The 82,888-nt window shown below is 59.1% G+C and carries 88 protein-coding genes, 1 tRNA gene and 1 pseudogene; 11 read left to right on the top strand and 79 right to left on the bottom strand.

The annotated features are described in order from the left end of the window. Window positions 1-139 precede the first annotated feature (139 nt). The 13 genes from ACQ4WS_RS17300 to ACQ4WS_RS17240 all read right to left on the bottom strand — a co-directional run bounded on the left by ACQ4WS_RS17300 (window position 140) and on the right by ACQ4WS_RS17240 (window position 9,469). A complete protein-coding gene (locus ACQ4WS_RS17300; RefSeq protein WP_436478215.1) occupies window positions 140-367 on the bottom strand; it encodes a hypothetical protein in 228 nt (75 codons plus the stop codon). Window positions 368-713: 346 nt separating this feature from the next. Then, window positions 714-2,003: a type II secretion system protein GspD gene (locus tag ACQ4WS_RS17295; protein ID WP_436478213.1), complete on the bottom strand. Its 1,290-nt coding sequence runs from the start codon at window positions 2,001-2,003 to the stop codon at window positions 714-716. Continuing rightward, window positions 2,000-3,154 (bottom strand): zonular occludens toxin domain-containing protein, encoded by a 1,155-nt coding sequence (locus ACQ4WS_RS17290; RefSeq protein WP_082260921.1) that lies wholly within the window; start codon window positions 3,152-3,154, stop codon window positions 2,000-2,002. Before ACQ4WS_RS17290 ends, ACQ4WS_RS17295 begins: the two co-directional genes overlap by 4 nt. Before the next feature lies 1 nt (window position 3,155). Next, window positions 3,156-3,458: a hypothetical protein gene (locus ACQ4WS_RS17285; RefSeq protein ID WP_070345888.1), complete on the bottom strand. Its 303-nt coding sequence runs from the start codon at window positions 3,456-3,458 to the stop codon at window positions 3,156-3,158. Between the two features lie 10 nt (window positions 3,459-3,468). Then, entirely contained in the window at window positions 3,469-3,849 is a 381-nt protein-coding gene (locus ACQ4WS_RS17280; RefSeq protein WP_436478211.1) for a hypothetical protein, read from the bottom strand. Between the two features lie 53 nt (window positions 3,850-3,902). Next, window positions 3,903-5,435, bottom strand: coding sequence for a hypothetical protein (locus ACQ4WS_RS17275; protein ID WP_436478209.1), 1,533 nt, complete (start codon window positions 5,433-5,435; stop codon window positions 3,903-3,905). A gap of 68 nt (window positions 5,436-5,503) precedes the next feature. Then, window positions 5,504-5,719: a major coat protein gene (locus tag ACQ4WS_RS17270; protein ID WP_436478207.1), complete on the bottom strand. Its 216-nt coding sequence runs from the start codon at window positions 5,717-5,719 to the stop codon at window positions 5,504-5,506. Window positions 5,720-6,019: 300 nt separating this feature from the next. Beyond that, window positions 6,020-6,106 carry a tail virion protein G7P-2 gene (locus tag ACQ4WS_RS17265; RefSeq protein WP_353056158.1) on the bottom strand — a complete coding sequence of 29 codons (87 nt, stop codon included), beginning with the start codon at window positions 6,104-6,106 and terminating at the stop codon, window positions 6,020-6,022. A gap of 21 nt (window positions 6,107-6,127) precedes the next feature. Next, window positions 6,128-6,466 carry a single-stranded DNA-binding protein gene (locus ACQ4WS_RS17260; protein WP_436478205.1) on the bottom strand — a complete coding sequence of 113 codons (339 nt, stop codon included), beginning with the start codon at window positions 6,464-6,466 and terminating at the stop codon, window positions 6,128-6,130. Window positions 6,467-6,571: 105 nt separating this feature from the next. Next, window positions 6,572-8,443 (bottom strand): replication endonuclease, encoded by a 1,872-nt coding sequence (locus tag ACQ4WS_RS17255; RefSeq protein ID WP_436478203.1) that lies wholly within the window; start codon window positions 8,441-8,443, stop codon window positions 6,572-6,574. After that, window positions 8,443-8,718, bottom strand: a complete 276-nt coding sequence (locus ACQ4WS_RS17250) for a hypothetical protein (protein ID WP_436478201.1) — start codon at window positions 8,716-8,718, stop codon at window positions 8,443-8,445. The genes ACQ4WS_RS17255 and ACQ4WS_RS17250 overlap by 1 nt, the downstream gene beginning before the upstream one ends. A gap of 8 nt (window positions 8,719-8,726) precedes the next feature. Next, a complete protein-coding gene (locus tag ACQ4WS_RS17245; protein WP_436478199.1) occupies window positions 8,727-9,293 on the bottom strand; it encodes a hypothetical protein in 567 nt (188 codons plus the stop codon). Further along, window positions 9,290-9,469: a helix-turn-helix transcriptional regulator gene (locus ACQ4WS_RS17240; RefSeq protein ID WP_436478197.1), complete on the bottom strand. Its 180-nt coding sequence runs from the start codon at window positions 9,467-9,469 to the stop codon at window positions 9,290-9,292. The genes ACQ4WS_RS17245 and ACQ4WS_RS17240 overlap by 4 nt, the downstream gene beginning before the upstream one ends. A gap of 319 nt (window positions 9,470-9,788) precedes the next feature. Here ACQ4WS_RS17240 and ACQ4WS_RS17235 point away from each other — a divergent pair, with 319 nt between their 5' ends. After that, window positions 9,789-10,502: a DUF8453 domain-containing protein gene (locus ACQ4WS_RS17235; RefSeq protein ID WP_436478195.1), complete on the top strand. Its 714-nt coding sequence runs from the start codon at window positions 9,789-9,791 to the stop codon at window positions 10,500-10,502. A 163-nt stretch (window positions 10,503-10,665) separates the two neighbouring features. Here ACQ4WS_RS17235 and ACQ4WS_RS17230 read toward each other — a convergent pair whose 3' ends face one another. The 10 genes from ACQ4WS_RS17230 to ACQ4WS_RS17185 form a co-directional block, all read right to left on the bottom strand. Continuing rightward, window positions 10,666-11,538: a hypothetical protein gene (locus ACQ4WS_RS17230; protein ID WP_436478193.1), complete on the bottom strand. Its 873-nt coding sequence runs from the start codon at window positions 11,536-11,538 to the stop codon at window positions 10,666-10,668. Then, the gene (locus ACQ4WS_RS17225) at window positions 11,531-12,703 is read right to left on the bottom strand and encodes a tyrosine-type recombinase/integrase (RefSeq protein WP_436478191.1); all 1,173 of its coding nucleotides are present in this window, start codon (window positions 12,701-12,703) and stop codon (window positions 11,531-11,533) included. The genes ACQ4WS_RS17230 and ACQ4WS_RS17225 overlap by 8 nt, the downstream gene beginning before the upstream one ends. A 224-nt stretch (window positions 12,704-12,927) precedes the next feature. Continuing rightward, complete coding sequence (gene ychF / locus ACQ4WS_RS17220; protein WP_436478189.1) at window positions 12,928-14,019, bottom strand: redox-regulated ATPase YchF; 1,092 nt, start codon at window positions 14,017-14,019, stop codon at window positions 12,928-12,930. 215 nt (window positions 14,020-14,234) lie between these two features. Continuing rightward, window positions 14,235-14,819 (bottom strand): aminoacyl-tRNA hydrolase, encoded by a 585-nt coding sequence (pth, locus tag ACQ4WS_RS17215; RefSeq protein WP_086145733.1) that lies wholly within the window; start codon window positions 14,817-14,819, stop codon window positions 14,235-14,237. 115 nt (window positions 14,820-14,934) lie between these two features. Next, the gene (locus ACQ4WS_RS17210; RefSeq protein ID WP_436478186.1) at window positions 14,935-15,546 is read right to left on the bottom strand and encodes a 50S ribosomal protein L25/general stress protein Ctc; all 612 of its coding nucleotides are present in this window, start codon (window positions 15,544-15,546) and stop codon (window positions 14,935-14,937) included. Window positions 15,547-15,711: 165 nt separating this feature from the next. Beyond that, window positions 15,712-16,662, bottom strand: coding sequence for a ribose-phosphate pyrophosphokinase (locus tag ACQ4WS_RS17205; RefSeq protein WP_034753270.1), 951 nt, complete (start codon window positions 16,660-16,662; stop codon window positions 15,712-15,714). 150 nt (window positions 16,663-16,812) lie between these two features. Beyond that, window positions 16,813-16,889 (bottom strand) — tRNA-Gln (locus ACQ4WS_RS17200). 78 nt (window positions 16,890-16,967) lie between these two features. Continuing rightward, window positions 16,968-17,852, bottom strand: coding sequence for a 4-(cytidine 5'-diphospho)-2-C-methyl-D-erythritol kinase (ispE, locus tag ACQ4WS_RS17195; protein ID WP_436478184.1), 885 nt, complete (start codon window positions 17,850-17,852; stop codon window positions 16,968-16,970). Beyond that, window positions 17,849-18,487 (bottom strand): outer membrane lipoprotein LolB, encoded by a 639-nt coding sequence (locus ACQ4WS_RS17190; protein ID WP_436478182.1) that lies wholly within the window; start codon window positions 18,485-18,487, stop codon window positions 17,849-17,851. The genes ispE and ACQ4WS_RS17190 overlap by 4 nt, the downstream gene beginning before the upstream one ends. Before the next feature lie 117 nt (window positions 18,488-18,604). Next, a complete protein-coding gene (locus ACQ4WS_RS17185) occupies window positions 18,605-20,407 on the bottom strand; it encodes a tetratricopeptide repeat protein (RefSeq protein WP_436478180.1) in 1,803 nt (600 codons plus the stop codon). Between the two features lie 167 nt (window positions 20,408-20,574). Between ACQ4WS_RS17185 and mutM the strand changes: the two genes are divergently transcribed. The 5 genes from mutM to ACQ4WS_RS17160 are packed head-to-tail and all read left to right on the top strand — an operon-like array spanning window position 20,575 to window position 26,944. Continuing rightward, on the top strand, window positions 20,575-21,411 hold the full coding sequence (gene mutM / locus ACQ4WS_RS17180; protein WP_436478179.1) for a bifunctional DNA-formamidopyrimidine glycosylase/DNA-(apurinic or apyrimidinic site) lyase: 837 nt from the start codon (window positions 20,575-20,577) through the stop codon (window positions 21,409-21,411). Window positions 21,412-21,433: 22 nt separating this feature from the next. Next, a complete protein-coding gene (locus tag ACQ4WS_RS17175) occupies window positions 21,434-23,335 on the top strand; it encodes a dynamin family protein (RefSeq protein WP_436478177.1) in 1,902 nt (633 codons plus the stop codon). 44 nt (window positions 23,336-23,379) lie between these two features. After that, entirely contained in the window at window positions 23,380-24,543 is a 1,164-nt protein-coding gene (gene mutY / locus ACQ4WS_RS17170) for an A/G-specific adenine glycosylase (RefSeq protein WP_436478175.1), read from the top strand. Then, window positions 24,543-26,333 (top strand): sensor histidine kinase, encoded by a 1,791-nt coding sequence (locus tag ACQ4WS_RS17165; protein ID WP_436478173.1) that lies wholly within the window; start codon window positions 24,543-24,545, stop codon window positions 26,331-26,333. Before mutY ends, ACQ4WS_RS17165 begins: the two co-directional genes overlap by 1 nt. Beyond that, window positions 26,330-26,944: a response regulator transcription factor gene (locus ACQ4WS_RS17160; RefSeq protein WP_436478171.1), complete on the top strand. Its 615-nt coding sequence runs from the start codon at window positions 26,330-26,332 to the stop codon at window positions 26,942-26,944. The genes ACQ4WS_RS17165 and ACQ4WS_RS17160 overlap by 4 nt, the downstream gene beginning before the upstream one ends. Before the next feature lie 69 nt (window positions 26,945-27,013). Here the strand turns inward: ACQ4WS_RS17160 and ACQ4WS_RS17155 are convergent, their stop codons facing one another. The 10 genes and pseudogenes from ACQ4WS_RS17155 to pilM all read right to left on the bottom strand — a co-directional run bounded on the left by ACQ4WS_RS17155 (window position 27,014) and on the right by pilM (window position 41,274). After that, a complete protein-coding gene (locus tag ACQ4WS_RS17155) occupies window positions 27,014-30,235 on the bottom strand; it encodes a molybdopterin dinucleotide binding domain-containing protein (protein WP_436478169.1) in 3,222 nt (1,073 codons plus the stop codon). A 7-nt stretch (window positions 30,236-30,242) separates the two neighbouring features. Beyond that, the gene (nrfD, locus tag ACQ4WS_RS17150; protein ID WP_436478167.1) at window positions 30,243-31,355 is read right to left on the bottom strand and encodes an NrfD/PsrC family molybdoenzyme membrane anchor subunit; all 1,113 of its coding nucleotides are present in this window, start codon (window positions 31,353-31,355) and stop codon (window positions 30,243-30,245) included. Between the two features lie 3 nt (window positions 31,356-31,358). Further along, window positions 31,359-32,069, bottom strand: a complete 711-nt coding sequence (gene dsrO / locus ACQ4WS_RS17145) for a sulfate reduction electron transfer complex DsrMKJOP subunit DsrO (RefSeq protein ID WP_071079747.1) — start codon at window positions 32,067-32,069, stop codon at window positions 31,359-31,361. 355 nt (window positions 32,070-32,424) lie between these two features. Next, the gene (locus tag ACQ4WS_RS17140; RefSeq protein ID WP_436478165.1) at window positions 32,425-33,561 is read right to left on the bottom strand and encodes a deoxyguanosinetriphosphate triphosphohydrolase; all 1,137 of its coding nucleotides are present in this window, start codon (window positions 33,559-33,561) and stop codon (window positions 32,425-32,427) included. A 1-nt stretch (window position 33,562) separates the two neighbouring features. After that, window positions 33,563-35,182 carry a bifunctional shikimate kinase/3-dehydroquinate synthase AroKB gene (gene aroKB / locus ACQ4WS_RS17135; RefSeq protein ID WP_436478217.1) on the bottom strand — a complete coding sequence of 540 codons (1,620 nt, stop codon included), beginning with the start codon at window positions 35,180-35,182 and terminating at the stop codon, window positions 33,563-33,565. A gap of 108 nt (window positions 35,183-35,290) precedes the next feature. Further along, window positions 35,291-37,501 carry an Ig-like domain-containing protein gene (locus ACQ4WS_RS17130; RefSeq protein WP_436478163.1) on the bottom strand — a complete coding sequence of 737 codons (2,211 nt, stop codon included), beginning with the start codon at window positions 37,499-37,501 and terminating at the stop codon, window positions 35,291-35,293. A 112-nt stretch (window positions 37,502-37,613) separates the two neighbouring features. Next, window positions 37,614-38,939, bottom strand: a pseudogene (locus tag ACQ4WS_RS17125) (type IV pilus secretin PilQ); the annotation flags it as partial. Between the two features lie 92 nt (window positions 38,940-39,031). Beyond that, window positions 39,032-40,069: a pilus assembly protein PilP gene (locus ACQ4WS_RS17120; protein WP_436478161.1), complete on the bottom strand. Its 1,038-nt coding sequence runs from the start codon at window positions 40,067-40,069 to the stop codon at window positions 39,032-39,034. Between the two features lie 15 nt (window positions 40,070-40,084). Continuing rightward, window positions 40,085-40,645: a PilN domain-containing protein gene (locus tag ACQ4WS_RS17115; protein ID WP_436478159.1), complete on the bottom strand. Its 561-nt coding sequence runs from the start codon at window positions 40,643-40,645 to the stop codon at window positions 40,085-40,087. Continuing rightward, window positions 40,642-41,274, bottom strand: a complete 633-nt coding sequence (gene pilM, locus ACQ4WS_RS17110; RefSeq protein ID WP_436478157.1) for a pilus assembly protein PilM — start codon at window positions 41,272-41,274, stop codon at window positions 40,642-40,644. The genes ACQ4WS_RS17115 and pilM overlap by 4 nt, the downstream gene beginning before the upstream one ends. 300 nt (window positions 41,275-41,574) lie before the next feature. Between pilM and ACQ4WS_RS17105 the strand changes: the two genes are divergently transcribed. Then, window positions 41,575-43,920 (top strand): penicillin-binding protein 1A, encoded by a 2,346-nt coding sequence (locus ACQ4WS_RS17105; RefSeq protein ID WP_436478155.1) that lies wholly within the window; start codon window positions 41,575-41,577, stop codon window positions 43,918-43,920. 61 nt (window positions 43,921-43,981) lie between these two features. On the opposite strand, the gene cyaY is transcribed toward ACQ4WS_RS17105, so the two are convergent. Then, a complete protein-coding gene (gene cyaY, locus ACQ4WS_RS17100) occupies window positions 43,982-44,311 on the bottom strand; it encodes an iron donor protein CyaY (RefSeq protein WP_176387691.1) in 330 nt (109 codons plus the stop codon). A 40-nt stretch (window positions 44,312-44,351) separates the two neighbouring features. Between cyaY and lptM the strand changes: the two genes are divergently transcribed. Further along, a complete protein-coding gene (lptM, locus tag ACQ4WS_RS17095; protein ID WP_092718293.1) occupies window positions 44,352-44,534 on the top strand; it encodes an LPS translocon maturation chaperone LptM in 183 nt (60 codons plus the stop codon). Here the strand turns inward: lptM and msrQ are convergent. The 5 genes from msrQ to ACQ4WS_RS17070 form a co-directional block, all read right to left on the bottom strand. Further along, a complete protein-coding gene (gene msrQ / locus ACQ4WS_RS17090; RefSeq protein ID WP_436478152.1) occupies window positions 44,531-45,184 on the bottom strand; it encodes a protein-methionine-sulfoxide reductase heme-binding subunit MsrQ in 654 nt (217 codons plus the stop codon). The genes lptM and msrQ overlap by 4 nt on opposite strands. A gap of 9 nt (window positions 45,185-45,193) precedes the next feature. After that, a complete protein-coding gene (msrP, locus tag ACQ4WS_RS17085; protein WP_071079758.1) occupies window positions 45,194-46,171 on the bottom strand; it encodes a protein-methionine-sulfoxide reductase catalytic subunit MsrP in 978 nt (325 codons plus the stop codon). Window positions 46,172-46,243: 72 nt separating this feature from the next. Next, on the bottom strand, window positions 46,244-47,395 hold the full coding sequence (gene ccsB, locus ACQ4WS_RS17080) for a c-type cytochrome biogenesis protein CcsB (RefSeq protein WP_282408221.1): 1,152 nt from the start codon (window positions 47,393-47,395) through the stop codon (window positions 46,244-46,246). A 49-nt stretch (window positions 47,396-47,444) separates the two neighbouring features. After that, window positions 47,445-49,541, bottom strand: coding sequence for a cytochrome c biogenesis protein ResB (locus tag ACQ4WS_RS17075; protein ID WP_436478150.1), 2,097 nt, complete (start codon window positions 49,539-49,541; stop codon window positions 47,445-47,447). Window positions 49,542-49,724: 183 nt separating this feature from the next. Continuing rightward, window positions 49,725-50,396, bottom strand: a complete 672-nt coding sequence (locus ACQ4WS_RS17070; protein ID WP_436478148.1) for a c-type cytochrome — start codon at window positions 50,394-50,396, stop codon at window positions 49,725-49,727. A 186-nt stretch (window positions 50,397-50,582) separates the two neighbouring features. Here ACQ4WS_RS17070 and yihA point away from each other — a divergent pair, with 186 nt between their 5' ends. Beyond that, entirely contained in the window at window positions 50,583-51,326 is a 744-nt protein-coding gene (yihA, locus tag ACQ4WS_RS17065) for a ribosome biogenesis GTP-binding protein YihA/YsxC (RefSeq protein ID WP_034778293.1), read from the top strand. Between the two features lie 79 nt (window positions 51,327-51,405). On the opposite strand, the gene ACQ4WS_RS17060 is transcribed toward yihA, so the two are convergent. From ACQ4WS_RS17060 to ACQ4WS_RS17040, 5 genes are all read right to left on the bottom strand, one after another. After that, window positions 51,406-52,293, bottom strand: coding sequence for a hypothetical protein (locus ACQ4WS_RS17060; protein WP_436478146.1), 888 nt, complete (start codon window positions 52,291-52,293; stop codon window positions 51,406-51,408). Between the two features lie 271 nt (window positions 52,294-52,564). Then, window positions 52,565-55,675, bottom strand: a complete 3,111-nt coding sequence (locus ACQ4WS_RS17055) for an efflux RND transporter permease subunit (protein ID WP_436478144.1) — start codon at window positions 55,673-55,675, stop codon at window positions 52,565-52,567. After that, on the bottom strand, window positions 55,672-56,844 hold the full coding sequence (locus tag ACQ4WS_RS17050; protein ID WP_436478142.1) for an efflux RND transporter periplasmic adaptor subunit: 1,173 nt from the start codon (window positions 56,842-56,844) through the stop codon (window positions 55,672-55,674). Before ACQ4WS_RS17050 ends, ACQ4WS_RS17055 begins: the two co-directional genes overlap by 4 nt. Window positions 56,845-56,932: 88 nt before the next feature. Beyond that, window positions 56,933-58,291 carry an ATP-binding protein gene (locus ACQ4WS_RS17045; protein WP_436478140.1) on the bottom strand — a complete coding sequence of 453 codons (1,359 nt, stop codon included), beginning with the start codon at window positions 58,289-58,291 and terminating at the stop codon, window positions 56,933-56,935. Then, window positions 58,288-59,016, bottom strand: coding sequence for a response regulator (locus ACQ4WS_RS17040; RefSeq protein WP_034753223.1), 729 nt, complete (start codon window positions 59,014-59,016; stop codon window positions 58,288-58,290). The genes ACQ4WS_RS17045 and ACQ4WS_RS17040 overlap by 4 nt, the downstream gene beginning before the upstream one ends. 186 nt (window positions 59,017-59,202) lie before the next feature. Here ACQ4WS_RS17040 and ACQ4WS_RS17035 point away from each other — a divergent pair, with 186 nt between their 5' ends. Continuing rightward, entirely contained in the window at window positions 59,203-59,718 is a 516-nt protein-coding gene (locus tag ACQ4WS_RS17035) for a Spy/CpxP family protein refolding chaperone (RefSeq protein WP_436478138.1), read from the top strand. 99 nt (window positions 59,719-59,817) lie between these two features. On the opposite strand, the gene dsbD is transcribed toward ACQ4WS_RS17035, so the two are convergent. The 32 genes from dsbD to creB form a co-directional block, all read right to left on the bottom strand. Further along, window positions 59,818-61,761, bottom strand: a complete 1,944-nt coding sequence (gene dsbD, locus ACQ4WS_RS17030; protein ID WP_436478136.1) for a protein-disulfide reductase DsbD — start codon at window positions 61,759-61,761, stop codon at window positions 59,818-59,820. 173 nt (window positions 61,762-61,934) lie between these two features. Then, window positions 61,935-62,327, bottom strand: coding sequence for a 50S ribosomal protein L17 (gene rplQ / locus ACQ4WS_RS17025; RefSeq protein ID WP_131688284.1), 393 nt, complete (start codon window positions 62,325-62,327; stop codon window positions 61,935-61,937). A 133-nt stretch (window positions 62,328-62,460) separates the two neighbouring features. Then, complete coding sequence (locus ACQ4WS_RS17020; RefSeq protein WP_008444343.1) at window positions 62,461-63,438, bottom strand: DNA-directed RNA polymerase subunit alpha; 978 nt, start codon at window positions 63,436-63,438, stop codon at window positions 62,461-62,463. A gap of 111 nt (window positions 63,439-63,549) precedes the next feature. Further along, window positions 63,550-64,173, bottom strand: coding sequence for a 30S ribosomal protein S4 (rpsD, locus tag ACQ4WS_RS17015; RefSeq protein ID WP_010394478.1), 624 nt, complete (start codon window positions 64,171-64,173; stop codon window positions 63,550-63,552). Between the two features lie 257 nt (window positions 64,174-64,430). After that, window positions 64,431-64,835 (bottom strand): 30S ribosomal protein S11, encoded by a 405-nt coding sequence (gene rpsK, locus ACQ4WS_RS17010; protein WP_010394475.1) that lies wholly within the window; start codon window positions 64,833-64,835, stop codon window positions 64,431-64,433. 17 nt (window positions 64,836-64,852) lie between these two features. Continuing rightward, window positions 64,853-65,218 (bottom strand): 30S ribosomal protein S13, encoded by a 366-nt coding sequence (rpsM, locus tag ACQ4WS_RS17005; protein ID WP_046681666.1) that lies wholly within the window; start codon window positions 65,216-65,218, stop codon window positions 64,853-64,855. A gap of 14 nt (window positions 65,219-65,232) precedes the next feature. Next, a complete protein-coding gene (gene rpmJ / locus ACQ4WS_RS17000) occupies window positions 65,233-65,346 on the bottom strand; it encodes a 50S ribosomal protein L36 (protein ID WP_010394471.1) in 114 nt (37 codons plus the stop codon). Between the two features lie 42 nt (window positions 65,347-65,388). Then, window positions 65,389-65,607, bottom strand: a complete 219-nt coding sequence (gene infA / locus ACQ4WS_RS16995; RefSeq protein WP_005663428.1) for a translation initiation factor IF-1 — start codon at window positions 65,605-65,607, stop codon at window positions 65,389-65,391. Window positions 65,608-65,625: 18 nt separating this feature from the next. Next, window positions 65,626-66,960 (bottom strand): preprotein translocase subunit SecY, encoded by a 1,335-nt coding sequence (secY, locus tag ACQ4WS_RS16990; protein WP_010394438.1) that lies wholly within the window; start codon window positions 66,958-66,960, stop codon window positions 65,626-65,628. Between the two features lie 32 nt (window positions 66,961-66,992). After that, window positions 66,993-67,424, bottom strand: a complete 432-nt coding sequence (gene rplO / locus ACQ4WS_RS16985) for a 50S ribosomal protein L15 (protein WP_034753211.1) — start codon at window positions 67,422-67,424, stop codon at window positions 66,993-66,995. Window positions 67,425-67,454: 30 nt separating this feature from the next. Next, on the bottom strand, window positions 67,455-67,634 hold the full coding sequence (rpmD, locus tag ACQ4WS_RS16980) for a 50S ribosomal protein L30 (RefSeq protein WP_010394435.1): 180 nt from the start codon (window positions 67,632-67,634) through the stop codon (window positions 67,455-67,457). 10 nt (window positions 67,635-67,644) lie between these two features. Further along, entirely contained in the window at window positions 67,645-68,163 is a 519-nt protein-coding gene (gene rpsE, locus ACQ4WS_RS16975) for a 30S ribosomal protein S5 (RefSeq protein WP_010394433.1), read from the bottom strand. 9 nt (window positions 68,164-68,172) lie between these two features. Continuing rightward, window positions 68,173-68,535, bottom strand: coding sequence for a 50S ribosomal protein L18 (gene rplR, locus ACQ4WS_RS16970; protein ID WP_010394431.1), 363 nt, complete (start codon window positions 68,533-68,535; stop codon window positions 68,173-68,175). Window positions 68,536-68,548: 13 nt separating this feature from the next. Beyond that, window positions 68,549-69,082, bottom strand: coding sequence for a 50S ribosomal protein L6 (gene rplF, locus ACQ4WS_RS16965; protein ID WP_034778281.1), 534 nt, complete (start codon window positions 69,080-69,082; stop codon window positions 68,549-68,551). Between the two features lie 10 nt (window positions 69,083-69,092). Beyond that, complete coding sequence (rpsH, locus tag ACQ4WS_RS16960; protein ID WP_034753208.1) at window positions 69,093-69,488, bottom strand: 30S ribosomal protein S8; 396 nt, start codon at window positions 69,486-69,488, stop codon at window positions 69,093-69,095. Between the two features lie 14 nt (window positions 69,489-69,502). Next, window positions 69,503-69,808: a 30S ribosomal protein S14 gene (rpsN, locus tag ACQ4WS_RS16955; protein ID WP_010394423.1), complete on the bottom strand. Its 306-nt coding sequence runs from the start codon at window positions 69,806-69,808 to the stop codon at window positions 69,503-69,505. Window positions 69,809-69,810: 2 nt separating this feature from the next. Next, window positions 69,811-70,350, bottom strand: a complete 540-nt coding sequence (rplE, locus tag ACQ4WS_RS16950; protein WP_010394421.1) for a 50S ribosomal protein L5 — start codon at window positions 70,348-70,350, stop codon at window positions 69,811-69,813. A gap of 6 nt (window positions 70,351-70,356) precedes the next feature. Further along, on the bottom strand, window positions 70,357-70,671 hold the full coding sequence (rplX, locus tag ACQ4WS_RS16945) for a 50S ribosomal protein L24 (RefSeq protein WP_034753204.1): 315 nt from the start codon (window positions 70,669-70,671) through the stop codon (window positions 70,357-70,359). Window positions 70,672-70,680: 9 nt separating this feature from the next. Continuing rightward, complete coding sequence (gene rplN / locus ACQ4WS_RS16940) at window positions 70,681-71,049, bottom strand: 50S ribosomal protein L14 (RefSeq protein WP_008444317.1); 369 nt, start codon at window positions 71,047-71,049, stop codon at window positions 70,681-70,683. A gap of 253 nt (window positions 71,050-71,302) precedes the next feature. Continuing rightward, window positions 71,303-71,575 carry a 30S ribosomal protein S17 gene (gene rpsQ / locus ACQ4WS_RS16935; RefSeq protein WP_010394415.1) on the bottom strand — a complete coding sequence of 91 codons (273 nt, stop codon included), beginning with the start codon at window positions 71,573-71,575 and terminating at the stop codon, window positions 71,303-71,305. Beyond that, entirely contained in the window at window positions 71,572-71,763 is a 192-nt protein-coding gene (rpmC, locus tag ACQ4WS_RS16930; RefSeq protein WP_010394412.1) for a 50S ribosomal protein L29, read from the bottom strand. Before rpmC ends, rpsQ begins: the two co-directional genes overlap by 4 nt. A gap of 12 nt (window positions 71,764-71,775) precedes the next feature. After that, window positions 71,776-72,195, bottom strand: coding sequence for a 50S ribosomal protein L16 (gene rplP / locus ACQ4WS_RS16925; RefSeq protein WP_034753201.1), 420 nt, complete (start codon window positions 72,193-72,195; stop codon window positions 71,776-71,778). A gap of 2 nt (window positions 72,196-72,197) precedes the next feature. Beyond that, a complete protein-coding gene (gene rpsC / locus ACQ4WS_RS16920) occupies window positions 72,198-73,022 on the bottom strand; it encodes a 30S ribosomal protein S3 (RefSeq protein ID WP_034753199.1) in 825 nt (274 codons plus the stop codon). Between the two features lie 9 nt (window positions 73,023-73,031). Then, entirely contained in the window at window positions 73,032-73,364 is a 333-nt protein-coding gene (gene rplV / locus ACQ4WS_RS16915) for a 50S ribosomal protein L22 (protein ID WP_170840583.1), read from the bottom strand. Further along, window positions 73,361-73,636 carry a 30S ribosomal protein S19 gene (gene rpsS / locus ACQ4WS_RS16910; RefSeq protein WP_008444295.1) on the bottom strand — a complete coding sequence of 92 codons (276 nt, stop codon included), beginning with the start codon at window positions 73,634-73,636 and terminating at the stop codon, window positions 73,361-73,363. The genes rplV and rpsS overlap by 4 nt, the downstream gene beginning before the upstream one ends. Before the next feature lie 10 nt (window positions 73,637-73,646). Continuing rightward, window positions 73,647-74,474, bottom strand: a complete 828-nt coding sequence (gene rplB / locus ACQ4WS_RS16905) for a 50S ribosomal protein L2 (protein ID WP_034753198.1) — start codon at window positions 74,472-74,474, stop codon at window positions 73,647-73,649. Continuing rightward, the gene (gene rplW, locus ACQ4WS_RS16900) at window positions 74,474-74,791 is read right to left on the bottom strand and encodes a 50S ribosomal protein L23 (RefSeq protein WP_010394398.1); all 318 of its coding nucleotides are present in this window, start codon (window positions 74,789-74,791) and stop codon (window positions 74,474-74,476) included. Before rplW ends, rplB begins: the two co-directional genes overlap by 1 nt. After that, window positions 74,788-75,408: a 50S ribosomal protein L4 gene (rplD, locus tag ACQ4WS_RS16895; RefSeq protein WP_034753197.1), complete on the bottom strand. Its 621-nt coding sequence runs from the start codon at window positions 75,406-75,408 to the stop codon at window positions 74,788-74,790. The genes rplW and rplD overlap by 4 nt, the downstream gene beginning before the upstream one ends. Window positions 75,409-75,411: 3 nt before the next feature. Next, a complete protein-coding gene (rplC, locus tag ACQ4WS_RS16890; RefSeq protein ID WP_010394393.1) occupies window positions 75,412-76,068 on the bottom strand; it encodes a 50S ribosomal protein L3 in 657 nt (218 codons plus the stop codon). A 387-nt stretch (window positions 76,069-76,455) separates the two neighbouring features. Continuing rightward, window positions 76,456-77,847 carry a cell envelope integrity protein CreD gene (gene creD / locus ACQ4WS_RS16885; protein WP_436478125.1) on the bottom strand — a complete coding sequence of 464 codons (1,392 nt, stop codon included), beginning with the start codon at window positions 77,845-77,847 and terminating at the stop codon, window positions 76,456-76,458. Window positions 77,848-77,933: 86 nt separating this feature from the next. Further along, the gene (gene creC / locus ACQ4WS_RS16880) at window positions 77,934-79,355 is read right to left on the bottom strand and encodes a two-component system sensor histidine kinase CreC (RefSeq protein ID WP_436478123.1); all 1,422 of its coding nucleotides are present in this window, start codon (window positions 79,353-79,355) and stop codon (window positions 77,934-77,936) included. After that, the gene (gene creB / locus ACQ4WS_RS16875; RefSeq protein WP_436478121.1) at window positions 79,352-80,077 is read right to left on the bottom strand and encodes a two-component system response regulator CreB; all 726 of its coding nucleotides are present in this window, start codon (window positions 80,075-80,077) and stop codon (window positions 79,352-79,354) included. The genes creC and creB overlap by 4 nt, the downstream gene beginning before the upstream one ends. A 175-nt stretch (window positions 80,078-80,252) precedes the next feature. On the opposite strand from creB, the gene ACQ4WS_RS16870 reads away from it, so the two are divergent. Then, on the top strand, window positions 80,253-80,798 hold the full coding sequence (locus ACQ4WS_RS16870) for a tetratricopeptide repeat protein (protein WP_436478119.1): 546 nt from the start codon (window positions 80,253-80,255) through the stop codon (window positions 80,796-80,798). Window positions 80,799-80,819: 21 nt separating this feature from the next. Here ACQ4WS_RS16870 and ACQ4WS_RS16865 read toward each other — a convergent pair whose 3' ends face one another. The 3 genes from ACQ4WS_RS16865 to ACQ4WS_RS16855 all read right to left on the bottom strand — a co-directional run. Then, a complete protein-coding gene (locus ACQ4WS_RS16865) occupies window positions 80,820-81,665 on the bottom strand; it encodes a DUF817 domain-containing protein (protein ID WP_436478117.1) in 846 nt (281 codons plus the stop codon). Between the two features lie 215 nt (window positions 81,666-81,880). Then, the gene (gene rpsJ, locus ACQ4WS_RS16860) at window positions 81,881-82,198 is read right to left on the bottom strand and encodes a 30S ribosomal protein S10 (protein WP_010394389.1); all 318 of its coding nucleotides are present in this window, start codon (window positions 82,196-82,198) and stop codon (window positions 81,881-81,883) included. A gap of 179 nt (window positions 82,199-82,377) precedes the next feature. After that, window positions 82,378-82,888 (bottom strand): EF-Tu C-terminal domain-related protein (locus ACQ4WS_RS16855; RefSeq protein ID WP_436478115.1); only part of this gene is annotated, 511 nt, incomplete at its 5' end.

The raw sequence follows: 82,888 nt of genomic DNA, 5'->3' as shown, positions 1-82,888 counted from the left end.
GACCAGTTTTACCGCTTCTTCCCGAAGCTCCGGTGTGTAGGTTTTTGAGCGTTTCATAAGTTCTCCAGTTGGTGAAGTTTACCAAACTAGAGTGTCCGAAAAAGTCAGGGTACCTCATCGCCAACATCCAAGAATATAATCATGTGCGCAACCCAAGTTGGCGCAACTCAAATTTCAAGGCGGCCTGCTGGCCTGACATCAAAACATTCTCTCCTTCGCGCCAATCGCCACAATACACATCGTCAGCATTTACACCAGCGGCGTGTAGCTCATGAACCAGGTCAAGCAAATCGGAGCGCTCGATCCAACGCCCATCTTCCATCTTGGCGGCGAAACCGGCATCAGTCAGGCGAACATATGTTTTCATTATTTTTCCTTTGATCATTGGTACGGGGCAACGATTTCCCATCGCCTTGGTCGCGTCGGTATCAGTGCCGACAGCTAGGTATTAGCGACTTTTCACGGTAAATTCTCGTTGATAAAACCGGTCAATGCCTTCAAAGTTTCCTGACGGACGAAGCCCAAAATATGTACGCATAAACACTCAGAAGTCGAGTGCGCGTCGTGATTGAGCCGAGTTGCCATCCTCATTTAATTGAGCCTTTACCCCGTCCAACCATCCCATGATAATCCCAGAATCGCAACAACATACGGCAATGAAACGTTCGTTCATCAACCTGTTGCAGCTGTTGCAAATAGCAATACAATTTACCCTAGTCCTCTAAAACCTTTGCAGATACCACGAGCACTAGATCGGTCTGAGTCTTGCTGTCCGATCCAGCGGACCATGATGCAGGCAGGAAACTCAACCCAGATTTCGATTCCGACGCCTGGGTATCCTGCAATCCGCCCAACAGCATTACGTCACCGTCTTTGAGACCTACGGTGGTGGTCAACTGGCGCAGGATGAGTGTCGGCGACCCGACAAGCCCGCTACTATTTGCTTTAAAGCTACTGATCTGCGCGTCCACGTCCAGGCTAATTTCTCCGCTCCCCAATACGCGAGGCAAGGCATCAATGATGACCCCTGACGGCGTATACACGATGTTTTGAACCCGATTGCCTGCATTGTCGTTACCACTACTGGAAACAGTGGCCGTCTTGTCACCCACCGTCAATTTAAGCTTGGTCCTGTCATAGCCAACAAGACGGCTGTTCGTAACCTGTTTGAAACGTGTATCGCTATTCAGCGCATCGATCACCAGCTCAAAGCGTGTGTTCTTCAGACTGATGACCGAACCCGAATTAGTTGTACCGAGCGAGGCTCCCAGCTTGGCCCCCAGAAAGGAAGCCGCCAATGAAATGCCACGGCCAGAGCCGCTGCTGTTAGTGACTTCAATCCACGATGCCGAGACATCGACCATCTTGGCGTGCGTGTCGAGACTACGGCACAACAAAAGCATCTTGGAAACAGCGGCTTTAGAGCCAGTAAGCACTACCAATTCGCCAGCGACGGTGGCCGCCTTAGCACCGAAACCAGCGGCGACAACTGCGCTCACAAATTCGCTGGTCCGGTGAATGGGAGCAAAGAGTTCCGATTCTTCGTCTTCTTTCCGCGTTTGAAAACCTGCGGCATCTTGCATCACGTGACCATCGATGCCCATCGGCGCGATTTGCGGGCTACTGAGGCTCATTGCCTGACTAGCCGAGTGCGCAGGTAGCTGCTGGCTTGCAATGACATCCTGAGGGCCGCTCTCACGATTCAGCGACAAGTAGTAGATACCGCCCTTGAGCGTTGTCGCAATTCCTTCGCGAAGCAGCAGGTCTTCAACGAAGCGTGGCAGCTCGGCGAGGTCGATGTTCTTTACTTTGATCGTAATTCTTTTGTCGATTCCGATAACGTCGGGTGATACCACGAAGTCCCGATGCATGATCGCCTTAAACATAGCTTCGCCGAACGCCATCAGCGGCGTGGCATCGAAGCTCAATGAAACCGGAGCCGAAGCAGGTGCGGCAAACGCCAAGACCGGGGCGAGGATCAGGGCAGACAGGAAGCGTCTCATTGCGCACCTCCTCTGACCCACAGACCTGTCTCGATTTCGGCTTCCCAACCGCTGGCACCAGACTTGAAGCGCAGCGGCGATACAACACGGCCATCGGAAAGAACCACGCTCACCGAACCGGAATTAGTGAGAAACCCCTTGCCGGTAACGGTCTCGGAAAATTTGACAGGCTTGGCAGCATCGGCCACGGTGGCAGAGGGGGTGAAAAACATCGATCCAAGTACATGGGAGCCTACGCCCCCGAGTACGAGGCCAAGTATTAGAGCGATTGCGAGAAACTTTTTCATGTGCTTGTGCGGTGGTTTGGGAGGAATCGGGCGGACTGCGAGAAGTTCGTAGTCCTGGGGAATACGTACAGGGCCAACGAAGCCAGGACGGATGCCGGTACGTGACTGCAAGTGCCAGCTAGGCAGCAAGCAATGGATAGCATGCGGGTAGCTGTCCGAGAACACTTGTGTGGTGTTATAGGCCCGATTCAGGTCATCACCCCGGAAGTGCCATCGGTCGGCTACGACGCCATCCGGAGAGCAACCGAGGCGCATCACGCCGATATGCATGCGGGGCAGTGAACCGTCGCTGAAGCCAGCCGTGATCAGCTTGAAGGCGGCCGAAACAAACGGCACTTTCATCCGGTCGAGGCGGCTCATACGCACCACGTACTCGAACAGGCTGTCGCGCAACTGCTTGTCAATCTGGCTGATGTTCTGGCAGATGAAGTACACATCCCATCCGTACTTACGTGCATGGATCGCCCATTCCAGCAGCTCCTTACGTCCGCCAGCTTGGAAGTCCCGGGTATTCAACCAGGACGCGCATTCGTCGAGGAACAGCGCCCCGTTGTGAGACTCATCGAAACCGGGGAGAAGCTGCGGCGCGGGCGGCGTGTACTCGAACCCCTTGGCGGTGTATTTGAGCACAGGCTCGAAGTCGATGAAACGGTTGCCTGAGCCGATGGCGTACAAGTCCGCCGACGTGGGTTTGTCCGGAACGCGAATAACGGTCTGCCTCGACTGCCCCGGCATCATATGTTCCAGGAACACGTCACAATTTGTCGCAACGCGTTTGCCAGCGCGCAAGTAGTCGCGCAACAACTTCATCGCGCCCTTGCCCTTGCCGCTTCCGAGCTTGCCGGTGATAGCGTAAACGGCCATGTCAGATCAGCTTGTCGAGGATGGTCTTCTTGTACGTGTATAGGGCACATGCTGCCCACACGCTGCAATACACGCTGGCGAGCGTGTACGTGACCGGGTTGAATGCAAGCGACAAGCCCACAGCGAAGTTAGGGTGAGACTGGCTAATGCCTTGAATGACGGGACCGCAAACAACGTTTGCGCAGACCTGGCCAGCGGCCCATAATGCTGCAACCATTGCCGTTAGCGTGGTGACGGCCCAAACGCGCATCCCGACTTTGGCGGTATTCTCGAAGCCGAGATAACCAATAAGAGTTGCCCACATGATGATGCTCCTAGTTGACGGCCAGTGCGGCCCGAATTTGCTGGACACAGCCCAGCAGACAGAAGAAAGCCAGGACGCCATTAATGAACGTCTGAAAAGTGGCAAGTGGGGAGCAAATGTCCATCATCACCGCACCACTACCATTGGGGCCATCGATCATGGGATTGACGCAGGCCGCAGTCGGAATTTTTGGTACAAACGACCAAGTGAAACGGTTCGATGCGACATTAACCTGCGACTGAGAATAAGTATTCCAAGAGCCGATATTATCCGTGTTCGATTTCGTGTAATCGGTTGTGGCTTGATCGGCAGGTGCGGTGACTTGGCAACGAGGCTGCGAAGAGCCGCCACATGCCGAGCTAGTGGTCTGCGCATTGGCCGAAGCTGTCATTGCAAGGCCTATGACGGATAAACCCAGCATTAGGAAATGGAATCGCCTCATGATCAGTCTCGAATGGCAGATTGAATTTGGTTAACACAGCCGTAAACACACAGCACACCAAGCACAGCGTTGATAAAGAACGAGAGCCGCTCGAACCAGACGCAAATATCCATGCTGACGGTAACGTTACCTATGGGGCTCTTGAGCGATGGATTCTTACAGACAGCCGTGGGAATTGATGGAATGAAAGACCAGTTGAACTGACTTGTGCTAATAGCGTCGAGCTTGCCCTTCATGCCCGTGTCCGCAGTACGGTTGGCGGCGTTGGTGTCACTGGACTTAATATTAGTGGCATCGTCACGCGCGAACTCAACGCTGCACGCGCTTTGACCTGGACCGCCACAACCCAAGCCGTTGTCAGGTTTCTCGGGAGGCGTAATGTTGACGTGAACGATGACATAGCCCCCGGTCCCAGGGTCGTATACTCCAGTGTCTAGGCCAGTCTTACTACCGTCCTGCTTTGTAATCCCAATATCGAAACCATTACCAACGTTTGCTCCGACCTCAACCGACTTGGAACCGTCAGCAGATGAGAGCGTCAGCTTGGACGTATCGTCAATGCCATCACAGGCTGGATTAGCCCGATCAGTCATAAATAGCTTTGTAGCCGGATCAAATAACACTTCACAAGTGGTATCAATCGGCTTTTTTACCTTGCTAATGTCGGTCAAACTGCACTGATAATTACCACTACGATCCTGACCACTATCAACATAGCCAGGATCACACGCCAAAGTCACATCGGTCGACCGATCGAACAAGTAGGCGACACTGACATAACGATGGACATTACCGGTGCAGCACTCGATCACAGCCCGGCTGATAGACTTGCCACCGTTAAACTGCTGAAGATAATCCTCTGTTGCACGTATCGGACCGACACAATCCGGATAATCCTGATCCTTCTTAGTCACACACGTGGTTTGCAATGCAATGAACGGAATGGCTAGCGGCGATGCCGGTAATTTTTGGGGAACGACCAAAATCCCCGTCACAAGACCGCCAGCGGAATATGAGCCGTTGTATTGAGCACGCTGCACTTCAGCATCCGTACCTGCGACACCGATATTCGCCTGCTTAAGCACTCCGATATCAGAAGGTCCAACTGGAACACCAGGAACTTCCTGGGCACTAGCTGGAGGCCCTTTGCCAGAAGCAGCGATGACGGGCTTAGGAGTCACATCGCGCTTGGCACTACCGGCGGCAGGATCATTGAACTTTTTCGGGTCAGGATTCTGCCGCTTGGTATCAGGTTTGAGACTTACCGTAATCGCCGGTTTCGGCTGCTGGGTTGAAGCAATAGGCGTCTTGCTTGTGCAAGGTGCGCTCAAGGCGAACTTATTGCAGTCCCACCAAAGAATCGCACTGATGATGCCGGTCTGGCCCGCAATCAAGTCACCGATCAGGATAGAACCGCCAGTCAGCTCAAGCAGCCAAGCCGCGATGATGGGGACGATAGCCTGCGAGCGCATAGGAACGGCCACAAGCGCGGCGGAAACAAGAGTGACAGCGATGATTTTCTTGATAGGTGTCATGGTGTGAGGCGCATAAAAAACGGCCAGAATCGCTAAACGCTGGCCGAAGGTAGAATCCCAGAATAGGATTAGCCAGCTTTACCGAAAGCCTTCTTCATCATCTTGATACCCCAGAAGCCACCAGCGACCGTCACGGCGACAGCAAAAGCGGCGGTGATATACGTCTGCCCAACCGCGGACAACGCAGTAATGGCCTCGACGCCTGGGTCGCCAGCTGCGAAGGCTGCACCGGTAGCGACCATTGTGGAAGCGGCGACCAGCGCGTGTTTAGTGATTACTTTCATGTGTGGCTCTCTAAAAATGCCGTTAATAAAACCCCGGTTTGGCGATGCCGGTGAGTACTACAAAAAATCTACTGTGGTGAAGCAATGGTTCAATCAAGAGCCTCAATAGCTTGACGTGCAATACGTCGAATCGCACCACCCGCGTACCCCAAGCCGAACGCGGTAAGGCAGTAACTTACAACTTGGTAAATGGTCATTTGTGGTCCACGATCCGATGAATGACGTACTTGACAAGATAGACGGCGGCGACAAATAGTCCTGTCAGGAATAGGATCGACCCGAGCGACTTGAACAGGCCGGTCATCGTTGGCCTCCCGCAATCCAACCGAGAGCGAACAAGACAACAACTCCAATTGAAATCACAACTTCAGATGAAACAGCATCCATGTCGTCCTCGCCTAGCAACCATTATTCTTCGATGAGATCGAGCGTATGCTCAACCGGCACTACCTTCACAACCTCACCGGTTTGCTTATCCTTCGTTTCATACGGCTTGCGCTGGAAACCGCCCAACACACAGGGGGCTGAGATTTCCTCGCCCTTATCGCCCAGACGAGCTTTGCTACGAATCTCAACCATCTGCGGCCGCGAATAGACATCGGCCGCAGGGGTGATCACCTGTGTGTAGCGTTTTCCTTCATAGGTTTTTGAACCCTCGATACGACCGCTCACCATCACCTGCATTGCCTTGATGGCCTGATAGTTCTTCTTGTCGTCCACCTTCATCATTACGTTCGCTTCCGCCATTTTTATTCCCCTAAACTTTCTGCATAATTTCCGGCTTGCGTGGTACTTCTCACGATTGCGCGCCGGTACAAAACACAATCGCTTGCTAAACCTTTGAAGCTATTTTTAATGCACTGATGGCGTGCGCAAGCTTGTGACGGGTACCTCATGGCGGTCCCTATATTTTTCGCGTAGGTATTCCAAATGCACGCTCGGGGCACCTGGGGCACGTTTCCGATGCCGCAGGTAGACTGCGATGTGGTCCACCTCTGCACATCGAACGTGATTACGATCAGAAATTCGTCCAGCATCGAAGGGCGAAGAGACAATTTTATTTTCTGGCTGATCCGCTGACTTCGCTTCTGCTGACTGCGTATACTTATTTACACTAGTCCAAGTAGAGGCAGAAGCGGCCGCGATTCGAGTCCAGGGCGGAGATGGGCACGCCCCGACGCTATGACCGGCAAAGGAAGACCCGGCGCTCTCGCCGGGCCCCGTGATCGTCCATTGGTAACGCACGGACTCATAAACGACTTGTGGCTGGCGCGCCAGGTACACGCCTACAGGCTTTTCCACTTCCTCAGTCTCATACCGGCCAGCGACCATCACCTCTCTCGAAGCCAGCCGTATCTCTGTGTCGCGGCCACATTGAGGTCCACCCATAGCCCAAATGAATCGCGCGAAATCCGCCCGCTGTACAACTGCCGGATCATCCGATTCAACCTTTTGTGTCGCTTGGTACGCGTCACGAATTAGGTCATCCGCGTGCAGCAAAGCACCTTCATCTAAACGGCTTAGCTCGCGCCATACCGAGATTTGCGGCCCGCCAATTGGTTGGAACTGACGAATATCCCAAACTTGCGCCCAATACGTCACACGCTGGGACGCCGTCAATTCAACATCACCGAATCTGTCCACAGTAATGACGTAAGTCTCCCCACTTTCGAAAGTCTTATGATCACCTACGCCCGTCCCATCGATATTCTTGCTTACGTACTTGGCGATGTAACCCGCTGCGGTCCCCTTCCCTGCCTCGATCTTGACCAATTTGACTCGGTTTTTCTGGGCACCATCCTCGTCTCCATCCACTTGCAGCGCGTACTTACGGATTACACGCTCCATGATCTCAACCTCGTGCGGAGCTAAGAAAAGCAGCATGTGCCAGTGCGGACAGCCGTCTGTATGAGGCTCTGCAATACGGAAACCATAGGGCCTAATGCCACGACGATGGAGTGCTGAACGAATCAAGGCCCACACGCCAACTAGATACTTTTGCGCGTCGGATGGCGTAAAGTCTTTGTAACCATCGTTCGTACCACCTACGCTATGGAATTTACTGGGACAAGTAATCGTCCAGAACATACCGACATGACCCAGCACGCTCGCCACCTCTTCAAATCCTCGAATACGTAGCATCAATTCACCACGACGAATCGCCTTATTCGCAGTCCCCAACGTAGCCAGCTTGGCTAAGCTGTACACATCACCGTACTCATTAGTAGCGATACATAATTCCAACAATTTTTGGTTCTCATTGTTTTGCGCCGCCTGCGCTATCGCTATTTCACGGCTGATGTAAGGATCAGCACGCAAGTGTGTCAGGCCAAGCTGTATCGACGTGTGTTCAAACCGGCGCACAAGTTCCTTGCGCAACCTCCGTCGCCACCACCCCTTATCAACAGCACGCGCGATATACCCGCCCAGGGTTCTGGCCACGGGTTCTGAAACGCCTCGGCGCGCGCACACGTCGGCAATACCTGCCTGAATAGCGTCAGCGGTCTGGACGCGATCACAAACTAAATAGCACTCCCGTGCCGCTTGTTCCGCAGCCACCGAAATAGCGATAGGCCCTGTCATAACACCGTATTGATCTACCAGCGGTAGACGAAAATCGTCAGCCAATAAGGCATCAATTACGCGCTGTCGGCGCATGTTCAATCCACCAAACAAACGATGCACGGCATTTGCCATACGTAACGGTATCCCCATGTTCTGCATCAGTGCACCTTGCTGGCAGGATTGTTCATAGGCGTGTCACACATGCATTTCTGTATCACGATCAGTTCACACAACAACCTTTGAAGTGCATTCCAAACGATATCTCGCTCTCGCGTATCAAAAGACATAAGGCTGCTAGTGGCGCGCTCCACAGGAAAATTTGCAGCCATAACGGCGACAGTACGGGCTGAGATTGACGCGCGCATCCAAAAAATTCCACGGACAGCTTCTGCATCAACGGCACGAATAGCCGGGTTGAAACCAGTCATTTGCATGGACCTCTTCATGCCGCAAGTTCCCTTGAAATCAAAGTACTCTGACAAACAGGTCCGCCCATGGCGGACACACGGCAAAATTCGCCCGCACCCGCTACCGCGTGCACGTTCGAGCTTTGCCGTGTAGCTGTACTAGGAGCGTTAACAACCATGAAAATAGGCGGGGCTGAACTGCGACGAGACTCAACAATTTGTCCTATATTTTCCCGAATCGGACAGCCAAACTCAGTTCCAGGCGCAGGTGCAGCGAGAGCGGCTTCAGCAGCGACAAGGTCCGCAGTTTGGACACGTGCGCCATGAGGATAAATAACCTCAACACGCAAAACACTTTCCAAAATCTTCGCAATACGTACTGCATCAGGACAAATATCCTTAACGTGCAAAACACTTTCGCAAAGCTTCGAAAGGGATTCCTTTTTCATCTGCTGAGCGGTCAATACGCAAAGCAAGAAATCGTCGAAAGCAGCTTGCGAAAGCATGGTTGCACCACTGAAAATCCGATATGTAAATACTGGACGCGCGCAAGGAAAGTGACGGCCGCTAGATGTTATTTTTACAATGGAAATTTGATTCATGAACGACGATTCCCGGCTATCCACGCATCAAGTTCGCTCTGGACAAAACCCAGCTTGCGCTTACCCAAACAAACTGGACGTGGAAAATTTGAATCGTCGTCACGCAGCCAACGCCACAACGTCACTCGACTTATGCCGAGAATCTCTAGAACATCTGAATATGAACGTATGCGCATGCCACCCTCCGAAAGGTACTGAATCCGAACGGGATGGTGGCAGCGATAAAGAAATAAAACACGGACAAAAAAAGACCTCCGAAGAGGCGATTAAAAATCCGTATAGAATGTATTTGTCAAAATTTCATCTACGATAGGTAGGAAGATGAACTGGTGCTCTATGGCTACTTCGGCTACTGGCCATGAGGTTCGATTCGAGCACCCCGAGTATCGGCATTGGTCGATAGAATTTTCCCAAGAAGTCAACCAAACTGCTAAATATTTTGAAAATAGATGCTGATTTAGAACAATAATGCAGTTTTTTGAAGGGTATTATTAAATGAATGAAATACCAGTATGGCTCAACGCTACGGTGTCTATTGGAGGACTCCTCGGCACGCTCGTTACTGCAATCGCTACCTTTTTTCTTTGGAGGGTTACGCAAGTGCTAGCACGTGAGACAACACGTATGGTGGAAGCAAGTTCTCAGCCTCATGTAGTCGCGACTCTCGACCCTAATCGTTGGTCGATGAGGCATTTTGACTTAAATGTGAACAACACCGGCAACGGCACCGCCTATGACATTTCCATCGATTTTGATCCCCCCTTGGAAAATGGTGAAGCAAGAGCAGCAAAGGAAATCCCTCTTAAGCGAATAAGTGTTCTTAAACCAGGCCAAAGCATGAGTAGCTATCTCTCTGCGTTCGGTCCATTGGAGGGGAAGAGGTATACAGTCAGTATTAGCTGGCGCAGAAACGCAAAGAGTTCCGTCCGCGAAGAGAACATTTACACACTCTCTATGGAAGATATAGAGGGTATATCGAAACTAGGAAACGACCCGTTGGTCCAGATCGCCGAATACATAAAAAAAATGCAAGAAGATATAAAACAGGTTAGCCGAGGAAGCGCTCGCATCCAGGTAGATGCGTTTCTTACGAGTGATAGACTCCATGAAAAAAGAGTGTCGGCACGTGCTTCTCGCGCTCGACGTCAAAGACATCGTCAAGCGGTCGCGGAAGCGCCAAGCAAAGTAGCGTCACAGGACGAAACTTAAAACAAAGTAAAAAATGTGAACAACTGCGAATGGGAAGCCGGAAGTAGGCTGCTTTCGCTGCTGAGTCAATGTTCACTTTTTTTGGGGCGGATGGAAACTGGCACTCGCCTCACGCCAGCTATCAAGTCAAGTAGCTAGCGCATGTGAAAAATTAAATCAAGTTTTAGTACCTGGACCGAAACGAGGCATCGCCAATCATCGCCATATCACTATCAAGCACCATGTTCAGAAAATCGACACGATAGAAGTCACAAAATTCGTCGTCATAGATCATTCGTCCGTGATCTGCACATACCGGGTCGGTCGCGTAAGAGAATCCCTTTCGCACTACGTTTAGCGCCGAAAGTGCTTTCGAACTTGAAACAGGTTTAGGCAGGCCAGCAATTTGAAATACGGTTGCCAGGCACCTAACAGGATCCGACAATACAACCCCCGTATTTCGAATACTGCCCGAGTTTGAAACTCGAATGAGCGACCAACTATGTTGATGACATAAAACAACAAATTCCTGCGCTACCTGCTGCTCAAGAGTTCCGCTTGGACGCCCTCGCTTATTTTTCCCGGCAAGTGATGCTGCGGCAACTTCGACCGAGTGGATGTCCTCATCAAAGTGCCAACCCGTTCGCGGCTCATATCCAACTCTATGCAGGTCCTCTAACCGTGATAGCTCCTCTTTGTCTGCACCATCGGCATGATGGAACAAATCAACTTGAGCTTTCCCCAATCGTTTTCTCGATCGGGAATCCAGCCGACCCAGCGCCATTTTCAACACCTGAGCCGCTAAGACAATTTTCGAAAACTGGGCTTGAAATTCCTCCTCCTCTTCACGACGCATAAGCCACGTACGGTAAGCATTTGCAAGCGTCAGGAGCTGGGCTTTGAAATCATCGAGTCGAACAATTTTGCTCTCACCCAAATGCTCACGCCTCACTTGAATTTCGTCAATCAATGCCAGTAGTTCACTTTTTTGACAACGCTCCTCCTTGGTTGTAGGAAAAATCCCCTCAAACTCCAAAGAAATCCCTGGCTCAATCATGATTTTTCCATGTATCGAGAAAATTAGCCCAGTCTTGCATCATCACTCGCCGCTCCTCAAAATAAATTGCGTGGTTGTAAGTTCGACGGACACTATTGGGTTCTGCATGTGCAAGCTGCGTCTCGATCACATCATGACGATAGCCCATTTCATTTAGCAATGTAGAGCCTGTTGTCCGCGTACCATGAGGACTATATTTAGTAGCCCAACCTAATTTTTTCAGTGCCTGGCGCAATGCTGCATCGGCCATGGAACGCGTCCGATCATCCCGGTTTGGAAACACAAATTTAGTATGTCCGGTGATAGGCCTCATGGCGTCTAATAAAGTGACAGCTTGTGATGGTAATGGAATGACATGTTCGCGACGGGCCTTCATTCGCCTCGCGGGAATCTTCCAGATGGCCTTTTCGGTATCGAATTCCGACCATTCCGCTTGAACAGACTCGTTAGGACGCGTCAGTGTCAACCACATCAATCGGAATGCACTGATGGTCTGAAAGTTACCCCCATGACCATCAAAATCAACAAGCAGCTTGCTGACTTCCTCAATGGATAGTGCCCGCTTATGCTGAGTTTTGTTGGGCGGCAAAGCGTTCCGTACAGGCCATACGGGGTCCGTATCAGCTCGCAGTGTGGCCACTGCAAGCTCAAATATCGACGACATCGTACGCTTAGCTTCGGCAGCGACAGTCGGAGCACCGCGCTTAACAGTCTTGTTGAGAATTTCTAGCACGTGAGCGGATGTAATTTTACGAACTGGCAGCTTACCGATTGATGGGAAAACTACCCGCTGAAGCATATTTAGCCGCCTTGACTTAGTAACATCTTCCCAGTCTCTCAGGCCTAGCCACTCCTTTGCAACCGATTCAAAAGTATTCGCAGAATCCGCCTCCCGCTTAACCTTTTCAAGCTGCCGGTTTTGAACAGGGCTGATACCTTGCTTAACCAGCTTACGTGCATCCTCACACTTTTCGCGCGCGTCTGCGAGACCTACGCTAGGGTAGTCCCCCAAGGCGAAGAGCGATTCCTTTTTGTTTAGCTTAAAACGAAAGCGCCAGGCCTTAACACCGGATGGCTTAACCTCAAGGTAGAGACCCTTGAAGTCATTTAGGCGATAGAGCTTTTCCTGCGCTTTAGCGCTGCGGCAACGAGCATCGGTCAACATCTTTGGTCCGGGTAAATGAGGATAATCACATTGTACCCACCTCAGATGACGCAGCCAAGCACTTATACCCACCTACATACCCATGATTTTCTTGAATACTCACGAAATATGGTGAAACACTTAGAAACGAAAAAGCCGCGAATTTCGCGGCTCTCATAGGAGAATATGGTGATGTTCTCGACATTTTGAAGCAATATTAAATGTCGTGAAACAACACTAGCAACTTAGACGTTAAACAGGAAGTTCAGCACGTCGCCATCCTTGACGACGTATTCCTTGCCTTCGGCGCGCATCTTGCCCGCTTCCTTGGCGCCCGCTTCGCCCTTGTAGGCGATGAAGTCGTCATAGGCGATGGTTTGCGCGCGGATGAAGCCGCGTTCGAAGTCGGTGTGGATCACGCCGGCCGCTTGCGGTGCCGTGGCGCCCACAGGAACGGTCCAGGCGCGCACTTCCTTCACGCCTGCCGTGAAGTAGGTTTGCAGGCCCAGCAGCTTGTAGGCGCCGCGGATCAGGCGGTCCAGGCCTGGCTCTTCCATGCCCATGTCGGCCAGGAAAGCGCCCTTGTCGGCATCGTCCAGGTCGGCGATTTCCGCTTCCAGCGCGGCGCAGATGGCGACGATGGGGGCGTTTTGCGATTGCGCATACGCCGTCAGCTGGTCCAGCAGCGGGTTGTCGGTAAAGCCCGAGTCGGACACGTTGGCCACAAACATGGCGGGCTTGGCCGTGATCAGGCACAGCGGCTTGATCAGTTCCATTTCATCGGCATCGAGGCCCATGGCGCGCACCGGTTTGGCGTCGTTCAGGTAAGGCATCATGCGTTCCATGATGGCCAGCAGCTTGGCGGCATCCTTGTCGCCCGAACGGGCTTTCTTGTTTTCGCGGTGGATGGCTTTTTCCACAGTGCCCATGTCGGCCAGTGCCAATTCGGTCTGGATGACTTCGATATCGTCGAGCGGATTGATCTTGCCGGCCACGTGGATGACGTTGTCATCTTCGAAGCAGCGCACGACGTTGACGATGGCGTCCGTTTCGCGGATGTGCGACAGGAACTGGTTGCCCAGGCCCTCGCCCTTCGATGCGCCAGCCACCAGGCCGGCGATGTCGACGAATTCCACAATGGCGTTGACCATGCGTTCCGGCTTGACGATGGTGGCCAGCGCATCCATGCGCGGATCCGGCACTTCGACGACGCCGACGTTCGGCTCGATGGTGCAGAACGGATAGTTTTCAGCCGGGATGCCGGCTTTCGTCAGTGCATTGAACAGGGTGGACTTGCCGACGTTCGGCAAGCCGACGATACCGCATTGGAGACTCATGGAAAACCTTTAATAATCAAAGCACATGGCGCCGTCTATCGGCGTGCTTGCCGTGCTGTTAGGGAAAACGGGGCGATGGTTCGCCCTTTTCCGGGGATAGTGCGTGTGCTGCATTTCAAGGGGTCAATTGTACCCGTGTCCCGCGCGCTTCAAAAGCCCGATGATGGGCAAATGACGCCAAAACAGCCGTATCATGACGCCATCAGGCCTTACTCTCAGGCCGTATGCAGCTTCATCGTCGCCGCCTCGAACTTGCCTTCGACGATCTGCGGCATCACCTGCAAGGATTTCTCAATGGCTTGCTCGATCAGCTCCTGGTCTTCGCGGCGCGGGCGGTGCAGCACGAAGTCGGCCACTTGTTGCTGCAGGCTCAAGGTGCGCGGATGGCCGATGCCCAGGCGCAAGCGCCAGTAATCCTGCGTGCCCAGCGCGGCCGTGATGTCTTTCAAGCCATTGTGGCCACCTGCCGAGCCGCCCTTTTTCAGGCGCGCGATACCGGGCATCAGATCGAGTTCGTCGTGCACGACGAGCACCTCATCGGCGGCGATCTTGAAGAAACGCGCCAGCGCGCCCACGGACTGGCCCGAGCGGTTCATGAAGGTCAGCGGTTCGAGCAGCCAGACTTCGTTGCCGCCGATGGAAGTCTTGGCCAGCATGGCGTTATAGCGCGAATCGCGCTGCAAGCGCGTGCCGGGCAAGCTGTTGGCAAGGTTGTCCACCAGCCAGAAGCCGGCATTGTGGCGGGTTTGTTCGTATTCGGGTCCCGGGTTGCCGAGGCCGACGATCAGGCGTATGGGCATGGCTGTGTCTGCAATGTAAAAGAAAGCATTATCGGTGAAAACGGGCGGAAAAAAACCCGCGCGGCGAACCTGGCGGGTTTTTCCTTGCGACTACCGCATTGCTGCGGCGGCAAAATTACTTCTTGTCGGCTTCAACAGCAGCAGCGGCTTCAGCTTCAGCAGCAACGTGGCCAGCCGGTACCGAAGCGGTAGCGATGGTCAGGTTGGCGCCGTGGGTGACAGCGGTCACGCCAGCTGGCAGGACCAGGTCGCCAACGTGCAGCGAGTGGCCGACGTCGATGTTCGACAGGTCAACGTTGATGAATTCTGGCAGTTGGCCTGGCAGGCACGAAACTTCGATTTCGTTGGCAACGTGGCTGATGGTCGCGCCGTGCAGTTTGACTGCCGGGGAAACGTCAGCGTTGATGAAGTGCAGCGCCACTTTCACGTGGATAGCTTGCTTCGAGTCAACGCGCTGGAAGTCAGCGTGCAGAACCAGTTGTTTGTATGCGTGGACTTGGAAGTCGCGCAACAGAACTTGCTGGGAAACGCCGTCGATTTCCAGATCCAGGATCGACGAGTGGAACACTTCTTTTTTCAAAGCGTGGTACAGGGCGTTGTGATCCAGCGAGATCAGCACCGGGGCTTCAGCGCCACCGTAGACGATACCAGGGGTTTGGCCGGAAATGCGCAGGCGGCGGCTCGCTCCGGAACCTTGCAATTCGCGTTTAAATGCGATAACTTTCATGTGAAACTCCAAGAAGAACAAGGCTTGCGCCTTGTGTTATGAAGACTCCCGCGACCAGGAATCCTCGAAAATGGGGTGCAAAACACCCCGAAAATTAAAACACTGCGGCGCAACAGGCAAAAAGCCGGTCGCGCCGCAGGCATTACGTCTGTTTCTATTACCGAATTAATCGATAAAGAGGGAAATAACCGAATCACCCTTGATGATGCGCTTGAACGTCTCGGCCAGCAGCGGCGCGCACGTCAATTGACGAATCTTGCCGCAGGCCAGGGCCGCTTCGGACAGAGGGATCGTGTCAGTCACGACCAGCTCATCGAGTGGCGAGGCCGAAATACGGTCGATCGCCGGGCCCGACAGCACCGCGTGCGTGCAATACGCCACGACTTTTTTCGCGCCGCGCTCTTTGAGCACTTCGGCAGCCTTGGTCAGGGTGCCTGCCGTGTCGACCATGTCATCCATAATCACGCAGTTGCGGCCTTCGACTTCACCGATGATGTTCATCACTTCGGACACGTTCGCTTTTGGACGACGCTTGTCGATGATGGCCAGGTCGCAGCCCAGGCGTTTTGCCAGGGCGCGTGCACGTACCACACCGCCGACGTCCGGCGACACCACCAGCAGATCCTGGTAGTTTTTCTTTTGCAGGTCACCCAGCAAAATTGGCGAAGCGTAAATATTGTCGACTGGAATATCGAAGAACCCTTGAATCTGGTCAGCGTGCAAGTCCATGATCAGGACGCGCTCGACACCGGCTTCTTCCAGCATGTTCGCCACCACCTTGGCCGAAATCGCCACACGCGCTGAGCGTGGACGACGGTCTTGGCGGGCGTAGCCGAAGTAAGGAATCGCGGCGGTAATGCGGCCAGCGGAAGCACGTTTCAAGGCATCAACCATCAGCATGATTTCCATCAGACTGTCGTTGGTTGGAGCACAGGTGGATTGCAAAACAAAAACATCCTTGCCGCGCACGTTTTCGTTAATCTCGACCATTACTTCGCCGTCGGAGAATTTCGAAACGTTTGCTTTACCGAGAGGGATGCCGAGGTTTTTTGCGACCCCCTCTGCCAACGCTGGATTCGCGTTGCCGGTAAAAACCATCAGGTTTTCGTAAGCCATGGGAGTCCCAAGAGGTGATAAAGAAGTCTTGAAAAGCACTAACCGGGCATAGGCCCGGTCAGTCATTGTTTAGAATATGCCGCGTGGCGACATATCTGCTTTTTCCCGCACTGGACGCCAACTTCGCATCGACAGGCTACGGTGAAATGGTGGCAGGGGAAGAAGGATTCGAACCTTCGCATGCTGGAATCAAAATCCAGTGCCTTAACCAGCTTGGCGATTCCCCTACGTTACTGACTGCTTGCCGTCATGTTGGCCAGTATTATACCGACTATTTGACGCTAAGCAAAATCTTTTTTTGCTGCCTACAACATGGTGAGCATCGGGTGGCGATTCAGCGCTTTTGCCTTCCAGGCGATCCAGACTGGTGGCACATTACTGAGCACCGCATCCGCTTCTTCCTGACTGCCAAACGCACTAAACACACAAGCACCGGAACCAGTCATCCTGGCCTCACCGTAAGCACTCAGCCATTCTACCGCATCTGCTACCGGCTTGAAAAGACTGCATGCCACTTGCTGTAAATCATTCTTACCAAACCCGCCCGCATCGCTTCCTGCTGCGAGGTACCTGGAAAAGTCCGCTATTGTGACGGGTTCGGTATTTCTCGTCAAGCCTTCCGCGCAAAAAATTGCGGCGGTAGGCACTTGCACGCCCGGCTCGATCACCACGTACCAGCATTCGGGCGTGGCGACGGGCTGCAGGGCTTCGCCCACGCCTTCGGCAAAGGCGTTTTCGCCAAAGATGAAAAACGGGATATCGGCGCCCAGCGGCAAACCCAGCGCCATCAATTCCTCGCGGCTCAAGCCCGCCTGCCACAGGCGGTTCAGTGCCATCAGGGCCGTGGCCGCGTCGGACGAACCGCCTCCCAGCCCGCCGCCCATGGGCAGCAGCTTGTCGATGGCGATATCGACGCCGCGCGGCAAGGCGCCCGTGCGGCGTAGCACTTCGGCCTGCAGCAATTTTGCGGCACGGATGATCAAGTCCTGCTCTTCCGGCACGCCGGCCAATGCCGTCACGCGGCGGATCAAGGTGTCGTCGCGCAGCGCGAAGTGCAAGGTGTCGCCATGGTCTAGCAACTGGAACACGGTCTGCAGCAGATGGTAGCCATCGGCGCGGCGGCCGTTGACGTGTAGAAATAAGTTCAGCTTGGCCGGGGCCGGGCAATTGTTCAGAGTCGTCAGTGTCATGGTGCAGGTGCGGATGGGGCGGCATCGAGCACGATACGCAGCGAGACGGCATCGGCCTGCGCACTGGCATTGCGTTCGGCATCGATACGCCGCGGTTGGGGCAAGGCGCCCGGTGTATTTTCTGCAGCATCTTGCCACGACACATAGCGCAAGCGCCAGCCGTCTTTGGTCGTCACGCTGTCGTTGGCCGGCGAAGCCATGAAACGCTTGCCATCGGCGCCCACGGCATGGCCCTGCAGCCAGTCGCGCAAGCCCGACACGGGCAAGGACCAGCCCAGCATCTGCGCGCTCAGGGTATCGATATCGGGCGCGCTGCGCGGCGCCTTGCCGCTTTGCGTCAACACGGCCTGCTGCGGCGTGACGGCGATCGTCGCCAGGGTGCTGCCGACGGGCGAATACAGGGTCACGTCCGTGCGTTGCGCCGTCTGCTGCCAGTTGAAATTGACGGTAGCCGATTCGGGCTTGTCATCCTTCTGGTACACGACGTTCAAGCGGCCCGTCAGCTCCACCTGCTCACGGTAAGGGGCGACGGTCACGCTGGAAGGCGCACTGGAAGACGCAAAGGGGGATGGCAGGGTCGAGCAGGCCGAGAGGGCAAGGCAGACGAGCGTGAGGGGGAAGAGTTTTTTTAACATGGTAATTTTTATAAACCCAACGGCAGATGCTGGGGTCAGTCCCTGCGGGATCGGAATGCGTTCCACTGGAACGCATTCCCCCTGCGGGTCTGACCCCAGATTTTAGTCAACATTGCGCTACAAACTGACATTCAGGCGCGCCAGGGTGCTTTTCAGCGCGTCGTTTTTCGGGTCCTTGCTTTGCGCCTCGCGCCACAGCTTTTGCGCTTCGGCCTTGTCGCCCTTCTGCCACAGCACTTCACCGAGGTGGACGGCGATTTCCGGATCGCTGCGCACGGCATAGGCGCGGCGCAGCGCGTTTTCCGCGGCGGCCAGGTTACCCATGCGGAACTGCACCCAGCCCATGCTGTCCATGATGAACGGGTCGCCCGGCGCCATCTGCAAGGCTTTTTCGATCAGCGCATGGGCTTCTGGCAGGCGGATGCCCCGTTCGGCCAGCGAGTAGCCGAGGGCGTTATACGCATGCTGGTTGTCGGGCGCCAGCGCCATCACGCGGCGCAGGCTCGCTTCCATCAGCTCGAGTTTATCCAGGCGCTCGGCCAGCAAGGCATAGTCGTACAGCAGCTCCGGATTGTCGGGGAAGCGCAGCAGCGCGTTTTCCAGCACCGTGTAGGCGCTTTGCACATAGCCGGCATCGCGCAGGAATTGCGCGTCGACCAGCAGCACCTGCGCCTGGCTTGCCGGATCGTCCGTTTCGATTTCCGTCAGCGCCTTGCGCGCCGCATCGAGATTGCCGCCACGGGCGATCAGCTGGGCGCGGCGCAAGCGCGCCTCGACATAGCCGCTTGATGCGCTGTTGTCGACCTTGTCCAGCCAGGCGATGGCGCCCGCCGTATCGCCGCGCGTCTCGGCGATCTGCGACAGTATCATCAGGGCCTTGAATGGATCGCGCGCGTCGCCAGGATTTTTATCCAGCACGGCCAGGAAGCGCTTGAAGTACTGCTCCGCGCCCTTGGTGTCTTCCAGCTGCAGCGCCACGATGCCCAACGCATACAGGCCGCCCACGTTATCGGGCTGGCTTTTCAGCAGCAGCAGGAACTGGTCGCGCGCCGGCTCCAGCTGTTTTTGCTCGACCAGCAGGCGCGCATACGCGCCGCGCACTTCGACGGCATCCGGATTCTTTTGCAGGAACGCGGCCAGCACCTTGTTTGCCGCCTCGGGCTCGCCCGTCACCTGCGCCAGGGTCAGCGCGGCCAGCTCGGAGTTCGGCTTGATCGCCAGCGCCTTGTTCGCTTCGCCGATGGCGCGCTCACGCTCGCCGAGCGACAAGGCGCCCTGCGCCAGCACCAGGTGCGCTTCGAACATATCCAGGTAGGGCTGCACCAGGCGCGTCAACATCGCGTAGGCATACAGCTTGTCATTCGAGCGCGACAGGATCTGCTGCATCTGGAACAGGGCCACGCCGCGCGCGCCCTCTGGCGCCTTGGCCAGGCGCTCGGCAAAAATCGGTTCCGCCTCTTCGATCTTGTCCGTCAAGACGACAAAGCCGAGGAAGAACTGCGTTGCCTCGTCCGATTCGGGCGCCAGCTCGCGCCACAGGCGGATGGCCGCCAGCGCTTCGCTGCCCTGCTTGGCGGCCAGCGCCATTTCGGACGCGCGGCGCGCCAGGCGCGGATCGCGCGTCTGCTGCGCCGCCACCATCATTGTCACGTACGGACCTTGCCACTGGCCGCTCTTGAATTCCATTTCGGCGCGGGTCAGCTTGTACAGCAAATCGCTGCTCAGCTCGACCTTGGGCAAACCTTCCGCCTTGGCGTCCGCCTTGGCGTCCGCCTTGGACTCGGCGGCCGCTTCCTGCGGCGCGGTGGGCGCGGCCGCAGAGGGGCTGGCCGCGGCATCGGCGGGGGCGACAGGCGTCTGTGCCATGGCATGCGTAGCCATCAGCGCGGACAAGGTTACAATGGCGAAAGCGTTTTTCAAAGGCTGATCCTGGCTAAACGGCAAAGTTTGATTCTACGCCCAACGGGGCTATCGCGTACTTCACGTATGTAACGAAATATATACCTCGTGGCGGCGTAGCATGCCAGGGCCAGCCATCCGCCGGCAATCCGCCTGTTCTTTACCCGGTTTTCCACCATTCGAGCCCTATGCCAGAATTGCCAGAAGTCGAAGTCACACGGCGCGGTGTCGCGCCCCATCTCGAAGGACGCGCCGTGCGCGCAGTCGTGCTGCGCCGCGACGGCCTGCGCTGGCCTTTCCCCCCTGCCCTGGGCGAACAATTGTCGGGGCAAACCATCGGCCTGACGGGGCGGCGTGGCAAATACCTGCTGATCCACTTCCGCCACGGCACCCTGATCATCCATCTGGGCATGTCGGGCCATTTGCGCGTGCTGCCGCCGGGGACGGAGGCGCAAAAACACGACCATTTCGACCTTGTCGTGGAAGATGCGGACGGCGGCAGCCAGGTGCTGCGCATGACGGACCCGCGCCGCTTCGGCGCCGTGCTGTGGCACGACGAGGCCGACGGCCCGCTCGATGGCCACGCGCTGCTGCGCGGCCTGGGCACGGAACCGCTGGAAGGCGGCTTCACGGGCCAGCTGCTGTTCGAGAAAACGCGCAACAAGGGCACCAATATCAAGCAAGTGCTGATGGCGGGCGATATCGTCGTCGGCGTGGGCAATATCTATTGTTCCGAGAGCCTGTTCCGCGCAGGGATCAACCCGAAAACGCCAGCCCGGCGCATCGGCCTGGCCCGCTATGAGAAACTGGCGCAATCGATCCGCGACGTGCTGGCCGAAGCCATCGTGCAAGGCGGCAGCACCCTGCGCGACTTCATCGGCGTGAACGGCCAGTCCGGCTATTTCCAGCAGACGTATTTCACGTACAACCGCGCGGGCAAGCCATGCCGCGTCTGCGGCGCGACTATCCGCCAGATCGTGCAGGGACAGCGTTCCACGTTCTACTGCGTGAATTGTCAAAAATAAGCATACTCACAGAGGGAGTCAGATGGTCAGGGACTTGGAACAATACAGCGCATGGCGCCAGGACGTGCAGGCCGCCTTGCAGGCATACCGGCAAGCCGCCAGCGCGGCGGGCCTGGTCGACGGCGCTTCCGCGCTGCGCCTGGCGCGCTGTGGTTCCCGCCTGGCTGACGACCGCCTGTCGGTGGCCTTCGTGGCGGAATTCTCGCGCGGCAAATCCGAGCTGATCAACGCCATCTTCTTTGCCGGCTATGGCCAGCGCATCCTGCCCTCGGGCGCGGGCCGCACCACCATGTGCCCCACCGAGCTGCTGTACGACGCGGCCTGGCCGCCATCGATCCGGCTGCTGCCCATCGAGACGCGCGCGCAGAACCTGTCGACCAGCGACTACCGCGACCTGCCTGCCGCCTGGACCGTCCTGCCCCTGAACATCGAGGCGGGCGGCGACATGCAGGAAGCCATCCGCCAGGTCAGCCTGACGAAAAAAGTCAGCATCGAAGAAGCGGCGCGTTACGGCCTGTACGACGCCGACGACGCGGATGCCCCCGCCATGCTCGACGAGGACGGCCAGGTGGAAATTTCCATGTGGCGCCACGCCATCATCAACTTCCCCCATCCGCTGCTGAAACAGGGCCTGGTCATCCTCGACACGCCAGGCCTGAACGCCATCGGCACGGAACCGGAGCTGACCCTGAACCTGATCCCGAATGCGCACGCGGTGCTGTTCATCCTGGCGGCCGACACGGGCGTCACGCGCAGCGATATCGAAGTATGGCGCAACCATATCGGCGCCGGTGCGGGGCGCCTGGTGGTGCTCAACAAGATCGACAGCATGTGGGACGAATTGCGCGGCGACGCCGAAGTGGCGCAAGCGATCGAACGCCAGCAAGCCAGCGTCGCGCATCTGTTGACGCTGGATGCTGGCCAGGTGTTTCCCGTCTCGGCGCAAAAGGCTCTGGTGGGCAAGATCAACCACGATGCGGCGCTGCTGGAAAAAAGCCGATTGCAGGCGCTGGAGACGGCCCTGTTCGAGGAGCTGATCCCTGCGCGCAAGGACATCATCCGGCGCCAGCTGGCGTTCGACCTGGACGCCATCGAAGCGGCGCAGCAGGTGCAGGCGGCGGCCCGCGCGCGCGGCATCGCCGAGCAGCTGCACGAGCTGCACAGCCTGCGCGGCAAGAACCAGAGCGTGATCGCGCACATGATGCGGCGCATCGATATCGAGAAGAAGGAATTCGACAGCAGCCTGTTCAAGCTGCAAGCGACACGCGCCGTGTTTACCCGCCTGTCGACGGAGCTGTACACAAGCCTGGGCATGGACATCGTGCGCGACGATATCGACGGCGTGCGCGCGGCCATGCAGCGCAGCCGCTTCTTCACGGGCCTGCGCGAAGCCGTGCGCCAGTATTTCGAGCGCATCGCCAGTAACCTGGACCGCTCGGAAGGCAAGACGGCCGAGATCACGGAAATGATGAACGTGATGTACCGCAAATTCGCCTCCGAACATGGCCTGGCGCTGGCCTTGCCGATGCCGTTTTCGCTGGCCCGCTACCGCCAGGAGATCGCCGATATCGAAGCCGTCTACCATAAACAATTCGGCACGGCGACCCTGCTGACCACCAGCCGGGTCGTGCTGATGGAGAAATTCTTCGACACCATCGCCTCGCGCGTGCGCCGCAGTTTCACCAACGCCAACGACGACGCCAGCGCCTGGCTGAAAGTCATCATGGCGCCGCTCGAAGCGCAGATCGTCGAGTACAAGGAACAGCTGAAACTGCGCTTTGCCTCGATCCAGCGCATCCACGACGCCACCGGCAGCCTGGAACAGAAAATCGCCGGCTTCGAGGCCAGCCTTGCGGCGCTCGAACGCGACAAGGCGCAGCTGGCGCAATTGCTCGCCGCCTTGCGCGCCGCCAGCGCAAGCTGAGCGCAACATCGGCAACATCACACCACAGAACACTGGAACCCTGCATGAAACGTTTGCTGCATCCGCTCTCGCCCGCCACGGGCCCGGCGCCTTTGGAAGACTATATCGACCCGACTTTTTCCGCCACCATCATCGCCTGGCAAAAGCAGCATGGCCGCCATGCGCTGCCGTGGCAAAACACGCGCGACGCCTACCTGATCTGGCTGTCCGAAATCATGCTCCAGCAAACGCAGGTCACCGCCGTGCTCGGCTACTACGCGCGCTTCCTCGAACGCTTCCCCACCCTGCGCGACCTGGCAGCAGCCCCGGTGGAAGACGTGATGGCGCAGTGGAGCGGCCTTGGTTACTACACGCGGGCGCGCAACCTGCACAAATGCGCGCAGCGCGTGGTGGCCGAATACGACGGCGTTTTCCCCAGCGACCCGGCCCTGCTGGCTGACCTGCCCGGCATCGGCCGCTCGACAGCGGCCGCCATCTCCGCGTTTTCCAGCGGTACGCGCGCGGCCATCATGGACGGCAACGTCAAGCGCGTCTTCGCGCGCACCTTCGGCATCGATGCCTATCCCGGCGAGAAACGCGTCGAGGAAGCCATGTGGCGCCGCGCCGAAGCGCTGCTCCCGGAGACTGGCATCGAAGCCTACACGCAGGGTTTGATGGACTTCGGCGCCACCCTGTGCACGCGCAGCAGTCCCGATTGCGGCCGCTGTCCGCTGCAGCCGCGCTGCGTGGCCTACGCCACCGGCCGCACCAAGGATCTGCCGGTACGCAAACCGAAGAAAACCAGCCCGGAAAAACATGCCGTCATGCTGGTCATCATCGACGACGGCAAGGTGCTGCTGGAGCAGCGCCCCGGCTCGGGCATCTGGGGCGGCTTGCTGTCGCTGCCGGAACTCGATGGCCACGTGCTGGCCGGCGAGGACTCGCCGCGCGACATTGACCAGGATGCACTGGCGCGCGCCGTGGCGCCATTCGGCGAGATCGAAACACAGGAACGGCTGCTGCCCATCGTGCACGTGTTTACTCACTACAAGCTGCACATCGTCCCCTGCCGCATCACCCTGGCGCGCCGCCTGGCGCTGGCCGGAGAATCCACGCACGTCTGGTATGGCGGCGCGAAAATCGCCGACGCGCCGCTGCCCGCACCTATCAAGAAACTGCTGCTGGACCTGTTCGGCGATGCGCGTTCGGCGCAACGCAGCATGTTTTAGTGCGCAGGCTTGTCCTACTGGCGCTGGCTCTCCTGCTCGCGCCAGCGCATGCCGAAACGGCGCTGCCGGAGGTGCGCATCGGAGTACTCGCCTACAAGGGCGCCGACGCCGTGCAGCAGGACTGGTCGTACGTGACGCGCCACCTGCAGGCCAGCATCCCCGGCATCCGTTTCATCCTGGCCGACTACGACCAGGCGGGATTGACGCGCGCCGTCCAGTCGCAAGCGGTCGCCTTTGCCATCACCAGCAGCGGCCACTACGTGGCGCTCGAACACAGCGATGGCGCCAGCCGCATCGCCACACTCGAATCGCCATGGACGGAGTCACCGCGCCAGGCCATCGGCTCGGCCATCGTCGTGCGCAGCGCCTCGCCGCTGTACGACCTGGCCGACCTGGCGGGCAAGAACGTGATGGCGGTGGCGCCCGATGCCTTTGGCGGCTACCAGATCGCCGCGCGCGAACTGCGCGAAGCGGGCATCGATCCCACGCATGATTTTGCCAGCCTGCGCTACAGCGGCTTTCCGTCGCAGCAGATCGTCGACGCCGTACGGTCCGGGCGCATGGATGCGGGCATCGTGCGCACCTGTTTGCTGGAACAGATGGTGGCGCTTGGCGAAGTGCGCGCCGAGGAACTGCGCGTGATCACCACGCGCCCGATTCCCGGTTTTCGCTGCGTCAGCTCGTCGCGGCTGTATCCGGACTGGCCCTTCGTGGCCCTGCGCCAGACGCCACCCGCGCTGGCTAAAAAAGTGGCGCAGGCCCTGCTGGCCATGCCGCGCACGGCCGAAGGCTATAGCTGGACGGTGCCCAGCGATTACCAGATCGTCGATGAACTGTTCCGCGAATTGCGCATCGGCCCCTATGCCTATCTGGACAAGCTGACGTTCGAGACGGCGCTGCGCCGCTACTGGGGCTGGATGCTGCTGGTACTGGCCTTGCTCGTCGCCTGGGCCGTGCACACGGTGCGCGTGGAATACCTGGTCAGCCGGCGCACGGAGCAATTGCGCGCCGCCCAGCACCAGCAGCGCGCGCTGGAAGAGCAGGCGCGCCAGCGCCAGGCCACGCTCGACCACACGGCGCGCCTGGCGATTCTGGGCGAGATGGCCAGCGCCATCGCACACGAATTGAACCAGCCGCTGGCCGCCATCGGCAATTTCGCGCGCGGCATGGCGCGCCGCATCACGGCGGGCCGGCTCGACGCGGCGCCCCTGCTCGATGGCGCGCAGGAAATCGCCGCGCAAAGCGAACGCGCGGGCGCCATCATCCGTCACATCCGCGCGATGGCGCAAAAGCGTCCCGCGCACAGCACGGCCTTCGCCCTGGCCGACGCCGTGGAGCAAGCGGTCACGCTGTTCCGCGCGGCCCAGCCGCAAGCGCGGATAGACTGGCGCCACGATGGCGCCAGCATCGAGGCGCGCGTGCTGGCCGACCCGCAGCAAGTGCAGCAGGTGCTGCTCAATTTACTGAAAAATGCGCTCGATGCGCAGCTGGAAAACGACAATCCGCAGCACCCCATCGGCGTGCTGCTGCACCGGGAAAACGGCGCCTGCACGGTCGCCGTGCGCGACGCCGGTTGCGGCCTGCAGGCGGCGCAGATGGCGCGCCTGTTCGAGCCCTTCTTTACCACCAAGGCCGAAGGCCTGGGACTGGGCATGTCTCTCAGCAAAAGCATCATCGAATCGTTCGGCGGCAGCCTGTCGGCGCACGCCAACGCCGATGCGCCAGGCTTGACGGTCTGGTTCCGCCTGCCTGAAGATACTGGCATGGAAGCAAACAAGGAAACACCATGAATGAAAGCGATGCCATCATCTTTGTCGTCGATGACGACGCCGCCATGCGCCGCTCGCTGGCCTATCTGCTCGATTCGGCTGGCTGGCAAGTGGAGACGTTTGCATCGGCGCGCGATTTCCTGCAGCGCTATGAAGGTCATGCGCCTGGCTGTTTGCTGCTCGACGTGCGCATGCCTTTGATGAGCGGGCTGGAATTGCAACAGAAGCTGTCGCGCCACGCCATCGCGCTGCCCGTGATTTTCTTGAGTGGCCATGGCGACCTGGCCATGGCCGTGCAGACGATGAAGGCGGGCGCCTGCGATTTTCTGGAAAAGCCGTGCAAGGACCAGGTACTGCTGGACGCCGTCTCGCGCGCCGTGGCCCGCAGCGTGGCAGAAAGCCGCAGCGCCGCCAGCGCGAATACGGCGCAAGCGGCGCTGGCGACACTGACGGCGCGCGAGCGCGAAGTGGCGTTGCTGATGGCCGAAGGCAAAGCCTCGAAAGTCATCGCGCGCGAGCTGGGCATCAGCGACAAGACGGTGCAGGTGCACCGCCATAACACGATGGAAAAACTGGGCCTGCATTCAGCAGCCGAGGTAGCCCGGCTGCTGATGGCCAGCGGGGAGATTTAGCCGGGGTCAGACCCGCCGGGTCTGACCCCGGCCGTTACGACCTTGGGGTAGAAGGTTCGAGTCTGCTTCTCAACGAATAATCCGCGCCGGCAGTCCTTGCCGCACCGACGTGCCCGAGACGGGATCGACAAACACGTTCTTGTCGCCGCGGCTCGGATCCGTCAGTCCCAGGTCGTTCAGGTTGATGCCCGCGCCGATGGCCGGTTCATCGGGCTGGCGCACTTTGCCGATGCGGTGGGCCCGCGCGCCGTGCTCCTTGTGGCCGAAACCGTGTTCGATGGCGATCACGCCCCGCTGCACGCCATGGCGCAGCATCACCGTGGCCCTGGCCCTGCCACCCGGCGTTTCCAGAACAATTTCATCGCCATTTTCCAGCTTCAACCGCGCCGCATCGTCAGGATGCACGGCGACGGGATTGTCCGGATGGATGCCGCGCAAGCGCCGCGCGCCGATGCTGTACGAATTCTGCAGCGCCGATTTAAAACTGATCAACTCGAACGGCCATTCGCTGGCCGGGTAGGTTTTGCGCACGGGCGTGCCGTCGGCAAACGCCGCCACTCTCCAGGCGGGCGTACCGGGGAAACGCTTGCCGCTCAAGCTGTTCTTGCTCACGCCCAGGCCCTCGTTGTACAGCATCATGGGCTTCAGATAGCGGTGCGTGGACCAGTCCTGCGGATACGGCGTCTCATCAAGCACCGGAACGGGAGCTGCTGGCACCTTGGCATTCGCCGGCGGCGGCAGGCGCAGGCCGAACATCTCGCCATAGCTCTGGTAGCGCCCTCCCCGCGCCAGCATGAAGGCCACCTTGCGCCACTCTTCCGGCTTCAGGGTGCGTTCCAGTTCGGGGCGGATGCGCGCCACGCCGGACAGATCGATATCGTCGTCGCTGGCGTCAGGCACGGACGTTTTCCCTTGCCAGGCGATGTTGGCGCCGCCGCGCAGATACCAGTCTTCCGCGCGCTGCAGGGGGAAGCGCTGGCCATCCATGTCCTGCAAGGCTTCCGGGCCGAAACCGGGCAAGGCCATCGTTTTTGCCAGCGCGATGAAAAACGATTCCATGCAGATGGTCTGGCCGTCCGGCGTTTTCTGCACGCGCGGTTCGACGACGGGCCAGCGCGCCGTGCTCATTTTGACGGGCATGCCGCCCCAGGCACCGGCCCAGCCCCAGCTTTCATACAGCAAGGTATCGGGCAGCAGGTAGTCGGCAAACGCCGAGCTTTCGTTGATGAAGGGGTCGATGGCGACGATCAGGGGAATCTTCTTCGGATCGGCCAGCTCCTTGCCGATCTGCGCGCGCAAGCCCGTGATGCCGTAGACAGGATTGCAGCTCCACAGGATCAGCGCCTTCAAGGTGTACGGGTAGCCATTCATGGCGCTGGTGAGCCATTCGGTTGCCAGCGCGGGCGCGTTCGGATACCACGGCGCCCTGGCCGGATACGCCTTGCCCGCTTCCTTCTTCAGCTTGAATTCCGAGGTTTTTTCATATGGCACATTGCGTCCGATCGGCATGCCGGCCGCCTTGATCTCGCCGTCGAAACTCTCGAGGTTATAGCGTGGACCGGGTCCCGCATCCTTGAAGCTGCCGCCATTGACCAGGGTGCCACCCTTGCGGTTCAAATTGCCGATCAGGGTGTTGAGCATGACCAGCGCATACGCGTTATAAAAACCCGCGCCCGACATCATGCCGCCATGCGCATTGACGGCTGCGCGCTTGCCGTGGCTGGTGAGTTCCTGCGCCAGGCCTTCGATGATGTCGCGAGAGATACCGCAAGCGGCTGCGTATTCATCCATGCTGTGGCGCTGCGCTTCCTCGTTCAGCATCGTCATGGCCGTCTTCAGGTGCAGCGGCGCGCCCGCCACTTCCAGCGGGCCGTCGAAGAACAGTCGCGCCTCGCCCTTGGCGGCGTTGTGCGGCACGATCGCTTGCGTGGCGGCGTCGATCACGCAGAAGGCGTCGCCATCCTTGTAGCGCTCTTCTTCCGCCAGTTCTACCGCACCGATATCCGACGCGCGCAGGTAGCGGCCATCGCGCGGATGGCCCTTCTCGTTGATGATCAAATGCGTGGCATTGCACCAGGCGGCCTCGCCCGCCGCTTCCGCCACCTTCAGGTTCGGCTGCACGAGGAAGTTGCGGTCATAGCGTTCGTGTTCGATGATCCAGCGGATCATGGCCATGGCCAGCGCGCCATCCGTGCCCGGCTTGATCGGTACCCAGCGGCTGCGGTCGCCCGCTGCCAGGCTGTCCGCGTTCGTCAGCACGGGGTCGACGACGACGTAGCTGAATTCGCGCTTGCCCGAGCGGGCCTTGGCGATCAGGGTGCCCTGGCGCTTGAACGGATTGCCCGCATTGCCGGGCGCCGTGCCGACGAAAATGCAGAACTCCGTGTTTTCCAGGTCCACTTTTGCGTGCGGCATTTTCTTCATGTCGCCGAACATGGCGCCCGAGCCGCTGCGGTAGGCGCCGCCGCAATACGAGCCGTGGTTGACCAGGTTCAAACTGCCGTACGACTGCTTGAAAAAGCGCGTGCCGAACGCCAGGCGGCCGTCGTCAGTGCTGCACATCAGGCCCACCTGGTTGACTTGCGGACCCAGTTCCGGCTGCGCCGGATCGATCGGTTTTTCCAGCTCGCGCAAGGCGCGCAAGCCCTGCACGTGGCCTTCGCCAAACAGATCGCCGCCTTCCGTCACTTCCTTCACCAGCTGGTCGAAGGCGATCGGTTCCCACTGGCCGCCGCCGCGCGGCCCCACGCGCTTCATGGGTGCCAGCACGCGGAACGGCGACTCCATCTGTTCCAGCACGCCATTGCCGCGGCCGCAAGCGGTGGAGCGCCCTTTCAAGCCCTTTTCCTGGAAGCGCGAGAGCGACACAAAGCTGTCGCGTATCGAGGTCTGGTAGGGCAGCGCCGGGTCGGCCGACAGGGGGCTGTACGGGTTGCCCGCCACGCGCAGCACCTTGCCGCTTTTTTTATCCAGGCGCACGCGCACGCCGCAAAACGTGGTGCAGCCCATGCACATGGTGTAGCTGACCTGCTGGTCGGGATTGACCATCAATTTCCCCGTCGCCGTGTCGACGGAAAACTCGGGTTGCAGGGAATTGCCGTGCAGTTTCTGCACAGGTTTATCCTTGCCCAGCGCGTGGTCGACCATGCGGCCTGCCGTGGTGGAAAAACTGGCGGCAAACGCGGCCAGGCCGCCGCCGATGGCGCCGTAGCGCAGCAGCTTGCGACGCTTTTCGTTTTCGTCTTCAGGGGCACCGTTGTTTGCGTTGTTATGTACTTGATCGTTCATCATTAACTCCTCAGTGCGTGGCCATGGCGGGACGGCTGCGTGCAGCGACGACGCGTCCGGCCCATGGCAAAAATTCCAGCATCAGCAACAGCAGCGCGATCCACAGGCCGGCCGTGCCGATAATCCCCAGCAAGCCATCATTCCCCATCGGCAGGTGGTAGTCGTACAGGCCCGCGCCTGTTTTCGGTATCGTCTGGCCGCCGATAAAAATCGTCCAGCGCATCATCCAGGCGCTGTGCAGCGCGATCAGGCCATTCACCAGGCCACTCGTGGCGGGACGCCAGATGGCCAGCGCCATCGGCACGATGGACGACAGCACGGCCCAGACGGCCGTGAACTGCCATTGCAGCATGCCGGCCACCTGGGTAAACGCCATGCTGTGGCTGGCGCTCACGCCGGAAAGACTGACGAACAGCCAGCCGCCGCCCAGTGCCAGCACCAGCGCGAGCGACAGGGCCAGCGCGCGGTTCAAGGATATTTCCAGCGCACGGTCGCGGCCCGGCAGGAAGCGGTTGAACAGCAGCGCCAGGCCCACCGCCCCGACAAAGGCCGTGGCGGCAAATTGCGCCGGCAGGAAAGGCGTAAACCACAGGGGACGGGCGCGCACCACCATCACTTCCATGCCCGTGTACAGGCCCACGACAAAGGCGGCGAGCAAGGTGAAGGCGGCGGCAAAGCGGATGGCCCGCTGGGAGGCGGCGCCACCGCGCCCGGCCAGGCGGTACAGGAAGGCCAAGCGGTCCTGGGCCTGGCCCCGCGTGGCGAAGTCCACGCGCAGCGCCAGCCACGCGTACAGCATCAAACAGCCCAGATACAGGGGAATGAAGAACGAGCCCCACGACATCCACGACTGCGGCTGGAAGTAAATATAGAAGTGGTAGAAGCGCCCCGGCCCGTGCAGGTCGGCCAGCAGCGCCACAGGCGCCGTCATGCCGCAGACGAGGGACGCCAGCAGCGCGATGCGCCCCAGGCGCTCATACGCCTTGCGGCCGAAGACGAAGTACGGCAAGGTCAGCATGAAGCTGCCGTAACTGAGGCCGATGAGGAAAAAATACTGCACCGCCCACGGCAGCCATGCCGCTTCGCGCGTGACGTTGACAATTTCGGTGATGTGGCTGTCCATGGTTTACTTCCCGTGTTTGCTCGGTTGCCAAAGAGTCGCTTCGCCCTCGACGTGGCCAGCGAAGCGCGTGTCCAATCCCAGATAGAACACGTGGGGCTGGGTGCCCTGCTCGGGTTTCAGCACCTTCACCTTGTTCTCGGTGAGCAGCTGGTGCACCATGCTTTCCGGATCATTCAGGTCGCCGAAGATGCGCGCGCCGCCCACGCAGGTTTCCACGCAGGCCGGCAGCAAACCTTCGTCGACCCGGTGTGCGCAGAACGTGCATTTATCGGCTTTGCCCGTCTCGTGGTTGATGAAGCGCGCGTCGTACGGGCAGGCTTGCACGCAGTAGGCGCAGCCCACGCAGCGGTCGCCGTCGACGACGACAACGCCATCCTTGCGCTGGAAAGTGGCGCCGACAGGGCAGACGGGAATGCAGGGGGGATTGGCGCAGTGGTTGCACAGGCGCGGCAGCATGTAGGTGCCGCAGCGGTTCTCTTCCTTGACTTCATAGGTCGAGACGACGGTGCGGAAGCTGTTTTCCGGCACGGCGTTTTCCATGATGCAGGAGACCGTGCAAGCCTGGCAGCCGATGCATTTCTGCACATCGACCACCATCGCCCAGCGCTGGCCGCCCTCGCCCTTCGTTGCAGCCTTGCCGGGCAGCGGCGCGATGGCCGCTCCGATGGTGACGGCTGGCAAGGCGCGCAAGAAACTGCGGCGCGATTCAATCATGACACTCTCCTTGACTATGGGCGGCAAGCCCTTGTTGACTTGCTGCCATGATAGAAAAGAAGTTGCCGTACGGATATTGGGGTGATCGGGTGGAGACTTAGATGATCATGCCAATTGACAGGATCGACAATGCGGAGTAGGTCGGATTAGCGGGGCCGCCGAGGCGCGCCAGCGCGTAATCCGAAAACATTGTTGGCATGAAGTGTCGTGGTATCGCGCAGACATGTCGGATTACGCTGCGCTAATCCGACCTACGTCAGATTCCCCATGAGCGCTTGCATTGGTAGGTCGGGTTAGCCGGCACGGCGTACCCCGACACGAAGCGTCGCGCGGGCGTCAGTCCACGCAGTGACCGTTACAGTTCGTCGAGCGAATACAGCCGGCGGTGCTCGCGGATCGCGTAGCGGTCCGTCATGCCGGCGATATAGTCGGCGATCTTGCGCGCCTGCTTGGTCACATCATCGCCATTGACCTGATAGTCGGGCGGCAGCAGGGCCGGTTCGGCCATGAAGCTGTCGTACAGTTCGCGCACGATGCGGCTCGCTTTGACGCGCATGCGGTTGACCTGGTAGTGGCGGTACAGGTTCGCCCTTAAAAAGCGTTTCAGCTCCGTCGCATCACGGCGCATGGCGTCCGAAAAACGGATCAACGGGGGACTGGCGCGCACTTCGCTGACGTCGCGCGGCGCGGCGTCAGCTATCAAGCCTGTCGACGTGACGATCAGATCGTCAGCCAGGGCGGTGATCAGGCGGCGCAGGGTTTCGTAGATGGCGCGCCGGCCCGACAGGCCGGGAAACGCCTGCTGCACTTCGCGCCACAGGCGGCCGAAGAATTCCACCTCTTCCAGCTGGGCGATGGTGATCAGGCCGGAACGCAGGCCGTCGTCGATATCGTGGCTGTTGTAGGCGATTTCATCGGCCAGATTGGTCAGCTGCGCTTCCAGGGTCGGTTGCGTGCGGTCGATGAAGCGCTGGGCCACGGGACCCAGTTCGCGCGCATGCGCCAGCGAGCAGTGTTTCAATATGCCTTCGCGCGTCTCGAACATCAGGTTCAAGCCATCAAAAGCGCCGTAGTGCTCTTCCAGGGTGTCGACCACACGCAGGCTTTGCAGGTTATGTTCGAAGCCGCCATGCTCCTGCATGCACTCATTGAGCACGTCCTGGCCCACGTGGCCGAACGGCGTGTGGCCCAGGTCATGCGCGAGCGCGATGGCTTCCACCAGATCTTCGTTGAGGCGCAGGTTGCGCGCGATGGAGCGCCCGACCTGCGCCACTTCCAGGCTGTGCGTCAGGCGCGTGCGGAACAGGTCTCCCTCGTGGTTGAGGAAAACCTGGGTCTTGTATTCGAGGCGGCGGAAGGCCGAAGAATGGATGATGCGGTCGCGGTCGCGCTGAAACTGGCTGCGCGAGGCGTGCGGCGCCTCGGCAAAGCGACGTCCCTGTCCCTGTGCCGAGTGAGCTGCGTAGGGAGCAAGGAAGTCTTCTGGCAGCATGTTATTGCACTCCGGCGGCCAGGGTGGCCAGTACCAGTTCGTGCGGCGCGGACGTGATGCTCGGGCTGCCCAACGGTTTCAACAGGATGAACTTGATGGCGCCGCCCTCGTTCTTTTTGTCCACTTCCATCAGTTCCAGCCAGCGCTCGACACCAAGGTCCGGCGCCTTGATCGGCAGGCCGGCGGCGGCGACGAGCTTGCGCACGCGCTCCACGGCCGCCTGGTCGATATAGCCCATGCGGCAGGACAGGTCGGCCGCCATCACCATGCCGCAGCCGACGGCTTCGCCGTGCAGCCAGTGGCCGTAGCCGAGGCCCGCCTCGATGGCGTGGCCGAAGGTGTGGCCGAAGTTCAGGATGGCGCGCAAGCCGCCTTCGCGCTCGTCCTGGCGCACCACGTCGGCCTTGATTTCGCACGAACGGGCGATCGCATACGCGAGGGCGCCCTTGTCGCGCGCCATCAGCTTGGCCATGTTCGCCTCGATCCAGTCGAAAAACGCCGCATCGATGATGGCGCCATGCTTGATCACTTCGGCCAGGCCCGCCGACAGCTCGCGCGCCGGCAGGGTTTCCAGGGTCGAGGTGTCGGCGATCACGGCGCGCGGCTGGTAGAAGGCGCCGATCATGTTCTTGCCCAGCGGGTGGTTGATGCCCGTCTTGCCGCCGACGGAAGAATCGACCTGCGCCAGCAGGGTGGTAGGCACTTGCACGAAGCCGATGCCGCGCATATAGCTGGCTGCCGCATAGCCGGTCAGATCGCCGATCACGCCGCCGCCCAGCGCCACCAGGGTGGTCTTGCGGTCGCATTTGTTGGCCAGCAGCGCGTCGAAGATCTGCATCAGGCTGGCCCAGTTTTTATATTCTTCGCCGTCCGGCAGGACGATGCAGATCACTTCGCGGCCATCGCTGGCCAGCGCCGCCTGCAGGCGGCCCAGGTACAGGGGCGCGACGGTGGTATTGGTGACGATGGCCACCTTGTGGCCGCTGATATGGCGCAGCAGCGCATCGGCGTCGGCCAGCAGGCCCGGACCGATGGCGATCGGATAACTGCGTTCGTCGAGGTCTACGCTCAACAACATTTTGGATTGCTCGTTCATCGAAGGCTCTGCATGAATGACGCAGTTGGGCGAAGCCTCGCATTCGAGGCTGGCCAGCTGCATCAGGATGGTCTGAACCATCGATTGTACGTTAGGACGGCCCGTGTCGATCACAATGTCGGCCACTTCCATGTAATGGGGTTCGCGCTGTGACGTCAATTCTTCCAGCTTGCGGCGCGGGTCGGCCGTCTGCAGCAGGGGGCGGTTCTTGTCGTGGCTGGTGCGCGCCAGGATGTTGCTGACGCTGGCGCGCAGGTACACGACCGTGCCCCGCTCCTTCAGGTAGGCGCGGCTGTCGGCGTTGAGGATGGCCCCGCCGCCGGTGGCCATGACGATGCCTTCCTGGGCGCTCAGGTCGCGAATGACCTCGGCCTCGCGCCGGCGAAAGCTGGCCTCGCCCTCGATTTCAAAGATCCACGGAATGGTCGCTCCCGTGCGTGCCTCGATTTCGTGGTCGGAATCGACAAAGCGCAAGCCCAGCTTGCGGGCCAGGATGCGCCCGATGGTGGTTTTGCCTGCGCCCATGAGGCCGACAAGGAAAATATTACTGTTGGAAATTTCGGACACTTTTTATATCAATCAATCAGAAAATAACGGGTGCCGCCCTCGACGGCCCCCGCTCCCCCCCGCAGGTCAAGGACAGGAGAATGTCAGTCTAAACGGGTAACTGGTGGCGTTGCCCAGCGGCGTCGTCACTGTGACATTAAACGTATTGACCACATCGGCTACACAGTTAGTCGGCGTCAGGCTGTTAATTGTAACGGCATGCCGGCCTCCCTGGTTACCTTGAATGTTGCCTCCGGTACGGTCATCCACGCCAAGCGTGTTATGCGGATAGATATTTTGGATGCTATCCGGGGTGATGGATCCGACTCCATTGATCATATTCGTGATCGCGACAGTCGTCCCCGAAGGCATGGGATTTTGATGTAAATCGCTCAATCGCAGGCTGAATTTACGCACTGCCGAGGCCGAAACAATCCCAAGATCATAGGTGCTGCGATCCAGGCTTACCTGGGCCGACTGATCGAACAGCGTGACATTTTCGGGACGGCTACCGCTTAAAAAGATGGCGATCTTCGCGAATAGCGTCTTGCTGCCGTCCGAAGTGCTGGCGCAGACGGTTGCCAGTCCTGGCCACAGGCTGTCGGGCGTGCCGCCATGGCTGACGTCATTGCAGGGCGTGACCGGCGGATTGGTCGCCACGCGCGGGTTCTGGCTGCGGAAGTCGACCGAGCAGCCGCCGTTCATAGTGGTACAGCCGCCCATGCTGGACGAGCCGATGGCGCCCAAATTGCTCTGAAACGCCACTGGTGTGCCGTCAGGAACGGGGTTGCCCGCTTGATCTGCCAGCAAGATAGTGACGGTCGTGGCAGGGGTACCTACGGGGCTGTCATACGACCAGCCCTCCACGCTGGACTTGACGGAGCTGAGCGAAAACGCCGTTTGCACAGGCAAACCAGTCGTTACCAGGATGGAATCGGACAAGGTGGAAATACCAGAGGCCAGGCTGGCCTTGACACGGAAGGTGGTCGGGGTGGTGCCAGAATTGACGGTGGTGATAACGTCACCGTTGGCGTCCGTGGTGTCTTTCACTTTATTGAGCGTCATGCCAGGGCCGTTCAACAGCGCAAACGTCACTTCCTGGCCGACCAACGGTTTGTTGAAAGTATCGAATACGCGGAAAGTCAGTGTGGCCATTTCCGTGCGCGCTATGCCGCCCTGCCCTTGAATCACGATCGATTTGCCCACCGGACTGACAGCTGAAAACTGTACCGATGCCGGCGCGACGCGGCCGATCGGCAGCGTCGCGTGATACATGGAAGCGCTGCCCATCACTGTGGCATTGACCATATCGTAGTCATTGCAGCCCAGGTCGCGGAAAACAGCCGTAGCCTTGCCGTTGACTACCGGCACGCCGCTGGTCACGCTAGCCTTGCCGGCCTGCACGCAGGTCGAACTGAAATTGACCGTCTGGCCTGATCCCGTGTACAGGCTGGTGCCAGCCATGACATCGACCGTGACGTTGGTGGTGCCATAGGCCGGGATGCTGGCGGGCGAAAACCGCATGTTGCTCGCTGTCAGGTCGGTGGCTCCCAGCACATAATTGATCTGGCTGCTGGCGACGGCGCCATTGGCCGTCGTCGTCGCCTGCAAAGTGGCCGCGCCACTGGCGGACAGGCTGGATGGCCGCAGCGTGACGCTGGCCGTGCCTGTCGCATCGGTCAGTGCCGTTCCTACCGATGGTGACATGACGGCCAGGGTGTTGTCAGTGGAGAACGCGACCAGGGCGTTGGTGATTGGCTTGCCGTTTAAATCTGTCACAAGTGCCTTGGCTGTCAGCGGCGTGGCGCTTGACAAGGCATTGCTGGTACTATTGCCGCTCAGCAAGGAAAGCGTCATCTTCGCGCCTGCTGCCTGCGCCGCCTTAATGTCATAGCTCGCCTCGCCGCTTATCGTGGCGGTGCCGGCCGCGACAGTGGCCGTCAGCTTGCCCGCACCAGCGACCGTCGCATTCAAGGCCGAGACGGTGATGCTGGCATAGCCTTTGGCGTCGGTCAGCGCCGTGCCGTTGGTCGATGACAACGTTACCAGCGCGGCGTCGGCCGAAAACGTGACCACTGTATTGCTGATGGGAACGCCATTTTTATCGCTCACGAGCGCCTTGGCCGTCAGCGGCGCAGTGCTGCTTAGCGTACTGCCGGGCTGACCGGCCGCGTCAAACAGGCTCACCGTGACCGTCGCGGCCACGCCACCGGTCGTACCGCCACTGCTGCCACCATCGATGGTCGGATCGCCGCCACCGCCGCCACACGCGGCCAGCAAGGCGGTCAGCGCCAGCAAGATCAGCCAATTCGATACCGAACGCCAAGAAGTATTGCCTAAAGAAAAATTCCGCATAGTCGCCATCAGTCCGCTTTCGTTTGCATTGTTACTTAAACATAAAGATGTGACATTAACGTGTTGCTGGCCGATCTGCCACTATTTTCGGCGTAATAAACACCATCAGTTCAGTTTTTTCTTGACTGCGGCCCGTGCTGCGGAAAAAAACACCGAGCACGGGGATGTCGCCAAGAATCGGCACCTTGCTGTCCGTGCCCCGTTCGGATTGCTGATAAATGCCGCCCAGCACCACCGTGCCGCCGTCTTCCACCATCACTTGCGTGCGCACGTGCTTGGTATCGATGGCGAAGCCGGAACGGGTTTCCTGGCCCACGCTGTCCTTGTTGACGTCCACCTCCAGCACCACGTTGCCATTCGGCGTGATCTGCGGCGTCACTTCCAGGCGCAGGTTGGCCTTGCGAAAGGTGATCGACGTGGCGCCGCTGCTGGTAGCCACCTGGTAGGGCAGCTCGATGCCCTGCTCGATCAGCGCCAGCACCTTGTCGGCCGTTACCACGCGGGGGCTGGAAATGATCTTGCCCTTGCCGTCCGCTTCCAGCGCGGACAGTTCCAGGTTCAGAAAACGGTTGGCGGCCGCCGAAAACAGGCTCAGGGCGAAGCTGGCCGGCGGCAAGCCGTTGATGCTGGCGGCCGGCAAGTTGACGAATTGCGTGTTCGGCACGAAGGCGCCGCTGCCGGCCACCGTTTGCCCCGTCGCCTCGCCCACGCCCTGGTAGCTGCCGCCGATGGCCGCGCGGCGCGCGCTGCCGCCCAGTGAAAAACCGGGCAACTGGCCCGCTGCCAGGCGCTGGTCCGTAAAACCCAGACGCGCGCCCAGATTGCGGCTGAAACTGTCGTTTGCCTCGACGATGCGCGCCTCGATCATCACTTGTCGCGTTGCAATATCTGTCTTGGCAATCAGCTGACGGATCTGCTCCAGGCGCCCCGGCACGTCGGTGACGAACAGCTGATTCGTGCGCGGCTCGATCAGCACGCTGCCACGGCGCGACAGCAGCCGGCTGCGCCCTTCCCCCGCGTCCAGGCCGAACACGGTGCGGAACGCTTCGGCCTTCTGGTAATTGAGCTGAAAGATGGCCGACTGCAAAGGTTCCAGTTCGGCAATCTGCGCGCGCGTTTCGAGCTCCAGTTTTTCGCGCGCCAACATTTCCTCGCGCGGCGCGATCCACAGCACGTTGCCATTGCGCCGCATGTCCAGGCCCTTGGCCTGCAGCAGCACGTCGAGCGCCTGGTCCCACGGCAAGTCGCGCAGGCGCAGGGTCACGTTGCCCGCCACGCTGTCGCTGGCGATGATGTTTTGCCCCGACGCATCGGCCAGGATGTGCAGGGCCGCGCGCACGCCCACGTTCTGGAAATCGACGGAGATTTTCTCGCCCGCGTACAGGCGCGGGGCCGACACGTGCACCACAGCCTCCTGGGCAAGACTGCTGGCATGCAGACACAGCATGCCGGCCAGGAGCATGCGGCGCGGCCTCATGGCGCAGCCTCGGGCAGGCTGGCTTTCGCACCAGCCCCCGCCACCTGCAAGGCCAGGCTGCCGCGCCGCTCGCGCCAGGGGCCATCCGCCTCGCGCAGCAGTTCACGGTACTGTACCGCCTGTTGACTGATGTCCGTCACCACGCCGTGGTCTTGCCCCAGATACTGGCCCACCGCCACCCGGTACACGCGCTGGCCCGCCAGCAGCAGCGCGCTCAGGCGCCCGTCCTGTTGCACGCTGCCGACCATGCTGATGGCTGGCAAGGCCACGCTTTCCAGCGGTTCGCGCACACGCCGCGGGTCGGGACCCGCCACGCCACCCCGCTGACCGGGCTCGGACGCTGGCGGCACTGCAGTAAAGGGATCGGGCAAGGCGGCGGCCGCGTAGGGATACGGCGCAACCGTGGCAAGCGGGTGCCATGCAGGCGCCGCTGCGGGTGTGGCCGTCTTGGGCGCCAAAGCCGCTTGCGCTGCCAGTTCCCCCGCTTCGGGCAAGCGATACGCGTGCAGCACGGCATCGAGGGTCAGCAAGCGATTCATGCCGAGGGTCAAGGCCAGCCCATGCACCGTGACGATGCGCGGCAGGCGCGCCAGATCCGCCAGCAGCGCGCCCATGGCGTGGTAGCCGCCACGCAACTGTATGGCGATCGGCAAGGCGACATAGGGCGCCTGCGGCTGGGCCACACCCGGCTTGAACAGGGAAAATTGCAGGCCGCGTGACTGGCCGGCGGCATTAATGTCCGTCAACAGCAGCGCCATCGCCTGCTGGTCGGGCAGTTGCTGTTCCAGCAGGGCCAGCTCGGCGCCGGCCTGGCGCTGCTGTGCGCGCCATTGCGGCAGCTGCTTCGCCCTGGCCTGCGCCGACAGATAAACGGCGCGCAAGCGGGCCTCCTCGCCTTGCGCCGCCTGCACGGCCGCCTGCAGTCCATCCAGCCATGCGAAGTGCAGCAGCGCCGCCACCAGCATACCGGCCAGGGTGGCGCAAGCAAGGCGCACGGGTAGCGGCCACAGCGACGCGGTCTTCAAGCTCAGCATAATCGACCTCCAGGATTAGGGTGCCAAAGCCAGCCTTATCGTCCATTCCACAGCGCCATCGGCCGCGCCGTGCACTTCCAGGCGCACTTCGACCAATTCCGGGCGGGACCAGGGTGCCGCTTGCTCCAGCGCCAGCAGCAGTGCCGCGACCTTTTCCTGCGAGACAGCCTGCCCCTGCAAGCGCACCATCGCCGTTTCCTGGCGCACACTGTGCAAGGCTACGCCGGCCGGCATCGCCCGGGCCAGCGCATCGAGCATGCGCACCCAGGCATTGCGTTGCTCTTGCAAACTGGCAATGGCCTGCTGGCGCAGCAGCAGCGCCGCCGTCTCGCCCCGCACCCGCTTGCCAACAACAAGCACGGCATCGACTTGCTGCATGGCACTGCGCCAGCCCTCCTGGCGGCGCAGCTGCGCGTCGAGCTGGTACCGCAGCCAGGCGCCTGCTACCACGGCCAGCAGCAATCCCAGCAGCGCCCCGCCCGCCAGCTGCCACAGCAGCAGCTGAATGCGCCTGCGCCGTGCCGCAGGGCGATACGGCAACAGGTTGATGCGCCGCACTTGCGCCCTGACAGTCATCGGGCGTATCGGTGCAAGGCCAGGCCCCAGGCCAGCTGGTACGCCACGCCACCGTCGGGCAAGGCTTGCCAGCCCTCCTGCGCCAGCGCCGCCTGCAAGGCCAGCGCCTCGCTATCCATGACGACCGGCGTCAAACCGGCCGCCATCGCCGCATCGAGGCGGCGCTGCACGCTGGCGCGCCGCGCCGCCACCAGCAGCACATCGCTCTCCTTGCCGGTCGTGCCTGCCAGCGGCGGCGCGGGGCCGAGAATGAAAAAATCCAGGCTGGCGTCTTCCAGCGCGAACGGCATGTATTGCGCCGCTTCCAGTTCCACGAGGATTTCCAGCTGTTCTTCCGGCAATCCGGCGGGCAAGCGGATCGCATGCGTGATCAGGGCCGTGGCCGGCATGGCCAGCGCCACCCGCGTGCAGGCGCTGCCACTGTCGCGGCGGGCCTGGCGCAAGGCATCGGCCAGGCCTGCCATGTCCTCGACATTGCCCTCCAGTATCACGCCGGGCGCCAGCGCGGCGGCGCCGCAATGCCGGCACGACAGTTTGCCCCGCCGACGCCTCAACTCAACCACGCGCACGGCATCGTCCGCGATGTCGACGCCCAGCAAGCCGGTGCCAAGAAAATTGCTGATGGACATGTTTTTCATAGAGAAACGTCAGCGTGGGAGGGTATCCTGCCATCCGAAAGCCTAGTCCCGGCAGCGCTGACTTGTAAATGGATTTCACGCCGGAGTCTGCGGCGCGCGGCGCCTATCTGGCCGGGCCGTGATCTGGCGCAGATAATTGTTACCAAATCCTGGTTGCCAGCGGGCCAATACACGCTTATATAGAGTGTCGGAAAGTTTCGACTGTCCCCGCGGCAAGCGCCACGGCGCGCTGCCACCCCGGCAAGCTCGCTTATAATTGGCCGGCATAATTAACCGAAAGACATACGACGCATGACATCTTCAAAATCCGCTGGCCCCGCTGGCTCGAAGCCGCCCACCCAGGGCAGCAAACCCAAACGTTTTCTGCTGATGGCCCTGGCATCCCTGCTGGGTCTGGGCATCGTCGGCGTCTTGCTGGTGGTCTTCGGCCTGGCCATGGCCTATCCGAACCTGCCGGCGCTCGATACCTTGACCGATTACAAACCAAAAATGCCGCTGCGCGTGTTCACGTCCGACAGCGTGCTGATCGGCGAATTCGGCGAAGAGCGCCGCAACATGGTGCACATCAAGGATATTCCCGATGTCATGAAGAAAGCCGTGCTGGCCATCGAAGATGACCGTTTCTATGAACATGGCGGCGTCGATTACCTGGGCATCACGCGCGCGGCTCTGCACAACCTGACGGGCGGCGCCAAGCAAGGCGCCTCGACCATCACGCAGCAGGTGGCGCGCAATTTCTTCCTGTCCAGCGAACAGACCTTGAAACGCAAGGCGTATGAAGTCTTGCTGGCCTGGAAGATCGAGAAAAACCTCAGCAAGGACCAGATCCTCGAGGTGTATATGAACCAGATTTATCTGGGACAGCGCGCCTACGGTTTCGCCTCGGCCGCGCAAATCTATTTCGGCAAGAACATCCAGGATCTGACCGTGGCCGAAGCGGCCATGCTGGCCGGCTTGCCGAAAGCGCCGTCGGCCTACAACCCCGTCGTCAATCCGAAACGCGCGCGCATGCGCCAGCAATACATCCTGCAGCGCATGGCGCAGCTGGGCTACATTACGCCAGAGCAATACACGGAAGCCAAGAATGAAGAGCTGAAAGTGAAAACCGACAGCAGCGCCTTCGGCGTGCACGCGGAATACGTGTCGGAAATGGCGCGCCAGCTGGTCTACGAGCAATTCAAGGAAGACACGTATACGCGCGGCCTGAACGTCTACACCACCATTACCAAGGCCGACCAGGACGCCGCCTACATTGCCTTGCGCAAGGGCGTGATGGATTACGAGAAACGCCACGGCTACCGCGGCCCGGAAGCCTACATCGAGATTCCGAAAACCAAGGCCGAAGCGGATGACGCCATCGAGACGGAACTGGCCGACCATCCGGACAGCGACGACATCATCGCCGCCATGGTGCTGCAAGCGTCACCCAAGTCCTTGCAGGCAGTCACGTCGGCCGGCGAGGAAATCACCATTACCGGCCCCGGCCTGACCTTTGGCGCGGCCTGGCTGTCGGAAAAAGCGGCGCCAAACCGCCGCATCAAGCGCGGCGCCGTGATCCGCGTCATGCAAGAAGGCAACGCCTGGGTCTTGACGCAGATGCCGGAAGTACAATCGGCGTTTGTGTCGGCCAGCACCACGGACGGCGCCATCCGCGCCATGGTGGGCGGCTTTGATTACAACCGCAACAAGTTCAACCACGTCACGCAAGCGTGGCGCCAGCCCGGTTCGGCCTTCAAGCCCTTCATCTATTCCGCTTCGCTGGAACGGGGCCTGTCGCCGGCCACCATCATCAACGATGCGCCCATCTCGTTCGACGCGGGCCAAACGGGCGGCCAGGCGTGGGAACCGAAGAACTACGACAGCAAATACGATGGGCCGATGACCATGCGCAAGGGCTTGATGAAATCGAAAAACATGATTTCCATCCGCATCCTGCACAAGATCGGCGCCAAGTATGGCCAGGAATATGCGACGCGCTTCGGCTTTGACGCGGACAAGAATCCACCGTACCTGACCCTGGCCCTGGGCGCCGGCAACGTGACGCCGCTGCAGATGGCGGGCGCGTATGCCGTCTTCGCCAACGGCGGCTACAAGATCAACCCTTACCTGATCGCCAAGGTAACCGATAGCGATGGCAATATCCTGTCGCAAGCCAAGCCGGACCTGGCGGGCGAGGAAGCCAACAGAGTCATCGATGAGCGCAATGCCTTCATGATGAACAGCATGCTCAACGACGTCGTACGCTTCGGCACGGCGAATAAAGCCATGGCCTTGAAACGTCCTGACCTGGCCGGCAAGACGGGCACGACCAACGATTCCATCGACGCCTGGTTCGCCGGCTACCAGGCCAAGCTGGTGGGCATCGCCTGGATCGGCTACGACCAGCCACGCAACCTGGGCAACCGGGAAACGGGCGGTGGCCTGGCCTTGCCGATCTGGATCAGCTACATGGCGAAAGCCCTGAAAAGCATCCCCGTCGAGGAACGCGCCGTGCCGGAAGGCCTGATCCGCGTGGGCGACGAGTATTACTATGCGGAAAATCCACCGGGCACGGGCGTGGGTAGCCTGGAAGGCGCGGCGCGCGGCACGCCGGAGGAAGAAAAAGCCAAGGAAGCCGTCAAGAACGAACTGTTTTAAGATCGTTTGACGCAAAAAGGGCAGCCTGAGGCTGCCCTTTTTTATTGGCACAACGAAACGATTACTTCAACACCACCGTCGCGCCCGCCTGCTCGCTGGCCATGGCCGACAGGGCCGCAAACAACTCGGAACCGTCGCGCGTGTTGATCCACTCGTCGCCCACGCGTTTGTAGTGGAAGCCGCCGGAACGGGCCGCCACCCACATTTCGCGCATGGGGGCCTGGCTGTTGACGATGATTTTCGTGCCGTTGTCGATGAACTCGATTTCCAGCACATTGCCGCTGCGGCTGCATTCGACGTCGAGCACGTCTTCATCGTTCAGCCGGTCCAGCGCCGCCTCGATCTGGGTCAGGGTGGCTTCGGCCAGGGCCAGGAATTCCGATTCGCTCATGCTACACTCCAAAGATCTTAATCAAACCGTGATTCTAATCGTGAAGTCATCCTCAGCGTTTTATATCGGCACCGCCATTGTGGTTTCTAGCATCCTGGCCGGCTGCGGCCAGCCCGGCCCCCTGTACCTGCCCAAGCCGCCCGCGGCCAAAGGCGCGCCAGCCAAAGGCCCGGTCGAACCGGCACCCGTGCCGCCGCCACCGGTCATCGTGCCAGCCACCTAAACGGAACGTGCCGGGGTGGCAACCTTGGCCGCCCTGGCGCTCTTGACTCGCTTGCTCCAGGCGAAATACACGCGCATTAACAGCAGTAGCGCGACGATACTGCCGAACAGGATCGGTTCCGCGAAATTATTCTTGCCCGCCTTCATCCACCAGAAATGCAAGATGCCCAGCGGCGCGATGATGTAAATCAGCCGGTGCAACCACTGCCAGCGCTTGCCGCCCAGGCGTTTCACCATGCCGTTCGTGCTCGTCACGGCCAGCGGAATGAGCAGCACGAAAGCGATAAAGCCCACCGTGATGAACGGACGCTTGAGCACATCCTTCCACATTTCCTGCACATCAAAAAAGTGATCGAACCATAAAAAAGTGGTGAAATGCAGCGCCGCGTAGAAAAACGCAAACAGGCCCAGCATGCGCCGCAGCTTGATCAGCCAATTCCATTGCGTGAAGCGCCGCAAGGGCGTGACCGTCAGGCTGATGCACAGGAAATACAGGGTCCAGTCGCCCGTGCCACGCGTGATGAATTCCAGCGGCTCCACCAGTTGCCCCGTGTACGTCAGCCAGACCATGCGTGCAAACGGCAGCAGCGCCAGCAGAAAAACCAGACTTTTGAATAGCGACAATTGTCTCGGCGTGGGGTTGAGGGCCATGGTCTTTCCTTAAAAGAACTTCTTCAGATCCATGCCCGCGTACAAGGAAGCGACATCGTTGTAGCCGTTGAACATCAGGGTCTTGCGCTTGCGCGTGAGAAAACCGTCTTCGCCGATGCGCCGCTCGGAAGCTTGCGACCAGCGCGGATGATCGACATTCGGGTTCACATTCGAGTAAAAACCGTATTCGGACGGCGCCGACAAGTTCCAGGAGGTGCGCGGCTGTTCCTTGACGAAACGGATCTTGACGATGGACTTGGCGGACTTGAAACCATATTTCCACGGCAAGACCATGCGCACGGGCGCGCCATTCTGGTTCGGCAAGGTTTCGCCATACATGCCCAAGGTCAGCAGCGCCAGCGGATGGTTCGCTTCATCGATGCGCAAGCCTTCCGTATACGGCCACTGCAGCACGCGGCTGCCGACTCCCGGCATTTGCTTCTTGTCGGCCAGGGTGATGAATTCCACGTACTTGGCATTACCCGTCGGCTCGACCTTCTTGATGATTTCCGAGAAGGAATAACCAACCCAAGGGATCACCATCGACCAGCCTTCCACGCAGCGCAGCCGGTACACGCGCTCTTCCAGCGGCGCCAGCTTCAGCAAGGCGTCGAGGTCCAGCGTCATCGGCTTTTTCACTTCGCCTTCGATGCTGACTGTCCACGGCCGCGTGCGCAGGGTGCCCGCATTTTGCGCCGGATCGCTCTTGTCCGTGCCGAATTCATAGAAATTGTTGTAGCTGGTGGCGTCTTTATAGGCCGTCTGCTTTTCCAGCGCCGAATAGGCGGGGTTGAGTTTGGCGGCCAGCTTGGGATTCGTGCCTTGCGCGAAGGCCTCGCGGCTGGCCATTTCCAGCAAGGCCGCGCTGGACACCGAGCCCAGTGCCACTTGCTTGATGAAGCTGCGGCGCGATTCAAATACGGCGCGCGGCGTGATTTCGGAAGAATACGGCAACTCAATGCCGTTGGGACTGCGCTTGATCAACATGGCGGCTCCGGGAAAAGGTGATTATTTGTACCTTACACCAGTTTTCCCGAGCCGTTCATGACGCTTCTGTCATTAAAGTTTGCCGTAAGAATGGAGGCCAGAGAGGAACATGTTGACGCCCAAAAACGCGAAGGTCGTCACCAGCAAGCCCACCAGCGCCCACCACGAGGCGACGCGGCCGCGCAAGCCCGTCATCAGGCGCATGTGCAACCAGGCTGCATAGTTGAGCCAGACGATCAGCGCCCAGGTTTCTTTCGGGTCCCACGACCAGTAGCCGCCCCACGCTTCGGCCGCCCACAGGGCGCCCAGGATGGTCGCTACCGTGAAGAAAGCGAAGCCGACAGAAATAGCCTTGTACATCACGTCGTCGAGCACTTCCAGCGACGGCAGGCGGTCGACCAGATAGCCGCTCGATTTGAGCAGATACGCCGCCGCCACCATGGCCGACAGGGCAAAGGTGCCATAGCCGATGAAGTTGGCCGGCACGTGAATCTTCATCCACCAGCTTTGCAGGGCCGGCACCAGCGGCTGGATTTCGGCAGCGTCGCGCGTGACCGTGTACCACATCAGGAATACGACGGCCGCCGAAATGACCAGCATGACGAAGGCGCCCAGCTGGCGCGTCGCGTAATGCTGCTCGTAATACAGGTAGAACATGGCCGTGATCAAGGAAAACAGGATGAACACTTCATACAGGTTCGACACGGGGATGTGGCCCACGTCGGCGCCGATCAGGTAAGACTCGTACCAGCGCACCAGCATGCCCGTCAGGCCCAGCACCACGCCAGCCCAGCACAGCAGGGAGCCGACGGACGAGCCGAACTCCGAACGCGCCACCAGGCCGATCCAGTAAAACAGGGTCGACAGCACGAACAGGGTGCCCATCCACAGGATGGCGGACTGGCTCGACAAGATGTATTTCAGGAAGAATTTCTGGTTTGCCATCTCCAGGTGGCCGGCGTACAGCTCGATGGCGAACAGCGACAGCACGGCTGCCACGGGAATCAGCCAGCGCACGGGCTTCCAGTACCAGCCCAGCCACGCAAACGTGGGCGCGGCTGCCAGCAAGATAACCTTTTCATAGATATCCATGAAGGCGCCAAAGCGCATCAGGCCGAACAGGGAGGCGGCCAGCAAGCCGGCGCCGTACAGCCAATCGATCAGGCTCAGGCGCTTGAAAAATCCTGGTTCCTGCGTATATATTTGCTTGTTTGCCAATTCCATCATTTTCTCCATTCGCGGCGACGCGCAAGCGTCCCAGCCACAGCGCAGCTTACGCCGATTGCGGCAGCTTTACCTTCAAGTTCTCAAATTCTTTTTCGAAATCCAGTGTCTTGCGTTGCGTGCTCATGGCCATCAAGGCCTCGCTGCCGCCCTCGCCATCCTTGATCCACACCCACAAGCGGCGCTCGCGGATATAAAACATGGAAAACACGCCGATCACGAGGAACAAACAACCGAGGTAGACCACGCTCTTGCCCGGCGAACGCGTCACCTGCAGCACGGACGCCTTGATTTCAGTGAAGTCGTCCAGTTGCAGATACACGGGTGCGCCATAGAAGAAGCTGTCGGACAAGGCATTCGTGGCCAGTTGCAGGAAGCGGCCGTGCTTGTCATCGGCCTCGATGGCCTTCAAGCCATCCTGGGCGCGCGCCGCCTGCCACAAGTCCCACAAGCTGCCATTCAGGATTTTCATGAAGATATCGGCTGCTTTTTCTTGCTCGGCAGCAGGAATTTTCTCCAGGAAACGCGAAATGGCGAGGAAACCGCCCTCTTGCCCATTGCCGGCAAAGATGCCCAGGCTTTTCGCCGCCGATTCCTGCAACTGGCTGCGCAAGGCTTCCGCACCCGCCTGCGGCATGGCGCGCGCCGCATAGCGCGTGGCAGCCTGCTGGCGCAGCGCGGGATCTTGCAGCGCGGCACGCAAACGCATCCATTCCGTCACGCTGTAATTGTCATCGGCGGGAATGCGCAGATAGCTGAACGGATCGCTGGGGTTGACGCGCATGCCGGCCAGGAACACCGTCGTGCCATCCACGGTGACAGGCTGCATATAGTTCTGGTACTCGCGCGCCTGGCCCGTCTTGTCGCGCAATTTGTATTGCACCGAGGGACCGACGTTCTTGAGATCCTTGTTATTCGCGTTCTTCGCCGCAGAGCCGAGGCGCTTGTCCAGGCCGACGGCAAATTTATCGTTGAAACTTTCCGCCTTGCTGACGGCGCGCACATCCTGGCCGGCGCTGAGGTTTTCCACGTTGAAAGGACGGAAACCCGACCATTCCACCGTGTAGGAATTGCCATCGCTGCGCTCGAGCGGCGTGCTGCCGCCCACTTCGCCGCCGATATCGAAGCGTTTCGTCGTCTTGCCCGTCATGGGAAAACCCGTCAACTTGAGCTTGCTGCCGCCATCCTCAAAGCTGGACTGGTACAGGGCCAGGCCCTTGTACAGCAGCGGCTGGTTGACTTTGATGGTTGCAGGGAAACTTTTCCCTGTTTCATGATCCGTCACCACGACATCGCTGGCGAACAGCTTGGGCATGCCCGTGCTGTAGAAATCGATGTGGAATTTTTTCAGCAGGATGGTGATGGGCAAATCCTGGATCAGCACGCCATCGGCCTGGGGAATGATGGCCGTGTTGCTCGACGAGCCTTCCGGAATCATGGTATTGCCGCGGAAAGTGGGGTTCGACAGGCTCAAACGGTGCTGGGCGGGAATATCAGCGATCACGCCGCTGCCGGAAAACGGCGTCTTGCCAAAGAACCATTGTTGTACGCGGATCGGCATTTCCGAGTCGAGCAAGCCGCCCACGCAGATGATGACGATGGCGCCGTGGGCAAAGATATAGCCCCATTTATTGGCGGCGCCCCGCTTGGCGGCCACCAGGGTGGCGTTGTCCTTCTCGACCACCTTGGCCGCGTAGCCGCTGTCTTTCAGGCGCATCACCATCTGCTGCGCCAGCACGGTGCGCGGTAGCGGCGCCTGCCATTCCATCTTGTGGTGGAAATTGCGCAGCGATTGCTCGCGCACGGTTTCGCGCCAACTGCGCATGTCTTTGAGCATCTTCGGTGCATTGCGCACGATGCACAGCGAGGTCGAGGCGACGAGGAAACCCATGATCACGAGGAACCACCAGGCCGAATACACGGAATAGAGGCTCAGCTTGTCGAAAACGGCGAACCAGAACGGCCCAAACTGGTTCACATAATTGGGCATGGGCTCGTTCTGCTTGAGCACGGTGCCGATGATGGACGCGACGGCGATCAGGGTCAGCAGGCTGATGGCAAAACGCATCGACGATACCAGCTCGACGAACTCAGCCAGGCTGCGGCGTTGGGTCTTTAACTCGATTCCGGTCGTGCCTGTGCTCATACGTTGATACTCATACGGGATATGCAATCTTCAAGAAAAGGTGGCATGGAGCAGATAGTTTCTGCGCGCAAGGCGGCAGCATACTCCTGTTTGGCCCCTGCCATAAAAAAGGGCAGCCTGTTCAGACGGCCGCCCTCTTCATGCGCGCTGGTGCGCCTGGCAATCTCTTGCCACTATGAAAACTTACTTCAGGCCGGCGATATAATCGGCCACGGCGGCGATTTCGTCATCCGACATGCGGGCGGCGATGGTGTGCATTTGCGCGCTGTTCTTGCGGGCATCGGCCTTGGTGCTGCGGAACAGGGCCAACTGGGCCACCGTGTAGTCCTGGTGCTGGCCGGCGATGCGCGGATACTGGACGGGCATACCATTACCCGTCGCGCCATGACAGCTGGCGCAGGCGGCAACTTGCTTAGAAGCAATGCCGCCACGGTAGATTTTCTTGCCCAGGTCAATCGTGTCCTTGTTTTTCGCGGCACCCGGCTTGGACAGCTGCGCGCCCAGGTAGGCGGCGATATTCTGCTTGTCGGCGTCGCTAAGCATCTTCGCGTACATCGTCATGACGGGCTGGTTGCGCTCCGGCGTGGTGAAGTCGACCAGTTGCTTGTAGATATAGCTTTCGTGCTGGCCGGCCAGCTTCGGATTGACCGTGATGGTCGAATTGCCGGCCGCGCCATGGCAGGAGACGCAGGCAGGCAGGCCGCGCGCCGCATCGCCATCGGCGTACAGGGTCGCACCCTTGGCAGCGTCGGCCTTGACGGCCGGTTTCGGTGCTTCAACCGCGGAAGCAGTTGCCGATACAGCCAGCAAAGCGAGCAGCATGGATTTGATAAACGGTGAAAACGCACGATTCATTCAGGCACCCTGAGACAGTGAGAAATTAGTGGTGGACATTGCCGCGCCCTATGGATTTTTGCTTTATTTTCAGGGCCGCAAGCCGCATCGCTGCTACGCCGGCAACAATAAACAACCCCTTATTGTACAATAGCTTCTTGGCGTTATCGCTCCCTTATCGCTCCCTTTTGTTGCATTACTACTCCCATGTCAAAACTCTGGCAAGCCCGCTTCTTTACGACCGTCAACCAATTGCGTGACCTGCCCGATACCACGGTGCCGGAAATCGCCTTTGCCGGCCGCTCCAATGCCGGTAAATCGACCGCCATCAACATCTTGTGTAATCAGAAAGGCTTGGCGTTCGCCTCCAAGACACCTGGCCGTACCCAGCACATCAACTACTTCTCCATCGGCGGCGCCCATGTGGCGCAGCACCGCAAGGATGCCACCATCGTCGAAGAGATCGAATGCCTGCTGGTCGACTTGCCGGGCTACGGCTACGCGGAAGTATCGGGTTCGGCCAAATTGCACTGGCAACGCCTGCTGGGCGACTACGTGCAGCGCCGCGAGCAATTGGCCGGTTTGATCCTGATCATGGATTCGCGCCGTCCGTTCACCGACCTGGATATTCAAATGCTGGAATGGTTCGCCCCGACGGGTAAACCGATCCACTGCATCCTGACGAAAGTCGATAAGCTGAACCGCAATGAATCCGTGAATGCCTTGCGTCAGGCGAAAGCCAAGCTCGACAGCTACGTGGATGAAGACGGCGTCGGCTTCCCGTTCACCGTGCAACTGTTCTCGGCTTTGAAACGCGTCGGCATCGACGAAGCCAACGACAAGATCATGGAACTGGCCGGCATCAGCGAAGACGGCGCGGCCCAGATGGTCGAACTGATCGACATGGAAGACGACGTCGAGCCGGAAGCGGGAACCGACAAACCGGCTTGATCGACATCAACGCTGCGTAAAAAAAGGCTGCCCGTTCACACGGTGCAGCCTTTTTTATTGCCATCAGTTTCACGAGCGCCTAGCGCCGTCCCGGCCCCGGGCGCTTCTCGGAAAAGAATTCCTGGCGCAGGAAGGCAGTCAACTCGGCCGTGTCTTCCACGCGGGCGCTGAGGTTGACGTTACGCCCCAGGCGCCGCGATTCCCAGACGAAATCACCGGGTTTTTCAGCACGGATCAGCTGGATCATCTTCTTGATGATGGCCGTTTCGATGTCGGGTTCATTGCCCAGCTCCACTTTTTCCTGCTTCAGCCAGTTGCGCTTGAAGTTGCCATTCCAGCCCTTGAACTTGACTTCGGCACTGAACGAGGTCTGGTTGACGATGGAAAACACGCCGCCCGAATCCTCGCGGTCGCTGCCGGAATTGCGTCCCTGGGCGCCCGCGATATTCGCCTTGGCCACGCGCATGGCGCGGTCGTTTTCGCTTTCCTCCGCCGGCGGCGTGGGGTTTTGCGCCTCGCGCTGCTTGCGGCGCTGCTCGATCATCGAACTCATGTCTTCAGCCGGCGGCGGCGGCAACGGCACTTTCGACACCAGCGGCGGCGTGAAAGTTTCCAGTTTTGGCTTGTCGCGCGGCACGTCTTTTGTGACCACGCGCTTGCTCGGCGCCGGTGGCGGTTTTACCTTGGCCACTTTCGTGTCCTTCGGTTTCGGCGTGGGCTTGGGCTGGGGCTTCGGTTGCGGCTTGTCCTTCAGCGGCGCAATGTAGACCATCGCGCTTTCCTTCTTCGGCGGCGGGATCTTTTCGATCGTGTCGCTGCGAAACAATGCATACGCCGCCAGCAGCACGTGCAGCAAGACGGACACGCCGAGCGCCACCTTGCGCATGGTGCTGGTCTTGGACCCGTAGGCCGGTGGTGGCTGGATCACTTGCCCGCAGGTGGGGCAAACATCGGAATCGGCAGCCATCAAATGGGTCGTGTCATGCAAAATGAATCGTGCTTTCTGTGTAGCGACAAAAGTAATCTTACAGGGCAGCCATAGTGCCAGAGTCCCTTGCTTTTGGGAACACTTCCTCGGCATTGCCAACCCGAAGCGTACAGGATAGCGACATTCCTTGCAGCGGTATCAGAGTACCCGAGCCGTCTCTTGACGGTTGTTACCGTATGTATCACAGCCCATACAAAACCGGCGCCGCATTCACGCAGGAACGGGGCGCCGGCGGTGGCCGTGTGGCGGCTCAGGCCTTGTTGTCGAGCGCCACCAGTTGCTCGTCCGTCAACGGCCCCGTGCCGCTGTACTTGTCCAGGAATAAATAGATGACGGGGGTGATGAACAGGGTAATCACTTGCGAGAAGAGCAAGCCGCCGACCACGGCCAGGCCCAGCGGCTGGCGCAACTCGGCGCCGGCGCCCAGGCCCAGGGCAATCGGCAAGGCGCCCATCAGGGCCGCCGCCGTGGTCATCATGATGGGGCGGAAACGCAGGATGCAGGCCTGGCGAATGGCCTCAGCCGGCGCCAGCCCGTCGTTGCGCTGCGCATGCAGGGCGAAGTCGATCATCATGATGGCATTTTTCTTGACGATGCCGATCAGCATCAGGATGCCGATGATGGCGATCATGGTCAGGTCCATGCCGAACAGGCGCAGGGTCAGGAGCGCCCCCACCGCCGCCGACGGCAAGCCGGCCAGGATGGTCAGCGGGTGGATATAGCTTTCATACAGCACGCCGAGCAGCACATAGATGACGGCCAGCGCGGCGATGATGAGGATGATCTGGCTGGACTGCGAGCTCTGGAACACGGCCGCGTCGCCGCCGTAGCGCGTGATGATGGAGGCCGGCAAGCTCATGTCCTTGGCCATCGCGTCGATCCTGCCTGTGGCAACGCCCAGCGGCACGTCCGGCGCCAGGTTGAAGGCGATGGTAACGGCCTGCAACTGCCCCTGGTGATTCACGGAGGTGGGGCCGATCGTGCGTTCCACGTAAGCAATACTCGACAGTTTCACCAGTTCGCCCGTCTTGCTGCGCACGGATACGCGTGTAAGGGCATCGTCATACTGGCGGTCGGCCGTGGCCGCTTCCAGGATCACGTAATAGCTGGCGGCCGAAGAATAGATGGTCGACACTTGCCGCTCGCCAAAGGCGCTGTACAGGGCCGTGCGGATGTCGGACATTTGCACGCCCAGCAGATTGGCCTTGTCGCGGTCGATCCTGAGGGATGCCTGCAAGCCCTTGATCTGCGAATCGCTGGTGACGTCGCGGAAGGCGGGATCGGCGCGCATGCCGGCAATAAACTTTTCCGCCCAGTCATTCAAGGCGTCGGGACTGACGCTTTGCAAGGTGTACTGGTAGCGGCTCTTGCTCTGGCGTCCGCCCAGCTGCAAGTTTTGCACGGGCCGGAAATACACAGCCATGCCCGGCACGGTGCTCGTCGCGCGGCGCAGGTTTTCCAGCACCACCGGCATTTTCGGCCGCTCGCTGCGCGGTTTCAAGACCATGAACATGCGGCCCGTGTTGCCGCCGCCGACGAACGAGGTCACATCCTGCACGCTGGGGTCCGCCTTGAGCACGGCCGCCACGCGTGCCTGCAAATCCTGCAGTGCCGCCGAGGAAATGTCTTCCGACGCTTCCGTATTGACCTGGATCTGGCCCAGGTCTTCCTCGGGGAAGAAACCTTTCGGTATCGTGGCGTACAACAGCACCGTCAGCGCAAAGGTACACACGGCAACGAAGAGCACCACGTTGCGGTGCACCAGGGCCTTGTCGAGCAAATGCACGTAAGCGTTGCGCAATGCCGTGAAACCCGCTTCGAAATGGCGGCCAATGAAGGTTTTTTCGCCATGACTGGGGTCGCTGTCATTGTGTTCGCGTGTATCGGCCGGCAGGAAACGGCTGGCCAGCATCGGCACCAGGGTCAGCGACACGACGGCCGACACCAGCACGGCCAGCGAGACGACAACGGCGAATTCATGGAACAGCAAGCCGATCACGCCCGGCATGAAGAAGATGGGAATGAACACGGCCACCAGCGAGACGGAAATCGAGATGATGGTAAAGCCCATCTCTTTCGCCCCTTCCAGCGCCGCGCGCATCGGTTTCTTGCCCATCTCGATATGGCGCACGATGTTTTCCAGCACCACGATGGCATCGTCGACGACCAGGCCCACGGCCAGGGTAATGCCCAGCAGGGAAACGTTGTCGAGGCTGTAGCCGAGCCAGTACAGCAGGGCCAGCGCGCCGAGCAGGGAAATCGGCATGGTGACGGCAGGAATGAAGGTGGCGGCCGCGCGATGCAGGAACAAAAAGATCACCAGCACCACCAGCACCACCGTCAGGGCCAAGGTCAAATTCACGTCGTGGATGGCTTCGCGGATCGACAGCGAACGGTCGTTGACCAGGCTGATTTGTATCGACTGGGGCAATTGCTCCTTGAAGCCCGGCAGCAAACGGCGCACCCCATCAACCACTTGCACAGTGTTGGCGTCCGGTTGGCGCTGCACCATCAGGCTGATCGAGCGCTCGCCATTGAAACTGCCGACGGACTTGATCGATTGAAAACTGTCTTCCACCTCGGCCACGTCTTTCAGGCGCACGGGCTGGCCGTTGCGGCTGGCGACGATCAGTTCGGCAAAATCGGCCGCTTTCATCATTTGCGGATTGCCCTGGATGGTCAGGGTCTGGCTCGGGCCGTCAAGGATGCCCAGCGGGGAATTCGTGTTCGAGGTGCGCAAGGCAACAGCCAGCTCGTCCATCGTCAGGTTGCGCGCATTCATCAGATCGGCACGGGCGCGCACGCGCACGGCAAAGCGTTTCTGGCCATTCACGATGACCTGGGCGACGCCAGGCAAGGTCGACAGGCTGGGCGCGATCAGGTTTTCCGCATAATCGTTGAGGTCCGACAAGTTCAGCGAGGGCGACGTCATCTGGATGAACAGCACGGGCGCATCGGCCGGATTGACCTTGCGGTAGGACGGCAAGTCCGTCATTTCCGTCGGCAACTGGCGCTGCGCGCGCAGCAGGGCCGCCTGCACGTCGACGGCCGCCTCGTTGACATTGATGCTGGCGTCAAATTCCAGGGTCAGCGAGGTATTGCCCAGGGTGCTCGTGGAGGTGATCAGGCTCAGGCCGGAAATGGTGGAAAACTGCTTTTCCAGCGGCAAGGCCACCGACGAGGCCATGGTTTCCGGGCTGGCGCCGGCCAGGTCAGCGCTGACGTTGATGACGGGCGTGTTGTAGCTCGGCAAGGCCGCCACGGGAATTTGCAGGTAGGCCAGCACGCCGGCCAGGATGATGGAGAGGGACAGCAGCACCACCATGACGGGGCGGCGGATGCTCAGTTCGGACAGGTTCATGCTGGCTTGCCCTGTGGTGCGGCGGCGCCATCGGCAGCCTTGTGTTTTTCCACCAGGCGCACTTTGCTACCTGGACGCAAGTTTTGCTTGCCATCGACGATGACCTTTTCATCGCCCGCCAGGCCGGTGACGACGGCGCTCGCTCCGAATGCATACACGCGGGCAATCTTGCGCATCTTGGCCGTATTGTCCGCCTCCATCGAGTACACGAAGGTGCCGGAAGTACTCGTGATGATGGCGTTTTGCGGGATCACCAGCGCATCCTTGAGGGTGCGCACGGTCAGCTGCGTATTCACGTACTGGCCTGGCCACAAATCCGTGCCGCCATTATTGAAGCGGGCCTTGATCCTGATCACGCCCGTGGCAGGATCGACGGCATTGTCGATAAAGCTCAGTTTGCCGTCGAGATGCTTGCCGCCCGCGTCCGACAACAGCGCCGTGACAGGCACCTCGCCCGCCTTTTGCGCCGCCAGCAAGCCCGACAGGCTGCTTTCCGGCAGAGTGAACGACACGTCGATCGGGTCGAGCTGGGTGATGCTTGTCAAGGACGTGGCCGGCTGCACCAGGCTGCCCGCGTAGACATTAATTGCGCCTACCCTGCCCGCCTGCGGCGCGCGCAGGATGGTGTAGCTGGAATCGACCTGGGCGGCGCGCAAGGCGGCCTGGTCGGCGGCCAGCAAGGCGCGTGCCGCGTCGAGCTGGCTTTGCAGCGTATCCACGGCGCCCTGGGCGATGAAGTTTTTGCTCAGCAAATCCTGGTTGCGCTTGAGCTGGCGTTCGAAGTCCTGCACCGAGGCGCGGTCGCGCAAGACCTGCGCCTGCGCCTTGTCGACATTCGCATGCTCGCTGCGCGCGTCCAGCGTAAACATCAGCTCGCCCTGCTTGACGAACTGGCCTTCGCGGATATGCACCTTGGTAATCGTGCTGGTCGTCTGCGGGTGCAAGTCAACGCTGCTGATCGGCATCACGCTGCCATTCGCTTGCAGCACCATCGGTACATCCTGACGCACGGGCGCGACCACGCTCACCGTCGTCGGCGCCTGTCCGCCCTTGCCCCCTTTGCCATCCTGCCCGCCGGTCGCTGCGCCGGGCGGATGATTGAAATACCAGATGCCGCCACCGATACACAGGACCGCACCCACGAGGATTGCCAGACTAGTTTTTTTCATTGTTCTGTCACGCTGTTGCAGCGCAGGGCTGCAGGTTGAATGTAGTTGCCAAGGGGGCATAAAGGACAATATTGTCGCATGGAAATGCTCACTTTCCTGCGTAATACTCTGGCACGACGAGGGTGACTTCCAGTCCACCGTCGACATGATTGAGCAGTGAAACCGTGGCACCATGCTGCTCGGCGATGTTGCGTGCGATGGTCAGGCCCAGGCCCGTACCGCCCGATTCGCGCGAACGCGAGGTCTCGATGCGGTAAAACGGTTCGAACACCTTGGCGAGTTGATCTGGCGCAATACCTGGCCCGCCATCACGGATACGGATGCGTGCCGCACCATCGATGCGCTCGACGCTCACCTGCGCGTACTGGCCGTATTTGACGGCATTGTCGATCAAATTCACCAGACAGCGCCACATGGCGATGGGGCGGGCCATCAAGGCCATGCCGGCCTGCCCGACCAGGGTCACATTCTGGCCGGCATCGGCGGCGTCCGAGCAAACGCTGTCGAGCAGGGAGTCGAGGTCGAGCGCCTGCATCGCTTCCGTGCTATCCATCGAACGGGCCAGGTCCAGCCCTTCCTTGACCATGCTTTGCATGGCCGACAGGTCGCCCACCAGACGGTCATACAGTTCCGTATCGGCCACCTTTTCCAGGCGCAGGCGCAAGCGCGTCAGCGGCGTCTGCAAGTCGTGCGTGATGGCCGCCAGCATTTGTGTACGCTGGGAAATGTGCTGGCGGATGCGCGCCTGCATGGCATTGAAAGCGGCGCTGGCCTGGCGGATCTCGCTGGCGCCCGACAGGGTCAGCGGCGGATGGTTGATATCATTGCCCAGGTCTTTCGCCGCCTGCGCCAGCTGCTTGAGCGGGCGCATGGTCATGCGCGTGACCAGGTAGGCGAGGATGGCGATGCTGATCAGGAAAGGCAGCAAGGTCATCCAGTCGTTATGTTCATTGAACGGCGGTTGCTGGCGCGGCGGCAAGACCATCAGACGCAGCACGTGGCCATCCTGCATGCGCACGTCGAGGTTTTCGCACCTGCCTCCCCATGGCTTGGCGGCAAACATGCCCGGCGACTGGCGCGGCTTGACGCAAGCGGGCGGGCGTTCGACCAGGGCGCTGACCTTGAAGCCTTCGCCCAGCTTGGCTTGCAGGGCGGTGGAGAATTCCGTCGGCGCGCCGGGCGTGTGTTCCGTCGCGGGACGCAACTCCAGGCGCACGCTGCCCTTGTTGGCCACTTTCAGGTAGGCGGCACGCGAGGCCAGCGGCACCACGTCGGCCGCCATCACCAGCTGCTCGGCCCGCTCGACGGCGTGGTAGTCGCGGTATTGCTCGATGGCGCGCTGGCGTTCGCCCACGGCCAGCCACTGCGTCAGCGCGGCCGAAGCGACGATGCCGATCAGCAGGAACATGAAGACGCGGCCCGTCATCGAGCCCAGGAAGGCCTTCACGCGTGCGGCTCCACATTGACCTGGCCGGCCAGCACGTAACCGCCGTTGCGCACGGTCTTGATGATTTGCGGCAAACGGGCATCTTCACCGAGTTTTTGCCGCAGGCGGCTGATCTGGATATCGATCGAGCGGTCGAACGGGTCGGCGTCGCGCCCCTGCGTCAGGTTCAGCAGCTGGTCACGGTTGAGCACGCGGTTCGGGTGTTCCAGGAACACGCGCAGCAGGCGGAATTCCGCGCCCGACAGCATGATCACCAGGCCGCTGGGATTGAGCAGGTGGCGCGCCGTCAAGTCCAGGGTCCAGCCGGAAAAGCGGATTTGCTGCGCCTTGTCCGACGGCACGTTCGACGGCATGGCATGGCTGCGGCGCAGCACGCTACGTATGCGCGCCAGCAATTCACGGGGCTCGAACGGTTTCGGCAAGTAATCGTCGGCGCCCATTTCCAGGCCCAGGATACGGTCCAGCGGCTCGTTGCGCGCCGTCAACATGATCACGGGCACCGTCGATTGCGCGCGCAGCTTGCGGCACAAGGTCAGGCCATCGTCGCCAGGCAGGTTCAAGTCGAGCACGATCAAATCGGGCCGCGTTTCATCGAGGATTTTCCACATAGCCGTGCCATCTGCCGCGCCCAGGGTGCGGTAGGCGTTCGTTTCCAGGTAGTCCGCCAGCAAGCTGCGGATATCGCGGTCATCGTCAACGATGAGAATTGTAGAAGTGGGTTCCATGGTACGAATTATCCCCACTTCCCCCCGCCTTGCACAGCGCATTTGTATCGTCTTGTATATAGAAGACCCGAAGAAACAGTTAGATACAAACTGTCTGGCAGCGGACACTTCGGGGAAACATGGCGCGTCCAACATGGATTCATGTGCAGCAACATGTACATCCCTCACTTTTACAAAGGAATCCAGATGAACGCCTCAATGACAACCTTGCGCAAGAATTTAATCATCGCCATGAGCGTACTCGGCATGGGTGCGGCATCGCTGACCGTCCACGCCCAGGAAGCGGCTGCCAGCGCGCCTGCCGCCAGCAGCAAGATGCAACATGAAGGCCAGCGCGGCCATCAGCGCGGTGGTAATCCCGCCGAACGCATGGCCAAGTACCAGGCCCGCCTGCACGACAAGCTGAAGCTGACGGCCGCGCAGGAACCGGCCTGGACAACGTTCACGGCCGCGAATGCGCCGAAAAAACCGATGGGCGACTGGAAAGCCAGGCGCGAAGCGATGGCCAAGCTGTCGGCGCCGGAACGTATGGAGCAATGGATCGCCATGTCGAAGGAACGCATCGCCAGCCAGGAAAGCCGTCTGGCCTCGCTGAAAACGTTCTACGCCGTGCTGACGCCGGAGCAAAAGAAAGTGTTTGACGACAGCGTGCCTGGCGGCAAGCACGGCGGCCATCGTGGTGACCACCATAAAGCAGGCTGAGCGTAGGTCGGATTAGCGGCGGAACGCTGCGTAATCCGACAACATTGTTGCCGCTGAACGTGGTGGTGTCGGATTACGGCCCGAAGGGCCTAATCCGACCTACTCGTCGAGCTTGCGCAGGGAGGTCAGGAAAGTGGCAGCGTTCTGGAAGCCGATCACGCGCGACTGGGCGATTTCCTGCCCCTGCGGGTTGAACATGATGATGCCAGGCGGGCCGAACAGCTGAAAGCGTTTCAGCATGGCCTTGTCGTCCGCGTCATTGGCCGTCACGTCCACTTGCAGCAACACGGCTTGCCCCATCTTCTCGCGCACGGCGGGATCGACGAAGGTCAGCTTTTCCATCTCGATGCACGACACGCACCAGTCCGCATAAAAGTCCAGCAAGGCTGGCTTGCCATTCAGTTGCGCCAGCGCCGCGTCGAGTTGCGCCACGGTCTTTACGCGCGTAAAAGGTTGCGCATGCACCTGGCCACCGCCCAGGTGCGCCAGCGGCGCCAGCGGGTCGCGGCCACCGCTGGCCACGCCGACCAGCTGCATCGCGCCCAGCACGGCAAACACGAGGCCGAAGGCCTTGGCCACCCAGGCGTTCTGCGCGCCGCTCTTGCCCACCAGCAGATACATGCCGTAGCCGACGAACAGCACCGTCCATCCCAGCATCTGCACGGCGCCCGGCAACACGGGAGAAACCAGCCACCAGGCCACGCCCAGCTGCAGCACGCCAAAGAAGCGCTTGACGGCATCCATCCAGGCGCCGGCACGGGGCAGCAAGGTGCCGGCCGATACGCCCACCAACAGCAAGGGCACGCTCATGCCCACCGCCATGGCGAACAGGGCGCTGCCGCCGATGACAACGTCGCGCGTCTGGCTGATGTACAGCAAGGCGCCGGCCAGCGGCGCGGCCACGCATGGGCCAACGATCAGGGCGGAAATGGCGCCCATGACGAACACGCCCGCCAGACGGCCAGACGACTGCTGGTTCGATACGGACGTCAGCTTGCCCTGCAGGAAAGCCGGCACTTGCAGTTCATACAAGCCGAACATCGACAGCGCCAGGGCCGCCATCAGCAGGGCAAAGAAACCCAGCACCCACGGATTTTGCAGCTGAGCCGCCAGGCCTTCGCCCGCCAGCCCGGCCGCCACGCCCAGCGCCGTATAGACGATGGCCATACCCAGCGCGTAGGTCAGCGACAGCAGCAAGCCGCGCGAGCGGCTGACCTTTCCGCCATCGCCGATGATGATCGACGACAGGATCGGTACCATCGGCAGCACGCACGGCGTAAAGGCGAGGCCCAGGCCCAGCAGCATGAACAAGGGCACGATGACGAGCAGCTTGCCGCCCTTCAGTGCCGCTTCGATCTTGCCCAGCTCGCTTTGCGCGGGCGCGGCGCTTGCCGCCACGGGGGCCGCCGCTACCGGCTCGGGCGTGCTGGTGATATCGGCCTGCGGAATGCTCAGTACCGCCACGCCAGGCGACGCTTGCGCCTGCGGGCCGTTGATGGCCGCCTTGTCGACTGCGGGCGCGGCCGGCAAGGCAAACTTCGACGGCAAGCCGCCCGGTGCCATGCTCTGGCCGCCACCACCCACCAGCTGGGCCGTGGCATCCTGCGGCGCATAGCACAAGCCCTTGTCGGAGCAGCCTTGTCCCGTCGCCTTCAGGGTAAAGGCGCCGGACGCTTCCACGGGAATCGTGATGGTCAGCGTCTTGCGGAAGGTTTCCACGTTCTTCTGGAAGGTTTCGTCAAACTTGACCTTGCCGGCCGGATACACGGGCGTGCCCAGCTTGGCGCCCACGGCGTCGAACTTGAAGCGCTCATGGTACATATAGTAACCATCGGCAATCACATAGATGACGGCGATGGTGGACGGATCCTGCATGCGGGCGGAAAATTTAAAAGCCAGTTCGGGATCGAGGAATTCGTCGTCGGCACGGGCATGATTGGTGCCAAAGACGGCCATGGCCAGCAACAAACAGGTGGTAAACCAGATCAGCAGCTGATGTAGGGGGGCGGCGCGCGCGGTGGCGCTAAAGGGGAAACGGGACATGAACGACCTTTTTCTGCGGCAACAGCTGTGCCATTCGACAAGAGTCGCGCGGAGCAGGCAGCGCTTGTGCCGGGCCGGCGCGAAAGAAGAATAGTACACCGCAGCTGTGATCGTTGCAGCAGAAAACAAAAAAGCCAGGCTAGGCCTGGCTTTCTTAGATGCAATTACTGGGATTACTCGCCAGCAACTTCAACTGCTTCGGTCGTATCTGGACGATCCATCAGTTCAACGAACGCCATAGGAGCGTTATCGCCGACGCGGAAACCCATTTTCAGGATACGCACATAACCGCCGTTACGGTTGGCGTAACGTGGGCCCAGTTCAGCGAACAGCTTCAAGACCATTTCACGATCGCGCAGGCGGTTGAAGGCCAGACGCTTGTTTGCCAGGCAATCAGTTTTGCCCAGGGTCAGAATTGGCTCGACAACGCGGCGCAGTTCTTTTGCTTTTGGCAGGGTGGTTTTGATCGCTTCGTGACGCAGCAGCGATACTGTCATGTTGCGCAGCATTGCCAGACGGTGGGACGAGGTACGATTCAGTTTACGGAGGCCGTGACCGTGACGCATGATAAATCCTTTCGGTGAGTGTTTAAATTCCAGCTCTTCGATCGATGAAGCTAGTGCAACATCGCGGGCCGGTTTGGTGCTTCAAAATAAAAGCCTGGGACACCTGTCCCAGGCAGTTTGCTACAACTACGAATTACTTTTCCAGGCCGGCAGGCGGCCAGTTTTCCAGCTTCATGCCCAAGGTCAAGCCGCGCGATGCCAGCACTTCCTTGATTTCGTTCAGGGACTTGCGGCCCAGGTTTGGCGTTTTCAGCAGTTCGTTTTCCGAACGTTGGATCAGGTCGCCGATGTAGTAGATGTTTTCCGCTTTCAGGCAGTTCGCCGAACGCACGGTCAACTCCAGGTCGTCGACTGGACGCAACAGGATAGGATCGACCAGCGGAGCGCGCGATGGCGCTTCGGCGGCAGCTTCCGTGCCTTCCAGGGCAGCGAACACATTCAACTGGTCCACCAGAACGCGGGCCGACTGGCGGATCGCTTCTTCCGGCGAGATCACGCCGTTGGTTTCGATGTTGATGATCAGCTTGTCCAGGTCGGTACGCTGTTCAACGCGGGCCGATTCAACGAAGTACGATACACGGCGCACTGGCGAGAACGACGCATCCAGAATGATGCGGCCGATGGTCTTGTTCGTGTCTTCCGACAGGCGACGCACGTTACCAGGAACGTAGCCGCGGCCTTTTTCAACCTTGATCTGCATGTCCAGCTTGCCACCAGCGGTCAGGTGGGCGATCACGTGGTCAGGGTTGATCAGTTCGACGTCATGCGGCAGGTCGATGTCGGAGGCCAGGATCGCGCCTTCGCCTTCTTTTTTCAGGGTCAGGGTTACCGAATCGCGGTTGTGGACTTTGAAAACCACACCCTTCAAGTTCAGCAACAGATCGACGACGTCTTCTTGCACGCCATCGAGGGAGGAATATTCGTGGACGACGCCAGCGATCGTCACTTCGGTCGGCGCGTAGCCTACCATCGACGACAGCAGAACGCGGCGCAACGCGTTACCCAATGTGTGGCCATAGCCGCGCTCGAACGGTTCCATCACGACCTTGGCGTGACCTGCACCGAGAGCTTCAACATCGATAATACGTGGCTTCAACAAACTGTTTTGCATGAAATGTCCTTTTCAATACCCTCGGCTCATTACACCGATAAGGCTGATGGCATTAGTGAAACGCCCACTTTACAAAAGCAAAGTGGGCGGAGATCTTGCTACTGACTACTATTAACGCGAGTACAGCTCGACGATCAGCGATTCGTTGACGTCGTTAGCGATTTCGTTACGCTCTGGCAGGGACTTGAAGGTGCCTTCCATTTTCTTGGCATCAACCGAAACCCAGCTAGGCATACCAACTTGTTCAGCCAGCGACAGTGCTTCAACGATACGCACTTGCTTTTTCGATTTTTCACGAACAGCAACGATGTCGCCAACTTTGACCGCGTACGAAGCGATGTTCACAACGATACCGTTCACGGTGAACGCTTTGTGGCTGACCAATTGACGCGCTTCAGCGCGGGTCGAGCCAAAGCCCATGCGGTAGCAAACGTTGTCCAGACGCGTTTCCAGCAACTTCAACAGCGTTTCGCCGGTGTTGCCTTTACGACGGTCTGCTTCAGCGAAGTAGCGGCGGAATTGACGTTCCAGCACGCCGTACATGCGTTTTACTTTTTGCTTTTCGCGCAGTTGGTTACCGTAGTCCGAGGTGCGGGCGCCGGATTTGACACCGTGCTGGCCTGGTTTGACGTCCAGTTTGCACTTGCTGTCCAGCGAGCGACGTGCGCTCTTCAGGAACAGGTCAGTACCTTCACGGCGGGAGAGTTTTGCTTTAGGTCCGATATAACGTGCCACGATACTTCCTTTTTTTAATGATAACGCCCCAGCCACATGCATGATCAAACACGCTGCTGCGGTTAGGCGCTAGTCTGACTCAGCTTCAATCAGACGGTGGCTGAAAACGAAAAACCCGCCAAATAGAATTTGACAGGCAAGAACAGCCGGGCAGTATAACCGTTTCCGGCTCCCTGCTCCAGCGATTTCACACAACTGTACTGAGTTACAACAGACAGCAAAGCAGCTGGCGCCGAAGCGCCCTCTGCAACACTATCTTAGATACGACGACGTTTCGGTGGACGGCAACCGTTGTGCGGTACCGGCGTCACGTCCTGGATCTCGGTGATCTTGATGCCCAGGTTGTTCAGCGCGCGAACGGCGGATTCACGACCAGGACCAGGGCCCTTGATACGTACTTCCAGGTTCTTGACGCCACACTCAACAGCCACTTTACCAGCGGCTTCCGCGGCGACCTGCGCTGCGAACGGGGTCGATTTACGCGAACCCTTGAAGCCTGCACCGCCGGAGGTAGCCCACGACAAGGCATTGCCTTGACGATCGGTGATGGTAATGATGGTGTTATTGAACGAAGCGTGGACATGTGCAATGCCTTCAGCGACGTTCTTTTTAACTTTTTTACGCACGCGTGCTGATGCGGCGTTATTTTGCGACTTAGCCATAATTATTCCCTAGCGGATTATTTTTTCAGCGATTGAGCGGCTTTACGCGGTCCCTTGCGGGTACGTGCGTTCGTACGCGTACGCTGGCCACGGCAAGGCAGACCCTTACGATGACGCATGCCGCGGTAGCAACCCAGATCCATCAAACGCTTGATGTTCATGGACAGTTCACGACGCAGATCGCCTTCGACGATGAATTTACCTACTTCATCGCGCAGCTTTTCCAGTTCGCTGTCATCCAGATCTTTGATCTTTTTGTTGGTTGCTACACCGGTCGATGCACAGATTTTCTCTGCGCGTGGACGGCCCACACCGTAGATGGCCGTCAGGCCGATAACGGTATGCTGATGATTTGGGATATTAACCCCTGCAATACGTGCCATTTGTTATTCCTCGATTAACCTTGACGCTGCTTGTGACGTGGTTCCACGCAGATAACGCGGACTACGCCTTTGCGCTTGATGATCTTGCAGTTGCGGCAGATCCGCTTGACTGATGCGAGAACTTTCATTTTTGGGCTCTTTCTTTCGCTTCTTTGGTTTGATTCAGTGTGTTACTTGGTACGGAACACAATGCGGGCTCGGCTCAGGTCGTACGGCGTTAACTCCACCGTCACCTTGTCTCCAGGGAGAATGCGAATATAGTTCATCCGCATTTTACCTGAAATATGCCCGAGCACCACGTGTCCGTTCTCCAGCTTCACTCGAAATGTTGCATTTGGGAGATTCTCAAGAATCTCGCCCTGCATCTGTATGACGTCGTCTTTTGCCATTCGGTATGTTTACCGCGCTTAACGCGTCGGAATTCCGCCCTTGAAATTTGCTTTGCGCAGCAGCGAATCATATTGCTGCGACATCACGTAGTTCTGTACTTGCGCCATGAAATCCATGGTGACAACTACAATAATCAATAAAGAAGTACCGCCGAAATAGAATGGTACTTTCCACTGGGCTTGCATAAATTCCGGCAATAAACACACCAGGGTGATGTAGACTGCGCCGGCAAGTGTCAAGCGTGTCAGGATCTTGTCGATGTAACGGGCTGTCTGCTCGCCTGGACGGATCCCGGGAATGAACGCACCGCTTTTCTTCAAGTTATCCGCTGTTTCCTTGCTGTTAAACACCAGCGCTGTATAGAAGAAACAGAAAAACACGATCGCCACTGCGTACAACAGCGCATGGATAGGCTCACCAGGCCCCATCGATGCTGCCAAATCTTTCAAGAACCGCACCGCAGGGTTAGCGTTGTCGGCGCCCTTTGAAAACCAGTCCACGATAGTGGCCGGAAACAAGATGATCGAAGAAGCAAAGATCGGCGGGATCACGCCGGCCATGTTCAGCTTCAACGGCAAATGGCTGGTTTGACCGCCATAAATCTTGTTGCCTACCTGGCGCTTCGCGTAATTGACCAATATTTTGCGCTGACCACGTTCGACGAATACAACGAAGTACGTTACCAGTGCTACCAGAATCACGATGAAAATCGCGCTGAAGCTGCCGATCGAACCATTCGACACCTGAGTGAACAAGCCACCCAACGCCGACGGCAGACCTGCTGCAATCCCGGCAAAAATGATGATCGAGATGCCATTACCCAAACCACGCTCGGTAATTTGCTCACCCAACCACATCAAAAACATTGTTCCGGTCAACAAAGTGACGACCGTCACGAAGCGGAATGCAAGACCAGGTTCCAACACCAGACCAGCTTGCGACTCCAGTGCGACTGCAATGCCTAACGCTTGGAACAGTGCCAGGGCAACCGTGAAATACCGGGTGTACTGGGTGATCTTGCGACGACCTGCTTCGCCTTCTTTTTTCAACGCTTCCATCTGCGGTGACACGATCGACAGCAATTGCATGATGATCGAGGCCGAGATATAAGGCATGATACCCAGCGCAAACACTGTAAAACGAGACAAGGCACCGCCCGAGAACATGTTGAACATGCCCAGGACGCCGCCTTCGTGCTCCTTGAACAGCGAGGCTAATTGTGTCGGGTCAATCCCGGGAACCGGGACGTGAGCACCGATACGATAAACCACCAATGCGCCAAGCAAAAACCAGAGCCGTCCCCAAGGGAAACCGGCCGCTGCACTTTTAGCAAGTTGTGGATTAGTCGCCAATTTTCGCTCCGATCAAGCTGTTAGCGGTCAACTCAGGCTACCGAGCCGCCGGCTGCTTCGATGGCTGCTTTCGCGCCAGCGGACACTTTCAAGCCCTTCAAATTCACCGCTTTGGTGATTTCGCCGGACAAGATCACGCGCACGTCACGGGCCAACACGCCCAGAACGCCAGCTTGCTTCAAGACCAGAATGTCGACATCGCCAACCGCCAGGTTGTTCAGATCGGACAGGCGCACTTCAGCTTTGAAGGTTGCGTGCATCGATTTGAAACCGCGCTTAGGCAGACGGCGTTGCAGAGGCATCTGACCGCCTTCGAAACCGACTTTATGAAAGCCGCCCGAACGCGATTTCTGACCTTTGTGACCACGACCCGAGGTTTTACCCAGGCCGGAGCCGATACCGCGACCGACGCGACGCTTGTAGTGCTTAGCGCCTTCGGCTGGTGCAATAGTATTCAATTCCATGATTTGCTCCGTTCGTGTAAGCCCGAAGGCTTACCCGACAACTTTAACGAGATACGATACTTTATTGATCATGCCGCGTACGGATGGGGTGTCTTGCAATTCGGAAACCGAATTTACACGACGCAGACCCAGACCGCGCACGGTAGCGCGATGCGATTCGCGCGTACCGATCAAGCCCTTGACCAATTGCACTTTGACTGTGTTTGTCATTTTGTCCACCTTAAGCCAGAATGTCTTCAACCGACTTGCCGCGTTTGGCAGCGATATCGGAAGCAGTGCTCATTTTCGACAGGCCGTCCAGCGTAGCGCGTACCAGGTTGTATGGGTTGTTCGAACCGGTGGATTTCGCCACCACGTCCGTCACGCCCATCACTTCGAAGATAGCGCGCATTGCGCCACCAGCGATAACGCCAGTACCAGGCTTAGCTGGGTTCATCAGGACCTTGGAGGCGCCGTGACGACCAACAACCGTGTGATGCAAGGTACCGTTTTTGAGCGGTACTTTGATCAGGTTGCGACGGGCTTCTTCCATTGCCTTCTGCACGCCAACTGGCACTTCTTTCGATTTGCCCTTGCCCATGCCGACGCGGCCATCGCCATCACCAACTACGGTCAGCGCGGCGAAACCCATGATACGACCACCCTTGACCACTTTGGTCACGCGGTTGATCGCGATCATTTTTTCGCGCATGCCATCATCCGGCTTGTCGCTTTGCATTTTTGCTTGCATTTTTGCCATGATTGATCCTTAGAACTTCAGACCGGCTTCGCGTGCGGCTTCTGCCAACGCTTTCACACGGCCGTGGTAACGGAAACCGGAGCGGTCGAACGCAACTTCGGTAATTCCTGCTTTCAACGCTTTTTCAGCGACGCGCTTGCCGATCAAGGCTGCAGCAGCGGCATTGCCGCCTTTGCCGGATTGGCCTGCCAGTTCAGCGCGAACTTCCGCTTCAGCCGTCGAGGCCGAAACCAGGACTTTAGCGTCCGGGCTGATCAGGTTGGCGTAAATGTGCAGGTTGGTGCGATGCACCGACAAGCGATTTACTTTCAATTCCGCAATCTTGATGCGGGTTTGGCGTCCGCGGCGAAGCCGTGATTCTTTCTTATCCATCGTCAGCCCCTAATTACTTCTTCTTGGTTTCTTTAAGCTTAACCACTTCGTCCGCATAGCGAACGCCCTTGCCTTTATAAGGCTCAGGAGCGCGGTAAGCACGAACTTCAGCGGCTACCTGGCCAACCTGTTGACGGTCGATACCTTTAATCAGGATCTCGGTCGGGGTTGGTGTTGCGCAGGTAACGCCAGCTGGCATGTCATGCACTACAGGGTGCGAGAAACCCAGGGACAGATTCAACTTGTCGCCTTGAGCTTGCGCCTTGTAACCCACGCCTACCAGGTTCAGCTTTTTCTCGAAACCCTTGGTGACGCCAACAACCATGTTGTTGACCAGTGCGCGCAGCGTGCCGGACATGGCATTGGCTTCGCGGCTGTCGTTCGCCACGTCGAAACTCAGGGTTCCTGCATTGTTTTCCACTTTAACCTGGCCGGTGAGGGCCTGGGAAAGTACGCCCAGCGGGCCTTTTACGGTGATCGCTTGTGCGGAGATGGCGACTTCGGCGCCAGCTGGCACTACGATAGGCATTTTAGCTACTCGAGACATGTGTAACTCCTTAAGCCACGTAGCAAATAACTTCGCCGCCGACACCGGTAGCGCGTGCTTTGCGGTCAGTCATGACGCCTTGCGGAGTCGACACGATCGCCACACCCAAGCCATTCATCACAACAGGGATCTCGTCTTTACCCTTGTAGACGCGCAGACCCGGACGGGACACGCGCTCCAAGCGCTCAATGACGGGACGGCCAACATAATACTTCAAACCGATTTTCAGTTCCGCTTTGCCACCAGCTTCGGCAACAGCGAAATCTTCAATGTAACCCTCGTCCTTCAGGACGCTGGCAATCGCAATTTTGACTTTCGACGATGGCATGGCCACGGTCGTCTTTTGCACGCCTTGTGCATTGCGAATGCGGGTCAGCATATCGGCGATAGGATCGCTCATACTCATTGCATATTCTCCTATTACCAGCTTGCTTTTGTCATACCCGGAATTTCACCACGCATGGCGAATTCACGGAGCTTGATACGACCCAGACCGAATTTACGGAATGTGCCGCGCGGACGACCAGTGATGGCGCAACGGTTACGTTGACGCGTCGGGTTCGAGTTACGTGGCAGCGCCTGCAATTTCAGGCGAGCTTCGTAGCGCTCTTCTTCCGATTTCGATTGGTCATCGACGATGGCCTTGAGAGCTTCGCGCTTAGGGGCGAATTTCGCCACCAGGTCAGCACGCTTGATCTCACGATTAATCAGTGACAGTTTGGCCATGATCAGTTCCTGAAAGGGAATTTAAAGGCGGCGAGCAAAGCTTTGGCTTCGTCATCGGTCTTAGCGGTTGTCGTGATGCTGATATTCATACCGCGCAACGCGTCAATCTTGTCGTATTCGATTTCAGGGAAAATGATCTGTTCCTTGACACCGATGTTGTAGTTGCCACGACCATCAAATGCACGGCCGTTCACACCACGGAAATCGCGTACGCGCGGCAGAGCCACGGTAATGAAGCGATCCAGGAACTCGTACATGCGAGCGCCGCGCAGGGTGACCATCGTACCGATCGGGTAACCTTCACGGATTTTGAAGCCTGCGATCGCTTTGCGGGACTTGGTGGTCACTGGCTTCTGGCCGGCGATCTTGGTCAAGTCAGCAACTGCGTGCTCGAGAACTTTTTTATCCGCGATAGCCTCACCAACACCCATGTTCAGGGTGATCTTGGTCAGGCGTGGAACTTCCATTACCGACTTATAACCAAACTTGCTGGTCAGGTCGGCAACGACTTTTTCTTTATAGAATTCTTGGAGACGTGCCATGATTTCTTAAGCCTTCACTACTTCGCCGGAGGATTTAAAGATGCGGACTTTCTTGCCGTCCACTTCTTTGAAACCCACGCGATCTGCCTTGCCAGTCGCTGCATTAAACAATGCAACGTTGGACACGTGAATTGGCATGGTCTTATCGACGATACCACCAGTTACGCCAGTCATCGGGTTTGGCTTAGTCGCTTTTTTAGCGATGTTAATGCCGTCAACCACGATATGTTCAGCATCGATACGCTGCTGTACCACACCACGTTTGCCCTTGTCTTTCCCGGTCAGAACGATGACTTCGTCGTTTTTACGAATCTTATCCATTACGACTCCTTACAGGACTTCCGGTGCCAGGGACACGATTTTCATGAACTTCTCAGTACGCAGTTCGCGTGTGACAGGTCCAAAAATACGGGTACCGATCGGTTCCAGCTTGGCGTTCAACAGAACGGCGGCATTGCCGTCGAACTTCACCAGGGAACCGTCTTGGCGGCGAACACCTTTAGCGGTGCGCACAACCACGGCGTTATAAATTTCACCTTTTTTGACACGGCCACGTGGCGCAGCAACCTTAACGGTTACCTTGATCACATCGCCAATGCCAGCATAACGGCGCTTGGAGCCGCCCAATACCTTGATGCACATTACTTCTTTGGCACCGGTATTGTCAGCCACTTCGAGCCGGCTTTCAGTTTGAATCATAGTATTCTCTTTCCCAACTTAAGCCGAAGAATCCACACAATGTAGACCCACGGTCAGTCTTGGTCCCGCCAGAGCCGCCCTGCTGGGCTTCACTGTTTGGGTGCATGACCTTCATACATCAACTGACCGCGAATGCTACTGTCTGTGGCCAGACACTTTGCGGCGTTACATGAACGAAGCCCGCAAGTATTACATACAATTTGCGGGCCTGCAAGTACTAATTAAAACCCACCGCCGAAACGGTGGTTTTTATTTAAACGGTTGGTGCGGCTTGAACCACACGTGTTACCGTCCATGCCTTCGTTTTGGAGATCGGGCGACCTTCCTGGATCTCGACCGTATCACCGGCCTTGACTTGGTTGGTCTCGTCATGCGCGTGATACTTGTTCGAGCGCATGATGATCTTGCCATACAAAGGATGTTTTACGTGGCGCTCGATCAGAACGGTAACGGTCTTGTCCATCTTGTCCGAAACCACTTTACCGATCAGCGTGCGCTTGAGCGACTGTTTCACTGGTTCGTTCATTTGGCTTCCTTCAGATTCATTACCGTCTTCACACGCGCGATATCGCGGCGTACCTTCTTGAGCTGCGAAGTGTTGCTCAGCTGCTGCGTAGCGATTTGCATGCGCAGGCCGAACTGTGCCTTCAACAGGTCATTCAGCTCTTTTTGCAGAGCTGGCTGGTCCTTGCCGCGGAGTTCAGATGCTTTCATATACAACTCCAATTATTGGCCGACTTGGCGGATGACAAACGTCGTCGCCAGTGGCAGTTTAGCGGCGGCAAGACGGAAAGCTTCCCGTGCCAGCGCTTCATCAACGCCATCCATTTCGTACAGTACTTTGCCTGGCTGAATTTCAGCGACGTAGTACTCAGGATTACCTTTACCGTTACCCATACGGACTTCAGCCGGTTTGTTCGAAATCGGTTTGTCCGGGAAAATACGGATCCAGATACGGCCACCGCGCTTGATGTGACGCGTCATTGCACGACGCGCCGCTTCAATTTGACGCGCAGTGATACGACCGCGCGCAACTGCCTTCAGACCGAATTCGCCAAACGACACGGCGGTGCCGCGGCTGTGCGAAATACCGGTATTACGGCCTTTCTGCTCTTTACGATACTTTCTGCGTGCTGGTTGCAGCATGATTATTCTCCTGCTTTCTCAGCTGGTGCTGCTGCGGCGGCCGGTTTAGCGGCGGTACGCACACGTGCACCTGGTGCTGTGGATGGTTTCGCACCGGCACCGGCTGGACGTGGACGGCCAGCTGGCTTGCCATCGTCACGGCGTGGGCCGCGGCTTTTCTTCTCGTCAGCTGGGGTATCGATGACTGGTGCATCGCCGTTAGGCGCGCGGTCACCTTTGTATACCCACACCTTGACACCGATGATGCCGTAGGTGGTCGACGCTTCGCTGGTACCGTAGTCGATATCGGCGCGCAGGGTATGCAGAGGCACGCGGCCTTCGCGGTACCACTCTTTACGCGCGATTTCGATACCGTTCAGACGGCCGGACGACATGATCTTGATACCGAGAGCACCCAGGCGCATTGCATTTTGCATTGCACGCTTCATGGCGCGGCGGAACATGATCCGTTTTTCCAGCTGCTGAGCGATCGAATCGGCGATCAGTTGCGAGTCGATTTCTGGCTTGCGAATTTCTTCGATGTTCACGTGAACAGGTACGCCCATGATCTTGGTCAGCGCGGACTTCAGTACTTCGATGTCTTCGCCTTTTTTACCAATGACCACGCCTGGACGCGAGCTGTAGATCGTGAAGCGCGCGTTCTTAGCTGGGCGCTCGATAACGATGCGACCAACGGATGCGTTCTTCAGTTTCTTTTTCAGGTAAGCACGTGCTTTCAAGTCTTCGTTCAGCATGGCAGCGAAATTACCGTTGCCTGCATACCAGCGCGAAGCCCAGTTACGGGTGACCGCCAGACGGAAACCGGTTGGATGAATTTTCTGACCCATCGTGGCTCCTTAGTTACCGACAGTCACGTAAACGTGACAGGATTGTTTCGAAATACGGTCGCCACGGCCTTTTGCACGCGCGGTGAAGCGCTTCAGGACCGGGCCCTTTTCGACGTAGATCGTTTTCACGAACAATTCGTCGATGTCCGCGCCATCATTGTGCTCGGCATTCGCAATAGCGGATTCCAGAACGCGCTTGATGATCGCAGCACCTTTTTTCGGGCTGAATTGCAAGATGTTGAGTGCAGCGTCAACTTTCTTGCCACGGATCAGGTCCGCAACCAGGCGGCCCTTTTGGTCCGACAGGCGCACACCTTTGAGGATAGCTTTAGTTTCCATTATTTCTTAGCCTTTTTGTCAGCTGCATGGCCCTTGAACGTACGGGTCAGTGCGAATTCGCCGAGCTTGTGACCAACCATGTTTTCGGAAACATAAACCGGCACGTGCAGCTTGCCGTTATGAACCGCGATCGTCAGGCCGATAAAGTCAGGCATGATTGTCGAACGACGCGACCAGGTTTTGATTGGCTTTTTGTCTTTGGCTGCTTGCGCGGCTTCAACTTTTTTCACCAGGTGGGCGTCACAGAACGGCCCTTTTTTCAATGAACGTGTCATGTGCTACCCCTTATTTCTTGCCGCGGCGCGAGACGATCATGGAAGTCGTACGCTTGTTGCTGCGTGTTTTCTTACCCTTAGTCTGTTGGCCCCAAGGCGAAACTGGATGACGACCAGCTGCTGTTTTACCTTCACCACCACCGTGCGGGTGATCGACCGGGTTCATGACCACACCGCGAACGGTAGGACGAACACCGCGCCAGCGCATCGCACCAGCTTTACCGATTTTACGCAGGCTGTGCTCGGCATTGCCGACTTCACCAACCGTTGCGCGGCACTCGATGTGCACGCGACGTACTTCACCCGAGCGCAGACGCACTTGAGCGTAGGTACCTTCACGTGCCATCAGCACAACGCCAGCGCCGGCGGTACGTGCCATTTGGGCACCTTTACCTGGCAGCATTTCAACGCAATGCATCACGGTACCGACTGGGATGTTACGGATTGGCAAGCAGTTACCCGATTTGATCGGTGCTTCCGAACCGTTCATCACGCTGTCGCCAACGGCCATGCCTTTGGTTGCGATGATGTAGTGACGTTCGCCGTCGGCGTAGCACAACAGAGCGATATTCGCGGTGCGGTTTGGATCGTATTCGATACGTTCCACTTTCGCTGGAATACCATCTTTGGTGCGCTTGAAGTCGATCAAGCGGTAGTGTTGCTTATGACCACCACCGATATGACGGGTGGTGATGTGACCGTTGTTGTTACGACCAGCGGTCTTGGATTTCTTTTCAACCAGGGCAGCAAATGGACGACCTTTGTACAGGTCGGCATTCACCACCTTCACCATGCCGCGACGGCCTGGCGAGGTTGGTTTCATCTTAACGAGTGCCATTATGCAGCCTCCTCGGAGAAGTTGATTTCCTGGCCAGGCTTCAGGCACACGAAAGCACGCTTGGTATGGTTACGACGACCGTTGAACTTGCCGGTGCGCTTTTGCTTACCTTCGCGGTTTGCAGTTTGCACGGACAGAACTTCAACCTTGAACAGCAGTTCGACCGCTGCCTTGATTTCAGGCTTGGTTGCATCCGGCAGTACGCGGAATACAATTTGCTCGTTCTTTTCCGCGACCATGGTGGCCTTTTCGGAAATGACCGGCGCCAACAGCACCTTCATCAAGCGTTCTTCGCTATGTTTCAAAATCGCGCTCATGCCAGCATCTCCTCAATCTTAGCCAATGCAGCTTTGGTGACCAAGATCTTCTTGTAGAACACCAGGGACATCGGGTCTGCGTGACGTGGCTCAACGACGAGTACGTTAGGCAGGTTGCGCGATGCCAGTTCCAGGTTTTCGTTCAGAACGTCGGTGATGATCAGAACCGAATCAAAGCCCAGGCCGTTCAATTTTTGCGACAGCAGCTTGGTTTTTGGCGCGTCGATCGTCAGATCGTCGATGACGATCAGGCGCTCTTCGCGAGCCAGCTGCGACAGGATCGAGCAGATACCTGCGCGATACATCTTTTTGTTCACTTTGTGGGTGAAGTTTTCGTCAGGCGAGTTCGGGAAAATCCGACCACCGCCGCGCCACAGTGGCGACGACGACATACCAGCACGAGCGCGGCCGGTACCTTTTTGGCGCCATGGCTTTTTCGTCGTGTGGTGAACTTCTTCACGGTCTTTTTGCTTGCGGTTACCACTACGTGCATTCGCTTGATAAGCGATGACGACTTGGTGGATCAGCGCTTCATTGTAGTCACGGCCGAAAATCGTATCGGCTGCAGCAACGTTCGAGGCGGCTTGACCTTGCGCATTCAGAAGCTTGAGTTCCATCGTTTAAGCTCCCTTCTTGGCTTTGGTTTTGATGGCTGGCGAGACAACTACCTGGCCATTTTTCGCACCTGGAATCGCGCCTTTGACCAGCAACAGCTGACGGTCGGCATCGATACGGGCGATCACGAGGTTCTGGATCGTACGGTTAACGTCACCCAGATGACCGGTCATGCGCTTACCAGGGAAAACGCGACCTGGATCTTGTGCCATACCGATGGAACCTGGAACGTTGTGCGAACGCGAGTTACCGTGCGTTGCACGGCCAGAAGCGAAGTGGTAACGTTTGATAACGCCTGCATAGCCTTTACCGATGGTAACGCCTTGCACGTCGATCTTTTGACCGACTTCGAACAGGGAAGCAGCGACAACATCGCCAGCTTTCAGTTCAGCCGCTTTAGCAGCATCGACACGGAACTCTTTCAACAGAGTACCGGCTTCAACACCAGCTTTAGCGTGATGACCAGCAACAGCTTTGGTCACGCGGGAAGCGCGACGTTGACCGAATGCGACCTGAACAGCGGAGTAACCATCTGTTTCAGGGGTTTTGATTTGCGCAACACGGTTGTTCGATACGTCCAACACGGTGACCGGGATCGAATCCCCTTCATCCGTGAAAATGCGCATCATACCAACCTTGCGACCGAGAAGGCCTAGGCTCATTTTTTCTCCATTCCCACCTGCGATTGGGCGGGGCTTGTTTAACTACAAAGTAACGTAGGACTCAAAAAAGACGAATCCATACCGAAGCCGGCTAGTATATAGCACAAAAACCCTTGACGCAACAAGTTAACACGAGGTATGTCAAAGTGTTGCGCGACGCCCCTGCGGGAGTTGTCGGCGCGCCGAAAAAAACCTGCTGCAGGGCAAGCTAACGGACGAAAAGCACGGCTTCATGCGGCCTGGCGGACGATGACAGAAACACACGCGCCGCGAAATGGCATGCGCGCCCCACCCCGCCCCTCCCGGACGCGAGGCCCGAAAAAAAGCCAGCCCGGGCATATACCGTCCGCTCTGGCTGGAAGGCGGCGCATGGCGCGCGGGTAGCGTTTATTCCTGCGGCACTCCTTTACCAATCTGATACCAGTCCACCTTGCGCGTCGCCACCATGATGGCTGCCAGCACGGCAAACAGCAGGATGCTGCCCATCACCAGCGCATTGTTTTCCGAGCTCAGCAAGCCGTACAGCGCGCCATACAGCATGGTCAGGGCCACACCGAAGCCGATGCCGCGCCAGGCGTTGTGCAGCACGTGCACCAGATAAAAGCTGGTCAGCGCGATACAGGCGGCGCTGGCGATCAGGTAGGCGGCCAGGAAGGCGATGTGCTCGGCCAGGCCTACCAGCAGCAGGAAAAAGATCACCAGCGACAGGCCCACCAGCAAATACTGCACCGGGTGGATCGGCAGGCTTTTCAAAATTTCAAAGATGAAGAAGGCGGCAAAGGTCAGCGCCACGAACAGCAAGCCGTATTTGGTGGCCCGGTCCGACTGCGAATACACATTCACGGGCTCGATGAAGCCCACGCTGAAGCGGTCCACCTGACCCAGCGGCGCACTGTCTGGCACCTTGAATTCTCCCTCGATGGTGCTCAGCTGCGTTTGCGCATTGGTGGCCAGCGAGGAGATGTTCCACTCGACCTGAAAGCCATCGGCATTGATCTGGCGATGTTTCGGCGACGGCAGGAAGCGGCCGCCAAACTGCGGATGGGGCCAGTTCGACTTGATGCTGATCTGGCTGTTTTTCGCCACCGGGACGAAATGCTGGCGTTCGATGCCATCGAGGCCCAGGTCAAAGCTGAATTTCACCTGTTGCGCCTGGGCCAGCGGCATGGCGCCCAGCGGCGCATGCAGGCCGCTGCGGAAGGCAAACAGCTCGGTGCCCTGCTCGAATTCGATCTTCTGGCCGCCCCAGTCGATTTTCGGGATGTTGCGGATGCCGCGCACGTCCTCGATGGACAGGGCCACGAAAGGCGTGCCCAGGGTCACGCGCGAGTCCGGCGACTTGCGCGGCAGTTGGCTGCCGGCCGGCACCGTGAAGTCGCCCTGGAAGGCATGCTGGCCGCTGTAGACCAGCACCTGATGAATGCCGCGGTAGCGGCGATCCGCGTCGATGCTGCCATTGATCAGCAGGTTGTTCGGGTAGGCGAGAAAGCGGCGCTGCACCGTGCGGTGCAGCAACTCCGTGCGCACGGGCGACTTCGCTTCCTTGTCATCGCCGCTGGCCACTTCCACGCGCTCTTCGTACTGTTCCGTGTAGGGAATCACCAAGATGGGGCCGATGATGGTTTGTTCGCGCACCGAATCGGCGGCGATGCTGTTGACGGCTTCCTGGCGGAATTCCATCCGCTCCTTGATCGTTTCCTGAATCATCAGCAAAGGCAGGCCGATCAGCAGCATCAGGCCGAACACGATCAACGCTTTGACGAATAGAGTTTTTTGCATGGCGCATCCTTGAAGTAAGGATGCCAGTGTAAAAAAGCTGTATGCGCTGACGATGCAGTCTGTGTGAAGCCGGCAAATAAAGTGTGCTACGCCAGCGGCAGGCACAGGCGCGCACAGGCGCCGCCCTCAGTATGATTGAGCACTTCGACCGTGCCGCCATGCAGGGAAGCGACCTCGCGCACAAAGGGCAGGCCCAGGCCCGTGCTCTTGCCGGCGCTCGGGCGCGGCAAGGAATAAAAACGCTCGAAGACGCGTTCGAGCGCATACGCGGGGATGCCCTCGCCTTGGTCGCGCACGGCAATTTCCATCTGGCTGCCCTGGCGATGCGCCGTCAGGTCGATGCAGCTGCCGGGCGGCGCAAAGCCAGCCGCATTGTCGAGCAGGTTGCCCAGCGCCTGGCGCAGCAGCAGGGCGTCCCCGGCCACGCTCCCCTCTTCCGCCTGCAACTGCAGGCGCACGCCACGCGCTGCCAGAGTGGCGGCTGCGTCCTGCGCCACTTGCGCCAGCAGGGGCGCCAAGGCGATACGCTCGGGCTTATCCAGGCGCTGCTGCTTTTCCACGCGCACGAGGGCCAGCAGCTTGTCGATCAACTGCCGCTGGCGCGCATTCTGTTCCAGGATACTGGCGAGGAACTGGCGGCGCTCGGCCGGCGGCATGTCTTCCTGCAGCAGTTCGGCTGAGGCCTGGATGGCAGCGATCGGGCTTTTCAATTCATGTGCCAGGGTGTGCATCAGCTGCTCCACATATTCCTTCCCTTCCAGGCGCGTGCGCATCACCTCCAGCGCCCGCCCCAGGGTGCCGATCTCGTTCCTGCCCAGCGCCGGCAGCGCCACCTTGCGCCCCGCTTCCACGTCGCCGATGTAATGCATCAGCTTGCCCAGCGCATGGTGCAACCACCAGGCAAATGCCAGGCCGATCAGCAGGGACAACAGCAACAGCACGGCGCCACGCTGCAATATCTTGCGCTGGCTGCGCTCGACAAACGCTTGCACGCTGGCGTTCGGCTTGGCCACCGTCAGCACGCCGATCACCTCATTGCCGTCACGAATCGGGGCGGCCACATGCATCACCGTCGACATCTCGTCGTCTGGCCGGCTGCGCGTGCTGCGCGCGCCATACTTGCCCTGCAAGGTGAGATACACGTCATTCCAGCGCGAATAGTCGCGCCCCACGTCGCGCCCGCTGGAATCGAACAGTACGATGCCATGCCGGTCCGTGATGGTGATGCGGTAATCGAGCGTGCGCTTGCGCACGCCATTGATACTGACGTCGACACCATGGCGCGCGTAATCCTGCATGCGTTCAGCCAAGGGCGATTGCGCCAGCGTGCCCGCCTTTACGTCGGGCGCCACCAGGCTGGCCAGCAATTGCGAGGTATCGACCAGGGTGTCTTCCAGAGTCGAGCGCACGCCCGGCTTGACCTGCTCCATGAAGACGTTCAGCAGGAACCACGCGGCCAGGCCCACGATCAGGAAGTAGCCCAGCAGGATGCGCAGGCCGATTTTCATGCGCTGGCCAGGCTATAGCCGAGGCCACGGTGGGTGTGGATAGGGTCGACCTGCGCATCCACGACACGCAGCTTGGCGCGTAGCGATTTGACGTGCGCATCGACGGTGCGCTCGAGCGTGTCGGGCGCACCGCTCCACACGCGCTCCATCAACTGCGCGCGCGACAGCACGTGGCCTGGATGCGCCAGCAGGGTTTTCAGCAACAGGTATTCATAGCGGGTCAGGTCCAGCGGCTGGCCGTGAAACAGCACTTTCGCCTCCAGCGCGCGCAACTCGAAGCGCGCCGGCGCGGCGACTGGCGCGGCTATCGTCATGCCAGTCTCGCGCGGCACCTGGGCGACGCCTGCGCGGCGCAGGATAACGCGGATGCGCGCCACCAGTTCGCGCGGCGAAAACGGTTTGGTGACGTAATCATCGGCGCCGATTTCCAGGCCGACGATGCGATCGATCTCGTCGCTGCGGGCCGTCAGGAAGATCACCGGCACCTCGGAAAACTGGCGCAGCCGGCGGCACACTTCCAGCCCGCTCATGTCGGGCAAGCCCACGTCGAGCACCACCAGCACGGGCATCTGCGCCGCTTCGCCGGGCGCTGGGCGCAGCGCGGCCAGGGCGTGCTCGCCCAACATCACATGGCGCGGCGTAAAGCCGTCCGTGCGCAGGGCATAGGCGATGCTGTCGGCAATCGCCTGTTCATCTTCCACGATCAGGACAGTCTTGGACATGGCGGCGGCACGCATTAATGGACAAGCCCGGAGTATCCCTGAAGCGGGCAAGCGACGTCAATCGCGCGCCTTGCGGTGCGCCGGCAAAAAGCCACCCGCCCCAGAAAACTTATAGTATATTTACCGCAGCATGACTCCACTGATACACCGTGTCCAACACCCGTCCGAGGAGACTATGAAGACCCATACCATCAGCCTGCTATGCGCTGTCAGCCTGCTGGCCGCCTGCGCGGCGCCAGCGACGCTCCCCACTTCCAACGCACAACACGACGCCTGCAACGCGGCCGAGCTCAAAGGCCAGTTTGGTGAAGCGGAACTGGCTTGCGTACAGGCGCTGCGCAGCGCCGAGCAGGCCGGTGCCAGCGCGGATATCCTCTCGCAACGCCAGTACAACCTGGGCCGCATCAAGCGCTTGCAGGGCAAGAATGCCGAAGCGGAGCAGTTGTACCGGCAAGCCCTGGCCACGGAAGAAGCGGCGCAACCACGCAGCGATGCGCGCATCGGGCGCCGCATGGTGGAGCTGGCGTCGGCGCTGGCGGCGCAAGGCAAGTGGCAGGAAGGCACGGGATACCTGGAGAAAGTGCTGCCGCTGCTGCCGAAGCTGTCATCCGCCTCGCGCACGCATTCGGCGCAAGTGCTGCGCCAGTACGCCAAACAGCTGCAAGGCGGCCCGCAGGCGGCGCTCGGCAATCGCTTCGACGCGGTCGCGGCCAGCCTGTAAAAGAGACTCCCGGGGCCCGGCCTACGGCTGGGCGACGTGGATGCTGGCCTTGATGTGCTTGAGGTGGGCCACGATGGTGAACGTCATCACCACCAGCAGAGACCATGAGCTCCATTTGCTGACATGCACCACCGACCAGGCGCCAAGCTGGTTCGGATAGCGCCACACGCCCCAGAAGGTGCTGATGTTTTCAGCCAGCCAGATAAAGAAGCCGACCAGCACGAAACCGAGCAGCAAGGGCATGCTGCGGTCGCGGTCGAGCGGACGGAACACCACGGTGGTGCGCGCGTACAAGCCCAGCGCGCAGGCGGCCAGATACCAGCGATAGTCGCCGATGTAGTGATGGGTGAAGAAGTTGGCGTAGATCAGCAGCGCGATCAGCACCGCCATCCAGTACGGCGGATGGTGGCGTATCCGCATGTCGAGCAGGCGCCAGGTCTGGATGATGTAGCTGCCGACGGCCGCGTACATGAAGCCGGAAAACAGGGGCACGCCGAACACCTTGCTGTAGGCGAAGTCAGGATAGCTCCACGACTGGATCGCCCCCGATACCTTGAACACCTCCAGCGCGAAGCCGACCGCATGAAACAGGCAGATGGCTTTCAATTCATCCCACGTTTCCAGTCCGCCCCACAGCATCGCACCCTGGATCGCCAGGGCCGCCAGCAGCAGCACGTCATAGCGCGGCAAGCCGAACAGGCCGGCGCGCGGCACCAGGAACACGGTAGCAAAAAACAGTCCCACGAACAGGCACGACCTCGCCTCCTTGATGCCGAAATACAGGAATTCGGTCAGGAAGCGCGGCCAGCCGCGCAAGCGCTGACGGGGAGTGGCATTTAACAGGTGGGTATCGAGGGCATTGAGCATGCAGCAACTTTATCGGCCGCCCGCAGCGCTGTAAAGCGATTTTGCACCTGCACCCAGGGGCCGCCAGCGTTGGGCAGGCACCAATAGCAATGGGGCCGGGCGCACTCACGATCGTGAGCAGGCCCGGCCCCATCATCAGGCAGCGGGACACCCCGCCGGCCTGGAACAGCTGTCAACACCTTGTGTTATGGTGTTGTCAGCCGCCCTTGAAACTCTTATTGCAGTTTGATTTCGACATCAACACCAGCTGGCAGGTCCAGCTTCATCAGCGCGTCAACGGTTTTGTCCGTTGGGTCAACGATGTCCATCAGGCGTTGGTGCGTACGGATCTCGAACTGATCGCGCGAAGTTTTGTTGACGTGCGGGGAACGCAGCACATCGAAACGTTGAATACGGGTAGGCAGTGGTACTGGGCCTTTGACGACAGCGCCGGTGCGCTTCGCGGTTTCAACGATTTCCAGAGCGGACTGGTCGATCAGTTTGTAATCGAAAGCCTTCAGGCGGATACGGATTTTTTGGTTTGGTGCCGACATGATATTTCCTTAAAAGAACGAACCGCGCGGTCTGCACGGCAATGAGGTAATACGGGAATTTCTGACGCAACAACCGTCAGGGTCGACATGATAGCACCAAAATGCTTGCCCACCCCGGCAGTTGAATAAAAAGAAGGGCGCCGGGCGACGACGCGTCTTCTTTTATGCAGGCTTAAGAATTAAGCCAGGATTTTTGCAACAACACCAGCGCCGACGGTACGGCCGCCTTCGCGGATAGCGAAGCGCAGACCTTCTTCCATCGCGATCGGGTTGATCAGCTTGACAGTGATCGACACGTTATCGCCTGGCATGACCATTTCTTTGTCTGCTGGCAACTCGATCGAACCAGTTACGTCCGTCGTGCGGAAGTAGAACTGTGGACGATAGTTGTTGAAGAATGGCGTATGACGGCCGCCTTCGTCTTTCGACAGAACATAGATCTCGCCGGTGAAGTGAGCATGCGGCTTGATCGAACCTGGCTTTGCCAGAACTTGACCACGTTGCACGTCTTCACGCTTGGTGCCGCGCAGCAGCAGACCAACGTTGTCGCCTGCTTGACCTTGGTCCAGCAGCTTGCGGAACATTTCCACGCCGGTGCAAGTCGTTTTGACGGTATCGATAATACCGACGATTTCGATCTCTTCGCCGACTTTAACAATGCCGCGCTCGATACGACCGGTTACCACGGTA

It is taken from the genome of Janthinobacterium leeuwenhoeki, from assembly GCF_051380795.1.
GTDB lineage: Bacteria > Pseudomonadota > Gammaproteobacteria > Burkholderiales > Burkholderiaceae_D > Janthinobacterium.
Note: the sequence above shows the minus strand (reverse complement) of the source record. Positions and strands in the feature narration are given on the sequence as shown.

Coding starts and splice junctions, on each gene's coding strand:
- rplC (WP_010394393.1), bottom strand. CDS start 76,068: ATGAGCCTAGGCCTTCTCGGTCGCAAGGTTGGTATGATGCGCATTTTC.
- ACQ4WS_RS17060 (WP_436478146.1), bottom strand. CDS start 52,293: ATGGCTGCCGATTCCGATGTTTGCCCCACCTGCGGGCAAGTGATCCAG.
- rpsN (WP_010394423.1), bottom strand. CDS start 69,808: ATGGCCAAACTGTCACTGATTAATCGTGAGATCAAGCGTGCTGACCTG.
- ACQ4WS_RS17295 (WP_436478213.1), bottom strand. CDS start 2,003: ATGAGACGCTTCCTGTCTGCCCTGATCCTCGCCCCGGTCTTGGCGTTT.
- ACQ4WS_RS17115 (WP_436478159.1), bottom strand. CDS start 40,645: ATGACTGTCAGGGCGCAAGTGCGGCGCATCAACCTGTTGCCGTATCGC.
- ACQ4WS_RS17280 (WP_436478211.1), bottom strand. CDS start 3,849: ATGACAGCTTCGGCCAATGCGCAGACCACTAGCTCGGCATGTGGCGGC.
- dsbD (WP_436478136.1), bottom strand. CDS start 61,761: ATGTCCCGTTTCCCCTTTAGCGCCACCGCGCGCGCCGCCCCCCTACAT.
- rplW (WP_010394398.1), bottom strand. CDS start 74,791: ATGAGCGCGATTTTGAAACATAGCGAAGAACGCTTGATGAAGGTGCTG.
- dsrO (WP_071079747.1), bottom strand. CDS start 32,069: ATGATTGAATCGCGCCGCAGTTTCTTGCGCGCCTTGCCAGCCGTCACC.
- ACQ4WS_RS17155 (WP_436478169.1), bottom strand. CDS start 30,235: ATGATGAACGATCAAGTACATAACAACGCAAACAACGGTGCCCCTGAA.
- ACQ4WS_RS17205 (WP_034753270.1), bottom strand. CDS start 16,662: ATGGCTTACGAAAACCTGATGGTTTTTACCGGCAACGCGAATCCAGCG.
- rpsK (WP_010394475.1), bottom strand. CDS start 64,835: ATGGCTAAGTCGCAAAATAACGCCGCATCAGCACGCGTGCGTAAAAAA.
- ACQ4WS_RS16865 (WP_436478117.1), bottom strand. CDS start 81,665: ATGCTCAATGCCCTCGATACCCACCTGTTAAATGCCACTCCCCGTCAG.
- ACQ4WS_RS17020 (WP_008444343.1), bottom strand. CDS start 63,438: ATGCAAAACAGTTTGTTGAAGCCACGTATTATCGATGTTGAAGCTCTC.
- ACQ4WS_RS17210 (WP_436478186.1), bottom strand. CDS start 15,546: ATGAAAGTTATCGCATTTAAACGCGAATTGCAAGGTTCCGGAGCGAGC.
- rpsM (WP_046681666.1), bottom strand. CDS start 65,218: ATGGCACGTATTGCAGGGGTTAATATCCCAAATCATCAGCATACCGTT.
- ACQ4WS_RS17275 (WP_436478209.1), bottom strand. CDS start 5,435: ATGACACCTATCAAGAAAATCATCGCTGTCACTCTTGTTTCCGCCGCG.
- ychF (WP_436478189.1), bottom strand. CDS start 14,019: ATGAGTCTCCAATGCGGTATCGTCGGCTTGCCGAACGTCGGCAAGTCC.
- rpmC (WP_010394412.1), bottom strand. CDS start 71,763: ATGAAAGCATCTGAACTCCGCGGCAAGGACCAGCCAGCTCTGCAAAAA.
- rplN (WP_008444317.1), bottom strand. CDS start 71,049: ATGATTCAAACTGAAAGCCGGCTCGAAGTGGCTGACAATACCGGTGCC.
- rplB (WP_034753198.1), bottom strand. CDS start 74,474: ATGGCACTCGTTAAGATGAAACCAACCTCGCCAGGCCGTCGCGGCATG.
- ACQ4WS_RS17260 (WP_436478205.1), bottom strand. CDS start 6,466: ATGGCGGAAGCGAACGTAATGATGAAGGTGGACGACAAGAAGAACTAT.
- ACQ4WS_RS17235 (WP_436478195.1), top strand. CDS start 9,789: ATGAATGAAATACCAGTATGGCTCAACGCTACGGTGTCTATTGGAGGA.
- rplX (WP_034753204.1), bottom strand. CDS start 70,671: ATGGATAAGATTCGTAAAAACGACGAAGTCATCGTTCTGACCGGGAAA.
- rpsQ (WP_010394415.1), bottom strand. CDS start 71,575: ATGAACGAACCAGTGAAACAGTCGCTCAAGCGCACGCTGATCGGTAAA.
- msrP (WP_071079758.1), bottom strand. CDS start 46,171: ATGTTGATCAAGCGCAGTCCCAACGGCATTGAGTTGCCGTATTCTTCC.
- ACQ4WS_RS17035 (WP_436478138.1), top strand. CDS start 59,203: ATGAACGCCTCAATGACAACCTTGCGCAAGAATTTAATCATCGCCATG.
- ACQ4WS_RS16870 (WP_436478119.1), top strand. CDS start 80,253: ATGAAGACCCATACCATCAGCCTGCTATGCGCTGTCAGCCTGCTGGCC.
- msrQ (WP_436478152.1), bottom strand. CDS start 45,184: ATGGCCCTCAACCCCACGCCGAGACAATTGTCGCTATTCAAAAGTCTG.
- ACQ4WS_RS17120 (WP_436478161.1), bottom strand. CDS start 40,069: ATGCTGAGCTTGAAGACCGCGTCGCTGTGGCCGCTACCCGTGCGCCTT.
- rpmJ (WP_010394471.1), bottom strand. CDS start 65,346: ATGAAAGTTCTCGCATCAGTCAAGCGGATCTGCCGCAACTGCAAGATC.
- ACQ4WS_RS17190 (WP_436478182.1), bottom strand. CDS start 18,487: ATGTTAAAAAAACTCTTCCCCCTCACGCTCGTCTGCCTTGCCCTCTCG.
- ACQ4WS_RS17285 (WP_070345888.1), bottom strand. CDS start 3,458: ATGTGGGCAACTCTTATTGGTTATCTCGGCTTCGAGAATACCGCCAAA.
- mutM (WP_436478179.1), top strand. CDS start 20,575: ATGCCAGAATTGCCAGAAGTCGAAGTCACACGGCGCGGTGTCGCGCCC.
- ACQ4WS_RS17225 (WP_436478191.1), bottom strand. CDS start 12,703: ATGTTGACCGATGCTCGTTGCCGCAGCGCTAAAGCGCAGGAAAAGCTC.
- ACQ4WS_RS17250 (WP_436478201.1), bottom strand. CDS start 8,718: ATGCAAATGACTGGTTTCAACCCGGCTATTCGTGCCGTTGATGCAGAA.
- ccsB (WP_282408221.1), bottom strand. CDS start 47,395: ATGGAATTGGCAAACAAGCAAATATATACGCAGGAACCAGGATTTTTC.
- nrfD (WP_436478167.1), bottom strand. CDS start 31,355: ATGGACAGCCACATCACCGAAATTGTCAACGTCACGCGCGAAGCGGCA.
- rplE (WP_010394421.1), bottom strand. CDS start 70,350: ATGGCACGTCTCCAAGAATTCTATAAAGAAAAAGTCGTTGCCGACCTG.
- ACQ4WS_RS17230 (WP_436478193.1), bottom strand. CDS start 11,538: ATGATTGAGCCAGGGATTTCTTTGGAGTTTGAGGGGATTTTTCCTACA.
- ACQ4WS_RS17255 (WP_436478203.1), bottom strand. CDS start 8,443: ATGCAGAACATGGGGATACCGTTACGTATGGCAAATGCCGTGCATCGT.
- ACQ4WS_RS17040 (WP_034753223.1), bottom strand. CDS start 59,016: ATGGAACCCACTTCTACAATTCTCATCGTTGACGATGACCGCGATATC.
- rplQ (WP_131688284.1), bottom strand. CDS start 62,327: ATGCGTCACGGTCACGGCCTCCGTAAACTGAATCGTACCTCGTCCCAC.
- ispE (WP_436478184.1), bottom strand. CDS start 17,852: ATGACACTGACGACTCTGAACAATTGCCCGGCCCCGGCCAAGCTGAAC.
- ACQ4WS_RS17265 (WP_353056158.1), bottom strand. CDS start 6,106: ATGGATGCTGTTTCATCTGAAGTTGTGATTTCAATTGGAGTTGTTGTC.
- ACQ4WS_RS17290 (WP_082260921.1), bottom strand. CDS start 3,154: ATGGCCGTTTACGCTATCACCGGCAAGCTCGGAAGCGGCAAGGGCAAG.
- rplF (WP_034778281.1), bottom strand. CDS start 69,082: ATGTCTCGAGTAGCTAAAATGCCTATCGTAGTGCCAGCTGGCGCCGAA.
- ACQ4WS_RS17105 (WP_436478155.1), top strand. CDS start 41,575: ATGACATCTTCAAAATCCGCTGGCCCCGCTGGCTCGAAGCCGCCCACC.
- ACQ4WS_RS17300 (WP_436478215.1), bottom strand. CDS start 367: ATGAAAACATATGTTCGCCTGACTGATGCCGGTTTCGCCGCCAAGATG.
- pth (WP_086145733.1), bottom strand. CDS start 14,819: ATGCCCATACGCCTGATCGTCGGCCTCGGCAACCCGGGACCCGAATAC.
- ACQ4WS_RS17055 (WP_436478144.1), bottom strand. CDS start 55,675: ATGAACCTGTCCGAACTGAGCATCCGCCGCCCCGTCATGGTGGTGCTG.
- pilM (WP_436478157.1), bottom strand. CDS start 41,274: ATGTCCATCAGCAATTTTCTTGGCACCGGCTTGCTGGGCGTCGACATC.
- ACQ4WS_RS17160 (WP_436478171.1), top strand. CDS start 26,330: ATGAATGAAAGCGATGCCATCATCTTTGTCGTCGATGACGACGCCGCC.
- ACQ4WS_RS17075 (WP_436478150.1), bottom strand. CDS start 49,541: ATGAGCACAGGCACGACCGGAATCGAGTTAAAGACCCAACGCCGCAGC.
- ACQ4WS_RS17140 (WP_436478165.1), bottom strand. CDS start 33,561: ATGCTGCCAGAAGACTTCCTTGCTCCCTACGCAGCTCACTCGGCACAG.
- mutY (WP_436478175.1), top strand. CDS start 23,380: ATGAAACGTTTGCTGCATCCGCTCTCGCCCGCCACGGGCCCGGCGCCT.
- ACQ4WS_RS17070 (WP_436478148.1), bottom strand. CDS start 50,396: ATGAATCGTGCGTTTTCACCGTTTATCAAATCCATGCTGCTCGCTTTG.
- creD (WP_436478125.1), bottom strand. CDS start 77,847: ATGCAAAAAACTCTATTCGTCAAAGCGTTGATCGTGTTCGGCCTGATG.
- ACQ4WS_RS17240 (WP_436478197.1), bottom strand. CDS start 9,469: ATGCGCATACGTTCATATTCAGATGTTCTAGAGATTCTCGGCATAAGT.
- creC (WP_436478123.1), bottom strand. CDS start 79,355: ATGAAAATCGGCCTGCGCATCCTGCTGGGCTACTTCCTGATCGTGGGC.
- yihA (WP_034778293.1), top strand. CDS start 50,583: ATGTCAAAACTCTGGCAAGCCCGCTTCTTTACGACCGTCAACCAATTG.
- rplD (WP_034753197.1), bottom strand. CDS start 75,408: ATGGAACTCAAGCTTCTGAATGCGCAAGGTCAAGCCGCCTCGAACGTT.
- ACQ4WS_RS17270 (WP_436478207.1), bottom strand. CDS start 5,719: ATGAAAGTAATCACTAAACACGCGCTGGTCGCCGCTTCCACAATGGTC.
- rpsH (WP_034753208.1), bottom strand. CDS start 69,488: ATGAGTATGAGCGATCCTATCGCCGATATGCTGACCCGCATTCGCAAT.
- ACQ4WS_RS17245 (WP_436478199.1), bottom strand. CDS start 9,293: ATGAATCAAATTTCCATTGTAAAAATAACATCTAGCGGCCGTCACTTT.
- rplP (WP_034753201.1), bottom strand. CDS start 72,195: ATGCTGCAACCAGCACGCAGAAAGTATCGTAAAGAGCAGAAAGGCCGT.
- rplO (WP_034753211.1), bottom strand. CDS start 67,424: ATGGAATTGAATACTATTGCACCAGCCGAAGGCGCTAAGCACTACAAG.
- rpsS (WP_008444295.1), bottom strand. CDS start 73,636: ATGACACGTTCATTGAAAAAAGGGCCGTTCTGTGACGCCCACCTGGTG.
- rpsE (WP_010394433.1), bottom strand. CDS start 68,163: ATGGCAAAAATGCAAGCAAAAATGCAAAGCGACAAGCCGGATGATGGC.
- rpsC (WP_034753199.1), bottom strand. CDS start 73,022: ATGGGTCAGAAAATTCATCCAACCGGTTTCCGTCTGGCGGTCACCCGT.
- aroKB (WP_436478217.1), bottom strand. CDS start 35,182: ATGGGCGCAGGCAAAACCACCATCGGGCGCATCCTGGCCCGCAAGCTG.
- rpmD (WP_010394435.1), bottom strand. CDS start 67,634: ATGACAAACACAGTCAAAGTGCAATTGGTCAAGGGCTTGATCGGTACG.
- infA (WP_005663428.1), bottom strand. CDS start 65,607: ATGGCAAAAGACGACGTCATACAGATGCAGGGCGAGATTCTTGAGAAT.
- creB (WP_436478121.1), bottom strand. CDS start 80,077: ATGTCCAAGACTGTCCTGATCGTGGAAGATGAACAGGCGATTGCCGAC.
- rplR (WP_010394431.1), bottom strand. CDS start 68,535: ATGGATAAGAAAGAATCACGGCTTCGCCGCGGACGCCAAACCCGCATC.
- ACQ4WS_RS17050 (WP_436478142.1), bottom strand. CDS start 56,844: ATGAAAAAAACTAGTCTGGCAATCCTCGTGGGTGCGGTCCTGTGTATC.
- cyaY (WP_176387691.1), bottom strand. CDS start 44,311: ATGAGCGAATCGGAATTCCTGGCCCTGGCCGAAGCCACCCTGACCCAG.
- ACQ4WS_RS17175 (WP_436478177.1), top strand. CDS start 21,434: ATGGTCAGGGACTTGGAACAATACAGCGCATGGCGCCAGGACGTGCAG.
- rpsJ (WP_010394389.1), bottom strand. CDS start 82,198: ATGTCGGCACCAAACCAAAAAATCCGTATCCGCCTGAAGGCTTTCGAT.